Consider the following 115,343-nt stretch of genomic DNA (forward strand, 5'->3'; position numbering starts at 1 on the left):
GCCACGGACGTGGCGCCGGCCGGGAAACGGTCAGGCAGCCGGGTCGATCTCCCGCAGCAGGCCGGTGCGGACGTCGAACACGAAGCCCCGCACGTCGTCGGTGTGCAGCAGGAACGGCGACGTGCGCACGCGCCGCATCGACTGCCGTACGTCCTGGTCCACGTCGCGGAACGACTCGACGGCCCAGGTCGGCCGCTGCCCCACCTCGTCCTCCAGGTCCTGCCGGAACTCCTCGGTGAGGGACTCCAGGCCGCAGCCCGTGTGGTGCACCAGCATCACGCTGCGGGTGCCCAGCGCCCGCTGGCTGATGGTGAGCGAGCGGATCACGTCATCGGTGACCACGCCGCCCGCGTTGCGGATGGTGTGGCAGTCACCCAGCTCCAGGCCGAGCGCGGCGTGCAGGTCGAGCCGGGCGTCCATGCAGGCAACGACGGCGAGCTGCTGCACAGGACGCGCGTCCATGCCGGGGTCCTTGAACTCGGCGGCGTATCGCGTGTTCGCCTCGACGAGACGGTCGGTGACCGTACTGCCGGTGCGGACGTCACTGGTCGGAGAGTGCGTGGAAGTCGACATGGCACAGACGTTAATGGTCACGGGTCGCTGAGACGTGCTGTGAGAGCGGACAAAGGGCCTCAACGTGTCTTGTTGTGATCTAACCCACAGGGGCAGGGGATGCCCCGTACGGGTGAGGTGCTCTCGATCGCCCACCTCGCGCGGACGGCCCGTACGACGCGACTGGCCGGTTGATTGACCGGGCGGGGGAGTGGACTAAAGTGACGCGAAGTTCACGGAGACAATGAGCGAATCACAACGAATTCCGCCGTTTCTCCCCGCGTGTGCGGCGGTGCGTACGGCTCGGCCTCCTTCCGCTCGCCGGTCGGCCGACGTCCTTTCCGGCGCCGGGACCCGGCGGTACGTACGTACGGCCGCGCCGGATCTGAGAGGGCGCATGAGCGAGACCCGACACGTCCCGGTGATGCTCCAGCGGTGTCTGGACATGCTGGCCCCGGCTCTGGAGCAGCCGGGTGGGGTCCCCCCTACCGGAGGCAGGGGGCCGGTGGTCGTCGACTGCACCCTCGGCCTCGGCGGACACAGCGAGGCGCTCCTCACCCGCTTCCCCCAGGCGCGGCTGATCGGCCTCGACCGGGACAGGGAGGCGCTGCGGCTGTCCGGCGAGCGGCTCGCGAGGTTCGGCGACCGCGCCACCCTCGTCCACGCCGTGTACGACGAGCTCCCCGCCGTACTGGAACGGCTCTCCGTCCCGCGCGTCCAGGGCGTCCTGTTCGACCTCGGCGTCTCCTCCATGCAGCTCGACGAGGCCGACCGGGGCTTCGCGTACGCCCAGGACGCCCCCCTCGACATGCGCATGGACCAGACGACCGGCATCAGCGCGGCCGAGGTCCTCAACACCTACGCCCCCGGCGAGCTGGTGCGCATCCTGCGCCAGTACGGCGAGGAGAAGCAGGCCAAGCGGATCGTGGCGGCGGTCGTCCGGGAACGCGCCAAGGAACCGTTCACCAACAGCGCCCGGCTCGTCGAGCTGATCCGCGACGCGCTGCCCCAGGCCGCCAAGCGCACCGGCGGCAACCCGGCCAAGCGGACCTTCCAGGCCCTGCGCATCGAGGTCAACGGCGAACTGGCCGTCCTCGAGCGGGCCATCCCGGCCGCGGTGAAGGCCCTCGCGGTCGGCGGCCGGATCGCCGTGCTGTCGTACCACTCGCTGGAGGACCGGCTGGTCAAGCAGGTCTTCGCGGCGGGCGCCGCCATCACCGCCCCGCCCGGCCTGCCCGTCGTACCGGAGCGGTACCAGCCGCGCCTGAGACTGCTGACGCGCGGCGCGGAGCTCCCCACCGACGAAGAGGTCGCCGAGAACCGCCGCGCCGCGCCGGCCAGGTTCCGGGCCGCGGAACGGATCAGGGAGGACGGTTGATGAGCGCCACCCGGGAATCCGCCGGGCCGCCGGGCGCGCCTCCCGCGCCCGGGGCCACCGCGCGAGCGACGATTCCCGCACCCCCGCCCGCCCGGCGCCCGGCGGGTGGCAGCCCCACAGCCGGCGGAGAAGCGAACGGGGAGGACAGGTGACGAAAGCAGGACCCCTGAAGGGACGGGCCGCGCGGCTGGCGCGGCTCATGCCGTCCGGGCCCAGTACCGCGGCTCGCACCCCCTTCGTCCTGCTGGTCGTGCTGCTCCTCGGCGGCGGGCTGATCACCCTCCTCCTGCTCAACTCCTCCCTCAACGAGGGCTCCTTCAAGCTGAGCGAGCTCAAGAAGAGGACCACCGAACTCACCGACGAGGAGCAGGAGCTCCAGCGGGACGTCGACGACTACTCCGCCCCCGACGCCCTGGAGCGCCGGGCCAGGGAGCTCGGCATGGTGCCCGGCGGCAGCCCCGTCTTCCTCTCACCCGACGGCACCGTCCGGGGCGTGCCCAGCAAGGCGACGCCCCCACCCGCGGAGCCGCCCGCCTCCACGAGCCCCGGCAGGTGACGCAGTGCCCCCGACGCAGCCCCCGCGCCGGCGCGTGCCGGCCCCCGCACGCCCCGCCCAGCGCCGCCCGCGCCCAGCGACCAAGGCGCCCGGCCGGGGACCGGCCCGGGCGCAGCCCCGCCGCATCCGGCTCGCGAGCCACCGGCCACGGCTGCGGCTGGTCAGCCTCGGCCTGACCCTCGTGATGCTGGCGTTCGTCGTACGGCTGCTCCAGGTCCAGGCGGTCAACGCCGACGCGTACGCCGCCAAGGCCGAGAAGAACCGCTACCTCAGCCACAAGCTCACCGCCGAGCGCGGCGAGATCACCGACCGCGCCGGCATCGCGCTGGCCGCCAGCGTCGACGCGTACGACATCACCGCCGACCCGAAGATGTTCACGCCCGAGGAGAGCAAGGCCCCCGACGCCCCCGAACAGGCCGCCGCCCTCCTCGCGCCCATCCTCGGCAAGGACCCGGCCGAGCTCGTCAAGAAGCTCAAGGCCCCCAAGTCGCGCTACGCGCTGCTGGCCCGCCGGCAGACCCCGCAGGTCTGGAACCAGATCAAGGACCTGAAGAACGTGTTCGCCGAGAAGGCCCGCTCCGAGAGGGCCAAGGGCGGCACCGGCGTCAGCGTCCTCGCCGGCATCTTCAACGAACCCAGCAGCACACGCGTGTACCCCAACGGCACCCTCGCCGCCGGGATACTGGGATACGTCAGGGCCGACGGCCACGGCGGCGGCGGCCTGGAGTCCATGCTCGACGAGGAGCTGGCCGGCAAGGACGGCGAGATCACCTACGCCCAGTCCGGCGGCCGGAGGGTGCCCACCGCGGGCGCCCGTGAGACGCCCGCCGTCCCCGGCTCCGACATCGAGCTGACCATCGACCGCGACATCCAGTGGGCCGCCCAGCAGGCCATCACCGAGCAGGTCACCGAGTCCAAGGCCGACCGCGGCTACGTGATAGTGCAGGACACCAGGACCGGCGAGGTGCTGGCCATGGCGAACGCCCCCGGCTTCGACCCGAACAACCTCGCCGAGGCCGACGCCGCCGCCATGGGCAACGCCGCCCTCCAGGACGCGTACGAGCCCGGCTCCACCAGCAAGGTCATGTCGATGGCCGCCGTCCTGGAGGAGGGCGTCGCCACGCCCTCCACCCATGTCGTCGTCCCCAACCGGCTCCACCGCGGCGACCGGCTCTTCAAGGACGACATCGACCACCCCACCTGGTACCTGACACTCAACGGCGTCCTCGCCAAGTCCAGCAACATCGGCACCATCCTGGCCACCGGCCAGCTCGGCGCCACACAGGCCGAGGCGAACCGGGTCCTCCACTCGTACCTGCGCAAGTTCGGCATCGGCCGCCCGACCGGCCTCGGCTACCCCGGGGAGACGTCCGGCATCCTCGCCGAGCCCCGGGACTGGTCCACCTCGCAGCAGTACACGATCCCCTTCGGCCAGGGCCTGTCGGTCAACGCCATGCAGGCGGCGTCGGTCTACTCGACCATCGCCAACGGCGGCGTGCGCGTCGAGCCGACCCTGGTGCGCGGCACCAGGGGGCCGGACGGCCGGTTCACCCCGGCGCCCGCCCCCAAGAAGACCCGGGTCGTCAGCGAGAAGACCGCCAGGACGCTCGCCGCGATGATGGAGTCGGTCGTCGGCGACGAGGAGGGCACCGGCACCAAGGCCGCCATCCCCGGCTACCGCGTCGCGGGCAAGACCGGTACCGCCAACCGCGTCGACCCCGAACTCGGCCGCTACAAGGGCTACACCGCATCCTTCGCCGGCTTCGCGCCCGCCGACAACCCCCGCGTCACCGTCTACTGCGCCATCCAGAACCCCACCCAGGGCAGCTACTTCGGTGGCCAGATCTGCGGCCCGATCTACAAGAAGGTCATGGAATTCGCCCTGAAGACCCTGCAAGTGCCCCCGACCGGCAAGGAAGCCCCCCGTATGCCGGTCACCTTCAAACCCGGTGAGTAAGCCGACGGGAGCCCCCAGTGACCACCACCACCCCCGATCCCGGGAACCGCTCCGGTACCCACGCTCCACCGGCGCCCTCTTTTGGCCCGATCACGGGTACGCCCGGTACGCTCACCGCCGTGCCACACGCTGATCAGTCCCGAACCACCCCGAAGGACGCCCCCGCGAAACACCCGGGAGCGCCCCGTCCGGCCCAGGTCCGCCCCACACCCCTGGGCGAGCTGGCCGCGCGGCTGGACATCCAGACGCCCGGCAGCGGGGAGGTGACCGGGATCACCCACGACTCCCGGGCGGTACGCCCGGGGGACGTGTACGCCGCGCTGCCGGGTGCCCGTCTCCACGGCGCCGACTTCGCCGGCCAGGCCGCCGACCTCGGCGCCGCCGCGATCCTCACCGACCCGTCGGGCGCCGAGCGCGCCGCCGCGACCGGCCTGCCGGTCCTCGTCACCGACGACCCGCGCGGCCGGATGGGCGAGCTCGCCGCGGAGATCTACGGACGGCCGGGTGACGCCCTGCTCCGGATCGGCATCACCGGCACCTCCGGGAAGACCACCACGGCCTACCTCGTCGAGGGCGGCCTCAGGGCGGCGGGACACCGCACCGGCCTGATCGGCACCGTCGAGATGCGCATCGGCGACGAGCGCATCAAGTCCGAACGCACCACCCCCGAAGCCACCGACCTCCAGGCCCTGTTCGCGCTGATGGGCGAGCGCGGCGTCGAGTCGGTCGCCATGGAGGTCTCCAGCCACGCCCTCGTGCTCGGCCGGGTCGACGGCTGCGTCTTCGACGTCGCCGTCTTCAACAACCTCAGCCCGGAGCACATGGAGTTCCACTCCGGCATGGAGGACTACTTCCAGGCCAAGGCGCAGCTGTTCACGCCGCGCCGCAGCCGTCAGGGAGTGGTCAACTTCGACGACGAGTACGGAAGGAGGCTGACCAAGGAGGCCTCCGTCCCCGTGGTCACCTTCTCCGCCGAGGGGCACCCGGACGCCGACTGGCGCGCCGAGTCCGTCGAAATCGGCGCCCTGGGCAGCACGTTCACGATCGTGGGCCCCCAGGGTGAGCGCGTGAGCGCCAAGGCGCCCCTGGCAGGCCCGTTCAACGTCGCCAACACCCTCGCCGCCGTGGTCGCCCTCGCCGTCGCCGGTGTCGACCCGCAGACCGCCGCGGACGGTGTCGCCGTCGTTCCCGGCGTGCCGGGCCGCCTGGAGCGCGTCGACGAGGGCCAGCCGTACCTCGCGGTCGTCGACTACGCCCACAAGACGGACGCCGTCGAATCGGTCCTGCGCGCGCTGCGCAAGGTCACCGAGGGCAAACTGCACGTCGTGCTCGGCTGCGGCGGCGACCGGGACGTCACCAAGCGCGGCCCGATGGGCGCCGCCGCCGCACGCCTCGCCGACACCGCCGTACTGACCTCCGACAACCCCCGCTCCGAGGACCCGCTCGCGATCCTCGCCGCGATGCTCGCAGGCGCCGCCGAGGTGCCGGTCCACGAGCGCGGCGAGGTCGTCGTGTTCGAGGACCGGGCCGCCGCCATCGCCTCCGCCGTGGCGCGTGCCAGGCCCGGCGACACCGTGCTCGTCGCCGGCAAGGGCCACGAGCAGGGCCAGGACATCGCGGGGGTCGTACGCCCCTTCGACGACCGCACGGTCCTGCGTGAAGCCATCGTGGCGGATCGCGCCAATCGACCCGAGAACAGTCAGGGATGAAGTAGTGATCGCCCTCTCCCTCGCCGAGATCGCCGAAATCGTCGGCGGGCAGTCGTACGACATACCGGATCCGGCCACCCGGGTCACCGGCCCCGTCGTCATCGACTCCCGCAAGGTCGAGCCCGGCTCCCTCTTCGCCGCGTTCGCCGGCGAGAACGTCGACGGCCACGACTACGCGCTGCGCGCCGTGGACGCGGGTGCGGTGGCCGTTCTGGCGACCCGCCGGGTCGGCGTGCCCGCCATCGTCGTCGACGACGTCCAGTGGGCCCTCGGCGCCCTCGCCCGTACGGTCGTCGAACGCCTGGGCACCCAGGTCGTCGCGCTGACCGGCTCGGCCGGCAAGACCAGCACCAAGGACCTGATCGCCCAGGTGCTCCAGCGCAAAGCCCCCACCGTCTGGACACCCGGTTCCCTCAACAACGAGATCGGTCTGCCCCTCACCGCGCTGACCGCCACCGAGGCCACCGAGCACCTCGTCCTGGAAATGGGAGCGCGCGGAATCGGCCATATCCGCTACCTCACCGAACTGACCCCGCCCAGGATCGGCCTCGTCCTGAACGTGGGCACCGCCCACATCGGCGAGTTCGGCGGCCGGGAGCAGATCGCGCAGGCGAAGGGCGAACTCGTCGAGGCGCTGCCCGCCGCCGACAAGGGCGGTGTGGCCGTGCTGAACGCGGACGACCCGCTCGTACGGGCCATGGAAAACCGCACCCACGCGCGCGTGACGCTCTTCGGTGAGGCCGACGACGCCCACGTACGCGCCGAGAATGTCCGTCTCACAGGGACCGGACAGCCCTCTTTCAGGCTTCACACACCCACCGGGTGCAGCGACGTGACCTTGCGCCTGTACGGTGAGCACCACGTGTCGAACGCGCTCGCCGCGGCCGCCGTCGCCCATGAGCTGGGCATGTCCGTCGACGAGATCGCCACCGCGCTCTCCGAGGCGGGCACCCTCTCCCGCTGGCGCATGGAGGTCACCGAGCGTCCGGACGGTGTGACGATCGTCAACGACGCCTACAACGCCAACCCCGAGTCCATGCGAGCCGCCCTGCGCGCGCTCGTGGCCATGGGCAAGGGGCGCCGTACGTGGGCGGTGCTCGGCCAGATGGCCGAGCTGGGCGACGAGTCACTCGCCGAGCACGACGCGGTCGGACGGCTCGCCGTCCGGCTCAACGTCAGCAAGCTCGTCGCAGTCGGGGGCAGGGAAGCGTCCTGGCTGCAACTGGGCGCATATAACGAGGGTTCGTGGGGTGAGGAGTCGGTGCACGTGTCCGACGCGCAGGCGGCGATCGACCTGTTGCGCAGTGAGCTGCGCCCGGGAGACGTCGTGCTGGTGAAGGCTTCCAGGTCGGTCGGGCTTGAGCGGGTCGCCCAGGCACTGCTCGAGAACAGCACCGAGGGCGAGGTCGCCGGCCGATGAGGCAGATCCTCTTCGCGGGGGCCATCGGGCTCTTCCTCACCCTCATCGGTACCCCGCTGCTGATCAAACTCCTGGCCCGCAAGGGATACGGGCAGTTCATCCGGGACGACGGGCCGCGCACCCACGGCAGCAAGAAGGGCACGCCCACCATGGGCGGCATCTCCTTCATCCTGGCCACGCTCATCGCGTACGCCCTCGCCAAGGTCATCACCGGTGAGGACCCGACCTACTCGGGTGTGCTGGTGCTGTTCCTGATGGCCGGCATGGGGCTCGTCGGCTTCCTCGACGACTACATCAAGATCGTCAAGCAGCGGTCGCTCGGTCTGCGCGCCAAGGCGAAGATGGCCGGGCAGCTGATCGTCGGTATCGCCTTCGCGGTCCTGGCCCTGCAGTTCGCCGACGTCCGGGGCCAGACGCCGGCGTCGACCCGGCTCTCCTTCATCACCGACTTCGGCTGGTCCATCGGCCCGGTGCTGTTCGTGGTCTGGGCGCTGTTCATGATCCTGGCGATGTCGAACGGCGTGAACCTGACGGACGGTCTGGACGGCCTGGCCACCGGCGCGTCGGTGATGGTCTTCGGCGCGTACACCTTCATCGGGCTGTGGCAGTTCCAGGAGTCGTGCGCGAACGCGACGACCCTGACCAATCCGAACGCCTGCTTCGAGGTGCGCGACCCGCTCGACCTCGCCGTCGTCGCGTCCGCCCTCATGGGCGCCTGCTTCGGCTTCCTGTGGTGGAACACCTCACCCGCGAAGATCTTCATGGGGGACACCGGCTCGCTCGCCCTCGGCGGCGCGCTGGCGGGCCTGGCCATCTGCTCCCGCACGGAGCTGCTGCTGGCCCTCCTGGGCGGCCTCTTCGTCCTGATCACCATGTCCGTGGTCATCCAGGTGGGCTCCTTCAAGATGACCGGCAAGCGGGTCTTCCGGATGGCCCCCCTCCAGCACCACTTCGAGCTCAAGGGCTGGTCCGAAGTGCTGGTCGTGGTCCGGTTCTGGATCATTCAGGGCATGTGCGTCATCGTGGGTCTGGGCCTCTTCTACGCGGGATGGGCAGCCGACAAGTGAGTACCACCTGGCAGGGCAGGAACGTCACCGTCGCCGGTATGGGCGTGAGCGGCATCCCCGCCGCCCGCGTCCTGCACGGCCTCGGCGCGCGCGTCACGGTCGTGAACGACGGCGACGACGAGCGCTCCCGTACACAGGCCGCGCGGCTGGAGGCGGAAGGGATCACCGTCCGCCTCGGCGACGGCGCCACCCTGCCGGCGGGCACCGACCTGGTCGTCACCACCCCCGGCTGGGCGCCCGACAAACCGCTGTTCACCGCAGCCGCCGAGGCGGGCGTCCCCGTCTGGGGCGACGTCGAGCTGGCGTGGCGCCTGCGCGGCCCGGACGCGGCGCCCTGGCTGGCGGTCACCGGAACCAACGGCAAGACCACGACCGTACGGATGCTCGCCTCCATCCTGGAGGCGGCCGGCCTGAAGACGGCCGCCGTCGGCAACATCGGCGTCTCCCTCCTCGACGCGGTGCTCGGCGAGGAGACGTACGACGTCCTCGCCGTCGAGCTGTCCAGCTACCAGCTGCACTGGTCGCCGTCCGTGCGCGCCCACTCCGCCGCCGTACTGAACCTGGCGCCCGACCACCTCGACTGGCACGGCTCCATGGAGGCGTACGCGGCCGACAAGGGCCGTATCTACGAGGGCAACCAGGTCGCCTGCGTCTACAACGTCCAGGACCCCGCCACCGAGCACCTGGTGCGCGAGGCGGACGTCGAGGAGGGCTGCCGCGCGATCGGCTTCACCCTCGGCACACCGGGCCCCTCGCAGGTGGGCGTCGTGGACGACCTCCTGGTGGACCGGGCGTTCGTCGGGAACCGGCAGAAGCAGGCCCAGGAGCTCGCCCAGGTCTCCGACGTGAACCCGCCGGCCCCGCACAACATCGCCAACGCCCTCGCCGCCGCCGCCCTCGCCCGCGCCTTCGGCGTCGAGCCGAAGGCCGTACGCGACGGCCTGCGCGCCTTCCGGCCCGACCCGCACCGCATCGAGCACGTCGAGGAGATCGACGGCGTCACCTACGTCGACGACTCCAAGGCCACCAACACGCACGCGGCGGAGGCGTCGCTGGCGGCGTACGACCCCATCGTGTGGATCGCCGGAGGCCTCGCCAAGGGCGCGACCTTCGACGAGCTGGTCGAGAAGTCGGCGAAGCGCCTGCGCGGGGTCGTCCTGATCGGCGCCGACCGGGCCCTGATCCGCGAAGCCCTCGCGCGACACGCCCCCGAGGTACCCGTCGTCGACCTCGACCGGGCCGACACTGGGGCGATGTCGGCGGCGGTCCAGGAGGCGGCAGGGCTGGCACGGCCAGGGGATACGGTTCTGCTGGCCCCGGCCTGCGCCTCGATGGACATGTTCGCCAACTACAACAAGCGGGGCGAGGCGTTCGCGGACGCGGTCCGCGCGCTCGCCGCCGGGCGCGCCTGACCAGCGACCGGGTCCGGTGGTGCCGGGCACGACTGGAGCGACTGGAGGGGACGGCGACCATGCGGGCCCAGTACACCGCCGCGTACACGCCGGGCACGTACACACCGGGCACGCACGCACCGCGCCGCGCGGGCCTCGCCCTGCGCGGCAGGACCGCCGGACTGCGCCGGCCCCCCGCCGTCCGCAGGGGGAGCCGTCTCCGCCGCGTCCCCGCCCCGCGCCCCCCGCGCGGCAGCGGCGCGCGGGGGCTGTACGAGCGGGCGCGCCGCGCCTGGGACCGCCCCCTCACCGCGTACTACGTGATCCTCGGCGCCAGCCTGCTGATCACCGTCCTCGGCCTCGTCATGGTCTACTCCGCGTCGCAGATCAAGGCGCTGGAGCTGTCGCTGTCCGACACGTACTTCTTCCGCAAACAGTTCGTGGCGGCGGCCATCGGCACCGCCCTGCTGCTGTTCGCCTCCCGCGTCCCCGCCAATCTGCACCGGGCGCTGGCCTACCCGCTGCTCGTGGGCACGGTCTTCCTCATGGTGCTCGTCCAGATCCCGGGGATAGGGCACGCCGTCAACGGCAACCAGAACTGGATCTATCTGGGCGGCCCCTTCCAGCTGCAGCCCAGCGAGTTCGGCAAGCTGGCCCTGATCCTGTGGGGCGCCGATCTGCTCGCCCGCAAACAGGACAAGCGGCTGCTGACCCAGTGGAAGCACATGCTGGTGCCGCTCGTCCCGGTGGCCTTCCTGCTCCTCGGGCTGATCATGCTCGGCGGCGACATGGGCACGGCGATCATCCTCACCGCGATCCTCTTCGGCCTGCTGTGGCTGGCCGGCGCGCCGACCCGGATGTTCGTGGGCGTGCTGACCGTGGCCGCAGCGATCGGCGTGACGCTCATCAGGACCAGCCCGACCCGGATGTCGCGGCTCGCCTGCATCGGCGCCACCGAGCCCGGACCGGGGGACTCGTGCTGGCAGGCGGTGCACGGCATCTATGCTCTGGCGTCGGGCGGATGGTTCGGATCCGGGCTCGGCGCCAGTGTGGAAAAATGGGGCCAACTCCCCGAACCGCACACCGACTTCATCTTCGCCATCACCGGGGAGGAACTGGGACTGGCGGGGACGCTGTCGGTGCTCGCCCTGTTCGCGGCTCTAGGCTATGCGGGTATCCGCGTGGCCGGACGCACGGAGGACCCCTTCGTGAGGTATGCCGCGGGAGGCGTGACCACCTGGATCACGGCTCAGGCCGTGGTCAACATCGGTGCGGTGCTCGGTCTGCTGCCGATCGCCGGAGTCCCGCTCCCGCTGTTCTCCTACGGAGGCTCCGCCCTGCTGCCGACCATGTTCGCCATCGGACTGCTGATCGCCTTCGCGCGGGAGGAGCCCGCGGCGAAAGCGGCCCTGGCCATGCGCCAGCCCGTTTTGGGCAAGGGGTCCGGGATGAGTTGGAAGACGATGCGACGGCGCGTCAAGAAGCGTCCGTCCGGAGAGCGGTGAATTTCGGTGCATGTCGTACTCGCCGGTGGGGGGACCGCCGGCCACATCGAGCCCGCGCTCGCCCTCGCGGACGCCCTGCGCAGGCAGGACCCGACCGTGGGGATCACGGCCCTCGGCACGGAGCGGGGCCTGGAGACCCGTCTCGTACCCGAGCGGGGCTACGAGCTGGCGCTCATCCCCGCCGTCCCACTGCCCCGCAAGCCCACGCCGGAGCTGATCACCGTCCCCGGGCGGCTGCGCGGCACGATCAAGGCCGCCGAGCAGATCCTGGAGCGCACGAAGGCCGACTGCGTCGTCGGCTTCGGCGGCTACGTGGCGCTGCCCGGCTACCTGGCGGCCAAACGGCTCGGCGTACCGATCGTCGTCCATGAGGCCAACGCGCGCCCCGGCCTCGCCAACAAGATCGGTTCGCGGTACGCGGCCGGGGTCGGCGTCGCCACCCCCGACAGCAAACTGCGCAACGCCCGCTACATCGGCATCCCGCTGCGGCACACCATCGCCACCCTCGACCGCGCCCGGGTCCGCCCGGAGGCGCGCGCGGCCTTCGGCCTCGACCCGAACCTGCCGACGCTGCTGGTCTCCGGCGGCTCGCAGGGCGCCCGCCGCCTCAACGAGGTGATCCAGCAGACCGCCCCGGTGCTCCAGCGCTCCGGTATCCAGATCCTGCACGCGGTCGGACCGAAGAACGAACTGCCGCACGTCGACAACATGCCCGGGATGCCGCCCTACATCCCGGTACCGTACGTGGACCGGATGGACCTCGCGTACGCCGCGGCGGACATGATGCTCTGCCGCGCGGGCGCGATGACCGTCGCCGAACTCTCCGCCGTCGGGCTGCCCGCCGCGTACGTCCCGCTGCCGATCGGCAACGGCGAACAGCGGCTCAACGCCCAGCCGGTCGTCAAGGCGGGCGGCGGCCTGCTGGTCGACGACGCCGAGCTGACGCCCGAGTGGGTCCAGGGCAATGTGCTCCCGGTGCTCTCCGACCCGCACCGGCTGTACGAGATGTCCCGGGCCGCGAGTGAGTTCGGCCGCCGGGACGCCGACGACCTGCTCGTCGGCATGGTCTACGAGGCGATCGCCGCACACCGCAAGGCGTAGAAGGCAGGGAGCATGGCCGGATCGACGACGACCGCCGAGCGCGGCGCCCGCAAGCCCGGAGGAACGTCGTCGGCCCGCCCCTCCCGCCCGGGGCGGCCGGCGGGCGGCCGTACGCGCCTGCCCTCCGGCCGGACCATCCTGGTGACCCTGGCGGCCCTCGTGCTCCTCGCGGCCGGGATCTGGGTGCTGTACGGCTCACAGTGGCTGCGCGTCCGGGACGTCCCGGTCACGGGTACGCGGGTGCTGACGCCGGCCCAGGTGAAGGCGACCGCCGCCGTGCCGCTCGGTGCGCCCCTGGTGTCGGTCGACACGGACGCCATCGAGGACCGGCTGCTGCGCTCCCTGCCCCGGATCGACTCGGTGGCCGTCGAGCGGTCCTGGCCGAACGGCATCGCTCTGAACGTGACCGAACGCCGCCCGGTACTGCTGCTGGAAAAGGGCGAGAAGTTCCTCGAAGTGGACGCCAAGGGTGTGCGTTACGCCACGGTCGACCGTGCCCCCAAGGGCGTGCCCCTGCTCAGGCTGACGGTCGATCAGTCGCCGAGTCTGCGCCGCTTCGACGTCGAACGGCTCACCCGGGAAGCGGTCGGCGTGGCGGGCGTCCTCCCGGCGCCCGTCGCCCGGGACACCCGGATCGTGGGCGTCCGCTCGTACGACTCCATCACCCTGGAGCTGACGGGCGGCCGGACGGTGGTGTGGGGCAGTGGCGAGGACGGCGAGGCGAAAGCCCGTGCGCTCACCGCACTGATGAAGGCCGCTCCCAAAGCGGGGCACTTCGACGTGAGTGCCCCCACAGCGCCTGCGGCGTCGCGGAGTTGACGCACATATGCCCTGGCCAGCACCCTGGTTGGTCAGCGCTATGGGTGATCACATAGGGTGAAAAGAAAAACGGGAGGTTCGGCGTGTTCGTTGAACGTGCGCCACTTGTCGACTTAGTGTCCTGTTCGGAAGAGTCCAGCGAACAGAGACACTGGTAACCCTAAACTTCAAGGTTAGGGTTTGGGTCGGCGTTTCGGACCGTCCCATCGGCATCCGTCGTCGCGGCGCGACAACCACCGCGAAGCGGCGACACGTAACTCGAGGCGAGAGGCCTTCGACGTGGCAGCACCGCAGAACTACCTCGCAGTCATCAAGGTCATCGGTGTCGGCGGCGGTGGTGTCAATGCCATCAACCGAATGATCGAGGTCGGTCTCAAGGGCGTCGAGTTCATCGCCATCAACACGGACGCGCAAGCTCTGTTGATGAGCGACGCCGACGTCAAGCTCGACGTCGGTCGTGAACTCACCCGCGGCCTCGGGGCCGGAGCCAACCCGGCAGTCGGTCGCAAGGCGGCAGAGGACCACCGTGAGGAGATCGAGGAGGTCCTCAAGGGGGCCGACATGGTCTTCGTCACCGCAGGCGAAGGTGGCGGCACCGGCACCGGCGGCGCCCCCGTCGTCGCCAACATCGCGCGCTCGCTCGGCGCCCTGACGATCGGTGTGGTCACCCGGCCGTTCACCTTCGAGGGCAGGCGTCGCGCCAACCAGGCGGAGGACGGCATCGCCGAGCTCCGCGAAGAGGTCGACACCCTCATCGTCATCCCGAACGACCGGCTGCTGTCCATCTCGGACCGCCAGGTCAGCGTGCTGGACGCGTTCAAGTCCGCCGACCAGGTGCTGCTGTCGGGTGTTCAGGGCATCACCGACCTCATCACCACCCCGGGCCTCATCAACCTCGACTTCGCCGACGTCAAGTCGGTCATGTCCGAGGCAGGTTCGGCGCTCATGGGCATCGGCTCGGCGCGCGGCGACGACCGCGCGGTGGCCGCCGCCGAGATGGCGATCTCCTCGCCGCTGCTGGAGGCGTCCATCGACGGCGCCCGCGGTGTGCTGCTCTCCATCTCCGGCGGCTCGGACCTCGGCCTCTTCGAGATCAACGAAGCGGCCCAGCTGGTCAGCGAGGCAGCCCACCCCGAGGCCAACATCATCTTCGGCGCCGTCATCGACGACGCCCTGGGTGACGAGGTACGGGTCACCGTCATCGCGGCCGGGTTCGACGGCGGACAGCCGCCGGCACGGCGCGACAACATCCTCAGCGCCTCGTCCTCCGCCAAGCGCGAGGAACCGGCGCCCCCGCCGCGGGCCACCGAACCCTCCCGGTCCGTCGGCGGCCTCGGCACCGTGCCGGTCCGCGAGGAGCCCCCGGCCCCGCCGGTCGAGCCGGCCCCGGTGGCGAGCGAGTCGCCGCTGTCGCCGGTCAGCCCGACGGCGGTCCCGCCGGCCCGCCCGTACCCGGACACCTCGGCCGAAGAGCTGGACGTCCCGGACTTCCTGAAGTGACCTTGTGAAGTGATAGGGCAGCGCGAATCCGTGAACGGCGCGCACTTCGCCTTCACCGACAGGTGGGGCGGGGTGAGCGCCGTTCCGTACGAAGAGCTCAACCTCGGCGGAGCGGTCGGCGACGACCCCGGGTCCGTACGGGCCAACCGCACGCTCACCGCGAAGGCGCTCGGGCTCGACCCGGCGCACGTCGTCTGGATGAACCAGGTCCACGGCCGGGACGTCGCCGTGGTCGACGGTCCGTGGTCCGGTGGGGAGATCCCGGCGGTGGACGGGGTGGTCACCACCCGGCGCGGACTCGCGCTCGCCGTGCTGACCGCGGACTGCACGCCCGTCCTCCTCGCCGACCCGGAGGCGGGCGTGGTGGCCGCGGCGCACGCCGGTCGCCCCGGGATGGTCGCCGGGGTCGTGCCGGCCACGGTGGAAGCCATGATCAAGTTCGGCGCCGAGCCGTCCCGGATCACCGCCCGTACCGGCCCCGCCGTGTGCGGGAGGTGCTACGAGGTTCCGAAAGCCATGCGGGACGAGGTCGCCGCGGCCGTACCGGAGGCGCGTTCCGAGACGAGTTGGGGCACACCGGCCGTCGACGTCGCCGCCGGAGTGCACGCCCAGCTCGATGCGCTGGGGGTGCGCGACCGGCGCGCGTCGGAGATCTGCACGCTCGAATCGCGCGACCACTACTCGTACCGTCGCGATCGCACCACCGGGCGACTCGCCGGTTATGTCTGGCTTGGGGAACCTCCCGGCCGGAGTTTGGCGGAGGGTGGAGGATGACGGACCGCAGGACCCAACTCGCCGGGAACCTGGAGCGGGTGGAGGAACGCATCTCCGCCGCCTGCGCGGCCGCCGGTCGCAAGCGGGAGGACGTGACCCTGATCGTGGTCACCAAGACCTACCCGGCGAGCGATGTGCGGCTGCTGCACGAGCTGGGCGTCCGTCACGTCGCCGAGAACCGCGACCAGGACGCCGCGCCCAAGGCCGCGGCCTGCGCGGATCTCGATCTGACCTGGCACTTCGTCGGACAGCTGCAGACGAACAAGGTTCGCTCGGTGTCCGGTTACGCGCATGTGGTGCAGTCGGTCGACCGGCCGAAGCTGGTGACCGCGCTGTCGGGCGCGGCGGAGCGCGCCGGGCGCGAGCTGGGCTGCCTGATCCAGGTCGCGCTCGACGCCGAGGCGGGCGAGCGCGGCGACCGGGGCGGCGTGGCACCGGACGGCATCGAGGAGTTGGCCGCCGCCGTGGAGGCCGCGCCGGGGCTGCGACTCGACGGGCTCATGACGGTGGCGCCGCTGACCGGGCCGTACGCGGGGCGCGAACGGGCCGCGTTCGCTCGGCTGATGGAATTCTCATCCCGCCTGCGCGCGATTCATCCGGCTGCGAACATGGTCTCAGCAGGGATGAGTGCGGACCTCGAGGACGCCGTGGCGGCCGGAGCGACACATGTACGCATCGGTACGGCGGTACTCGGAGACCGACCCCGGCTCGGGTAACGTCGCGAAGCAAGTCGGACCACAGCAGAAAATATGGTCATTTCCGCCGAACGGCGGACAGGCCCAGTGGATCGTGGGCACGAGCTGACGTTGCCGATCCACCACAGAGCGGAGGACTCAGAGCATGGCCGGCGCGATGCGCAAGATGGCGGTCTACCTCGGCCTCGTGGAGGACGATGGGTACGACGGCCGGGGCTTCGACCCCGATGACGACTTCGAACCCGAGCTGGAGCCGGAGCCCGAGCGCGACCGGCGGCGCCACTCCGCGCCTCCGCTCCAGGCGGAACGGGAGGAACCGGTACGTGTCGTACCGCAACCCCCGGTGCAGCGGGAACCTGTTCCGCTTGCCGCTGAAAGCGGACGACCCGCCCGAATCGCCCCCGTGGCATCCATCACACCTGAACGTCCGAGCCTGGAGAAGAACGCACCGGTGATCATGCCCAAGGTCGTGTCCGAGCGGGAGCCCTACCGCATCACCACTCTGCACCCGCGGACCTACAACGAGGCCCGTACCATCGGGGAACACTTCCGTGAGGGCACGCCCGTGATCATGAATCTCACCGAGATGGATGACACGGACGCGAAGCGACTTGTCGACTTTGCCGCCGGTCTGGTCTTCGGTCTGCATGGCAGCATTGAGCGAGTGACGCAGAAGGTGTTCCTGTTGTCGCCTGCTAACGTCGATGTCACGGCGGAGGACAAGGCCCGCATCGCAGAGGGCGGATTCTTCAACCAGAGCTGAGGGCATGACACCGGGAACGGCCGGCCGGAAGGGCCGGTGGACATGATCAGGGGAGAGGGAAGCGCGGGATGGGCGTCGCACTGCAGGTGATCTACATCGCTCTGATGTGCTTCCTCGTCCTGTTGTTTTTCCGATTGGTCATGACATACGTCTTCCAGTTCGCCCGTTCATGGGAACCCGGGAAGGCGATGGTGGTCGTACTGGAGGCCACCTACACTGTCACCGATCCACCACTGAAGCTTCTGCAGCGGTTCATCCCACCGCTGCGTCTCGGGAGCGTGGCACTCGACCTGTCCTTCTTCGTTCTGATGATCATCGTCTACATCCTGCTCAACATCGTGGGTGGCTTCGCGATGAGGGTGTAGCGATACGGTCCTGCCGACTGCCGACGACTACGTAGAGGTGAAGAAGAGATGCCGCTGACCCCCGAGGACGTGCGGAACAAGCAGTTCACGACCGTCCGCCTCCGAGAAGGCTATGACGAGGACGAGGTCGATGCCTTCCTCGACGAGGTCGAGGCCGAGCTGACGCGCCTGCTCCGCGAGAACGAGGATCTGCGCGCGAAGCTGGCCGCGGCCACGCGCGCCGCCGCGCAGAACCAGCAGCAGCAGGGGATGCGCAAGCCGCCGGAGCAGCAGGACAACAGGCCTGTGGGTCCCGGCGCTCCCGTGCCCGCCGCCATATCCGGACCGCCGGTCCAGCAGCAGCCCCCGCAGATGGGTCCGCCCCAGCTGCCAGGTGGTGCTCCCCAGCTGCCGGCCGGTCCCAGCCACGGTGGCCCGCAGGGCCCGATGGGCCACGGCCCGATGCAGGGCGGTCCCATGGGTGGCCCGATGGGCGGCCCCATGGGCGGTCACGGCCCGCAGATGTCGCAGCCGGGCCAGGGCCCGGGCGGTGACAGCGCCGCTCGTGTGCTCTCCCTCGCCCAGCAGACCGCCGACCAGGCGATCGCGGAGGCCCGTTCCGAGGCCAACAAGATCGTCGGCGAGGCCCGTTCGCGCGCCGAGGGCCTCGAGCGCGACGCGCGCGCCAAGGCGGACGCGCTGGAGCGGGACGCGCAGGAGAAGCACCGCGTCGCGATGGGCTCGCTGGAGTCCGCCCGCGCCACGCTGGAGCGCAAGGTCGAGGACCTGCGCGGCTTCGAGCGCGAGTACCGCACGCGCCTGAAGTCGTACCTGGAGAGCCAGCTGCGCCAGCTGGAGACCCAGGCCGACGACTCGCTGGCCCCGCCGCGCAGCCCCTCGGCCCCGTCGCTGCCGCCGTCCCCGTCGATGGCGTCCGCGGGCGCGAGCGCCCCGTCGTACGGTGGTCAGCAGTCCATGGGCGGCAACCCGACGATGGGCGGCGGCCCGTCGTACGGCGGCCAGCAGCAGATGTCGCCGGCGATGACCCAGCCGATGGCGCCGGTGCGCCCGCAGGCGCCGCAGCCGATGCAGCAGGCCCCGTCGCCGATGCGCGGCTTCCTCATCGACGAGGACGACAACTGACGGGGGCGATCGCGCGATGAGCGCGTAGCCGTCGGCCGGCAGGCTGTAGGGCCGGGGCCCGGGACCATGTCCTGGGCCCCGGCCCTTTCGGCGTGCGCGGAGCGGTGCCGCGGGCGCCGCGGTGGGAGGGGAAGGCGAAGGCCCGGCCACCGGGTGGTGGCCGGGCCCTTGGCAGTGATTACGCCTTGCGGAGGCGGAACGTCAGGGACAGCGACTCATCCGTGAACGGCTCCCCGAAGCCGGCGTCGGCCTCCGTGGGGGCGTAGTCCGTGCACAGGACCTCGTCGGCGATCAGATCGGCGTGGTCCGTGAGGGCCGCGGTGACCTCCGGGTCCGTGGACCGCCAGCGCAGTGCGATGCGGTCCGCGACGTCCAGGCCGCTGTTCTTCCGGGCCTCCTGGATCAGCCGGATCGCGTCACGGGCCAGGCCCGCGCGGCGCAGTTCCGGGGTGATCTCCAGGTCCAGGGCGACCGTCGCACCCGAGTCGGAGGCGACCGACCAGCCCTCGCGCGGCGTCTCCGTGATGATCACCTCGTCGGGTGTGAGGGTGATCTCCTCGCCGTTCACCGGCAGCGTCGCGGTGCCCTCGCGCAGGGCCAGGGACAGCGCCGCCGCGTCCGTCGCCGCGATCGCCTTGGCCACGTCCTGGACGCCCTTGCCGAAACGCTTGCCCAGGGCGCGGAAGTTCGCCTTGGCCGTGGTGTCGACGAGCGAGCCGCCCACCTCGGAGAGGGACGCGAGGGAGCTGACGTTCAGCTCCTCCGTGATCTGGGCGTGCAGCTCCGGCGACAGCGACTCGAAGCCCGCCGCCGCCACCAGCGCGCGGGAGAGCGGCTGACGCGTCTTGACGCCCGACTCCGCGCGCGTGGCGCGGCCCAGCTCTACCAGGCGGCGCACCAGCGCCATCTGGGACGAGAGGGCCGGGTCGATGGCGGACAGGTCCGCCTCCGGCCAGGTGGAGAGGTGGACGGACTCCGGCGCGCCGGGCGTCACCGGGACGACCAGGTCCTGCCAGACCCGCTCCGTGATGAACGGGGTCAGCGGCGCCATCAGGCGCGTGACGGTCTCCACCACGTCGTGCAGGGTGCGCAGCGCCGCCTTGTCGCCCTGCCAGAAGCGGCGCCGGGAGCGGCGGACGTACCAGTTCGACAGGTCGTCGACGAAGGAGGAGAGGAGCTTTCCGGCGCGCTGGGTGTCGTACGACTCCAGCGCCTGCGTGACCTGGTCCACGAGCGCGTGCAGCTCGGAGAGCAGCCAGCGGTCCAGGACGGGACGGTCCGCCGGGGCCGGGTCCTCGGCCGACGGCGCCCAGCCCGCCGTACGGGCGTACAGCGCCTGGAAGGCGACCGTGTTCCAGTACGTGAGGAGCGTCTTGCGGACGACCTCCTGGATCGTGCCGTGGCCCACGCGACGGGCCGCCCACGGGGAGCCGCCGGCCGCCATGAACCAGCGCACTGCGTCCGCGCCGTGCTGGTCCATCAGCGGGATGGGCTGGAGGATGTTGCCCAGGTGCTTGGACATCTTGCGGCCGTCCTCGGCGAGGATGTGGCCCAGGCAGACGACGTTCTCGTACGACGACTTGTCGAAGACCAGTGTGCCGACCGCCATCAGGGTGTAGAACCAGCCGCGGGTCTGGTCGATGGCCTCCGAGATGAACTGCGCCGGGTAGCGCTTCTCGAAGAGGTCCTTGTTCTTGTACGGGTAGCCGTACTGCGCGAAGGGCATCGAGCCCGAGTCGTACCAGGCGTCGATGACCTCGGGGACGCGCGTGGCCGTCTCCCGGCAGGTCGGGCAGGGGAAGGTGACGTCGTCGATGTACGGGCGGTGCGGGTCCAGGGACGACTGGTCGGTGCCCGTCAGCTCGGTCAGCTCGGCCAGCGAGCCGACGCAGGTGAGGTGGCCCTCCTCGCAGCGCCAGATCGGCAGCGGGGTGCCCCAGTAGCGGTTCCGGGAGAGCGCCCAGTCGATGTTGTTGTTGAGCCAGTCGCCGAAGCGGCCGTGCTTGACGGAGTCCGGGAACCAGTTGGTGTTCTCGTTCTCCTGGAGGAGGCGGTCCTTGACGGCGGTCGTGCGGATGTACCAGGACGGCTGCGCGTAGTACAGCAGCGCCGTGTGGCAGCGCCAGCAGTGCGGGTAGCTGTGCTCGTACGGGATGTGCCTGAAGAGCAGGCCCCGGGCCTGGAGGTCGGCCGTCAGCGCCTCGTCGGCCTTCTTGAAGAACTGGCCGCCGACGAGGTCGAGGTCCTCCTCGAAGGTGCCGTCGGGGCGGACCGGGTTCACCACGGGCAGGCCGTACGCGCGGCACACCTTGAGGTCGTCCTCACCGAAGGCGGGCGCCTGGTGGACCAGACCCGTACCGTCCTCGGTCGTCACGTAGTCGGCGTTCACCACGAAGTGGGCGCCCTCGATGTCGACGAGGGCGAAGGGGCGCTCGTACGACCAGCGCTCCATCTCGGCGCCCGTGAACGTCTGCCCGGTGGCCTCCCAGCCCTCGCCCAGAGCCTTCTCCAGCAGCGGCTGGGCGACGACCAGCTTCTCCTCGCCGTTCGTCGCGACGACGTACGTGACGTCGGGGTGCGCGGCGACCGCGGTGTTGGACACCAGCGTCCAGGGGGTGGTCGTCCAGACCAGCAGGGCGGCCTCGCCGGCGAGCGGGCCGGAGGTCAGCGGGAAGCGGACGAAGACGGACGGGTCGACGACCGTCTCGTACCCCTGCGCCAGCTCGTGGTCGGACAGGCCCGTGCCGCAGCGGGGGCACCAGGGGGCGACGCGGTGGTCCTGGACCAGCAGACCCTTGGTGAAGATCTCCTTCAGGGACCACCAGACGGACTGGACGTACTCCGGGTCCATGGTGCGGTACGCGTCGTCCAGGTCGACCCAGTAGCCCATGCGGGTCGTCAGCTCGGCGAACGCGTCCGTGTGGCGGGTCACGGACTCACGGCACTTGGCGTTGAACTCGGCGATGCCGTACGCCTCGATGTCCTTCTTGCCGGAGAAGCCGAGCTCCTTCTCGACGGCGAGCTCGACCGGCAGGCCGTGGCAGTCCCAGCCGGCCTTGCGGGCGACGTGGTACCCGCGCATGGTGCGGAAGCGGGGGAAGACGTCCTTGAAGACGCGGGCCTCGATGTGGTGGGCGCCGGGCATGCCGTTGGCGGTGGGCGGGCCCTCGTAGAAGACCCACTCGGGGCGGCCCTCGGACTGCTCGAGGCTCTTGGCGAAGACCTTGTGCTCGCGCCAGAAATCGAGCACGGCGTGCTCGAGGGCGGGCAGGTCGACCTGGGCGGGTACCTGGCGGTACAGCGACATCGAATCCTCCGGCGGACTGTTTCTCATTCCGTCGGAGGGACGAGAGCGCGCTGCGTGCTCCCGCGGTACCACCCTCCTTGGCCCGGGGCCACCGCTGGTGCCGGTGCCCTGAGCCCCCTCATTGGGGTCGCGATGCCGGTTCTACTGGCCCTGCGGTCTCCCGCGGGCGTTCTTCCGGCGGCTCCGGGGTGATGCTTCACATCGGGCTCGCCCCCGGGCTCTCACCGTCCCCGGGTCGCTCATGGCTGCGTACGACGCTACTTGTCCCCATCCACGCCTTTCGCTGCGCCCAGTGTACGGGCCCGGCGGGGGAGCGGCCGACCGCTTTTCGCGGGGCCCGCCGCGTGACCCGAATGGGCACACCCCGGCGGGCGGCCTTCCGCGTGCTCCGGGCGGGCCGGGTGGCCGGATTACGGGGCGGCGAGCTGGGCACAACGGATGCAGGCTGTCCTTGCCGCGGGCATGGGGCGACCGGAACCGGCGGCGTGCCCCGTTGCCGCGGGGCTGGAGTCGATTTATCGTCCCAGCACGATTCGCGAGCAAGATCACAATATGTGAAGGGGCCGCGACATGGTGGCGAAGAAGACCGCCGCGAAGAAGACGGCGACGTCCGGGAGACCCATCGCCACGAGCGCGGCGACCAAGGACACGGCCGGCAAGAAGAGCACCGTCGGGAAGGCGGCGGTGAAGAAGACGACCGCCAGGAAGACGACCACGAAGGCGACGTCGGCCGGCGGTGCGGAGCCCGCCGGACGGACCACACCCGGGCCTGCGTCCGGGAAGGCGGCCAAGAGGGCTCCCGCGAAGAGGGCCGCCAAGGGCCGGGAGGCGCCCGAGAGGGCCCTGGAGGACCCGCACGGCGGCACGGCGCCCGGTTCCGCGGTGGGGGCCCTGGCGGCCGAGAAGGCACCGGCCAAGAGGGCGCCCGCGAAGAGGGCGGGGAAAAAGGCGGCGAAAAAGGTGGCGAAGAAGGCCCCAGGCCCCGTGGCGGAGGCCGCTGCGCCGGCGGCCGAGAGCGCCGAGCCCCCGGAGGGCGCCCACGGCGAGCCCCGACGGAAGAAGCCGGCCACCAAGAAGGCCCCCGGTCCGGTCCCGACCGCCCAGGAAGCCCCGCCGGTCGCGGAGGAGCCGGGGCCCCTGAGGACGCCGACCACGGAAGCACCGTCCGAACGGGCACCGGCCGGAAAGGCACCGCCTAAGAAGGCGCCCACGGGTAAGGAAGCGTCCAGGAAGGCGTCGCCCACGGGGGCGCCGTCCGAAGGGGCCCCCGCTTCGGAGGCGCCTTCTGAGAAGAAGCCGACCAAGAAGGCGCCCTCCAAGAGGGCGCCGGCGAGTAAGGCACGGACCACGAAGGCACCGACCACGAAGGCATCGGCCAAGGAGCCGGCCACAGAGACACCAGCCACAGGGACACGAGCCACGGCCACACGAGCCGGGGACGCATCAGCCACGGAGGCGCCGGCCGACGAGGCATTCGCCGGGAGGGCGGCCGCAAAGAAGGCGGTTACCGGGAGGGCGCCCGCCAAGAAAGCGGGCGGAAAGAACGCGGCGGCGGCCAAGGTGGCCGCCGAGGGTGGGGCGGCGCAGGCCGCGGAGAAGACGGGAGCCAGGACGGTGGCGAAGAAGATCGCGGACGTGACCACGGCGCAGGCGGCCTCGGCGGTGCCGCCGGCACGGGGGATCGCCGGTACGGCGCCCGAGGAGCTGGCCGTACGGCCCGGGGAGGACCCCTGGAGCCCCGAGGAGGTCGCCGAGGCGCGAGCGGGGCTGGAGAGCGAGGTGGTGCGGCTGCAGGCCGAGCTCGCCGCCTCCGAGGAGGCGCTGTCCGGGCTGATGCGGGACTCCGGCGACGGGGCCGGGCACGACGAGGCCGACACCGGCACCAAGAACATCACGCGTGAGCACGAGATGGCGCTGGCCGCCAACGCCCGCGCCACCCTGGAGCAGACCGAGCGCGCGTTGCAGCGGCTCGACGCCGGGACGTACGGCCTGTGCGAGGTGTGCGGCAAGCCGATCGGCAAGGCGCGGATGCAGGCGTTCCCGCGGGCCACCCTGTGCGTGGAGGACAAGCAGAAGCAGGAACGGCGCGGCTGAACCCGTATGCCTGTGACGTACCCTCGTGGTCAGTCAGGCACCTAGGTTGAGGGACTCACGTGGCAGAGGTGGAGCGCACCATCGGTACGCCGGATGTTGACGACGAGGCTGCGGTGCCCGCCGAGCGGCCCAGGGGCAGGCGCAGGGTCGTCGTGCTCTTCGCCGTGGCCCTCGTGGCGTACCTGCTGGACCTCGGCTCGAAGATGATCGTGGTCGCGAAGCTGGAGCACCACCAGCCGATCGAGGTCTTCGGTGACCTGCTGCAGCTCAACGCCATCCGGAACCCGGGCGCCGCCTTCGGCTTCGGTGAGGCCTTCACCGTGATCTTCACATGCATCGCGGCGGTGGTGATCGTGGTGATCGTGCGGCTCGCGCGCAAGCTGTACAGCCTGCCGTGGGCCATCGCCCTGGGTCTGCTGCTCGGCGGTGCCCTCGGCAACCTCACGGACCGGATCTTCCGGTCGCCGGGCGTCTTCCGGGGCGCGGTGGTGGACTTCATCGCCCCCGCGCACTTCGCCGTCTTCAACCTGGCGGACTCCGCGATCGTGTGCGGTGGCTTCCTGATCGTGATCCTGTCCTTCAAGGGGCTGGACCCCGACGGGACCGTCCACAAGGACTGACAAGGCATACTCGACGGGTGAGCACGATTCCCGAGATTCGCACGCTGCCCGTTCCCGATGGCCTGGAAGGCGAGCGCGTCGACGCCGCCATCGCCCGTATGTTCGGGTTTTCCCGTACCAAGGCGGCCGAGTTGGCCGCTGCCGGGAAGGTGCTCGTCGACGGCGCCGTCGTCGGCAAGTCCGAGCGGGTCAGCGGTGGCGCGTGGCTCGAGGTCGAGATGCCGGGCGCCCCCGCGCCCGTGCGGATCGTCGCCGAGCCCGTCGAGGGCATGGAGATCGTCCACGACGACGATGACATCGTCGTGATCGTCAAGCCGGTCGGCGTGGCCGCGCATCCCAGCCCCGGCTGGACCGGTACCACCGTGATCGGCGGCCTCGCGGCGGCCGGCTACCGCATCTCGACGTCCGGTGCCGCCGAGCGCCAGGGCATCGTGCACCGGCTCGACGTCGGCACCTCCGGGCTCATGGCCGTGGCCAAGTCGGAGCGGGCGTACACGCTGCTCAAGGCGCAGTTCCGGGACCGGACGGTCGACAAGCGCTACCACGCGCTCGTGCAGGGCCACCCCGACCCGCTGAGCGGCACGATCGACGCGCCCATCGGCCGCCACCCCAACCACGACTACAAGTGGGCCGTCACCGCCGACGGCAAGCCCTCGGTGACCCACTACGACCTGATCGAGGCGTACCGCGCGGCCTCCCTCCTCGACATCAAGCTGGAGACGGGCCGCACCCACCAGATCCGCGTCCACATGGCGGCCCATCGCCACCCGTGCGTCGGCGACCTGACCTATGGCGCCGACCCGACCATGGCCAAGCGACTGGGCCTGACGCGCCAGTGGCTGCACGCCGTCCGGCTCGGCTTCGAGCACCCGGCGGACGGGCAGTGGGTCGAGTTCGAGAGCACCTACCCGGCCGACCTCCAGCACGCCCTCGACACGATCGCCGCGGAGAGCGCGTGAGCCCCTTCCTCGTACGGGAGGCCGTGACCGACGCCGACCGTGAGGCGGGTTTCGCCGTCCGCGGCGAGGTCTTCGTCGCCGAGCAGGGCGTGCCCGAGGAGATCGAGTACGACGCCTACGACGCGACCGCCGTCCACGTCCTGGCGGTCCGCCGTGCCGACGGCGCCGCCCTGGGAACGGGGCGGCTGCTGTACGGGGCGGACGCGGCCCGCAAGACCGGTGGCGCCGAGGGCGTGGGCTCGCTGGGGCGGCTCGCGGTGGTGAAGGCGGCGCGCGGCCTCGGGGTGGGCGTGGCGCTGGTGCGGGCCATCGAGGAGGCCGCACGCGCGCGTGGCCTGGTCGCGGTGGACCTGCACGCCCAGACCCGGGCCCTCGGTTTCTACGAGCGGCTGGGGTACGAGGCGTACGGCGACGAATTCCAGGACGCGGGCATACCGCACCTCGCGATGCGACGGATGCTCTGACGCCCGTGGCAGGGTGGAAGCCCTGATCATTCTGGGGTGACGGCCGGGAGGGCGCCCGTGGACCAGTTGGCTCTGTTGCTCGTGCTGTTGCTCGGCGCGGTGGTGACGGTGCCGCTCGGCGAGCGGCTGCGGCTGCCCGCCCCGGTCCTGATGACGCTCGCCGGGATCGGGCTCGCACTGCTTCCCTTCGTGCCGAGCGTCGAGTTGCCGCCCGAATACATCCTTCCTCTGGTGCTGCCGCCCCTCCTCTACGCGGCCGTCCAGCGAACCTCCTGGCGTCAGTTCACCGCCAACAGGCGCCCCATCTTCCTGCTCGCCGTGGCGCTGGTCTTCGTCACCACCGCCGCCGTCGCGGCCGTCGCGAGCGCCGTCGTGCCCGGCCTGCCCATCGCCGCGGCCGTCGCCCTCGGGGCGCTCGTCGCACCGCCCGACCCGGTCGCGGCGACCGCCGTCGCCGGGTCGCTGGGGCTGCCGCGCCGGCTCGTCTCCATCCTGGAGGGCGAGGGGCTGTTCAACGACGTCACCGCGATCGTGCTCTACCACGTGGCGATCGGGGCGGCGGTCGGCGGGACGTTCTCCTGGCCCGGCGCGGTGGGGGAGCTGGTGCTGTCCGCCGTGGTCGCCGTCGCGGTGGGGCTGGCGCTCGGCTGGCTGTCCAACAAGCTGATGGGCTTGCTCGGCGACGTCACGCTCCAGACCGGGCTGAGCCTGCTGGTGCCGTTCGCCGGTTACGTACTGGCCGAGGAGCTGCACGGATCCGGCGTCCTCGCCGTGCTCGTCACCGCCCTCTACCTCGCGGAACGCGCCGTCGACGCCGACGACGTGATGGGCCGTCTGGCCGGCCGTACCTTCTGGGAGATCGTCGACGTCCTCGTCACCGGGATCGCCTTCGGTCTGATCGGGCTGGAGCTCCACCACGTCTTCGGTACGGCCGACGGGCGCGAGCTGCGGATGCTCGGCTGGGGCGGCGCCATCGTCGCGTGCGTCGTCGGCGTACGGCTGTTGTGGCTGCTGCCCGCCACCTGGCTGGCCAAGCGGCTGCACACGCGGCGCGATTACGACGAGGAGATCCCCATGAGCTGGCGGGAGACCGTCGTCATGTGGTGGTCCGGCATGCGGGGCGTGGCCTCCGTCGCGCTCGCCCTCGCCATTCCGCTGCGGGACGAGCACGGGGCGCCGTTCCCGGCCCGCGACGAGATCGTCTTCATCGCCTTCTGCGTCATCATCGCCACGCTCGTCGTCCAGGGCCTCACTCTGCCGTGGCTGGTGAGGACACTCGGCGTACGCGCCGACACGGACACGGAGCGCGCGCTGGAGCGGGAGTTGGCCATCCGTGCCGCCAAGGCCGCGAAACGGCGCCTGAAGGAGATCCAGGAGGTCGAGGACCTGCCGGAGGAGCTCCAGGAACGGCTGCAGCGCATGGCGTTCGACGTGGGTGCCAGGATCAGCCCGGACCTGGTGGACGAGGAGCGGCGGTCGGCGGCGGCGCGGCGCGCGGAGCGGTTCCGGCGGATGCAGCGCATCCAGCACGAGATGATGTCGGCCGCCCGGCACGAGGTGCTGTCCGCCCGCAGCGAGCCCGGCGCCGACCCGGAGGTCGTGGACCGCGTGCTCCGCCACCTCGATGTCCGCAGCATGCGCTAGTCAGCCCGGGCCCTCGGTTCCGGGCGGGTCCGCGACCCTGGGCGCGGGGACCGGGTGCCCCCGGTCAGCCGCGGCCCGCGCGGATTTTCCGGTCCCCGTCCCGGATGACGTACGCGTCCGCGTTGTTGCTGTGGATCTCCTCGGCCCGCGGAGGCCGGTCGTCGCGCCACTGCCCGTCCGGCGAGGGGGCCGGCGCGGCCGTCGCCGTGGTGACGCGGGGGAGCGCGTAGGGGTGCTCCTGGCACAGCCAGGCGATCATCTGCTCGCGTACGGCGCACCTGACCGTCCAGATGTCGTCCGCGTCCTTCGCCGTCACCACCGCACGCACCTGCAGGGTGCTGGGTGTGGTGTCCGTCACGGCCAGGGACCAGTCACGCCCGTCCCAGGCCGGGGACTCCCGCAGGATGTCCCGGAGCCTGTCGCGCATCAGGCCCACCGGCGCCGTGTGGTCGAGGTGGAAGAAGACCGTTCCGGTCATCTGGGCACCACCGCGCGACCAGTTCTCGAACGGCTTGCTGGTGAAGTACGACACCGGCATCGTGATGCGGCGCTCGTCCCAGGTCCGTACGGCCAGGAACGTGAGGGTGACCTCCTCCACCACGCCCCACTCGCCGTCCACGACCACCGTGTCGCCGATGCGCACCATGTCGCCGAAGGCGATCTGGAACCCGGCGAACAGGTTCCCCAGGGTGGACTGCGCGGCGACACCGGCGACGATGCCGATGATGCCCGCGGAGGCCAGCATCGACGTACCGATGGTCCGGAAGTCCGGGAAGGTCAGCAGCATCGCGGCCACCGCCACCACGCCGACCACCGCCGTGACGATCCGCATGATGAGCGTCACCTGGGTGCGGACGCGGCGGACCCGTGCGGCGTCGCGGGTGGTGGAGGCGTAACGGGCGTAACTGGACTCCACTATGGCGGCGGCGATCCGCGCCACCAGCCAGGCGCCCGCGCCGATCATGATCAGGGAGAGCACCTGCCCTATGGCCGCCTGGTGGCTGACGATGACCTGCCAGCGGGTCTGCCGGTACGACCCCCGCAGCAGCGCCGTGAGCAGGACCACCTGCAAGGGCACCCGGCAGCGGCGCAGCAGGTGCCACAGAGGGGTCTCGGGGTGGCGGGCGCCGACTCGGCGCAGCAGCAGGTCGGCGAGCCAGCCGACCAGCAGCGTGAGCACCACCGCCCCACCGACGACGGTCAACGGGCGCAGTACGTTCTCCATGTCTCCGGGACTCCGACGGGGGCTGGCAGGATGGCCGGATGGACATCATGCTCTTCCACTCGGCCTACGGTCCGCGCCCGGCCGTGCACGCGGCAGCCGACCGGCTGCGCGCCGCCGGGCACCACGTGCACGTGCCCGACCTCTACGAAGGCCAAACCGCCGACACCGTCGACGAGGGCATGGCGATCAAGGACCGGATCGGCACGGAGGAGCTGCTCAAGAGGGCGATCACGGCCGCCGCGCCGCACTCCGGGCGCGGTCTGGTGTACGCCGGGTTCTCGCTGAGCGCGTCGGTCGCGCAGACCCTCGCGCTCGGTGACGAGAAGGCGCGCGGGCTCCTGCTGCTGCACGGCACCTCCGACCTCGCGGAGAACGCGTCGGTGGACGAGCTGCCCGTACAGCTGCACGTCGCCGACCCGGACGCCTTCGAGCCGGACGACTGGCTGAACGCCTGGTACCTGCGGATGCGGCGGGCCGGTGCGGACGTCGAGGTCCACCGCTACCAGGGCGCCGGGCATCTGTACACGGACCCGGATCTGCCGGACTACGACGAGGAGGCCGCCGAACGGACCTGGCAGACCGCGCTGGCCTTCCTGGAGAGCCTGTAGCGGTGCCGCGTATCCGGTCATGCCCCCCGGCGCGCTCGTGGCGAGGCGCCGGGGGGAGGGGGATCAGGCGGCGCGGTACGCCGTCCAGTGGTCCCTCATGCGCTGCACCTGACCGGTCGTGAACTGGTACATGCAGGCGTCGTACGTGTAGTCCATGAAGTTGTGGATCGGGTCGGCGCCCGTCTTGCTCGCGCAGGTGTCCCGGCCGGTCGGGCACTCGTACGCGGGGCTCTTCTCGGCCGGGGTGTCGGTGACGTAGTCACCGTTGCCGTTACAGCCGCCCTGGAAGGTGTGGTAGAGCCCCATCCAGTGGCCGACCTCGTGGGTGCCGGTGTCGCCCTCGTCGTAGTTGGTGGCCGTCCCGCCCGGCAGCGAGGCGTCGAGCACCACGACACCGTCCATCGTGGGGTTGGACTTGTACGAGGACGGGAAGGTGGCCCAGCCGAGCAGCCCGCCGCCGAGGTTGGCGGTGTAGAAGTTCAGCGCGTTCGCCCCGCCCTTGCGGAGGGCGGTCTTCATGGCCTTCTCCTCGGTCGAACCGGAGTTCAGGTTGTACCAGGCGGCGTTGTCCGTGTAGTCCGTGCCGGCCAGCGTGAACTGGAATCCGGAGTCGGAGTTCCCGGTGCCCTGGCCGCCGAAGCCGGCGTTGAGGACGGCCATCTGCTGGTTGATGGCGGTCGAGCTGAGCTTGCCGGTGTCGCCGTCGTGGATGACGTGGAAGTACACCGGGATCGTGGTGGCGGCGGCGGTGAGGCCCGCGGCGCCGTTCGCCCGCGCCGTCTCCAGTCTCTTCTTCAGGTCCGCGTCCATGGCCTTGGCCTTGGCGTCGGTGACCTCGTTCGGCTCGTGGGCGTGACCGGAGGCTCCGGGGTGGGCCTCACGTGCGGTGGTGCTCACGCCCGTGTCGTCCGCGCACGCGTCCGCCGAGGGGGAGGCGGAGGCCGGCGCCTTGGCGACCGCAGCGCCCGTGGGGGCGGACAGCGGGAACAGAGCCAGGGTTCCGGCCATGGCTGCCGTGCCGAGCGCGCGCCGGGGCAGACGGGGAGATATTCGGGCAAGAGCACGCATCGTGACTCCTCGCGGGGGGTTGTGGGGAGGGATTTCCTCGCCACCGCGGGGAGATTACGTGGCCATGTCAGATCTTGATGAGCATTGAACAAGCCCAATCAATCATTGAGGAAATGAAGACATCAGGGAGAAATCCTTCGGTCCGTCCCGGGTGGTGAGATGCCCACGTAATGAATGAGCCACCGGGAGCGGGTGGTGTGTCCGTATTCGATCTACGGAAGACACCCCCCGCTACGCGTACGTGATCCTCCGTTAACACGCGCCGATGTGGCTGAAAATCGACCCTGTCGATCCGTCAGCGTACGGGGATGTACACCCGCTCGACCTTCTGTGTTCCGCTGACCGTCCGGTACGAGCGGGCCCAGGCCGCCGATGCGTCCGGCTCCGCCCGGTCGGACAGGACGTAGTAGTCCATCTGTGAGCGCTCCGTGGTCACGTCCAGCACGCCGTAGCCGTGGCTGTCCATGTCCAGCCACTTCACATGACGGTTGGCGGCCTTGATCGCCCCGGCGGCCACCACCGAGGCCGTGCCCGGCGCCACGCCCAGGAGGTCGTCCAGGTTGTCCGAGGTCACCGACGTGACCACGAACTCCGTCGCCGCCGACCGCGACAGCGGATACGTCGCCGCCTTCACCGGCACGTCGTTCGCCCAGGCCATGTGGATGTCACCGGTCAGGAAGACGGTGTTGCCGATGGACCGCTCCACCAGGTGGGAGAGCAGCTCCCGGCGGTCGTCGGTGTACCCGTCCCACTGGTCCACGTTGATCGCGAGCCCGCCCCCGGGCAGCCCCAGCAGCTCCGCGACCGGCTTCAGCAGATGGGCCGGCAGGGCCCCGAAGGCGACCGGAGAGATCATGACCGACGTTCCGACCAGCCGCCAGGCCGTGTCCGAGGCCGCGAGCCCCGACTTCAGCCAGTCCAGCTGGGCGCGGCCGGTGATCGTACGCTCAGGGTCGTCCACCTCACCGCTGCCGACCGACGCCTGCCGCGAGCGGAACGAGCGCAGGTCCAGGAGGTGCAGATCGGCCAGCTTGCCGAAGCGGAGCCGACGGTAGACCGTGCCCTCGGTGGAGGTGCGGACGGGCATCCACTCGAAGTACGCCTGCGTGGCGGCGGCCACGCGCGCCGCCCACTCGCCCTCCCCGCCCGGCGTGTGGTTCTCGGCACCGCCCGACCACATGTCGTTGGCGAACTCGTGGTCGTCCCAGATCGCGACCACCGGGTGGGCGGCGTGCAGAGCCTGCAGGTCGGGGTCGGTCTTGTAGGTCGCGTGCCGCAGGCGGTAGTCCGCGAGCGTGACGATCTCGTGCGCGGGCCGGTGGGGCCGTACGACACCCTCCGGTTTCGGGTAGCCCCCGGAGGCGTACTCGTAGATGTAGTCGCCGAGATGGAGCACCGCGTCCAGGTCGGCCCGGGCGGCGAGGTGGCGGTACGCGGAGAAGTAGCCCGACTCCCAGTTGGCACAGGACACCACCCCGAACCGGATGCCGGGTATGGCGGCGTCGGGGGCCGGAGCGGTGCGGGTGCGGCCGACGGGGGAGACCGACGTACCGGTGGTGAAACGGAAGTAATAGGTGGTCGCCTGGCGCAGACCCCTTACATCCGCCTTGACCGTGTGGTCGGTGGCGGCCGTCGCCGTGAGCGTGCCCCGGGCGACGATCCCCGCGAAGGCGCGGTCCTCGGCGACCTCCCATCTCACCTCCGTGTCGGGGCCCCTGCCGGAACCCGGCACCGCGTCCGGGGTGGGGGTGACGCGCGTCCACAGCAGGACGCCCTCCGGCAACGGGTCACCGGAGGCGACGCCGTGGAGGAAGACAGGAGCCCCGCTGTCCGCGACGGCGGACGTGGCCGAGGCCAGAACGGGAGCGGCGACGGCGGTGGCGGCAGCGGCCTTGACGACCGCGCGGCGGCTGGGAGCAGAAAGGTTTCGACTGGTCACGGACCAGCACATTACTGATCAGTATGACCAACGGGCAGGCGAAAACAGGAAAGTTCGCCCGCCCGTGGCCCAAGCGCCGCGTGCGCCTTACCCCTTGAGGGCCTTGTCGATGGCCGTGGTGAACTCGGCCGCCGTCATGGGGGCGCCTTCGCCGTCCGCGCCGGTGACGGTCCTGCCGTCCATCTTCAGCGTCGGGGTACCCCTGACCCCGCTCTTGTCGAAGGCCTCGGACATCTTCATCGCCCATGCGTCGAAGGTGCCGTCCTCGACGTCCTTCTTGAACCCGGCGTTGCCCTTCAGCGCGGGAACCGCGTCCGCCACCTCCAGGAGGTAGGAGTCCTTGGCGAACTCGTCCTTCGACTCCTCCGGGTGGAACTTCGCCGAGTAGAGCGCCGCCTTGTAGTCCAGGAAGGCCTCGGGGCTGACGTCGAGGGCGGCGCCCAGCGCGGACAGCGCGTTCTTGGAGCCCTCACCCTGGTCGCTGTTGTCGATGAACGTCGCACCGACATAGCGGACCTTGTACTTGCCCGCGGTGACGTCCTTGTCGATCGTCTCGCCGACCTGCTGCTCGAAGACGGCGCAGACCGGGCAGCGCGAGTCCTCGTACAGCTCCAGCGTCTTCTTGGCGGTGCTCTTGCCGATGACGACGGTGGTGCCGTTGTCGCCGGTGGTGTTCTTCGGCGCCGTGACGCTCTTCCGCTCCTTCATCGCCTCCCAGTGGGAGGGCTTGTTCGCCTGCATGACGGCGTAGGCGATACCGCCGGCCACCGCCAGGACGGCGAGGGCGGACACGCCGACGGTGACCTGACGGCGGACCTTGTCCTTCCTGGCCTGGCGCTCGCGCTCCTGGCGCAGCCGCTCGCGCGCCGCCGCCTTGTTCGCCTTGCTGTTGCGTGCACTCATGGTCGTACATCTCCGTGTCGTGATGCGTGGTCGTGTGGGGGCCACCGGTGCTCGGACCGGCTGGTGGGACTGCTCCGCTCAGGCGGTGAGGGCCGAGCGGGGCGGTCCGCGGCGACCCACGGAGTGCACAAGGAGGGGGCGACGGGCAGGGTGCGGCCGGTCCACGGGGCGCGGGCCCCGTCGTACCGCGTGATCCGCTGCGCCCCCGACCGCGGCGACCGCGATCAGCAGCGGCCGGAACGCGAAGGCCGCCACCGTCCGTACCAGTCCGGCCAGCGCGCTCTCGCCGCGCCGCAGCCAGGCCGCGGCGAGCAGCCCGACCGAGACGTGCACGGCGAGCAGCAGCCACGGCAGCGCCGGGTCCGGTGAGGCGAGCAGCGCGGCCACCCCGTCCCGGGAGACCACGCCGGGCAGCGGAGCGCCCACCCCGGACGCCACACCGTCGCCGGGGCCGCCGCCGCACAGGACGTCGAAGCCGAACGAGCGCAGGGAGCCCGCCACCGGGCCCCCGGCCGGGCCGTAACAGACGTGCTGGCCGGCGGTGAAGACGGTGTCGGCGGCCAGCTCCAGGGGGACGAGCAGCCCGGCGATGCGCCGGAAACCCCGCTCGGCGCCCGCGAGCGCGTACGCGACGGCGAGGACCCCGGCCGCGACCACGGCGACCGTGGTCAGGGGCAGTGGGACCCGGGACAGCAGCACATGGGAGGCCGCGGACAGCGTCACGACGAGTGCCGTGAACAGCGCCGCCCGCAACCACCTGAGCTGGGTCCCGGATATGTCGTCCATCGCCGCACGAGTGTGCCATGACCGGCCGTAAGCGGTCCCTAAAGGAACCGGCCTCGCGCCGCGGGCGCCCGTCGGGCCGCCCTCAGAGCCCCGGGATGCGGCCGTTGCGGAACAGGTCGACGAAGATCTGGTGGTCCGCCCGTGCCCGCGCCCCGTAGGTGTGAGCGAAGTCCACGAGCAGGTCGCCGAAGCCCTCCTCGTCCGCCGCGATCGCCGCGTCGATGGCCCGCTCCGTGGAGAACGGCACCAGGGAGTGGCCGCTCTCGTCGTCCGCCGCCGCGTGCATGGTGGCGGTCGCCCGGCCCAGGTCCGCGACGGTCGCCGCGATCTCCTCGGGGTCGTCGATGTCCGACCAGTCCAGGTCCACGGCGTACGGCGAGACCTCCGCCACCAGCTGACCCGCGCCGTCCAGCTCCGTCCAGCCCAGCCACGGGTCGGCGTGCGCCTGCAGCGCGCGCTGCGAGATGACCGTGCGGTGACCCTCGTGCTGGAAGTACGCGCGTACCGCAGGGTCGCTCACATGGCGGGAGACCGCCGGTGTCTGGCCCTGCTTCATGTAGATGACCACGTCGTTCTCGAGGGCGTCGCTGTTGCCTTCGAGGAGGATGTTGTACGAGGGGAGCCCCGCCGACCCGATCCCGATGCCGCGCCGCCCCACCACGTCCTTCACCCGGTACGAGTCGGGCCGGGCGAGGCTCGACTCGGGCAGCGTCTCCAGGTACCCGTCGAAGGCCGCCAGCACCTTGTACCGCGTCGCCGCGTCCAGCTCGATGGACCCGCCGCCCGCCGTGAAGCGGCGCTCGAAGTCGCGGATCTCGGTCATCGACTCCAGCAGGCCGAACCGGGTCAGCGCGCGGGCGTCCCGCAGGGCGTCCAGCAGCGGTCCGTCGGCCGTGTCCAGGGTGAAGGGCGGCAGCTCGGCCGTCCCGCCGTTCCCGCCGGCCGTCGCCAGGGCGTGGATGCGCTCCCGGTAGGCGGCGGCGTAGACGCGGACCAGCTCGGTGATCTGCTCGTCACTGAGCGCCTTGGTGTAGCCGATCAGCGCCAGGGAGGCGGACAGCCGCATCAGGTCCCAGGTGAAGGGACCGACGTACGCCTCGTCGAAGTCGTTGACGTTGAAGATCAGCCGGCCGTTGGCGTCCATGTACGTGCCGAAGTTCTCGGCGTGCAGATCGCCGTGGATCCACACGCGACCGGTCCGCTCGTCCAGATACGGGCCGCCGCGGTCCTCCTGGTCCAGGTCGGCGTAGAAGAGGCAGGCCGTGCCCCGGTAGAAGGCGAACGCCGAGGCGGCCATCTTCCGGAACTTGACCCGGAAGGCGGCCGGGTCGGCGGCCAGGAGCTCGCCGAAGGCGGTGTCGAAGACGGAGAGGATCTGCTCACCGCGCTCTTCGGCGGTGGGCTGTGGGACCGGCATCGCGGGGTGCCTCCTGGTGCGGACGGGCGGAGCCGCACGCGTGACCGCGTGCATGACTGAGTACGTGAGAAAGGGGACAGGTGTTCCGTCCCCCTCCAACGGGCGACCGTACCCCCGAGTGCCCGCCCGTGATCGCCGGGCGGGCGGTCACGGGACTTCGTCCGGGTACCGCGCCGCCCCTCGGCTGTCAGTGGGGAGACGTAGACTTCCGAGCTGTCCCCATCCCCGACCCCCTGGAGGCCGCAGCCGTGTCGAAGCCGCCGTTCACGCACCTTCACGTGCACACCCAGTACTCCCTGCTGGACGGTGCCGCGCGGCTCAAGGACATGTTCAATGCCTGCAATGAGATGGGCATGACACACATCGCCATGTCCGACCACGGCAACCTGCACGGGGCGTACGACTTCTTCCACACCGCGAAGAAGGCGGGGGTCACACCGATCATCGGCATCGAGGCGTACGTCGCGCCCGAGTCCCGCCGCAACAAGCGCAAGGTGCTCTGGGGCCAGCCGCACCAGAAGCGGGACGACGTCTCCGGCTCCGGTGGTTACACCCACAAGACGATCTGGGCGGCGAACGCCACCGGCCTGCACAACCTGTTCCGGCTCTCCTCCGACGCGTACAAGGAGGGCTGGCTGCAGAAGTGGCCGCGTATGGACAAGGAGACCATCGCCCAGTGGTCCGAGGGCCTGATCGCCTCCACCGGCTGCCCCTCCGGCGAGGTGCAGACCCGGCTGCGCCTCGGCCAGTTCGACGAAGCCCTCAAGGCCGCCTCCGAGTACCAGGACATCTTCGGCAAGGAGCGGTACTTCCTGGAGCTGATGGACCACGGCATCGAGATCGAGCGCCGCGTCCGTGACGGCCTGCTGGAGATCGGCAGGAAGCTCGGCATCCCGCCGCTCGTCACCAACGACTCGCACTACACGTACGCGCACGAGGCGGGCGCCCACGACGCGCTGCTGTGCATCCAGACCGGCAAGAACCTCTCCGACCCGGACCGCTTCAAGTTCGACGGCACCGGCTACTACCTCAAGTCCACGGACGAGATGTACGCCATCGACTCCTCGGACGCCTGGCAGCAGGGCTGCGCCAACACCCTCCTGGTCGCCGAGCAGGTCGACACCACCGGCATGTTCGAGAAGCGCGACCTCATGCCGAAGTTCGACATCCCCGAGGGACACACCGAGGTCAGCTGGTTCCGCGAGGAAGTCCAGCGCGGCATGCACCGCCGCTTCCCGGACGGCATCCCCGAGGACCGCCGGCGGCAGGTCGAGTACGAGATGGACGTCATCATCCAGATGGGGTTCCCGGGGTACTTCCTCGTCGTCGCCGACTTCATCATGTGGGCCAAGAACCAGGGCATCGCGGTCGGCCCCGGCCGAGGGTCCGCGGCCGGTTCGATCGTGGCGTACGCGCTCGGCATCACCGACCTCGACCCCATCCCGCACGGCCTGATCTTCGAGCGCTTCCTCAACCCCGAGCGCGTCTCCATGCCCGATGTCGACATCGACTTCGACGAGCGCCGGCGCGTCGAGGTGATCCGGTACGTGACCGAGAAGTACGGCGCCGACAAGGTCGCCATGATCGGCACGTACGGCACCATCAAGGCCAAGAACGCGATCAAGGACTCCGCGCGCGTGCTGGGCTACCCGTACGCCATGGGTGACCGCATCACCAAGGCCATGCCCGCCGACGTCCTCGGCAAGGGCATCCCGCTCTCCGGCATCACGGACCCCTCCCACCCCCGCTACTCGGAGGCGGGCGAGGTCCGGGCGATGTACGAGAACGAACCCGATGTGAAGAAGGTCATCGACACCGCGCGGGGCGTCGAGGGCCTGGTCCGGCAGATGGGCGTGCACGCCGCAGGCGTGATCATGTCCAGCGAGACCATCACCGACCACGTCCCGGTCTGGGTGAGGCACACCGACGGCGTCACCATCACGCAGTGGGACTACCCGAGCTGTGAGTCGCTCGGCCTGCTGAAGATGGACTTCCTCGGCCTGCGCAACCTCACGATCATGGACGACGCCGTCAAGATGGTGAAGGCCAACAAGGGGATCGACATCGATCTCCTGAGCCTCCCGCTCGACGACCCGACCACCTTCGAGCTGCTCCAGCGCGGCGACACCCTCGGCGTCTTCCAGTTCGACGGCGGCCCCATGCGGTCCCTGCTGCGGCTGATGAAGCCCGACAACTTCGAGGACATCTCCGCCGTCTCGGCCCTCTACCGGCCGGGCCCGATGGGCATGAACTCGCACACGAACTACGCCCTGCGCAAGAACGGCCAGCAGGAGATCACCCCGATCCACCCCGAGCTGGAGGAGCCGCTCAAGGAGGTCCTGGGCGTCACCCACGGCCTGATCGTCTACCAGGAGCAGGTGCAGAAGGCCGCCCAGATCATCGCCGGGTACTCCCTCGGCGAAGCCGACATCCTCCGCCGCGTCATGGGCAAGAAGAAGCCCGAGGAGCTGGCGAAGAACTTCACCATCTTCCAGGCCGGCGCCAAGAAGAACGGCTACAGCGACGAGGCCATCCAGGCGCTGTGGGACGTGCTGGTCCCCTTCGCCGGATACGCCTTCAACAAGGCGCACTCCGCCGCGTACGGACTCGTCTCGTACTGGACGGCGTACCTCAAGGCCAACCACCCCGCCGAGTACATGGCGGCGCTGCTCACCTCGGTCAAGGACGACAAGGACAAGTCGGCCGTCTACCTCAACGAGTGCCGCCGCATGGGCATCAAGGTCCTCCCGCCCAACGTCAACGAGTCCGAGTCGAACTTCGCCGCCCAGGGTGACGACGTCATCCTCTTCGGCCTGTCCGCGGTGCGGAACGTCGGCACCAACGTCGTCGAGTCGATCATCAAGTGCCGCAAGGCGAAGGGGAAGTACACCTCCTTCCCCGACTTCCTCGACAAGGTCGAGGCGGTCGTCTGCAACAAGCGCACCATCGAGTCGCTCATCAAGGCCGGCGCCTTCGACACCATGGGCCACACCCGCAAGGGCCTGGTCGCCCACCACGAGCCGATGATCGACAACGTGGTCGCGGTCAAGCGCAAGGAGGCCGAGGGGCAGTTCGACCTCTTCGGCGGCATGGGCGAGGAGGAGACGAGCGAGCCGGGCTTCGGCCTGGACGTGGAGTTCTCCGACGTCGAGTGGGAGAAGTCCTACCTGCTCGCGCAGGAGCGCGAGATGCTCGGCCTGTACGTCTCCGACCACCCGCTCTTCGGTATCGAGCACGTCCTGTCGGACAAGGCCGACGCGGCGATCGCCCAGCTCACCGGCGGTGAGCACGCCGACGGCGCCGTCGTCACCATCGGCGGCATCATCTCCGGCCTCCAGCGCAAGATGACCAAACAGGGCAACGCCTGGGCCATCGCGACCGTCGAGGACCTCGCCGGCTCCATCGAGTGCATGTTCTTCCCGGCCACGTACCAGCTGGTCTCCACCCAGCTCGTCGAGGACACCGTCGTCTTCGTCAAGGGACGCCTCGACAAGCGCGAGGACGTGCCGCGTCTGGTCGCGATGGAGCTGATGGTCCCCGACCTGTCGTCGGCCGGCACCAACGCGCCCGTCGTCGTCACCATCCCCACGGTCAAGGTGACCCCGCCGATGATCACCCGCCTCGGCGAGATCCTCACCCACCACAAGGGCAACACCGAGGTACGGATCAAGCTCCAGGGGCCCCGGAAGACCACCGTGCTCCGGCTCGACCGGCACCGCGTCCAGCCGGACCCGGCGCTCTTCGGCGACCTCAAGGTGCTGCTCGGCCCGTCCTGCCTGGCCGGCTGAGCCACCACCCGGCCCCGCCCGGTCACACCGGTCACAGCCGGCCCCGCCCGGTCACACCCGGGCCACCCGCGCGGAAAGGGGCGCGCCCGTCGTCACGGGCGCGCCCCTCGCTCATGCGTACGTCGTCAGTTGTGGCCGAACCGCTTCCGCCGGCCCTTGGGGGCGACCTCGGCCGGCGTCACGTGCGACAGCCGCTGCTCGGTCTCCTCCTGCATGGAGGTGGTGCGGGCCTGTGTGCCGCGCTCGGTGGTCGACGGCTGCTTCGGACCGCGCTCCTGCTTCCTGTTCTTGGCCATGGTGGTGCCTCCGTGGGGTGTAGGGGCCAGGGCCGCGTTCAGCCTCACATACGCGTAAAAACCATGCATTTTGGATCATTGCGGACCGTAGTCGACGGCCCTGGGCGAGGCGTAAGGTGATCCGCCACGCCGGTGATCGAGTTCCGGCCGATAACACTCCAGCAGTCGGGCAGACTCGAAGAATCCCGAAGCAACTCCCGATCCCGAGGTTCCCGAAAGAGGGTGGAACACGTGGACCGCTGCGTCGTTCTGGTGGACGCCGGCTATCTGCTGGGCGCGGCCGCCAGCCTCCTGGCCGGGGAACCGGCCCGCTCCCGGATCACCGTCGACCACGCCGCCCTCATCCAGGGACTGCGTGAACGCGCCGAGAGCGACACGGCGCAGCCCCTGCTGCGGATCTACTGGTTCGACGGTGCCCCCGACCGCGTACCGCAGCCGGAGCACCGCAGGCTGCGCGTGATGCCCCGGGTCACCGTCCGGCTGGGCGCTCTGACCCGCAGCGACGGGCGCTGGGCGCAGAAGGGCGTCGACGCCGCGATGCACGCCGAGCTCACCGAGCTGGCCCGCAACCGGGCCTGCTCCGACGTGGTGCTGGTCACCGGCGACGGCGACCTGCTGCCGGGCCTGATGTCGGCCAAGGAACACGGCGTCGCCGTCCACCTCTGGGCCGTACAAGCCGCGGACGGTGACTACAACCAGTCCGAGGACCTGGTGGCGGAGGCCGACGAGCGGCGCGTCCTGGACCGCGAGTGGATCACCCGCGCGGTGCGGGCCAAGGAGCTCAACGGCGTCTGCGCCCCGCCGCCCGTCCCCCGCCCCGAGATCGCCGCCATCCTCTCCGCACCCCTGCCCGAGTCGGCCCTCGCCGCCTCCGAAGCCGCCGCCGCACGCGGCGGCTCGCCCACCCCCGCCCCGTCCGCCGCGCCCGCCCCCGCGCCGACGGCGGCCAACGGATCCGGCACCGCCCCCTCCGCCACCGGCAAGGGCGTCCCCACCCCCAAGGACCTGGCCGGCCTGCGCGGCCCCGGACACCCGCAGAGCGCCCCCGCCACCCCCGGTCCGCAGCCCGCAGCCACCCTGCGCTGGTCGTCCGACCGCGGCTGGATCGAACGCCCCGGCGGCCAGGTCGGCGAACCGCCCGAGACCGCCTCGCTGCCCACCCTCGCCCAGCTCACCAGCGCCGAGCAGCGCTGGGCCGACCGAGAGGAGGACATCACCACCGTCGGCGGTGACCCCTTCGAGGTCGGCCAGGTCTTCGCCCGGCGCTGGATGGAACGCCTCCCGGACCAGGGCCATGTGGAGAAGCTGTCCTCCATGTACCCGCGCATCCCGCACCGCATCGACGGCGAACTGCTCCGCTACGCGGCACGGTTCGGGCTGCTCGCGCACAAGGACGACCAGATCGACGAGCACGACCGGTACGCGATCCGGGCCGGCTTCTGGCGCGAGATCGACGTACGGGCCGCCGCCGGGCACACGCCCGCGGCGGAGTAGGAAGTCCGTCCGGATCCGCCCCGGGCGCATTCCGGGCAGCCCGACCCTTTAGGCTCATCCCTCGTGAGTACGGTGTGCGCGGCGCGGGAGCTGGTGAAGACGTACCCCGCCACGCGCGGCAGACGCGGCAGGCCCGCGACACCCGAGGTGCGCGCCACCGACGGGGTGTGCCTCGAGGTGCGCGGCGGCGAGATCTTCGGCCTGCTCGGCCCCAACGGCGCCGGCAAGTCCACCCTCGTACGCCAGCTGACCGGGCTGATGCGGCCCGACTCCGGCACCGTCGACGTCCTCGGCCACGACCTCGTACGCCACCCGGAGCGGGCGGCGCGTCTGATCGGCTACCTCGGCCAGGAGTCCACCGCGCTCGACGAGCTGACCGTCTCGCTCGCCACCGAGACCACGGCACGGCTGCGCGGCCTGACGACCCGGGACGCGCGGGCCGAGCGCGACGCCGTCCTGGACGAGCTGGGCCTGACCGGGCTGGCCGGGCGCCCCCTGAAGAAACTGTCCGGCGGGCAGCGGCGGCTCGCCTGCTTCGCCACCGCGCTGGTGGGGGAGCGGCCCCTGCTCATCCTGGACGAGCCGACCACCGGCATGGACCCCGTCGCCCGCCGCGCCGTATGGGCGGCGGTCGACCGGCGGCGCGCCGAGCGCGGCACGACGGTGCTGCTCGTCACCCACAACGTCATCGAGGCCGAGACCGTGCTCGACCGCGTCGCCGTCCTCGAACGCGGCCGGGTCATCGCCTGCGACACCCCCGCCGGGCTCAAGGAGCGGGTGGCCGGTGACGTACGCGTGGAGCTGGTGTGGCGCGAACGGGCACCGCTCGACGTGCCCGAGGTCGCCGCGCTGCGGGACTCCGCACAGGAGCACGGGCGCCGGTGGGTGCTGCGCCTCGCGCCCGACGAGGCACGGGCGGCGGTCGCGGCGGTGACGGGCGGCGCGGCGTTCTCGGCGCTCGACGACTTCACGCTCGCCACGCCGAGCCTGGAGGACGTGTACCTCGCCCTGGGCGGCGAGGCGAAGGGGCTGATCAAGGCGTGAGCCGCATGGGCTTGAGGGACAGGAGCGTCGTCAGGTGAGCATCGTGCCCGCGGAGGTCCTGTCGTCCGGCGCGGTCCGCGCCCCGGTCCGCGACGACGCGGGCGCCGCGCCGCTCGCACCCCGGGCGCGGCTGCTGCCCGCCCTCGGCGCGGTGTACCGGGCGCAGCTGTCGCGCGCCCGGGTCGCCCGTATCCCCCTGCTGTTCGTGGCGACCTTCCAGTCCGTCGGGATCATGGTCCTGATGCGCGGTGTCGTCGACGACGGCGGGGCGGAGGCACGGGCGGTGGTCGCCGGGTCGTCTGTGCTCGTCGTCGCGTTCGTCGCGCTCAACCTGCTCGCGCAGTACTTCGGGCAGCTACGGGCCAGCGGCGGGCTCGACCACTACGCCACCCTGCCGGTGCCGCCCGCCGCGGTGGTGCTGGGCGCGGCCGGCGCGTACGCGTCCTTCACGGTGCCCGGCACGGTCGTCACCGCGGTCGTCGGCTCGGTCCTCTTCAAGCTGCCGCTCACCCATCTGTGGATCCTCGGCGCCGTGGTGCCCCTCGCCGGGGCGGCGCTCGCCGGGCTCGGCGCGGCGCTCGGGCTGCTCGCACCCCGCCAGGAACTCGCCACGCTGCTGGGCCAGCTCGGCATGTCGGCGGCCCTGCTGCTGGGCGTGCTCCCGGCCGACCGGCTGCCGGAACCGATCGGGTGGGGGCGCGACCTGCTGCCGTCCACGTACGGCGTGGAGGCGCTGGCCCGCACGTTCGAGGCCCGGCCCGACTGGGCGGCCGTGGGCGTGGACCTGGCGGTCTGCGCGGCCGTCGGCGTCCTCTCGCTGACCGTCGCGACGTGGGCGTACCGGCGCGCGGCGGTCCGGTGAGGCGACCCAGGCGACCGCCTGGCACGATGGCAGGGTGACCGCACCGTTGACGCCACCGCACCAGCCCTCCCCGCAGGACCCCGCCGCCTGGCCGCCGCCGTACCCGTCCGCCGCCTCGCACGCCGACGACGCGCCCGTGGACGTGGCCACGGAGGTGCGGCAGGGCGTCGTGGTGCTGCTCGCGGTGACGCTCGCGGGTGTGGTGCTGGGGCTGCTGTGGCTGTGGCTGGCGCCCCGGGTGCCGCTGATCTCGGACGGCAAGGCGGTGTTCCTGAAGGAGACGGAGGGCGAGGGCGCGGTCGGCGCCGACGGCACGTTCACGCTGCTCGCGCTGGGGTTCGGTGCGCTGAGCGCCGCGGTGGTGTTCTGGTGCCACCGGTACGGCGGCATCGCGGTGGTCGTGGGCCTGGCCCTCGGCGGCCTGCTGGGCTCCCTGCTCGGCTGGGGCGTCGGTACGCTCCTGGGCCCGACGCACGACGTGGTCGCGCACGCCCGGGCGGTGGGCGAGGGCGTCGTCTTCGACGCGCCGCTGGAGCTGCACGCGCACGGCGCCGTGCTCGCGTGGCCGGTGGCCGCGATGATCGTCCACGTGGGCCTGACGGCCCTCTTCGGCCCCAGGGACCCGTCCCCCGAGTGGGACGTCACCCCGCCGCGCCCCTGAGGGACGGTGGGCCGGGGCGTCGCCGCCGCGGACCCTACGCGCGGCCGATCGGCGCCACCACCGCGCCCGTCAGGGCCGCCAGGTCCGAGGGGGACAGTTCGACCTCCAGGCCCCGGCGCCCCGCCGAGACGCAGACGGTGGCGTGCCGGGCGGCGGACGCGTCCAGCACCGTGCGCAGACGCTTGCGCTGGCCCAGGGGGGAGATGCCGCCCCGGACGTACCCTGTGGTGCGCTCGGCCGCCGCCGGGTCGGCCATCGTGGCGCGCTTGCCGCCCACCGCCGCCGCCAGGGCCTTCAGGTCCAGCTGGCCGGCCACCGGGACGATCGCGACCGTCAGATCGCCGTCCACGTCGGCGACGAGGGTCTTGAAGACCCGGTCGGGCGAGACCCCCAGCGCCTCGGCCGCCTCCTCGCCGTACGAGGGGGAGGCGGGATCGTGGTCGTACGCGTGCAGGGTGAAGGGTGTGCCGGCGGCGGTCAGGGCCACCGTCGCGGGGGTACCGCCCGTCCGTCGCCCGCCACCACCCTTGTTCGGGTGTGCTCCCCGCGGTCCTTCCGATGCCTTCTTCGGCTTCTTCGCCACCTGAGGTCTTCCTCGCGTCAGTTCGGGCTCGTCGGAGTACGGGTCAGGTCCACCGCGGGCAGCGACGGCAGGTGCCGCAGTACCGCCGTCTCCGAGCGCAGCAGACGCAGCTCCTCCCGCAACCGCGTCGCCGTGTCCGGGGCCTGGAGGAGCCGCTGCTTGGCCGGGGTGTCCAGCACCGCCGCCGCGGCGACCAGGTAGGAGACGACCGACGGTTCGTCGGGCAGCTCCACCGCGGTCGCCAGTGACCGCTCCCGCGCGCCGGCCAGCCGCTTCTGATAGGCGCGGAAGGCCCGCAGGACGCCCTCGGCGAGCGCGCCCGCGCCCTCGCCCTGCTCCTCCTCCAGCTCCTCCAGCTCGGCCGTCAGGAACGGCCCGCTCGCGTCGACCGACAGAAGTTTCACGCGCGTCGTACCGGTCGCCAGCACCTCGAAGCTGCCGTCCGCGCGCTCCCGGATCGTCGCCGCGTCCGCGACGCACCCGACCCGGTGGAACGCCTGGATCGGGTCGGCGCCGAACCCGGCGGCGGGCCCCTTCTCGGGCAGCGCGGTCTGGTCGGGCAGGCCGGGCGCCGTCGGCGCGACCTCGCGCCCGTCGCGGATGGCGACGACGGCGAAGCGGCGCGGTTCGGACTCGTCGGTCTTCAGCAGCTCGCGCATCATGGCGCGATAACGCTCTTCGAAGACGTTCAGGGGCAGGACGAGGCCGGGGAACAGCACCGCGTTCAGCGGAAAGAGGGGCAGGCGAGCGGTGGTCACAGCGGTCAAGCCTAATGGCCGCCCGCGCGCCCTCGTCCGGCCCGTCCGCGCAGCGGGACGCCGCCGCCCGCCGCGAGGCGCGCACCGGCCCGCGCGTCGAGGAACCGGCCCAGCGGATCGTCCCCGGCGGAGGACCACGGAAACGACGTCGCGTGCGGCCCGATCAGCCGGAACTGTTCGAGCGCCGCGCCCCACCGCCCCCGCCCCACCAGCACATACGCCAGTACGTTGCGCACCTCGGCCGGCCACGGGTCTCCCGCGGCGTACCGCCCGGACAGCTCGATCGCCAGGTCCGCCGCCGCGTCGATGCGCTCCTCGTGCACGGACGGTACGGATGGCGCGGACGGTACGGAGGCGGCGCCGCCGACCGGCAGCTGGGTCAGCGCGGCCCGCACCGGCAGCGCCCTGATCAACGACCCCGGCAGCGCGTCGGCCGCGGCCTGCTCGGCGAAGTCGAAGCACTCGGGGTGTGCGCCGCGCCGCTGCGCCGACAGGTACTTCAGCGCCGCGACATGGCAGCCGTAGTGGTGCGCGGAGCGGCGCACGGCCTGCTCCCACAGCGATTCGAAGACGGCGTGCGTGGCACGGGTGCCACGCGCGTGGTGCAGCGCGAGACGCCACGGCACCGGGTCGCGCGGTGCCGCGTCGGCCGCAGCACCGATCAGGGGCCCGAGCTCGCGCAGCCGCTCCGCGCGGGCCGGTGACTCCCACGCCCTGCGAACCTCCAGCTCGGCCCGGACCAGGAGCGCGTCGGGGTCGCGCGGTGCCCGCGCCAGCCATCCGGTGAGCCACTCGTCGCGGCAGTGCGCGAACGCCACCAGCCGCGAGGCGTACCGGTCGCGGCTCTCCCACTCGGCCGCCTCACGGGTGGCGGCCAGCAGCGCGGCGGCCGGCGCGTGGTCGCCGAGGGCGGCGGCGACCAGCGCCGGGCCGAGCCGCTCGTCCGGCGCGTCCAGCAGCACGGCGCGGTCCGGCGGCAGCCCGTCCGGCGGCAACCCGTCCTCCGACAGCGCGCCGGCGGCCGGCGGGGTGTGCCACGCGGGGGTCCGGGGCGGGGCACCGGACAGGTGCAGCGCGTCACGGGCGCCGCTCAGCAGGGCACGGAGCATCGTCATGGTGCCGACCATTCAAAACCGCAGGTGGGAGCCGCGCCAGTGGCCCGCTGTGAATCTTTGGTGGCGGCGGAATGGTTGCACGGCCGAATGCCAAGAGACCGTAAAGAAAGCGGCGAACCGTCGGTGGGTCAGCTGCGCCTGAGGAGCCGCGAGGCCCCTGCCGCGACCGTGGTGGCGAGTATCCAGCCGAGCAGGATCAGCACCGTCGACGCCCACTGCCATATGCCCGTCAGCCGCCAGTACCCGTCCTGCCCGAGGTTGATCACCGGGAGCAGCAGGTCCAGCGCGTACAGCGCGGCGTTCCAGTTCGGGTGCTCGTCCGTCTTGATCGCCGCGGGGTCGTACCGGGAGAAGGCCAGCGTCCCCGCCGCCCACAGCACCGCCATCCACAGCGCCGCCCGGCCGGGCCGGTAACCGTAGGCCACCGTCCAGTCCTGGAGGTACCCCCACATCTTCGCCGCCAGCGGCAGGGTCTCGCGCCGCCTGCGCTGCTTGGCGAGCAGCACCTCCCGCGCGTCCGCGTCCTCGCCGCTGCCGCGCAGCACCGCCGCGAGGCGTTCGTAGGGCTCGGGTGCGAACTCCGGCGTGGCCGCCGCCACCCACTCCAGGCGGCGGGCGAGCGGGAAGTGCCCGTACGGGACGAGGTTCTCGTACACGAATCCGCCCATCGCCAGCCCGCCCGGCCCCGGCCAGCTGGTCGAGAGGTCGATCAGCGTGACCACCTTCGCGCCGTTCAGCACGACCCGCCCCTCCTCCGGGCGCTCACCGTTGAAGCGCAGCTCCGGTGTGACGATGCGGCGCAGCGACAGCTCCTCCTTCCGCTCCGACGACAGCAGGAACCGCGCGTGGTGGAAGTCGACCGCGTCACCGAACCGGCCGTCGTCCAGCCGCACCCCGCCCCGGCACTCGAAGGGCTGGATGCGGGTGCCGCGCATCGGCGTGTTGAAGTTGGCCAGCCCGCCGGGCGGCGTGGCCCCCGCCACGTTCCCCGTGGTGTCGCTCACCCAGGCGTACGTCATGTAGAGCGTGCGCTCCACGCTCAGCTGCGGCGCGTTCAGGGCCCGCCTGCCCTCGGCGCCGCGCAGCCGGCTGCCGCGCAGGTTCAGCGACACGCCGATCTTGGCGCCGCGCAGCGAGAACTCGCCGTAGGTCTCGATCAGCTCCGCCTGGAGGTCCTGGGCGACCGACAGTCCGTCCGCGACGATCGCCCGGCCGTTCCGGTCCGGGCGGACGTGTATCTGGTTGATCAGCAGATCCGTACCGATCTGGGCGTCCGTGAGCCGCACCCCCCGCTCCACCCGGCAGCGCGGCAGATGCAGATCGCCCTCCGTGTGCAGCCGGGCCGCCTCCAGCCTCGGTATCGCACAGCCGACCATGCGCAGCGTGCCGAACCGGGACTCCGGCAGCACCACCTCGTTCTCGAACCGGCAGCCCTGCAGCTCCACGTACGGCGAGACCGTGCCGCCCGCGAGATTCAGCGTCCCGGTGATCTGCACCCCACGCAGTTTCAGCGCCGACACGCGCCCGGCCAGCGCGGGCGGCCCGTCCAGCAGCAGCAGTGCGACCACCCGGGCGCGGACGCTGCGCTCCGGCGGCCACGCGCGCGGCGAGAACGGGTCGTCCAGCACGGCGTTGCCCACGCTCAGGTCGTAGGTCGCACCGATCCGGAACGCCTGCCACATCCCCAGCTCGGTGGGGCTGAGGTCGCCCGGCACGTCGTCGTCATGCGGCTCGGTCACTGCCGCCCCCCTCGCTTCCCCTGTTTCGTACGGCTGTTCTTCCCGCTGTGTGACGGACCGAACACCAACGGTCAGGTGTGACAAGAAGACGCCAGTGCGGCTTGTATCAGCCAGTGATACAGGCGACCGGCCGCGCGTCACCGTCTGCGAGAATTGACCTGTGATCTCACGAATCGATCTGCGCGGCGACGCCCTCCCGAAGGGTGGCGCTCTGCGCGACCTGCTGCCCCGTGCCGAGTTCGACGTGGAAGCCGCCCTGGAGAAGGTGCGGCCCATCTGCGAGGCCGTGCATCATCGGGGCGACGCGGCGCTGATCGATTACGCGGAGAAGTTCGACGGGGTGACCCTCGACCAGGTCCGCGTCCCGGCCGCCGCGCTCACGCGTGCGCTGGAGGAGCTGGATCCGGCCGTCCGCGCGGGTCTGGAGGAGTCGATCCGGCGGGCCAGGATCGTCCACCGCGAGCAGCGCAGGACGCAGCACACCACCCAGGTCGTGCCCGGCGGCACCGTCACGGAGAAGTGGGTCCCGGTCGACCGCGTCGGCCTGTACGCGCCGGGCGGCCGCTCCGTCTACCCGTCGTCCGTGATCATGAACGCCGTACCGGCGCAGGAGGCGGGCGTCGAGTCGATCGCTCTCGCGTCCCCGCCCCAGCGGGAGCACGGCGGCCTGCCGCACCCGACGATCCTCGCCGCGTGCGCGCTGCTCGGCGTGGACGAGGTGTACGCCGCGGGCGGCGCCCAGGCCGTCGCGATGTTCGCGTACGGCACCGAGTCCTGCGCCCCCGCCACCATGGTCACCGGCCCCGGCAACATCTGGGTCGCCGCCGCCAAGCGGTACTTCACCGGCCGGATCGGCATCGACACCGAGGCCGGCCCGACCGAGATCGCCGTCCTCGCCGACGACACCGCCGACCCGGTGCACGTCGCCGCGGACCTGATCAGCCAGGCCGAGCACGACCCGCTCGCCGCCGCCGTCCTCGTCACCGACTCCGTCGAGCTCGCCGAGGCGGTCGAGAAGGAGCTTCAGCCGCAGGTCGCCGCCACCAGGCACGTCGAGGACCGCATCCTGCCGGCGCTGCGCGGCAGGCAGTCCGCGATCGTCCTGGTCGACGGCCTGGAGGAGGGCCTGCGCGTGGTCGACGCGTACGGCGCCGAGCACCTGGAGATCCAGACGGCGGACGCCGCCGCCGTCGCCGCCCGGGTCCGCAACGCGGGCGCGATCTTCGTCGGCCCCTGGGCGCCCGTCTCCCTGGGCGACTACTGCGCGGGCTCCAACCACGTGCTGCCCACCGGCGGCTGCGCCTGCCACTCCTCGGGCCTGTCCGTGCAGTCCTTCCTGCGCGGCATCCACATCGTGGACTACACGCGAGACGCGCTCGCCGACGTCGCCCACCACGTGGTGACGCTCGCGGAGGCGGAGGACCTGCCGGCCCACGGCGCGGCGATCAAGGCCAGGTTCGGCTGGAAGGTGCCCGGCCAGTGAACACGGACATCGGCATCGACGACCTGCCCATCCGCGACGAGCTGCGCGGCAAGTCCCCGTACGGCGCGCCCCAGCTCGACGTACCCGTGCGCCTCAACACCAACGAGAACCCGTACCCGCTGCCCGAGCCGCTCGTCGAGCGGATCGCCGAGCGCGTCCGGGAGGCCGCCCGCACGCTCAACCGCTACCCCGACCGGGACGCCGTCGAGCTCCGCACCGCCCTGGCCGCCTACCTCACCCGCACCACCGGTCACGAGGTCGGGCTCGCCCAGGTCTGGGCCGCCAACGGCTCCAACGAGGTCATCCAGCAGCTGCTGCAGACCTTCGCCGGACCCGGCAGGATCGCCATCGGCTTCGAGCCCTCGTACTCGATGCACGGCCTGATCTCGCGCGGCACCGGCACCGGCTGGATCTCCGGCCCCCGCCGCGACGACTTCACCATCGACGTGGACGCCGCCACGGCCGCCATCGCCCGGCACCGCCCCGACGTCGTCTTCATCACCTCGCCCAACAACCCCACGGGCACCGCCGTCGAGGCGGAGACCGTGCTGGCGCTGTACGAGGCGGCCCAGGCCGCCAAGCCGTCCCTCGTCGTCGTCGACGAGGCGTACGTGGAATTCAGCCACGGCCCGTCCTTGCTGCCCCTCATCGAGGGCCGGCCCCATCTGGTGGTCTCCCGGACCATGTCCAAGGCGTTCGGCGCGGCCGGTCTCCGGCTCGGCTACCTGGCGGCGCACCCCGCCGTCGTCGACGCCGTCCAGCTGGTGCGCCTGCCGTACCACCTGTCCGCCGTCACCCAGGCCACGGCGCTCGCCGCCCTGGAGCACACCGATACGCTGCTGGGATACGTCGAGCAGCTGAAGACCGAACGGGACCGCCTGGTCGCCGAGCTGCGCGCCATCGGTTACGAGGTCACCGAGTCCGACGCCAACTTCGTCCAGTTCGGGCGCTTCGCCGACGCGCACGCCGTCTGGCAGCAGATCCTCGACCGGGGCGTCCTGGTCCGTGACAACGGCGTACCGGGGTGGCTGCGGGTCACCGCCGGCACACCCGAAGAGAACGACGCGTTCCTCGATGCGGTTCGCGCACTGAAGAAGGAGCAGAGCTCATGAGCCGCGTAGGACGGGTCGAGCGCACCACCAAGGAGACGTCCGTCGTCGTCGAGATAGACCTCGACGGCACGGGCAAGGTCGACGTGTCGACCGGGGTCGGCTTCTACGACCACATGCTCGACCAGCTCGGCCGCCACGGTCTGTTCGACCTCACCGTCAAGACCGACGGCGACCTGCACATCGACTCCCACCACACCATCGAGGACACCGCCCTCGCGCTCGGTGCCGCCTTCAAGCAGGCGCTCGGTGACAAGGTGGGGATCTACCGGTTCGGGAACTGCACGGTCCCCCTGGACGAGTCCCTCGCCCAGGTCACCGTCGACCTGTCCGGCCGCCCCTACCTGGTGCACACCGAGCCGGAGAACATGGCGCCGATGATCGGCTCCTACGACACGACGATGACCCGCCACATCCTGGAGTCGTTCGTCGCCCAGGCCCAGATCGCGCTGCACGTCCACGTGCCGTACGGCCGCAACGCCCACCACATCGTGGAGTGCCAGTTCAAGGCCCTGGCCCGCGCCCTGAGGTACGCCTCCGAGCGCGACCCGCGCGCGGCCGGGATCCTGCCCTCCACGAAGGGCGCGCTGTGACGGGCCTTTCGACCATCCTGATCGTCGTCGGCCTCTTCCTGGCGGGAGGCGTGTACTCCTTCAGCAAGCAGAAGATGCCCAGGGGGCTCATCGTCCTGCTGTCCATCGCGTCGCTGATGTGTCTGGTCGCGGGCGTCATGCGGATTCAGGGGATCTGGGAATGAGCACCTCGAAGAACGTCGTGGTCTTCGACTACGGATTCGGCAACGTCCGCTCCGCGGAGCGCGCCCTCGCCCATGTCGGCGCCGACGTCGAGATCACCCGCGACTACGACAGGGCGATGAACGCCGACGGGCTCCTCGTGCCCGGCGTCGGCGCGTTCTCCGCCTGCATGACGGGGCTCAAGGGCGCACGCGGCGACTGGATCGTGGAGCGCCGGCTCTCCGGCGGCCGGCCCGTCATGGGCATCTGCGTCGGCATGCAGATCCTCTTCGCGCAGGGCATCGAGCACGGCGTCGAGACCGAGGGCCTGGACGAGTGGCCCGGCACCGTCGGACCGCTGAACGCCCCGGTCGTCCCCCACATGGGCTGGAACACCGTCGAGGCCCCCCAGGACAGCGAGCTCTTCGCCGGCCTCGACGCCGACGCCCGGTTCTACTTCGTGCACTCCTACGCCGTGCACGACTGGAGCCTGGAGATCACCAACCCCGCGATGCGCGCGCCCAAGGTCACCTGGTCCACGCACGGTGAACGGTTCGTGGCGGCCGTCGAGAACGGCGCGCTGTGGGCGACCCAGTTCCACCCCGAGAAGTCCGGTGACGCGGGCGCCCAGCTGCTGACCAACTGGATCAACACCCTCTGACCCCCTCCGCCCTCCCTCCGAAGGATCTAGGACCCGCTGAGATGAGCAAGCTCGAACTCCTCCCCGCCGTCGACGTCCGGGACGGCCAGGCCGTACGGCTCGTCCATGGCGAGTCCGGTACGGAGACGTCCTACGGCTCTCCCCTGGAGGCCGCCCTGACCTGGCAGCGGGCGGGCGCCGAGTGGCTGCATCTCGTCGACCTCGACGCCGCCTTCGGCACCGGTGACAACCGGGAACTGATCGCCCAGGTCGCCGGGTCCATGGCGGACATGAACCTCAAGGTGGAGCTGTCCGGCGGCATCCGCGACGACGCCTCCCTCGCGGCGGCCCTCGCCACCGGCTGCACCCGGGTCAACCTGGGCACGGCCGCCCTGGAGACGCCCGAGTGGGTCGCCAAGGTCATCGCCGAGCACGGCGACAAGATCGCGGTCGGCCTGGACGTACGGGGCACGACGCTGCGCGGACGCGGCTGGACCCGCGACGGCGGCGACCTGTACGAGACGCTGGCCCGCCTCGACTCCGAGGGCTGCGCCCGGTACGTCGTCACCGACATCGCCAAGGACGGCACCCTCCAGGGCCCCAACCTGGAGCTCCTGCGCAACGTGTGCGCCGCCACCGACAAGCCGGTCGTCGCCTCCGGCGGCGTCTCGTCGCTGGACGACCTGCGGGCGATCGCCGCGCTGGTCCCCGAGGGCGTCGAGGGCGCGATCGTCGGCAAGGCGCTGTACGCCGAGGCGTTCACCCTGGAAGAGGCGCTCGCCGCCGTCGCGGCGGTGGCGGAATGACCGAGTCCGTACGCAAGGTGGCGACCGGCGCCCCCTGGGAGGACCAGTTCGGCTACTCCCGCGCCGTGGAACTGCCCAACGGCCTCGTCCTGGTCTCCGGCTGCACCTCGATCGTCGACGGACAGATCGCCGGTGGCAGCCCCCACGAGCAGGCGATCAACTCCTTCCGCGTGGCCTTCGCCGCGCTGGAGCAGCTCGGCCTGGGCCCCGCCGACGTCGTACGCACCCGGATGTACATCACTCACGCCCGTGACGTGGAGGAGGTCGGCCGAGCCCACAAGGAGCTGTTCGACGCCGTCCGCCCCGCCGCGTCCATGATCATCGTCTCCGGTCTGGTCGACCCGAGTCTGGTCGTCGAGGTCGAGGTCGAGGCGTACCGAGGAGCACAGCAGTCATGACCCTCGCCGTCCGAGTCATCCCCTGCCTGGACGTGGACAACGGCCGGGTCGTCAAGGGCGTCAACTTCCAGAACCTGCGCGACGCGGGCGACCCCGTCGAGATGGCCAAGCTGTACGACGCCGAAGGCGCCGACGAGCTCACCTTCCTCGACATCACCGCCTCGTCCGGCAACCGGGAGACCACCTACGACGTGGTGCGCCGCACCGCCGAGCAGGTCTTCATCCCGCTGACCGTCGGCGGCGGTGTCCGCAGCGCCGACGACGTCGACAAGCTGCTGCGCGCGGGCGCGGACAAGGTCGGCGTCAACACCGCGGCGATCGCCCGCCCGCACCTCATCCGGGAGATCGCCGAGCGCTTCGGCCGCCAGGTCCTCGTCCTGTCGGTCGACGCCCGTCGCACCCCCGAGGGCGCCTTCGAGGTCACCACCCACGGCGGCCGGCGCGGCACCGGCATCGACGCCGTCGAGTGGGCCCACCGGGCCGCCGAGCTGGGCGCGGGCGAGATCCTGCTCAACTCGATGGACGCCGACGGCACCAAGGACGGCTACGACACCGAGATGATCGCCGCCGTGCGCAAGCACGTCACGGTCCCGGTGATCGCCTCCGGCGGCGCCGGCAGGCTGGCGGACTTCCCGCCGGCGATCGCGGCGGGCGCGGACGCGGTGCTGGCCGCGTCGGTCTTCCACTTCGGCGACCTGCGGATCTCCCAGGTCAAGGACGCCCTGCGCGAGGCCGGCCACCCCGTCCGCTGACGCGCGGCCCGCTTCAGCCCGGTTGGCTGGGCGAGCTGTACGAGGTCGCCGACGGTGTCGTCCGGCACGGCCGTCGGCACCGGCCCCCGCTCCGTGGGCGGCTGGGTGAACGCCACGCCCGGCCCGCCCAGCCGCTCGTACCCGGCGGCGAGGTCGTCCACCCCCAGCGCGCCGCACGGCGGCCCGGCGTCCCGCGGTCCCTCCCGGTACTGCTCGGCCACCGGGCTGTCCCCGGGCTCCAGCACCAGCTCCACGTCCTGCCCGGGCGCCGCGACCGGGATGAAGCGCGCCCCGCCGAGATCGAGGTCCGTCCGGGCCGCGAAGCCGAGCACGTCCGTGCGCAAGGCGTGCGCCGTCCCCTCGTCGTCGGCGAACACGCCGGTCATCGCGATCCTGATCATCGTCCGCCTCCCGGGTGAGCCGCCTACGTCCGATGATGCCCGCCGCCACTGACAACGGCCCTCCGGCAGCCCGTCACGCCGCGCCGCGGGCCGTCGCCGCGGGACGGGCCGCCGTGCGGAGGAGGCCGTCCCCGGTCAGATGCCCAGCTGCTTCGTCCCGTGGAGCCGCTCCACCGCGTCCTTGTCGCCCTCGACGTCCACGCGCGCCGCGTCCTGGCGCCCGAACGCGAACATCGTCAGCTCGCCCGGCTCCCCGGTCACCGTCACCACCGGGGTGCCCCGGCGGGCCACCGTCGTCTGGCCGTTCGGGCGGCGCAACACGAGGCCCACCGGAACCTTCCGGCACAGCATCCGCGCCGCCTTCTCCAGGCGCGACCACAGGGCGTCCGCGAAGACGGGGTCCAGCTCGCGGGGGGTCCAGTCCGGCTGCGCCCGCCGCACATCCTCGGCGTGCACATAGAACTCGACCGTGTTCGCGCCCTCGTCCACCTGTTTGATCGCGTACGGCGACATCCTGGGCGGTCCCGTACGGATCAGCTGGATCAGCTCGTCGTACGGCTTCGAGGCGTACTCCGCCTGCACCTGCTCCAGGCGCCCGCGCAGCGGCCCGATCAGGATTCCCGCCGCCGCGTCCGGGCGGCGCTCCCGCACCACCACATGGGCCGCGAGGTCGCGGGTCTTCCAGCCGTCGCACAGGGTCAGGGCATCCGGTCCCGCCGCCTCCAACAGATCGGCGAGCAGAAGCCGTTCACGCTTGGCATGGGTCGACATGACCGCCAGGGTACGGCGGCGGACCCCGGTCCGCCCAGTGGACGCACCCCGGGGAAGGTGCCGTCGTCACGGCACAATGGCGGCATGACCAGCAACCTTGACCCGGCCATCGCCGCCCGTCTCAAGCGCAGCCCCGACGGGCTGGTCCCGGCCATCGCCCAGCAGTACGACACCGGCGAGGTGCTCATGCTCGGCTGGATGGACGACGAGGCCCTGCACCGCACCCTCACCACCGGCCGCTGCACCTACTGGTCCCGCAGCCGGCGGGAATACTGGGTCAAGGGCGACACCTCCGGCCACGTCCAGCACGTGAAGTCCGTCGCCCTGGACTGCGACGCGGACACCGTCCTGGTCAAGGTCGACCAGGTGGGGGCCGCCTGCCACACAGGGGCCCGTACCTGCTTCGACGTCGACGTCCTGCTCGACAAGTAGGGTCTGGCGCCATGGATCTCGAGACCTTCCGCAAGCTGGCGGCCGACCGCCGCGTCATCCCCGTCAGTCGCCGCCTGCTCGCGGACGGCGACACCCCGGTCGGGCTCTACCGCAAGCTGGCGGCCGAGCGGCCCGGGACGTTCCTGCTGGAGTCCGCCGATGGGGGTACCTCCCACACCGTAGGTGGTGGGGGAGGCCGCTCCTGGTCGCGCTACTCGTTCATCGGCGTACGCAGCGCCGCGACCCTCACCGCGCGCGACGGCCGGGCCCACTGGCTGGGCACCCCGCCCGTCGGCGTGCCCGTCGACGGGGACCCCCTCGCGGCGCTCCGCGCCACCGTCGAGACCCTGCACACCCCCCCTGCGCCCGGCGCCGGCGTGGGAGGCGCCCCCACTCACGGCCTCGCGTCCGAGGTCCCGCCCTTCACCGGCGGCATGGTCGGATACCTCGGCTACGACATCGTGCGCCGCCTGGAGCGGATCGGCGAGCACGGCAGCGACGACCTCCGGCTGCCCGAGCTCACCATGCTCCTCACCTCCGACCTCGCCGTCCTCGACCACTGGGACGGCACCGTCCTGCTGATCGCCAACGCGATCAACCACAACGACCTCGACACCGGCGTCGACGAGGCGTACGCGGACGCCGTCGCCCGCCTCGACGCCATGACCGCCGACCTCGCCCAGCCGCTCGCCACCGAGCCCGCCGCGCTGCCGCCGTCCGAGCTGCCGCCCTACACCGCCCTGTGGGGCGGCGAGGCCTATCAGGAGGCCGTCGAGGACATCAAGGAGCGGATCAGGGCGGGCGAGGCCTTCCAGGTCGTGCCCTCGCAGCGCTTCGAGACCCCGTGCACGGCGGGCGCGCTGGACGTCTACCGAGTCCTGCGGGCCACCAACCCGTCCCCGTACATGTACCTCTTCCGCTTCGACGGTTTCGACGTCGTCGGGTCCAGTCCCGAAGCACTGGTCAAAGTCGAGGACGGGCACGCCATGGTGCACCCCATCGCGGGCACCCGCCCGCGCGGTGCCACCCCTCAGGAGGACCAGGCGCTCGCCGACGAGCTCATCGCCGACCCCAAGGAGCGCGCCGAGCACCTCATGCTCGTCGACCTCGGCCGCAACGACCTGGGCCGGGTCTGCGAACCGGGCTCCGTCGAGGTCGTCGACTTCATGTCGATCGAGCGGTACTCGCACGTCATGCACATCGTCTCGACCGTCACCGGCCGCGTGGCCGAGGGCCGCACCGCCTTCGACGTCCTGACCGCCTGCTTCCCCGCGGGAACCCTCTCCGGCGCGCCCAAGCCGCGGGCCATGCAGATCATCGAGGAGCTCGAACCCACCCGGCGCGGACTCTACGGCGGCTGCGTCGGCTATCTGGACTTCGCCGGGAACTCCGACACCGCGATCGCCATCCGCACCGCGCTGCTGCGCGACGGCACGGCGTACGTCCAGGCGGGCGCCGGTGTCGTCGCAGACTCCGACCCCGTCGCGGAGGACACCGAATGCCGCAACAAGGCGGCGGCCGTGCTCCGCGCCGTACACACCGCCAACCGGATGAACGGCGCATGACGGCGTAAGGGATAGTGGAGTACGTGAGTGCCGCATCCGTACCCCAGCCCCGAGCCACCCGCGCGGACGACGCGACGGCCGCCCCCGGTGGCCGCCGCAGCCTCGCCGCCGCCCTGTTCCTCGGCGCCGTGGGCGCGGCCGTCGTGCTCCTCGCCTCGGGCCGGCCCTGGGCCGAGGGCACGGTCGCGGTCGGCGGCGGCACCGTGTCGCTGGACGCCGAGGGCGGCGACATCACCGGCGTACCCACCGCCCTCGCCATCGTCGGCCTGGCCGCCCTCGTCGCCGTCTTCGCGGTACGCCGCGCGGGCCGCTTCCTCGTCTCGCTGCTGCTCACCCTGAGTGGCGCGGGCGCGGTCGCCGCCGCCTTCCTGGGCGCCTCCGACAGCGCCGCGCTCGACGAGAAGGCCGCGGGCACCACGGGTGACGCCGCGGCCCGGGTCGAGGCGCTCACGCACACCGCCTGGCCCTACGTCACGGCGGCCGGCGCCCTGCTGATCCTGCTCGCCGGGCTGCTGGCGCTGCGCTACGGCAGCGGCTGGCCCGCGATGTCCGGGCGGTACGAGCGCGACGGCAGCCCGCGTGCGCGCGGCGCCCGTCCCGTGGCCGACCCGGACCGGCCCGAGGACCTGTGGAAGGCCCTGGACCGCGGCGAGGACCCCACGGGCGGCGCCTGACCGTCACGGGGCGGGCTGAGGCCGGCCGGGACCCGCGGCGCCGGCAGCGGCCCGGCACGGCGGACCCCCGAGAGTGACCCCGCATCACCCCGCACGCGCGCGTGCGGGACAATGTGGCTGAGCGTCCGCACTCGGCGGGGCCGTACAAGAGCAACATCAACGAGGAGCAATTCATGGCGGGCAGCGACCACGGACACACCCCGGCCGCCTGGACCGGTGTCACCATCTCCTTCATCGGCTTCTGCGTCGCCGGTGCCTTCATGGTGGCGGCCAACCCGCTCGGCTTCTGGGCGGGCATCGCCGTCGTCCTTCTCGGCGGTGTCGTCGGTGCCGGCATGAAGCTCGCCGGCCTCGGCCAGAAGCCGACGCCCGAGCTCGACCGCGCGCGCGAGGAGGCCGCCCGGGCGGACCACACGCCCGAGACGGCTCACGCGGGCGCCCGCTGACCCGCTCGGCACACCGACGACACGGGGCGCGGTCCGGCACGGCCGGGCTGCGCCTTCCCGTATGACCGGCGACAATCCCCGGGTGGACGCCATGCCGACCCCTGCCCCGCGCGACCCGACCCCGCCGCCCCCGGGCCTCCCCGGCGCGTCGTCGTCCGCGCCGTCGGACACAGCCGCCGTGCCGCCCCCGGCACCGGGCGCGCGGCCACCGTCGGGCCCAACGCCCCCGTCCGGCCCGCCCTACGCGCCGGGACCGCCGTACGGCCCCGCCCCGCCGCACGTCCCCGGCCCGCCGCCTCCGCTCGCACGGCGGCTCGCCGCGCCCCTCGGTACCCTCGCCGCGGTCGCGGCGGCCTTCGCGTACGTGGGCGCGGTCGACCCCAATGAACCCGGCCACTATCCGGTGTGCCCCCTGTTGCGCTTCACCGGCCTCAACTGCCCCGGCTGCGGCGGCCTGCGCAGCGCCCACGCTTTCATCCACGGCGACATCGCCACCGCCTTCGGCGCGAACGCCCTCGCCGTCGCCGGCTACTTCCTCTTCGCCGTGGTGATGGTCCTCTGGCTGGTGCGCGCCCTCCGCGGGCTGCCCGTACAGGTCACTCTCGGGGGCGGCTGGTGGTGGTGTTCCGGCGTCCTGGTCACGGCGTTCACGATCGTCCGGAACTTGCCCTTCGGATCCGCACTGGCGCCGTGAAACCCACTGGTCAGCGCGGTGGCACTGGGCGGATGCGGACTCTGGGGCCGCCTGCGGATACCATCGAGGGTGACTGATCCGGCTCCACCATCACCCTCCGGAAGGGGGCCTCTCGCGTGAGTGTGCTCGACGAGATCATCGAGGGCGTGCGCGCCGACCTCGCAGAGCGACAGGCGCGGGTCTCCCTCGACGAGCTCAAGGAGCGGGCGGCGAAGGCGCCCCAGGCCAAGGACGGCGCCGCCGCACTGCGCGGTGACGGCGTCAAGGTCATCTGCGAGGTGAAGCGGTCCAGCCCGTCCAAGGGCGCGCTCGCCGCCATCGCGGACCCGGCCGGTCTCGCCGCGGACTACGAAGCGGGTGGCGCGTCCGTCATCTCCGTCCTGACCGAACAGCGCCGTTTCGGCGGCTCCCTCGCCGACCTGGAGGCCGTTCGCGCCCGGGTCGACATCCCGGTGCTGCGCAAGGACTTCATCGTCACCGCGTACCAGCTGTGGGAGGCCCGGGCGTACGGCGCCGACCTCGCGCTGCTGATCGTCGCCGCGCTGGACCAGCCGGCCCTGGAATCGCTGATCGAGCGGGCCGAGTCCATCGGGCTCACCCCGCTGGTCGAGGTCCACGACGAGGACGAGGTCGAGCGGGCCGTCGAGGCGGGCGCCCGGGTCATCGGCGTCAACGCGCGCGACCTGAAGACCCTCAAGGTCGACCGCTCCACCTTCGAGCGGGTCGGCCCGGAGATCCCCGCGAACATCGTCAAGGTCGCCGAGTCCGGCATCCGAGGCCCGCACGACCTGATCGCGTACGCCAACGCCGGCGCCGACGCGGTGCTCGTCGGCGAGTCGCTCGTCACCGGGCGCGACCCCAAGGCCGCGGTGGCCGACCTGGTCGCCGCCGGCGCCCACCCCGCCCTGAGGCACGGACGGGGCTGACCCCGACATGACCGCCGCCCTCCGCGCGCTCGCCGCGACGCCATACCGCACGCGCCGGACGCACCCGCGTCCGGCGGTGCCGGGCGCCGCCACGCGCGCGTACGGGGCGGTTCTTCTCGCGGACACCGCCACGGCCTCCCGGGACGCGTATGCCCGGCTCGCCCGGGGCTGCCGTCCGCGCGGCTGCCGGGCCCCGGCGCGGCGCGTGCACGGGCGCCGCGTCCGCTACGTCATCGGTGACGAACCGGGCCAGGTCAACGGCATGCGATGGCGCGCGCGCACCGCGCGCCTCCGTCACCGCTAGCCGCCTCCCCGCCCCCGCTGTGTCCGTTCCCCGGACGGCGGCGGGCCCGCGGGCGGCCGTGGACCGCTGCCCGAGGCGCCGGGTTCCCCGTTTCCGCCGACCGGAACAGCTGCCCGCCACGGGTGCGCTCCGGCGGCGGCACGACGTACACCGTGATCACTGTTCACCGAGACATCCGGGGGCGCACACCGCCCCCCGAGGAGCAGTCGCATGCCCAGCGAGTTCTTCATTCCCGACCCCGAGGGTCATGTCCCGAGCGCCGAGGGCTACTTCGGTGCCTACGGCGGCAAGTTCATCCCCGAGGCGCTCGTCGCCGCCGTCGACGAGGTGGCCGTCGAGTACGACAAGGCCAAGAGCGACCCCGCGTTCGCGGCCGAGCTCGACGACCTGCTGGTCCACTACACCGGCCGCCCGAGCGCCCTCACCGAGGTGCCCCGGTTCGCGCGGCACGCGGGCGGCGCCCGCGTCTTCCTCAAGCGCGAGGACCTGAACCACACCGGCTCCCACAAGATCAACAACGTGCTCGGTCAGGCCCTGCTCACCAAGCGCATGGGCAAGACCCGCGTCATCGCCGAGACCGGCGCCGGGCAGCACGGCGTGGCCACCGCCACCGCCTGCGCCCTCTTCGGCCTCGAATGCACCATCTACATGGGCGAGATCGACACCCAGCGCCAGGCCCTGAACGTCGCCCGGATGCGGATGCTCGGCGCCGAGGTCGTCCCGGTCAAGTCCGGCAGCCGCACCCTGAAGGACGCCATCAACGAGGCGTTCCGCGACTGGGTCGCCAATGTGGACCACACGCACTACCTCTTCGGCACGGTGGCGGGCCCGCACCCCTTCCCCGCCATGGTCCGCGACTTCCACCGCGTCATCGGCGTCGAGGCCCGCCGCCAGATCCTGGAGCGGGCCGGCCGGCTGCCCGACGCGGCCGTCGCCTGCGTCGGCGGCGGCTCCAACGCCATCGGCCTGTTCCACGCCTTCATCCCGGACGAGGCCGTACGGCTGGTAGGTTGCGAGCCGGCCGGTCACGGCGTCGAGACCGGCGAGCACGCGGCCACCCTCACCGCCGGTGAGCCCGGCATCCTGCACGGCTCACGCTCGTACGTCCTCCAGGACGACGAGGGCCAGATCACCGAGCCGTACTCGATCTCCGCCGGACTCGACTACCCGGGCATCGGCCCCGAGCACGCGTACCTCAAGGACACCGGTCGCGGCGAGTACCGCGCGGTGACCGACGACGCGGCCATGCAGGCCCTGCGCCTGCTGTCCCGCACGGAGGGCATCATCCCGGCCATCGAATCCGCGCACGCCCTGGCCGGTGCCCTGGAGGTCGGCCGTGAGCTCGGCAAGGACGGCCTGATCATCGTCAACCTGTCCGGCCGCGGCGACAAGGACATGGACACCGCCGCGCGCTACTTCGGGCTGTACGGCACCGACGCCGCCCCGGTCGAGGCCGACGCCTCCGCCGACGACGGCGCGGCCGAGATCCAGATGGACACCGAGATCCAGGGGGGCACCAAGTGAGCGGCAACATCCAACTCCTGAACGACACCCTGGAGCGGGCCGGGGCGGAGAAGCGGGCCGCCCTCATCGCCTACCTCCCGGCCGGGTTCCCCACCGTCGACGGCGGGATCGAGGCAGTCAAGGCCGTCCTCGACGGTGGCGCCGACATCGTCGAGGTCGGACTGCCGCACAGCGACCCGGTCCTGGACGGCCCCGTCATCCAGACCGCCGACGACATCGCGCTCCGCGGCGGCGTGAGGATCGCCGACGTGATGCGCACCGTCCGCGAGGCCCACGAGGCCACGGGGAAGCCGGTGCTGGTGATGACGTACTGGAACCCCATCGACCGGTACGGCATCGAGCGCTTCACCACCGAGCTGGCCGAGGCGGGCGGCGCCGGCTGCATCCTGCCCGACCTGCCGGTCCAGGAGTCCGCGGTGTGGCGCGAGCACGCCGACAAGCAGGGCCTCGCCACCGTCTTCGTCGTCGCGCCGAGCAGCAAGGACGAGCGGCTGGCCACCATCACGCGCGCGGGGTCGGGTTTCGTGTACGCCGCGTCCCTGATGGGCGTCACCGGCACCCGCGCCTCGGTCGGCGCGCAGGCCGCCGACCTGGTGCGGCGCACCCGCGCCACCACCGACCTGCCGGTCTGCGTCGGCCTCGGCGTGTCGAACGCCGAACAGGCCGCCGAGGTCGCCGGCTTCGCCGACGGCGTCATCGTCGGCTCGGCCTTCGTCAAGCGGATGCTCGACGCCGACGACCACGCGGCCGGTATCGAGGCCGTACGGGAACTGGCGGGCGAACTCGCGCGAGGAGTGCGGCGGGTTTCGTAGCTCGTACGGGTGGATCCGGACCGGGGAGGCGCGCCCGCGCCTCCCCGGTTCGTTGCTGTGGGCGTGAGCGAGAAGAACAGTGCAGGCAAGCGGAGCGCGCGCGAACGGCTCCAGAACGAACGCGAGCAGCAGAAGGCCCGGGAGCGGCGCAGGCGCACGCTGCTGGTGTCCGCGGCCGTCGTCGGAGTGCTCGGGCTCGCCGCGGTGGTGGGGATCATCGCCGCGAACACCGGCGGCGAGAGCGACAGCTCCGACTCCGCGCCCGTCGCGGCTCCCACGGGCGCCGGGGGCGAGGACCGGCTGAGCATCCCCGTCGGCGCCCCCGACGCGCCCTCCACCCTCACGGTGTGGGAGGACTTCCGCTGCCCGGCCTGCGCGCAGTTCGAGAACGCCTTCCGGGACACCATCCACGAGCTGACCGAGTCCGGACAGATCAAGGTCGAGTACCACCTGGCCACGATCATCGACGGGAACATGGGCGGCAGCGGCTCGCTCAACGCGGCGAACGCCGCGGCGTGCGCCCAGGACGCCGGCGCGTTCGTGCCGTACCACGACGTGCTCTTCGAGAACCAGCCCCCGGAGCCGGACGACGCCTACGCCAAGGACGGCAAACTCCTCGAACTGGCGGGGAAGGTGAAGGGGCTGGACACACCCGCCTTCCGCGGCTGTGTGACCGAGGGCAGGCACGACAGCTGGGTGAACAAGTCGAACGAGGCCTTCCGCAGCGGCGACTTCCGCGGGACGCCGACCGTGCTGCTCAACGGGGAATCGGTCTTCCCGACCAAGGGCAGCGAGCAGATCTCCCCGGACAACCTGAAGAAGTGGGTGACCGAGGCGAACAAGGGCAAGAAGCCGGGCACGGCCTCGCCGTCACCCGCGAAAAGCTGATCCCGGCCGGGCCCACCGCCCGCCGCCCACCGCCCACCGCCGACGCGGCCCCCGGCCCGTCGGCCGTCGGCTTGTTATGCAGTCTTTGCCGGGTGGATTGCCCGGTGTCCCGCCCGGCACGGTAGCGTCGGTCCTGCCATGGACCTTGCCTACATTCCCAGCCCGTCGACCGGCGTGATCCACCTCGGACCGCTCCCGCTGCGCGGCTATGCCTTCTGCATCATCATCGGTGTCTTCGCCGCCGTCTGGTACGGCAACAAGCGCTGGATCGCCCGGGGCGGCAAAGCCGGCACCGTGGCGGACATCGCCGTCTGGGCGGTGCCCTTCGGTCTCATCGGCGGCCGTCTCTACCACGTCATCACCGACTACCAGCTGTACTTCAGCGAGGGTGAGGACTGGGTCGACGCCTTCAAGATCTGGGAGGGCGGCCTCGGCATCTGGGGCGCGATCGCGCTCGGCGCGGTCGGTGCCTGGATCGGGTGCCGCCGCCGCGGCATCCCGCTGCCGGCGTACGCGGACGCCATCGCGCCCGGCATCGCCTTCGCGCAGGCCATCGGCCGCTGGGGCAACTGGTTCAACCAGGAGCTGTACGGCAGGCCGACCGACCTGCCGTGGGCGCTGGAAATCTCCGAGAGCGTGAACCGCGAGGCCGGGCTGTACCACCCGACGTTCCTCTACGAGTCGCTGTGGTGCGTGGGCGTCGCCCTGCTGGTGATCTGGGCGGACCGCCGGTTCACGCTGGGGCACGGCCGGGCGTTCGCGCTGTACGTCGCGGCGTACTGCGCGGGGCGCGGCTGGATCGAGTACATGCGCGTCGACGAGGCGCACCACATTCTCGGCGTCCGGCTCAATGTGTGGACCGCGATCCTGGTCTTCCTGGCGGCTGTCGTGTACATCGTGATCTCGTCGCGGGTCCGGCCGGGGCGTGAGCAGGTCGTGGAACCGGCGGCGGTCACCGGGGCCGGCGGCGCCCAGGACGCCGAGGGTGGCGCCGAGCCCGCCGATGAGGCGCCGGCCAGCGAATCGTCCGCCGGATCATCCGCCGCGACGAAGAAGGCGCCGAAGTCACCGAAGGTCTGGACGCGGAAGCCTTCCAAGGCCGACACGGTGGCGAAGCCGGACGCGCAGGCCGAGTCCGCCGAGCAGCACTGACGCACCGAGCCGACGAGGCGGGCGCCGGAACCGGGAGGTTCCGGCGCCCGCCTCGTGCGTCAGCCGCGCCGGGTCAGGGCCAGGGTGCGGTGGGCCGCCGCGACGATCGCCGCGTCGACGAAACGCCCGTCCGGCAGGGCCAGGGCGCCCGTGCCGGCTTCCGCGGCCTCGACGACCTCCTCCGCCGCCGCGACCTCCTCGGGGGTGGGGAGGTAGGCCCGCTCGATGACCGGGAGCTGGCGCGGGTGGATCGCCGCGCGGCCCAGAAAGCCCAGCGCCCGGCCGTGGGCACAGGATGCCGCGAGACCGTCGAGGTCGCGGATGTCCGGGTGGATCGACTGGGTGGGCGGCGGCAGTCCGGCGGCGCGGGCGGCGACCACGACGCGGCTGCGTGACCAGTCGAGGCCGCTGTCGTCGCGTACACCCAGATCGGCACGGAGGTCGGCCTCGCCGATGGTGATCCCGCGGACGGCGGGATGGGCGGTGGCGATGGCGTGCGCCCGCTCGACGGCGAGCGCGGATTCCAGCACGGCGTGGAGCGGGAGGCCGGGGGCGAGGGACGCGATCCGCTGGATGTCAGTGCCGTGTGTCACCTTGGGGATACGGAGAGCGGCGAGGCCGGGGAGCGAGGCCAGTGCCGTGATCGCTGTGTTGTCGTGCGCGGTGTCATGCGGACCGGGGAGGCGGACATGGATGGGTACGGGGTGGGGCGAGGCGAGGAGTTCGACGGTGGCGGCCAGGGCGTACTCCCTGCGGTGGGGGGCCACCGCGTCCTCGAGGTCGACGATCACCACGTCGGCGCCGGACCGCAGGGCCTTGGCCACCACGTCAGGGCGGTCCCCGGGGGCGTACAGCCAGGTCAGTGGGGTGGCGGGCGCGGGTCTCACAGGGCGCCCCCGGCGCGCAGGGCGGTGATCTCGGCCGGGGCCAGGCCGAGTTCGGTGAGGACGGCGTCGGTGTCGGCGCCGTGCGGGCGGCCGGACCAGCGGATGGAGCCGGGGGTTTCGGAGAGGCGGAAGAGGACGTTCTGCATACGGATCGTGCCGAGCTCGGGGTCCGGGACGTCGGTGAGGGTGCCCAGGGCCTGGTACTGGGGGTCCTCGACGACGTCGCGGATGTCGTAGATCGGCGCGATCGCCGCCTCGGCCTTCTCGAACGCGGCCATGGCCTCGTCGCGGGTGTGCCGGGCGATCCAGGCGCCGACCGCCTCGTCCAGCACGTCGGCGTGTTCGGCGCGGGTCGTGCCCTCGGCGAACCACGGCTCGTCGATCAGGTCCGGGCGGCCGACGAGACGCATCACGCGCTCCGCGATCGACTGGGCGGAGGTGGAGACGGCGAGCCACTTCCCGTCGGCCGTGCGGTACGTGTTGCGGGGGGCGTTGTTGCGGGAGCGGTTGCCGGTGCGGGGCTGGACGTAGCCGAGCTGGTCGTACCAGAGGGGTTGCGGGCCGAGCACGGTGAGGATCGGTTCGATGATCGCCATGTCGACGACCTGGCCGCGGCCGGTGGCGGTGCGGGCGTGGAGGGCGGTCATCACGGCGTAGGAGGTGGCCAGGGCCGCGATGGAGTCGGCGAGACCGAAGGGGGGAAGCGTGGGCGGTCCGTCCGGTTCGCCGGTGATGGCGGCGAAGCCGCTCATCGCCTCGGCGAGGGTGCCGAAGCCGGGGCGGCGGGAGTACGGGCCGAACTGGCCGAAGCCGGTGACGCGGGCGAGCACCAACCGGTCGTTGGCGCGGGAGAGTTCGGGCCACCCCAGGCCCCACCGCTCCAGGGTGCCGGGGCGGAAGTTCTCGATGACCACGTCGGCGGTGACGGCGAGACGCAGCAGGGTGTCCCGGCCGCCGGGTGTGGACAGGTCGAGCGTGATGGTGCGCTTGTTGCGGCCGAGCAGCTTCCACCACAGGCCGACCCCGTCCTTGGCGGGGCCGTGGCCACGGGACGGGTCGGGCTTGCGGGGATGTTCGACCTTGATGACGTCGGCGCCGAAGTCGCCGAGCATGGTCGCCGCCAGCGGGCCGGCGAAGAGGGTCGCGAGGTCCAGGACGCGGAGCCCCCGGAGGGGAGGTGCGGTGGTCATAGGGCGTCGATCTCCGAGCGGTACGGCATCGAGGAGGAGGCGCCGGGGCGTTGGACGGACAGCGCCGCGGCGGATGAGGCCCAGGTGAGGGCGTCCGGTACGGGCCGGCCTTCGCCCAGCGCGACGGCCAGCGCGCCGACGAAGGTGTCGCCGGCCGCGGTGGTGTCGACGGCCCGGACGCGCGGGGCGGGGACGGCGACCGGGTCCGCGCCGCGGGTGGCGTGGAGGGAACCGGATCCGCCGAGGGTGATCACCACCTCGGGGACGTGCCGCAGGAGTTCCTCGGCGGCGGCGTGGGGTTCGGCGCGACCGGTGAGCGCAGCGGCCTCGTGCTCGTTGGGCACCAGGAGGTCGGTGGCCGCGAGGAGTGCGGGGGGCAGCGGCTGCGCCGGGGCGGGGGTGAGGATCGTACGGACGCCGTGGCGGCGGGCCGCTTCCGCGCCGGCGATGACGGCGGAGAGGGGGAGTTCGAGTTGGAGGAGCAGGGCGTGCGCGGTGGCGATGAGTGTTTCGTCACCCGGGGAGAGGGAGGTGACGGTGCCGTTCGCGCCGGGGATGACCACGATGGCGTTCCGGCCCTCGTCGTCGACGACGATATGGGCGGTTCCGGAGGGCCCTTCGACAGTGCGGAGGAGGTCGGTGTCGATACCCGCGCTGTCCAGGCCGGCGCGCAGCCGGGCGCCGAAGTCGTCGGAGCCGACGGCGCCGATCATCGACACCTGAGCGCCCGCGCGGGCGGCGGCGACGGCCTGGTTGGCGCCCTTGCCGCCGGGGATCGTGCGGAACTCCCGTCCCGTGACGGTCTCGCCCAGCTTGGGGGCCCGGCTCGCATAGGCGACGAGGTCCATGTTGGTGCTGCCGAGCACCGCGATATGGGTCATGGCCGGTGTGCCTCCTGGTCGACGAGGTCGTGGGTGAGGTCGGCGAGGGCGTCGAAGCCGATGCCGTCGAAGCGGTGGACGGACGTGGTGAGCCGGTTCTTGAGGGGGGAGGTCCAGCGGTCCGGGATCCGCTCCGGGCGACCGGCGAGGAGCCCGGCGACGGAACCGGCCGTGGCGCCGTTCGAGTCGGTGTCCCATCCTCCCGAGACGGCCCGGCAGATGGAGAGGGTGAAGTCACCGTCGGCGTGGGTGAGGGCGGCGGAGAGGAGGGCGGCGTTCGGGACGGCGTGTACCCAGTGGTAGGCGCCGTAGGCGGTGTGGAGACGGTCGACGACCGTGTCGAAGCCGGCGCGGGCGTGGACGCGTGCCGTGGCGATGCCGAAGCGGGCCGCCCGTGCCAGGCGGGAGTCCGGCGGGACGACGGTGAGGCCGGCGGCCAGTGACTGGTGGACGTCGGCGGCGCCGGACGCCGCGGTCGCGACGACGGCGGCGACGAACATCGCCCCGTACACCCCGTTCGCGGTGTGCGTGAGGGTGGCGTCCCGGTGGGCCTGTTCGGCCGCGGCGGCCGGGTCGCCGGGGTGGGTCCAGCCGTGGACGTCGGCGCGGATCTGGGCGCCGATCCATTCGCGGAACGGGTTGCGGTGGGTGGCGGTGAGCGGGGGTTCGAGGCCGGAGAGGAGGTTGCGGTAGGCGACGCGTTCGGCGGTGAAGGCGCGGCCCGCCGGGAGTTCGTCCAGCCACAGCCGGGCCACGTCGGCGGTGCTGAAGCCGTGGCCGTACCGCTGGAGGAGCAGCAGGTTGAGCAGGGGGTAGTTGAGGTCGTCGTCCTCGGGCATGCCGTCGATGTTCTCGGCCAGTGAGGTGGGCGCGGACCGGCGGTTCCACGGGTGGGCCGCGGCGAGGGCCGGGGGCAGGCCCTTGGAGGTGAACCAGGTGGTGAGGGGCCAGTTGCCGGTGGCGCGGGCCAGGGCGCGGATGGCGGAGAGGGGGAGCTTCTCGACGGGCTTGCCGAGCAGGCAGCCGGCCGCGCGGCCGAGCCAGGCGGCGTGCAGCCGCCGGCGCAGCCCGGGTGCGAGGGGGAACACCGCGGGGACCGGCGCGGTCGGCGGTGCCGGGCTCGGGCCGGCCGGACGGGCGGTCGCCGATGCCGCGCGCGCGGGCGGGTGGAGCGGCGAGCGGGAGGGGCCCGCGTGCGCGGTGCCTCCCGTCGCCGGGGCGGTGCCGCCGTCGGTGGGGTGGTGGCCGGGCGGGGGTGTGTCCGGGGCGGGGCGGTGCGGTGCGGCCGTGGTCGGGTGGCCGGCGGCGCGACCGGTGGAGGGAGCGGGGGTGTCGTCGGTGGGGTGGCGTGTGCCCGGTGCCGGGCGGCCCGGGGGCGCGGCGCGCTCCTGGTCGGCGTGACCCGTGCTCGGGGCCGCCCGGCGCGGGAAGGCGGCGCGCTCCTCGCCGGGTGGCGTGGGCCAGTGGGGGCAGGCGCGTTTGATCTGTGGGAGGGAGGTGGGTTCGGCGGGGGACAACGGGCTGGGCAGGGCGGCCAGTTCGTCGAGGAGGCGCTCCGCGAGGGCGCGCAGATGCGGGGGCGCCGGGCTGCTCGACGCGCCCGCCGCCGCAGGCGCGGGGGCGCCGCCGGCTGCCCGCCAGCGTGCCGCGACGGCCGAGGCGTTGCGGCCGTCCTCCGTGGCCTGTCGCAGTTCGTGGCCGATCAGGTCCTCCGGCTGGACCCAGGTCAGCCGCACGTTCACGGGGTCACCCCGGGGCGGGGGGAGAGGAGGATGAACGCCGTCTCGTGGACGCGGCGCCGTTCGGTGTCCCGCATGAAGATCTCCCGGGTGACCTCCGCCAGCACCGCCGCGGGGGCGTGCAGGTCGAGGCGGCTGGCTTCGGCGACCTGCTTCGCCCACATGGCGGGGATCGCCGCCTCGCCGTGCAGCGCGCCCACGATCGCGCCCGCCATGGTGGCGATCGAGTCACAGTCCCGACCGTAGTTGACCGCGCCCAGCACCGTACGGCGGTAGTCGCCCTCACCGACCAGCAGCATGCCGAGGGCGACGGGGAGTTCCTCGATCGAGTGCAACCGGGACGGGCGGCGCGCCGCCAGGGACGGGGAGCGGTAGTCCGGGCCGACCGTGTCGAAGGGGGCGACCGCCTCGCGCAGGGGCCGCAGCGCGGACTCGAAGTCCGTGTGGCGGACGGCGACTTCGGCCACCGCCTCGATCGCCGCGCGGGTGCCGTCCTTGGCGAGCTGAAGCGCCGTGTCGACGACCGTGGTGGGGGTCGCCGTCGGGCGGCACGCCTCCGCGACCGCCGCGGCGAACACACCGGCCGCCTCCCGGCCGTAGGACGACTGGTGGGCGCCGGCGATGTCGAGGGCCTCGGCGTACGCGGCTTCCGGATGGGCGGCGTTGACGAGGCCGACGGGCGCCATGTACATCGCGGCCCCGCAGTTGACGATGTTCCCGGTGCCCGCCTCGCGCGGGTCGACATGGCCGTAGTGGAGGCGCGCCACCAGCCACTTCTCGGCGAGGAAGATCCGCTGGAGGGGCAGCGCCTCGGCTTCGAGCTCGGGGATCCAGCGGGGGGTGGAGATCAGGTCAGGTACGAGATGGTCGGCGACGGCGTACGCGTCGAGGTGGTCGCGGACCGTGTCGTACACCCGGATCAGCGCGTGCGTCATCAGGGTGTCGTCGGTGACGTGTCCGTCGCCCTTGTGGTACGGGGCGAGGGGGCGGGCGGTGCGCCAGGCGTCGCCGTTCCAGGGGCCGACGATGCCGGTGACGCGGCCGAAGTGGCGTTCGGCGATCTGCTCGGGGGAGTAACCCTCGACCGGACCGCCGAGCGCGTCACCGACGGCCGCTCCGATGAGGCTGCCGGTGATCCGGTCCTCGAGGGTGACGGGTGTGGAGGTGGTCGTCATGTCGGAATTGTCCACCCGCGGTGTTGAGTTCCGTGTGCGCGAGCCGCTCGGCGAGTTCCACCAGATCCGTGCCCGCGAGGCGGGGCAGCGCACAGCCGGCGAGGGTGCGGCAGGCGTCGCGCCAGGTGGCGGGCACGCCGTCACCCCCGCCGATCGCTCCCGTCAGCGCGCCGGCGAGCGCGGGCGCGGAGTCGGCCACCCGGGACAGGCAGGCGGCGGCCGGTACCGCCTCGGTCACCGTGCCCCGGGCCGCCATGGCGAGTGCGAGGGCCACCGGGACCGTCTCGGCGGCGGCGATGCCGTAGCTGTAGACATGGTCGACGATCTGGTGCTCGAGCAGCGGGACGAGCTCGAAGGCGCTCCCGGCGTCGAGGGCCAGTGCGGTGGCGTGCCGGGCGTTGCGGCCGATCTCGGTGGCGGGCGGCAGCTGGTCGAGCGCGGCGTCCACGGCGTCGTCGACCGGTGCGCCGCCCAGAGCCGCGGCGACCGCGGCGGCCATGGCGCGGGCGCCGTGGACCCCGTCGCCGTCCTGGGTGTAGCGGGCGTCGAACTCGGCCAGCTCGGCGGCGGCGCGCGGGTCGCCGGGGTGGGCGACGGCGAGGACGGTGGCGCGGACGCAGGCGGCGTCGTCGAAGTAGTGCGGGTTGTCGTGGCCGGTCGCCGGTGGGCGCAGTCCGGTGGCGAGGTTGCCGAGCCCTGCCCGGACCGAGATCCGGGCGCGCAGGGGCAGGACGGCCGACTCGACCTCCGGGGCGCGGTCCGCCGCGGCGGCGATCTCGGCGGCGAGGGAGTTCCAGGCCAGGTCGACGGCCGCGCACATGCGGCGTGAGGCGGGCAGCGGCCGGAGGAGCTCGCCCGCGGCGGTGAGCAGCGTCTCGGCCGTGAAGACCGCCCATTCCGCGTCGTCGGAGGGGCCGAGGCGGAGGGGTTCGGGGGGCTGGTTGAGGGCGATGGGGACGGGGAGGGTCGTCGTGGCGTTCTGCTCGGCGAAGGTGTCGAGCTCGCGGGTGAGGCGCCGGGTCCACTCGGGCATGCGGGCGGCGCGGTGGCGGGCGGCGGGCCACCCGGCGGCGTCACCGGCGGCCAGACCGAGGAGGAGGCCCTCGATACGGCGGGGCGCGTGGGGCCGGGCGCCGACCGGCGCGGCGTGGGCGGTCGTTGCCCCTTCCCGGTCGCCGCCCCCATCCCGGTCGCCGTCCCCGTCCCGGTCGCCGCCCCCGTCCCCGTTCCCGTTCCCGTCCCTCCCCGCATCCGTGGCCGGCTCCCCCGCCCCCCGGCCCCGGGCGCCCGGCCCGCGGACCGGGCGGGTGAGCACCCGCGTGCCGGCGCCCGGAGAGGGCGGGGGCTCGCACGGGGTGGCCCCGTGGAGGGCTCCGGGCGGCACGGGGGAGACCACGGGGGCGGTGGTGGTGAGCGGCCCCGCTGCGGGGGTATCCCCGCCCCCCGGGGCCCGGCCCCCGAACACGCGGGCGCCCTCGTCCGCGCGAGCCGGGGCCCTGACCTGGTGGGTCTCCTCGTCCGTCAGGGGCGGCTCCCCCGGGTTCGCGGGGTCCTGCGGGGGGTCGGGGGAGTCCACGGGGGTGGGGTCCGGGGCGTACGGGGAAGGGGTGGGGGGCATCAGGGGGCCTCGGGATCGTCGTCGGGGGTCAGGAGCTCCGCGATGTCCAGGACGTGGTAGCCGCGCATCGAGGGGAGGCAGCTGCCGCGGACCGGGCCGATCAGGGACGACCACTCCGGGGGGATCGCCGCCGCGCCCGACATCGCCCCGGCGAGGGCGCCCGCCACCGCGGCCGTCGTGTCGGCGTCGCGGCCCATGTTGACCGCGGTCAGCACCGACGTACGGAAGTCACCGCGCGCCGCCGCGAACGCGCCGAACGCCAGGCCGACCGCCTCGGGGGCCAGATCCGTCCAGGGGTAGCCGCCGACGACGACCGCCGAGCGGACGGCCCGTTCCCGTACGAGCGGGTCCGGCTGGACGCGCTGGGCCGCGACGACCGCGCGCCGCATCGAACGGGCCGTCCACGAGTCCATGGGGACGACCGACAGGGCGGCGGCGATGGTCGACGCCGGGTCCGCCCCCGACATCGCCGCCGCGACGCCCGCCGCCACGGCCTGCCCGCCGTAGATGCCCTCGCCCTCGTGACTGACCGTGCCGTCGATCGCGACCAGCCGCGCCGCCTCGGCCGGGCGCCCCGCCGCGAACACGCCGAATGGCGCCGCCCGCATGGCGAGCCCGTCGCTCCAGGCGTGCCGGTGCTGCGCCGAGATGGGCGCAGCGAGGCCCCGACGGAGGTTTTCGAGCGTGCCGCGCTCGCTGAAGCCGGCGCCGCGGAACGGCCCCTCGTCCAGGTCGGCGATCCAGTGGTGCCATGCGGTCTCGACGTGCGAGACGGTCAGGGCGGAGCCGTGCCGGGCGAGGAGGAGGCCGGAGAAGATGGCGTACTCGGTGTCGTCCGTGCCGACGGGGTCGTCGCTGACGAAGCCCTCGATACGGCCCCAGCGGCGGCGGATCTCGGAGGGCCGCATGTTCTCGGCGGGAGCCCCGAGCGCGTCCCCGACGGCCAGTCCGAGCAGGGCGCCGCGGGCGCGGTCGAGCAGAACCGAGGTCGCCATCGACACCATCGCGGGGGTCCCTTCGTGCGGACCGGTCGATTCCTGGATGTGTCCCACGCGCGGCGCCTCATCACCCGGATGTCACCGGGATGGCGGCGGGATGGCGGCGGAAGGGCGGCGGAACGGCGGTGTGACAGCGGCGGGACAGCGGCGGGACAGCCGCGGAACGGCGACCCGGACGACGGCAGTAAGTAAAGCCTGCCTTGCTGGCGAGCCCCTTACACCGCGCGTATTTTCGATGGTGTCCGCACCGGCGGACCAGGTACGAAGCCAGGGGAGAGCTGTGTCCATCATCGAGACCGAGGCGACGCTTCACGAGGCGCACCGCGACAACCACACCCACCGCGATGTGAACGGCGGCTGGCTGCGCCCCGCCGTGTTCGGCGCGATGGACGGTCTCGTGTCGAACCTCGCCCTCATGACGGGTGTCGCCGGTGGTGCGGTCTCCCACCAGACCATCGTCATCACGGGGCTCGCGGGCCTCGCGGCCGGCGCGTTCTCCATGGCGGCCGGCGAGTACACCTCCGTCGCCTCCCAGCGCGAACTGGTCGAGGCGGAACTGGACATCGAGCGCCGCGAACTGCGCAAGCACCCGGTGGACGAGATGGAGGAGCTCGCCGCGCTGTACGTGGCACGGGGCGTCGAGCCGGCCCTCGCCCGCGAGGTGGCCATGCAGCTGTCGAAGGACCCGGAGCAGGCGCTGGAGATACACGCCCGCGAGGAGCTCGGCATCGACCCGGACGACCTCCCCTCGCCGACCGTGGCCGCGCTGTCGTCCTTCGGCTCGTTCGCGCTCGGCGCGCTCCTGCCCGTACTGCCGTACCTGCTCGGCGCGACCGCCCTGTGGCCCGCCGTCCTGCTGGCGCTGCTCGGCCTGTTCGCGTGCGGTGCGCTCGTGGCGCGCGTGACCGCGCGGAGCTGGTGGTACAGCGGTCTGCGCCAGCTGGCGCTCGGCGGCGCCGCCGCCGCGGTGACGTACGGGCTCGGGGCGCTCTTCGGTGCGGCCCTCTGAGTCGGGGGCTACGGTGGGGGTCAGGGTTGTGACGAAGCTCCAATGGCGGGATTCCCACCCGCGGTGAGACACTATGCACCGCGGCACATACGTAGCCGTAACGCGGCGGTTTCGATTCCTTGACCAGCGGGCATGAGCCGTGAGCGCTGTGGGCAATGAAGCCCGCGTCCCCTGCGGGCCCCCGGATGATCGATTCGTGCCATCCATCCGCCTGTGAACCACCTCCACCGCTATGTGCGGTGTCCGCATGCTGGAATGCCCTATCCGTGTTCCGAGAAGCACTCCATCATGTAATCTGCACGAAATTTTGCGGAGGGCCAACGTCGTCCCTCTGGCACTGCATATGCCACGACGACGACGGGAGAGCCGATGCGTTCCGACGCCTGGTCGCCCATGGACGGTCGCCCCGCCCCGCAGGGTATGTACGACCCCCGCAATGAGCACGACGCCTGTGGTGTCGGCTTCGTTGCCACCCTCACCGGTGTAGCCAGCCACGCGCTGGTGGAGCAGGCGCTGACCGTTCTGCGCAACCTGGAGCACCGGGGCGCCACCGGCTCCGAGCCCGACTCCGGCGACGGCGCGGGCATCCTGTTCCAGGTGCCGGACGCGTTCCTGCGCGAGGTCACCGACTTCGAACTGCCCGAGGCCGGCTCGTACGCCGTCGGCATCGCCTTCCTCCCCGCCGACGGCTCCGCACAGGCCGTCGAGCGGATCGAGGCGCTCGCCGCCGAGGAGAACCTCACCGTCCTCGGCTGGCGCGAGGTCCCCGTCGCCCCCGAGCTGCTCGGCGCGACGGCCCGCTCCACCATGCCGGAGTTCCGCCAGCTCTTCGTGAGCGACGGCGGGACGAGCACGGGCATCGCGCTCGACCGCAAGGCGTTCGCGCTGCGCAAGCGCGCCGAGCGGGAGGCCGGGGTCTACTTCCCGTCGCTCTCCGCCCGCACGATCGTCTACAAGGGCATGCTCACCACCGGGCAGCTGGAGCCCTTCTTCCCCGACCTGTCGGACCGCCGCTGCGCCACCGCCGTCGCGCTCGTCCACTCCCGGTTCTCCACCAACACCTTCCCGAGCTGGCCGCTCGCCCACCCGTACCGCTTCGTCGCGCACAACGGCGAGATCAACACGGTCAAGGGCAACCGCAACTGGATGCGGGCGCGCGAGTCGCAGCTCGTCTCCGACCTCTTCGGCGACAAGGGCCTGGAGCGGATCTTCCCGGTCTGCACGCCGGACGCCTCCGACTCCGCCTCCTTCGACGAGGTGCTGGAGCTGCTCCACCTCGGCGGCCGTTCGCTGCCGCACAGCGTCCTGATGATGGTCCCCGAGGCGTGGGAGAACCACGACTCCATGGACCCGGCCCGCCGCGCCTTCTACCAGTACCACTCCACGATGATGGAGCCCTGGGACGGCCCGGCCTGCGTCACCTTCACCGACGGCGTCCAGGTCGGCGCGGTTCTCGACCGCAACGGTCTGCGCCCCGGCCGCTACTGGGTCACCGACGAGGGCCTCGTCGTGCTGTCCTCCGAGGTCGGCGTCCTCGACATCGACCCCGCCAGGGTCGTCCGCAAGGGCCGCCTCCAGCCCGGCAAGATGTTCCTCGTCGACACCGCCGAGCACCGCATCATCGAGGACGACGAGATCAAGGCCGGCCTCGCCGCCGAACACCCGTACCAGGAGTGGCTCGAGACCGGGATCATCGAGCTCGAGGACCTGCCCGAGCGCGAGCACATCGTCCACACCCACGCCTCGGTCACCCGCCGCCAGCAGACCTTCGGCTACACCGAGGAGGAGCTGCGCGTCCTCCTCGCGCCGATGGCCCGCAGCGGTGCCGAGCCGATCGGCTCCATGGGCACGGACTCGCCGATCGCCGCGCTGTCCGAGCGCCCGCGACTGCTCTTCGACTACTTCACCCAGCTCTTCGCGCAGGTCACCAACCCGCCGCTGGACGCCATCCGCGAGGAGCTCGTCACCTCGCTGCACTCCTCGCTCGGCCCCCAGGGCAACCTGCTGGAGCCGACCTCCGCGTCCTGTCGCAGCGTCACCCTGCCGTTCCCGGTGATCGACAACGACGAGCTGGCCAAGCTCATCCACATCAACGCCGACGGCGACATGCCGGGCATGAAGGCCGCCACGCTCTCCGGCCTCTACCGGGTCTCCGGTGGCGGCGAGGCCCTCGCGGCCCGTATCGAGGAGATCTGCGCCGAGGCCGACGCCGCCATCGAGGCCGGCGCCCGCCTGATCGTGCTCTCCGACCGGCACTCCGACGCCGAGCACGCGCCGATCCCGTCGCTGCTGCTCACCTCCGCCGTCCACCACCACCTCATCCGCACCAAGCAGCGCACCCAGGTGGGCCTGCTGGTCGAGGCCGGTGACGTCCGCGAGGTGCACCACGTCGCGCTCCTCATCGGGTACGGCGCCGCCGCCGTCAACCCGTACCTCGCCATGGAGTCCGTCGAGGACCTCGTCCGCGCCGGCACCTTCGTCGAGGGCCTGGAGCCCGAGCAGGCCATCCGCAACCTGATATACGCCCTCGGCAAGGGCGTCCTGAAGGTCATGTCCAAGATGGGCATCTCGACCGTCGCCTCCTACCGCGGCGCGCAGGTCTTCGAGGCCGTCGGCCTCGACGAGGCCTTCGTCGAGAAGTACTTCAACGGCACCGCCACCAAGATCGGCGGCGCCGGCCTCGACGTCGTCGCCAAGGAGGTCGCCGCCCGCCACGCCAAGGCGTACCCGGCCTCCGGCATCGCCGCCACGCACCGCGCGCTGGAGATCGGCGGCGAGTACCAGTGGCGCCGTGAGGGCGAGCCGCACCTGTTCGACCCGGAGACGGTCTTCCGCCTCCAGCACGCCACACGCACCAAGCGGTACGACATCTTCAAGAAGTACACGGACCGCGTGAACGAGCAGTCCCAGCGCCTGATGACGCTGCGCGGCCTGTTCGGCTTCAGGTCCGACCGGCAGCCGATCCCCATCGACGAGGTCGAGCCGATCAGCGAGATCGTCAAGCGCTTCTCCACCGGCGCCATGTCGTACGGCTCCATCTCCCAGGAGGCGCACGAGACCCTCGCCATCGCCATGAACCAGCTGGGCGGCAAGTCCAACACCGGTGAGGGCGGCGAGGACCCCGAGCGCCTCTACGACCCGGCGCGGCGTTCGTCGATCAAGCAGGTGGCCTCCGGCCGCTTCGGCGTCACCTCCGAGTACCTCGTCAACGCCGACGACATCCAGATCAAGATGGCCCAGGGCGCCAAGCCGGGCGAGGGCGGCCAGCTGCCCGGCCACAAGGTGTACCCGTGGGTCGCCAAGACCCGGCACTCCACCCCGGGTGTCGGCCTGATCTCGCCGCCGCCGCACCACGACATCTACTCCATCGAGGACCTGGCTCAGCTGATCCACGACCTCAAGAACGCCAACCCGGCCGCCCGCATCCACGTGAAGCTGGTCTCCGAGGTTGGCGTCGGCACCGTCGCCGCCGGTGTGTCCAAGGCGCACGCCGACGTGGTGCTCATCTCCGGCCACGACGGCGGTACCGGCGCCTCGCCGCTCACCTCGCTCAAGCACGCGGGCGGCCCCTGGGAGCTCGGCCTGGCCGAGACCCAGCAGACCCTGTTGCTCAACGGCCTGCGCGACCGGATCGTCGTCCAGACCGACGGCCAGCTCAAGACCGGCCGCGACGTCGTCATCGCCGCGCTGCTCGGCGCCGAGGAGTTCGGTTTCGCGACCGCGCCGCTCGTCGTCTCCGGCTGCGTCATGATGCGCGTCTGCCACCTGGACACCTGCCCGGTCGGCATCGCCACCCAGAACCCGGTGCTGCGCGAGCGCTTCGCCGGCAAGGCCGAATTCGTCGTCAACTTCTTCGAGTTCATCGCCCAGGAGGTGCGCGAGCTCCTCGCCGAGCTCGGCTTCCGCACCCTGGAGGAGGCCGTCGGCCACGCCGAGCTGCTGGACACCGAGCGGGCCGTGGACCACTGGAAGGCGCAGGGCCTCGACCTGGCTCCGCTGTTCCACGTCCCCGAGCTGCCCGAGGGCGCGGTGCGCCACCAGCTGATCGAGCAGGACCACGGCCTGGAGAAGGCGCTCGACAACGAGCTGATCAAGCTCGCCGCCGACGCGCTGTCCGCGCCGAGCGCCGAGGAGGCGCAGCCGGTCCGCGCCCAGGTCGCGATCCGCAACATCAACCGCACGGTCGGCACCATGCTGGGCCACGAGGTGACGAAGAAGTTCGGTGGCGCGGGCCTGCCCGACGACACCATCGACATCACCTTCACCGGCTCGGCCGGCCAGTCCTTCGGCGCGTTCGTGCCGCGCGGCATCACGCTGCGACTGGAGGGCGACGCCAACGACTACGTCGGCAAGGGCCTGTCCGGTGGCCGCCTGATCGTCCGCCCCGACCGGGGCGCCGACCACCTGGCCGAGTACTCGACCATCGCGGGCAACACCATCGGGTACGGCGCGACCGGCGGCGAGATCTTCCTGCGCGGTCGCACCGGTGAGCGGTTCTGCGTCCGCAACTCCGGCGCGCTGGTCGTCTCCGAGGGCGTGGGCGACCACGGCTGCGAGTACATGACCGGCGGTCACGCGGTGGTGCTCGGCGAGACGGGCCGCAACTTCGCGGCCGGTATGTCGGGCGGTGTCGCGTACGTCATCGACCTCGACCGGGACAACGTCAACGCCGGCAACCTGGGCGCCATCGAGGCCCTGGACGAGGCCGACCGGGCGTGGCTGCACGATGTCGTGCGCCGCCACCACGAGGAGACGGGTTCGACCGTAGCCGAGAAGCTCCTTGCCGACTGGTCCGCCGCCGTGGACCGATTCAGCAAGATCATCCCGACCACGTACAAGGCCGTGCTCGCCGCCAAGGACGCCGCTGAGCTCGCCGGTCTCTCCGAGCAGGAGACCACCGAGAAGATGATGGAGGCGGCGACCAATGGCTGACCCCAAGGGCTTCCTGACCACCGGACGCGAGGTCGCCGAGACCCGCCCCGTGGCCGAGCGCGTCAAGGACTGGAACGAGGTCTACGTCCCCGGCTCCCTGCTGCCGATCATCAGCAAGCAGGCCGGCCGGTGCATGGACTGCGGCATCCCGTTCTGCCACAACGGCTGCCCGCTCGGGAACCTGATCCCCGAGTGGAACGACTACGCCTACCGCGAGGACTGGCAGGCCGCGTCCGAGCGCCTGCACGCCACGAACAACTTCCCCGAGTTCACCGGGCGGCTGTGCCCGGCGCCCTGCGAGTCGGCGTGCGTGCTGGGCATCAACCAGCCGCCGGTCACCATCAAGAACGTCGAAGTGTCGATCATCGACAAGGCGTGGGAGACCGGTGACGTCACCCCGCAGCCGCCGGAGCGGCTGTCCGGCAAGACCGTCGCCGTCATCGGCTCCGGCCCGGCTGGTCTCGCCGCCGCGCAGCAGCTGACCCGCGCCGGTCACACGGTCGCCGTGTACGAGCGGGCCGACCGCATCGGCGGGCTGCTGCGGTACGGCATCCCCGAGTTCAAGATGGAGAAGGTGCACATCAACCGGCGTATCGAGCAGATGCGCGCGGAGGGCACCAAGTTCCGCACCGAGGTCGAGATCGGCCGCGACATCGACGCCGCGAAGCTGCGGCAGCGGTACGACGCCGTCGTCATCGCCGCCGGTGCGACCGTCTCGCGCGACCTGCCCGTCCCGGGCCGTGAGCTCAAGGGCATCCACTTCGCGATGGAGTACCTGCCGCTCGCCAACAAGGTGCAGGAGGGTGACTTCGTGGCGCCCCCCATCACCGCCGAGGGCAAGCACGTCGTGGTCATCGGCGGCGGCGACACCGGCGCGGACTGCGTGGGCACCGCCCACCGCCAGGGCGCGCTGTCCGTCACGCAGCTGGAGATCATGCCCCGGCCGGGCGAGGAGCGCGGCGCCAACCAGCCCTGGCCGACGTTCCCGATGCTCTACAAGGTCACCTCGGCCCACGAGGAGGGCGGCGAGCGGATCTACTCCGTCTCCACCACCCACTTCGAGGGTGACGAGGACGGCAACGTCCAGTTCCTCCACCTCGTGGAGGTGGAGTTCAAGGACGGCAAGCTGGAGCAGAAGCCCGGCACCGAGCGGAAGATCCCGGCCCAGCTGGTCACCCTCGCCATGGGCTTCACCGGCACCGACCAGTCCAACGGCCTGGTCCAGCAGTTCGGCCTGGAGCTCGACGAGCGCGGCAACATCGCCCGCGACGAGCACTACGCGACCAACGTCGACGGCGTCTTCGTCGCCGGCGACGCCGGTCGGGGTCAGTCGCTCATCGTGTGGGCCATCGCCGAGGGCCGCTCGGCGGCGCGCGGCGTGGACCGCTACCTGACGGGTACGAGTCAGCTGCCGGCCCCGGTCCGCCCGACGGACCGCGCGCTGACGGTCTGACGCCCGACCGGGGCGGACCGCACGGCGCTCCCCGGTCACGCCGACGGGCGTCGCGCACGACGACGTGCGCGACGTCCCCGGACACCCCCGAACGTCCCGTACAACGGCGTACGGAACACAGCAGCGCCTGCCTCGTCCCCGACCGGACCGTTGGCAGGCGCTGCGCCTTGTCCCGGACCCGGTCGGTTCCGTCGCCACCGGGCGCGTCCGTCCGAGGCCGCCCCGCCCTCATGCGCCCTGGCGGGGCGCCGCCGCCCTCTCCCGGGATCGCCGTCGGGCGGGTACACGTACGAGGGAGACGTGGCGGGCGGGTTCTGGCATGTGGTGGGCATGTTCCGGTTCACGCCGGGGGAGTTGGACGAGGTCCTGCCGGGGGTGCGGAGGCTGCCGCCGGGTGAGGAGCTGTGACGATCACCTAGTCTTCTTTCATGCCAATCAGCCTCCGCACGGTGGAGGAGACCGCGCCCCCGCTGGTCGACCTCTGCAAGAGCGCCGGTGTCTCGCTGCGCAAGCACGGACTGAGCGGGGAGCGCGCCGCGGTGTACCTGGTCGTCGACCACTCGGGTTCCATGAAGCCGTACTACCGGGACGGCAGCGTCCAGGCCCTCGCCGACCGGGTGCTGGGCCTGTCGGCGAACCTCGACGACGACGGGCGGGTGCCGGTCGTCTTCTTCTCCACGGACATCGACGCCGAGACCGAGATCTCCCTGGCGGACCACCGGGGGCGGATCGACCGGATCGTGGCGGGTCTCGGCCACATGGGCAGGACGAGCTACCACCTGGCCATGGACGCGGTCATCGACCACTACCTGGACAGCGGTGCCACCGCCCCCGCGTTCGTCGTCTTCCAGACGGACGGCGGCCCCACCAACAAGCTCGCGGCCGAGCGTCACCTGTGCAAGGCGGCGCGGCTGCCGATGTTCTGGCAGTTCATCGGGTTCGGCGACCCGGACAGCCGCCAGTTCGACTTCCTGCGGAAGCTGGACGAGCTGGCCGTGCCGGGGAAGCGGTGCGTGGACAACGCGGGGTTCTTCCACGCGGGCGCCGAGCCGCGCAGCGTGCCCGACGCCGAACTGTACGACCGGCTGGTCGCCGAGCTCCCGGAGTGGCTGGCGGCGGCGCGGGCGCGGGGCATCGTCCGGCACTGACCTGACCTGACCTGACCTGACCTGACCTGACCGGACGGGACCGGACGGGCCTGACTTCACCGGACCCGACCTGCCGGCCTGCCCGGGCCTGACCGGGGTGGCGCGGCCCCGGTGGCCGCTTCCGTTGGGCCTATCGCGTGATTGTTCGCCCGCTCACCGGGGCCGCCGGGCGCGGTGGGGTAGTGCGCTCCTCGGTATCCGCCACCGGATGGGAGACATACACATGCGCCGTGCAGGATTCGTGGTCGCCGCGGCGGCCACGCTCACGCTGGGGATGACCGGGACGGGCCGGGCGGTCACGAACGCCAGCGCCGACATCACGGCGAGCTGGGGCGACCGCGTCCGGCTCGCGTACACCTGGACCGACCGGCACACCATCCGGAACGGAACGCTCACCGTCACCGACACGACCTGCGACGACCGCGCCGTGTACGCCACCCTGACGATCACCACGGGCGACGGCCGCACCGTCCCCCTGGGCGACCGGCACAACACGGGCGGCTGCGGCACGAGCGCCGAGTACCACGACATCACGGCGGCGGACGCCGGCGGGATCACACGGCTGACGCTGACGATCTGCCACGGCGCGGGCGGCACCTGCGAGGCGCGGTACGTCGGGGCCAACCCGTACCGGCTGGACTCCCTTCCCTCCTGAAACTCCTGAAACCCGACAGGAGATGTCCGGTATCCGCGGTTCCCTGAAGCCATGGCACCCAAGGCGTTCAGCTGGGCGGATTTCAGGGCCGCGGAGCCGGACTTCGCCGAGATCGTGGAGCGGCGCTTCGCCGCGCACACCCACCACGTCCTCGGCACCCTGCGCGGGGACGGTTCCCCGCGGCTGACCGGGTTGGAGGTCACCTTCCGGTTCGGTGAGCTGTGGCTCGGCATGATGCCGAGGTCGCTCAAGGCACGGGACCTGATGCGCGACCCGCGGTTCGCCCTGCACGCCAACCCGGGCAGCGGTACGGACATGGGGGGCGGTGACGTCCGGATCGGGGGCCGGGCCGTCGAGGTGACCGACCCGGAGGTGATGGCACGGCTCGCGGAGGAGGGCGGGGCGCCCCCGGTGTTCCACCTCTTCCGGGCGGAGCTCACCGAGGTCGTGCGCATCTCCGTCGAGGGCGAGCAGCTCGTCATCCGGACCTGGCACCCGGGCGAGCCCCCGCGCACCGTACGGCGCGGCAACGACTGACGCCCGGGCCCGCCCGCCCGGTACGCGTCACCGGCCCCCCCGGCCCGCAGGTGCCGTGCGAAGAACGACAGCACGTGGCCGCGCACCAGAGGCACCGAAGCGGCCGGGGCGATCGCACCGACCGAGCTCGGCCGCGTCCACGCCCCGCACCCCGCCCCGCCCCACCCCGACCCGCGAGGCGGCGACCGCCCGCGCCGCCACGCTCCTCGCCGGCCCTCCGCACACGGCACGCGAGGGCGGCACCCACCGGATCGTCAGCGGCCGTCACACGTAAGGGTGGTTGAGCCGTCCGGTCCTCTGCCCCTCCGCCACCATGGGGGCATGCGCATGCCCCCGCGGCTCAGCCTGCTCGCCGCCGCGGCGGCTCTCCTGCCGGCCTTCCTCGCCGGCCCCGCGGAGGCGACGGCCCCCTTCGGCCACGTCCGACGGGCCCTCGGTGACGTCTGCTCCTCCGACCTGCCGCCCCAGGCCCATGACACCCTCGACCTCATCGAGACGGGCGGCCCCTACCCGTACCCCCAGGACGGCAGCGTCTTCCGGAACCGTGAACGCGTCCTGCCGAACCGGTCGGCCGGCTACTACCACGAGTACACCGTCATCACCCCCGGCGCGCCGACCCGCGGCCCCCGCCGCGTCGTCACCGGCAGCGCGAGCCGGGAGGACTACTACTCGGCCGACCACTACGCATCGTTCGACCGCGTCGAGCACCACTGCTGACGACCCCGCTACGTGTCGCACTCCAGCACCGTCCGGCACAGCCCGCACCGGGCCCTCACCCGGCCCCGGACCGGCATCCGGATCCGCTGGTGGCAGGTGGGGCAGGGGAACGAGACACGCAGCCCGGTGTCACCTTCGCCGCCCTCGAAGGTGTACGGGAGGCCCGTGACGGCGCCCGGGTGGTCCTGGGCGTAGCGGCGGTCCTTCGCGTACCGGTGGCGGCCCGCCCAGCCCGCCGCCGTCAGCGGGGGCCGGCGGCCGTCGCTCAACGCCTGGTCACGGCCATCGGCGTACGCCGTGTACGCCTGCGGGGAGGTGAACCACGGCGACGGGTCCTCGTCGAACGCCAGCGCTCGCTTGGCCAGGACGTACCCGAACTCCTCCGGCGTCAGATAGCCCAGCTTCTGGCTCGACACGCCGTCCTCGCGGTACGCGTCCAGCAGCAGCCACCCCGCCCCGAGGTACGCCGTCACCGTGTCCGTGAGGATCTCGTTGTCGCGCGTGCCGGGGAAGCTCAGGCCCAGCCGGTGCAGCAGCACATGCGTGATCTCGTGGGCCAGGGCGGCCCCGATGTCCCTGCGGTGCGTACGGAAACGGTCGTTCAGCTCGATGAAGTACTCCGGTCCGGCGGCCAGCTCGACGCTCGCCGCGTGCTCCATCTCCCGGAAGCTGACGATCATCCGTGCCTCCGGCAGCCGGAGCTGCTGCACCAGCGCGTGCGCCACCCGCTGCGCCCCCAGGTGCAGGTCGTCGGCGTCCGCGAAGGCCACGTCGGCGGGGGCGACACTCGCGGCGTACGCGTACAGACCCTCGCGGCTCAGCCGCCGGTAGACCGCGGTGATCGCCGCCCGCACGGTGTCGAGGTGCGGATAGCCGTGCACGACCTCACTGCCGTTCGCCACGTCCCGTACCCCCAAGCACGACGTCGACCTCTTTCCAGAGTACGGCGGCGGGCGCAGCGCGTCCGTGGCCGAAAAGACGGCCTTGTGACCCGCCCGGCGCCCTCCCCATAATCCGGACACGCCTTGACGAGCCCATGTCATTGAACTGCCCCGTGGCACGGGTCTCATCGCGTGCGCAAGGCTCAACCCCCCACGAAAGGCAGACACTTGAACACTCTTCTTCGCACCCTCAGGAGATGCGCCGCGACCGGCGCCGTCATCCTCGCCGCGATCAGCCTCCAGCCCGTCTCCGCCGCCCAGGCGGCCGACAAGCCCGTCCCCACCGACACCCGGGCGGCCCAGAAGCCCGTCGCCGCGGCCGGCCTGCCCGTCGTCGGCGGCACCCGCGCCGCACAGGGCGAGTTCCCGTGGATGGTCCGGCTCTCCATGGGCTGCGGCGGCGCCCTCTACACCCAGCAGATCGTCCTGACCGCCGCGCACTGCGTGAACGGCTCCGGAAACAACACCGGTATCACCGCCACCGCCGGCGTCGTGGACCTCCAGAGCTCCGCCGCCATCAAGGTCAGGTCCACCAAGGTCCTCCAGGCCCCCGGCTACAACGGCACGGGCAAGGACTGGGCGCTGATCAAGCTCGCCCAGCCGATCAACCTGCCCACCCTGCCGATCGCCACCACGACGGCGTACAACAGCGGCACCTTCACCGTCGCCGGCTGGGGCGCCGCCCGCGAGGGCGGCAGCCAGCAGCGCTACCTGCTCAAGGCACAGGTGCCGTTCGTCTCCGACGCCAGCTGCCAGCAGTCGTACGGCAACGCCCTCGTCCCGAGCGAGGAGATCTGCGCCGGCTACGCCCAGGGCGGTGTCGACACCTGCCAGGGCGACTCCGGCGGCCCCATGTTCCGCAAGGACAACGCCGGCGCCTGGGTACAGGTCGGCATCGTGAGCTGGGGTGAGGGCTGCGCACGGCCCAACTACCCCGGCGTCTACACCGAGGTGTCCACCTTCGCCGCCGCCATCAAGTCCGCGGCGGCGAACCTCTAGCCCAAGGGAACACCGACAGGAAAGCCCACGCAGGAGGGGCGGGCCCCGGGTCCGCCCCTTCCCCATCGCCTTCCCCGGCCCCCCTGCCCTGCTCCGGGTGGACCGACCCGCTAGCGCAGGCGCACGGACGGCCCGGCGCCCTCCAGCTCCAGCACCCACACCTCGTTCACACCCTCCCGCACCACCGGCCCCGGCACGAACAGCGATCCCTGCGGGCCCACGTTCCAGTACCGCCCCAGACAGAAGCCGTTCAGCCACACGAACCCCCGCGTCCACCCGGGCAGTTCCAGCGCCGCGTCCCCCGCCGCGCCGGCCGCCACCTCCAGGACCGTCCGGTACAGGCCCGGCTCACCGGCCCGCGACACGGGCGCGAACGGCACCTTCGCCACCCCGTCCGCGAGGAACGCGTCCAGCCGCAACCCCCGCGCCCGCACCCCGTGCACGTACTGCCGCTCATGCAACACCCCGCCCGTGATGCCCTTGCTCTCGCCGAGCCGCGGCCCGTAATTGACCCGGCCCAGCGACTCCACCCACAGCTCCACCGCCGCCGGCCCCGCCACCGGCTCCGGCAGCGCCGCGTCCCGCGCGTCGAGCACCCCGGCGCGGACCCCGTCCACGTACACCACCGCCCGGTCCCGCAGCCCCGTCACCGCCAGCGGATACGGCTGCCGCGGCCCCGGCACCCTCAGCCGGTAGCGCACCAGGCCCCGGTCCACGCCCAGCTCCTCGAAGGTCGGCGGAACCGGACCGTCCCACTCCTCGTCGCCCAGCGCGTCCAGCACGTCGTCCAGGGGGGCCCACTCCCCGGCGGCCGCCTCCACCACGGCGGCCAGCCGCGCGGGCGGCGGCGGCACATCGGGCAGCGGCCCCTCCGCGTACTCCTCCATGACCGCGCGCAGCGCCCAGAACTTCGGCGTCGGCAGCCCGGACTCGTCGACCGGCGCGTCGTAGTCGTACGACGTCACCGTCGGCTGGAGCGGACCGCCGTGCAGCGGCCCGGAGCGGTTGGCGCCCGCCCAGCCGCCGAAGTTCGTGCCCCCGTGCGCCATGTACACGTTGACCGACGCGCCGCACTCCAGGATCTCCCGCAGCGCCGCCGCCGCGTCCTGCGGATCCCGTACGGTCCGCTCCTCGCCCCAGTGATCGAACCAGCCGCACCAGAACTCCATGCACATCAGCGGTCCGCGCGGCCGATGGCGCCGCAGCACCCCGAACGCCTCGCGCGCCCCCGACCCGAAGTTCACCGTGGCCAGAATGCCCGGAGCCGACCCACCGGTGAGCATATGGTCCTCGGGCCCGTCCGACGTGAACAGCGGCACGGTCACCCCGCACGCCCCCAGCAGGTCCGCCACGGACCGCAGATAATCCTGGTCGGAGCCGTAGCTGCCGTACTCGTTCTCCACCTGCACCATGATCACCGGACCGCCCCGGTCGATCTGCCGGGCCGCCACCTGCGGCAGCAGCACGCGGAACCAGCGGTCCACCTGACCCAGGAACTCCGCGTCCCGCGTCCGCACCCGCCGCCCCAGCCTCCCCGTCAGCCAGTGCGGCAACCCGCCGTTCTCCCACTCCGCGCAGATGTACGGACCCGGCCGCACGATCGCCCACAGGCCCGCCGCGTGCACCGCGTCCAGGAAGCGGCCCAGATCCGCCACACCCCGATACCGGCCGGGCCCCGGCTCGTGGAGGTTCCACGGGACGTACGTCTCCACACAGTTCAGGCCCATCGCGCGGAACATCGCCAGCCGGTGACCCCACTGCCCCTCGTGCACCCGGAAGTAGTGCAGCGCCCCCGACAGCAGCCGCACGGGCCGGCCGTCCAGCAGAAAGTCCTGATCACCCACGGCGAAGTCGGCCACGATTCCGTCCCCTTCCAGGTCACGTACCGCGACCCACCCTCACCCTCTGGCGGGCGGCCGGTCCATGGACAAAGATCAGCGCTGTTTGGACGCAAAGACGATTCGTCCGGCAGGTCGGGAGGCCGAGGGATGTACCGCACCTGGATGCGCTTCTTCACGCCCGGCCCGCCGCACCTGCGGCTCGGCCTCGTCTGCCTCGGCGTCGGACTCCAGCACGGCGCCCTGCCCACCGTCGGCCCGCGCACCCTCGACCACCACGTCGCCGTCGTCATCAGCGCGGGCAGCGGCTGGTACCGCCGGCCCGACGGGCGCCGCACGACGATCACCGCGCCCGCGCTGCTCTGGCTCACCCCCGGCGTCCCGCACCACTACGCGCCCGACCCCGACACCGGCTGGGACGAAGGCTTCGTCGACTTCACCGGACCCGCCACCGCCACCTACACCGAACTCGGCTACATCGAGCCCGACCGCCCCGTCGTCCCGCTCGCCGACGCGGACCCCGCCCGCTCCGTGATCGCCCGCATCACCCGGGCCGCCCGGCGCGGCAACCCGCTGCTCGAAGTCGAGACCGCCGCCGCCGTCCACGAACTGCTCGTCGCCCTCCGGCGCGCCCGCGCCGACACGAGCGCCGGCGGCGACCCCGTCCTGGACGCCCTCGCCCGCGACGCCTTCCGGCCCCTGACCGTCGCCGAGCACGCCGCCCGGCACGGCATGACACCCGCCGAACTGCGCACGGCGGTCCGGCGCGGCGCCGGGCGCAGCCCCAAGGACTACCTGCTCTCCATCCGGCTCGGCCGCGCCAAGGAACTGCTCGCCGGCACCGACCTGCCGGTAGCGGCCGTCGCGCGCCGCGTCGGCTACGACGACCCGGCGTACTTCTCCCGCCTGTTCACCCGCCGCGTCGGCACCGCTCCGACCCGCTTCCGCCAACAGCAGGGGCGTACCGTCCCGGGCGGCTGGAGCGACCGGATCCCGCATCCCGAACACCCACCCACGATCACCCCGGGATCCGTCTAAGCTCCCAGGTCATGAGCACCAGCGAGACCAGCCGGGCCGGCGGGACCGGCGCCGTCGACGAGTCCGCCCGCGCGGAACTGACCCGGCTGCGCGAAAGCATCGACAACATCGACGCGGCGGTCGTCCACATGCTGGCCGAGCGCTTCAAATGCACCCAGCGCGTGGGCCACCTCAAGGCCGAGCACCACCTGCCCCCGGCCGACCCGGCCCGCGAGGCCCGCCAGATCGCCCGGCTGCGCCAGCTCGCGGAGAGCGCCAAGCTGGACCCGGCGTTCGCCGAGAAGCTGCTGAACTTCATCATCGCGGAGGTCATCCGCCACCACGAGACGATCGCGGGCGGCGCGGCGGCCCCGGACCCGGCCGCGGACTGACGACGGCGGGGGACCGGTCCTCCCGCGACGCCCCCGCGCCCCCGCGCCCCCGCGCCACCGCGCCCCCGCGCCACCGCGCCCACCGCGCCCACCGCGCTCACCGTGCCCCCTCACCCCCTCCGCCCCGGCCGGCCCGTCCCAGCCGGATCCGCGCCCCCGAGCCCCGCGCCCCGCCCTGAAGCTCGCCGCCCAGGCCGCCGATCCCCCCACGCACCGGCGTGCGACACACGGCGTACGGCGCGCCGCCCGCGCCCCCGCGAACCCGCCCTTCAGGCGCCCACATACCGACGCCGCCCCCACTGCCCCCACCGCCCCCGCGCCGCCTCCCGGACCTACGCGAAGCCGCCCCCCGGGGCGCGCGCCCACGCCCGCGCCGTCCGGCGCGTGGCCCGGTGGCGCCCCACCGTCCGCCGCCCGCGGGCTTACGCCCAAGCTCAGGGCAGAACTCAGCCGTGAGAAGAACCCCCGTGCCCCGCTCCCACCCCATCGGGCAGCATGGGGCCATGCCCGTACTGACGCGCGACGAAGCGCAGACCCGAGCCCAGCTCCTCGACGTCCACCGGTACACGGTCGACCTCGATCTGACGACCGGCGACCAGACCTTCGACTCCACCAGCCTCATCCGGTTCACCGCCCGCACCGCCGGGACCACCTTCGTCGAGCTCAAGCCGGCCACGCTGCGCTTCGTCACCCTCGACGGGCAGCCCCTCGACCCCGAAACACTCAGCGACAACCGGCTCCCGCTCACCCTCACCGAGGGCGAGCACACCCTGCGCGTCGACGCCGCCATGCGGTACTCCCGCACCGGTGAGGGCATGCACCGCTTCACCGACCCCACCGACGGCGAGACCTACGTCTACACCCAGCTGTTCATGGAGGACATCCAGCGCGTCTTCGCCGCCTTCGACCAGCCCGACCTCAAGGCCGTGTTCGAGGTCTCCGTCACCGCCCCCGACGACTGGACCGTCCTCGCCAACGGCGTCACCACCCGCCAGGACGACGGCCGCTGGCAGGCCGCCCCCACCCCGCTCATCTCCACCTACCTCGTCGCCGTCGCCGCCGGCCCCTGGCACTCCGTCCGCACCGAACACGCCGGACTGCCCTTCGGCATCCACTGCCGCCGCTCCCTCGCGCCCTTCCTCGACGCCGACGCCGACGAGATCCTCGACGTCACCCGGCAGTGTTTCGACCGGTACCACGAGAAGTTCGACGAGCCGTACCCCTTCGACTCGTACGACCAGGCCTTCGTCCCCGAGTTCAACGCCGGCGCCATGGAAAACCCGGGCCTCGTCACCTTCCGCGACGAATTCGTCTACCGCTCCGCCGTCACCGTCACCGAGCGGCAGACCCGCGCCATGGTCATCGCCCACGAGATGGCCCACATGTGGTTCGGCGACCTGGTCACCCTCAAGTGGTGGGACGACATCTGGCTGAACGAGTCGTTCGCCGAGTACATGGGCTACCAGATCGTCAACGAGGCCACCACCCGCTACCCCGACACCTGGGTCGACTTCGGCGTCGCCCGCAAGGCGTGGGGTTACGACGCCGACCAGCGGCCCTCCACCCACCCCGTCGCCCCCGACCCCGACGCCGTCCCCGACACCGCCTCCGCGCTCCTCAACTTCGACGGCATCTCCTACGCCAAGGGCGCCTCCGCCCTCCGGCAACTCGTCACCTGGATGGGCGAGAAGGAGTTCCTCGCCGGCATCAACACCCACTTCGCCCGGCACAAGTTCGCCAACGCCACCCTCGCCGACTTCATCGACAACCTCGCCTCCGCCACCGAGCGCGACGTGCACGGCTGGGCCGAGGCCTGGCTGCGCACCACGGGCGTCGACACCCTCACCCCCGCCTACGACCCGGCCGACTGCACCCTCGCCATCGAGCGGACCGGCAGCCGCCCGCACCGCATCACCGTCGGCGTCTACGACCACGACCTCGCCGACGACACCCGGCTCGTGCTCCGCGACCGCTTCGACACCGACGTCCCGCAGACCACACCCCTCACCATCCCCGGACCCCGGCCCGCCCTCGTCGCCCTCAACGACGGCGACCACACCTACGCCAAGGTCCGCCTTGACGCGACCTCCTGGGACACCGCCGTACGCTCCCTGTCCGGCATCCCCGACCCCCTCACCCGCGCCGTCGTGTGGAACGCCGCCCGCGACATGGTCCGCGACGGCGAACTCGCCCCCACCGCCTACCTGGACACCGCCCGCGCCCACCTCCCCCTCGAAAAGGACCTGGCGATCGTCCAGGGCGTCCTCGGCTTCGCCTCCGCCGAGATCGCCGACCGCTACCTCGCCCCCCAGGACCGGCCCGCCGCGCTCGCGCTGCTCACCGACCTCACCCGCGACCTCATCCGCCGCACCGAGGACGGCAAGGACCCGGGCCTGCGGCTCACCGCCGTACGCCACTTCATCGACTGCGCCGACCGGCCCGCCACCCTCCAGGGCTGGCTCGACGAGGGCGCCGTCCCCGGCGGCCCCGACCTCGACCCCGAGCTCCGCTGGCGCGCCCTCGCCCGGCTCGCCGTCCTCGACGCCACCGACGAGACCACCATCGCCGCCGAGCTCGACCGCGACCCCAGCGCCACCGGACAGGAGGGAGCCGCCCGCTGCCGCGCCGCCCTGCCGACCGCCGAGGCCAAGGCAGCCGCCTGGGAGCGCATGTTCGCCTCCGACACCCTCTCCAACTACCTGTTCACCGCCACCGCCCAGGGCTTCTGGCAGCCCGAACAGGCCGACCTGCTACGCGAGTACGTGGCCCGCTTCTACCCCGACGCCACCGCCCTCGCCGACCGCCGCGGCCCGGCCATCGCCACCGCCGCCGGCCGGTACGCCTTCCCGTCGTACGCCGTCGACGCCGAAGCCCTGCGCCTGGGCGAGCAGCACCTCACCCAGGCCGGCGACCTGCTCCCCGCCCTGCGCCGCCAACTCGTCGACCGCCTCGACGACCTGCGCCGCGCCCTGCGCGTACGGGAGGGATGACCCAACGCCATAGCAGGCCCGGGCGACCGGGCCGGCCGTCTCGGCGGCGGCGTCCCACTTTCGGGTTGTGATCGCTCCGCACCAGGCCCGCCCGGTGCGGAGCCGGTCCACGCTGACCTCATGAGCACCCCGCCCCTCGCCGGAGGTCCCGCGGGCCCCGACGCCCTGCGACCCCTCGTCGACACCGTGCTCGACGCCCTGCACGAGGGGGCCGTCGCGCGCGGCGGCCCCCTCCCCCCAGGCGGGCCCACCGCGATCACCGACCACATCCGCACCACCCTCACCTCGGCCCCCCGCGACGCCCCCCACACCGGCACCGCCGCCCCCGGCACCGCACCCCACACCGAGGTCATCCCGCACACCGGCACCGGCGCCCGCGAAGCCCTCCGCACCCTCGTCCGCGCCGTCGCGTACGGCGCCGCCGACCCCGCGCACCCCCGCTGCGCCGCCCACCTCCACACCCCGCCCCTCGCGGTCGCCGTCGCCGCCGACCTGGCCGCCTCCGCGCTCAACCCGTCCCTCGACTCCTGGGACCAGGCACCCGCCACCGCCGCACTGGAGCACCTCCTCACCCGCGCCCTGGCCGCCGAGGTCCACCCCACCGGCCCCGACCCCGACGCGCTCGTCACCAGCGGCGCCACCGAGGCCAACCAGCTCGCCCTCCTCCTCGCCCGCGAACGCCACGGCACCCTCGGCACCACCGTCCAGACCGTGTGCGCCGCCAGCGCCCACCACTCCGTCCACCGCGCCGCCTGGCTCCTCGGCCTGCCCGAGCCCGTCACCGTCCCCGCCCCCGACGGCACCCTCGACCTCACCGCACTCGACGCGGTCCTCACCGGCCTGCGCGGCCCGCTCCTCGTCGTCGCCACCGCCGGCACCACCGACACCGGCCGCATCGACCCGCTCCCCGAGATCGCCGACCTGTGCGACGCCCACGGCGCCGACCTCCACATCGACGCCGCCTACGCCGGGCCGCTGCTGTTCAGCACCGCCCGCCGCCACCTCCTCACCGGACTCGACCGGGCCCACACCGTCGGCCTCGACCTGCACAAACTCGGATGGCAACCCCTCGCCGCCGGTCTCCTCGCCGTACCCGACCGCGCCCTCCTCGCCCCGCTCGCCCACACCGCCGACTACCTCAACGCCGACGACGACACCGAAGCCGGCCTGCCCGACCTCCTCGGCCGCTCCCTGCGCACCAGCCGACGCCCCGACATCCTCAAGGTCGCCGTCACCCTGCGCGCCCTCGGCCGCACCGGGCTCGGCGTCCTCGTCGACCAGGTGTGCGCCGCGGCCCAGCACCTCGCCGACCTCGTCGAGAAGAACCCCGCCCTGGAGCTGTACGAACGGCCCACGCTCTCCACCGTCCTCTTCCGCCCCACCCACGCCGACGACACCACCGTCGCCGCGATCCGCCGCGCCCTCCTCACCGAAGGCCACGCCGTCCTGGGCCGCGCGCGCTCCACCGACGGGCGCGTCTGGCTGAAGGCGACCCTCCTCAACCCCCACACCACCCCCGACGACCTGGCAGACATCCTCACCCTCGTGGAAGGCAGCACCGCCCGATGACCGGCACCCCTCCCCAGAACTCTCTCGAACACCCCCACGACCTCGTGGGCATCGGCATCGGGCCGTTCAACCTCTCCCTCGCCGCCCTCGCCCACGGCGTCCCCGGCGGACTCGCCACGGCCTTCTTCGAACAGCGGCACACCTTCAGCTGGCACCCCGGCCTGCTCATCGAGGGCACCACCCTCCAAGTACCGTTCCTGGCCGACCTCGTCACCCTCGCCGACCCCACCAGCCCCTGGTCGTTCCTCAACTACCTGCGCGGCCGCGACCGCCTCTACCCCTTCTACTTCGCCGAGCGGTTCCACATCCAGCGCGCCGAGTACGACGCCTACTGCCGCTGGGTCAGCGACCACGTACCCGGACTCCACTTCGGCCACCAGGTCGACGCCGTCCGCTGGAACCCCGAGCGCGACGTCTTCGAGGTCGACTACACCCAGCTCGACGCGGACGGCCAGGCCGAAGCCCTCGGCCGCACCCACACCCGCCACATCGTCCTCGGCGTCGGCACCGAGCCGTACATCCCCGAGCCGCTCAAGCCCCTCGCGGAGGCACCCACGGTCCCCGTCCTGCACTCCTCCGACTACCTGGACCACCGCGACCGGCTCATCGCCGCCGAACACGTCACCGTCATCGGCTCCGGCCAGTCCGGCGCCGAGATCTTCCTCGACCTGCTGCGCGCCCGCCCCGTCGGAGCCGAAAAACTCCACTGGCTGGCCCGCACCGAGGCGTTCGCCCCCATGGAGTACTCCAAGCTGGGCCTGGAGCACTTCACCCCCGACTACACCCGCTACTTCCACGCCCTGCCCGAACAGGTCCGCAACGACCTCGTGCCCCGCCAGTGGCAACTCCACAAAGGCATCGACGCCCACACCATCGCCGACATCCACGACGAGCTCTACCGCCGCACCCTCCACGGCGGCTGGCCCGACGCCGTCCTCACCCCCGGCGTCAGCGTCCGCACCGCCGGACGCCTCGCCACCACCAAGGTCGAACTGCACGTCGAACACACCCAGCAGGGCACCCGCGACCGCATCACCACCGACGCCGTCGTCCTCGCCACCGGCTACCGCGAACGCCCCCTGGACCGCATCCTCACCGGCCTCGACCCCTACATGCGCCGCGACTCCGCCGACCGGCCACGCATCGACGACACCTACCGGCTCGTCCTCGACCCCTCCGTCACCGGCGCCGTCCACGTACAGAACGCCGAAACCCACACCCACGGCGTCGGCACGCCCGACCTCGGCCTCGCGGCCTGGCGCGCCGCCACCATCCTCAACTCACTCACCGCCAAGGAGCCCTACCCGCTGCCACGCCGCACGGCGTTCACCACGTTCGGGCTCCCCGGCCGGCGCACCCACTGAGCCGCCCCCGCTAGAAGACCGGCACACCGTCCCGCGTCAGCCTCCAGTCCACCGACGCGAACGCGGCCGGATCGACCGTCCCCTTCTCCCGCACCCACTGAATGATCGTGTTACGGATCTCCTCCGAGTTCGACCACACCTGCTGCGCCGCGGCGACGTGCGGGAACGCGCCACCGCCGCTCGCACGGTAGTTGTTGACCGCCAGCACGAACCGCGCCGCCGGATCCAGCGGCCTGCCCTCGAACGACAGGTTCACGATCCGCGAACCCGCCGGCCTGGCGATGTCGATCTCGTACGACAGCCCGTACACGGCGTCGTAGTTGTAGTCCGGCGTACCGCCCGCGTTCGTCAGCTTCGCCGTGTCGACCGGCGCACCGGCCGGAGTCTGCACGTAATACCGCGCCGAGAACTCCAGGTAGTCCTTCAGCTGGGCACCCGTCAGCACACGCGCCTCCAGCGTGTTCTCGAACGGATACAGCCCTGCGGCGTCCCGGATGGTGACCTGACCTGCCGGGATCCTCGCCGTACGGGAGAAACACGACGCCTGCGACAGCACCGGCAGCCCCGCGTACGCGCCACCCGCCAGCGCCTCCCTCACCGTCTCCGCCTGGACGTGGTTGATCAGGTCGATGATCGGCTCGTCCTTCCACGGCGCGTCCGCCGTGGACATCGCGACCGTGGACGTACCGATGACCTGGTTGACGTACGCCACCACCTTCGCGTGCTCCTCACCGAGCAGCGAGACGATCTCCGGGTCCTCCTCGACCGTGTTGGAATTCAGCACCCGCGCGCCCACCTTCTCCACCACCCAGCGGCCCTTCCGCCACACCAGGTCGACATCGAAGAGGGTGAGCCGCTGACCCCACTTCAGCGGCTCCGACAGCACGACGTCCTTGCCCGTCTCCCTGTTCCTCACCCGGTACTCAGGGATCTCGGTGTGCGCGTGACCGACCAGGATCGCGTCGATGCCGGGCACCTGCTCGGCGACGAGTCCGGCGGCGTTCTCCACGTACGGCAGCTGGTCACCGTACGAAGACGTACCGCTCGACCCCGAATGCGCCGACACGATCACCACGTCCGCGCCCATCGACCGCAGCCTGGGCACCCACTTCGCGGCCTGCTCCTCCAGACCCGGGAAGACCATCCTGCCGCTGACGTTCGCCTTGTCCCAGATCGCGATGCCCGGGTTGGTCAGCCCGAGGACCGCCACCCGGACATCCCGCCCACAGGGCGTACGCAGCCGGTGCACGCTGTACGGCGGGAACGCCGGCCGCAACGTCTTCGCGTCGAGCGCGTTCGCACCCAGCAGCGGAAAGTCGCACTGCTCCTGGAACTTCCGCAGCACGGGTATGCCGTAATTGAACTCGTGGTTGCCGAGCGCCGCCGCGTCGTACCCGATGGCGTTCATGGCCCGGGCCATGGGATGCACCGGACCGCGCTCCGCGGTGATCGGGTCGACCTTCGCGTAGTAGTACGACAGCTGGGTGCCCTGGATCGTGTCGCCCGCGTCGATGAGGAGGGTGTTCCCCCGCCCCTTCTCCTTCCGCACCCGCTCCACGAGCGTCGAGATCTTCGCGAGGCCGACATCGTTGTGCGCCTTGTCGTCGAACTCCTTGTCGGTGAAGTAGTCCCAGTTGAAGACGTTCCCGTGGAGGTCGGTGGTCCCCATCACGGTGAAGGAGTACCGCTTCTCCCCGGCCGCCGCCTCCGCTGGGCCCGCGATCCCTCCGGCCATGGCCACCCCGGCGCCGGCGGCGGCCGACCGCCCCAGGAAAGTCCTACGGTTCAGCGGCATGTGATCTCCTTCGTTCTGGTCGCACAACGCGCGTAGATTCTGTCGCAGGCACACGGACCCGCATAGATCCCCAAGGTTTCGATCCGGTGACCACGAGGAAGTGACCCGCCATGACGAGCGACCCGCCACCCGGAACCCCCGAAGCACCGCGCGTCGCCGTACGCGGCGAGGCCCGCCTCGAAGTGGACCCCGAGATCGCCCGCGTCGGCATCACGATCGGCGCACGCGGCACCGACCGGCGCAGCGCACTCGAAGACCTGACACGCCGTAACACCACCGCCCTCGACCTCATCAAGTCCTACGGCGACGCCGTCGAGAGACTCGAAACCGGCGCCTTCTCCATCACCCCCGAACTCACCCGACACGGCAAGGGCGAACGCGTCCGCGCCTACCACGGCCGCGTCCACCTCACCGCCGAACTCACCGACTTCACCGCCCTCGGCGAGCTCACGACCCGCCTCGCCGACCTCGACCTCACCCGCGTCGACGGCCCCTGGTGGACCCTGCGCCCCGACTCCCCGGCCCACGGCGCGGCCCGCCGCCAAGCCGTCAGGGAAGCCGTCCAGCGCGCCCGCGAGTACGCCGAAGCCCTCGGCACCACCCTCGCCGCCCTCATCGAACTCGCCGACCTCGGCGCCGAGAACACCCCCATGGCGGGCGGAACCCCCCGGATGGCCTTCGCGGCGGCCGAAGCCCCGGACACACCCCCCGCCCTCAACCTGGAACCCCAACGCCAGACGGTCACCGCCCAGGTCAACGCCCGCTTCACCATGCACCCCCCCGCGCTGTAGCGCCCACCACAGACGAACAATTGCCCGGTTATCCCATTTCCCGGGACAACACCCGAACAACGCTCATCGGAGCGACCCCCCGCACAATTCAACAGTTGTCAATAAGCCTTCACGCAAAGGTTGTTGAGTAGTCACGGGCGGCCAATTCTCTACCCGCCGGTAAGCCATAGGCTCGCACCATGCGCCGAGCGAAAATCGTTTGCACCCTGGGCCCAGCCACCGACACATACGACCAGATCAAAGCCCTGGTCGAAGCCGGAATGGACGTCGCCCGTCTCAACCTCAGCCACGGCACCTACGCCGAACACGAGGAGCGCTACCAGCGCGTACGCAAAGCCTCCGACGAAACCGGCCACAGCGTCGGCGTACTCGCCGACCTTCAAGGCCCGAAGATCCGTCTCGGACGCTTCCGCGAAGGCCCCGTCCTCCTCGAACGCGGCGACACCTTCACCATCACCACCGAACCCATCGAAGGCGACCGCCACACCTGCGGCACCACCTACCACGGCCTCGCCCACGACGTCACCCCCGGCGAACGCATCCTCGTCGACGACGGCCGCGTCGCCCTCGACGTCACCGCCGTCGACGGCCCCCGCGTCCACACCACCGTCATCGAAGGCGGCATGGTCTCCGACCACAAAGGCCTCAACCTCCCCGGCGTCGCCGTCTCCGTACCCGCCCTCTCCGAAAAAGACATCGAAGACCTCCGCTGGGCCCTGCGCACCGGCGCCGACATCATCGCCCTCTCCTTCGTCCGCAGCGGACGCGACATCGAAGACGTCCACCGCGTCATGGACGAAGAGGGCCGCCGCCTACCCGTCATCGCCAAGATCGAAAAACCGCAGGCCGTCGACAACATCGACGACATCGTCGCCGCCTTCGACGGCATCATGGTCGCCCGCGGCGACCTCGGCGTCGAAATGCCCCTCGAACAAGTCCCCATCGTCCAAAAGCGCGCCATCAAGCTGGCCAAGCGCAACGCCAAACCGGTCATCGTCGCCACCCAGATGCTCGACTCGATGATCGAGAACTCCCGTCCCACCCGCGCCGAGGCAAGCGACGTCGCCAACGCCGTCATCGACGGCACCGACGCCGTCATGCTCTCCGGCGAAACCAGCGTCGGCAGATACCCCATCGAAACCGTCCGCACCATGAGCCGCATCGTCGAAGCGGCCGAAGAAGACGTCCTCGCCAAGGGCCTCCCACCCCTCACCGACCGCAACAAGCCCCGCACCCAAGGCGGCGCCGTCGCCCGCGCCGCCGCCGAAATGGGCGACTTCCTCGGCGCCACGTACCTCGTCGCCTTCACCCAGTCCGGCGACACCGTCAAACGCCTCTCCCGCTACCGCTCACCCATCCCCCTGCTCGCCTTCACCCCGGACCCGGCCACCCGCTCACAACTCAGCCTCACCTGGGGCGTCGAAACCTTCCTCGGCCCCCACGTCGAGTCCACGGACGCGATGGTCGCCCAGGTCGACGAGTACCTGAGCCGGATCGGCCGCTGCCGCAAGGGCGACCTCGTGGTGATCACCGCCGGCTCCCCGCCGGGAGTCTCCGGCTCCACCAACCTGGTACGCGTCCACCACATCGGCGACCGGGTCACGTAACGAGCATCAGTACTTCGGCCCGACATGGGCGTCCATGAGCGCGACGGACGCCCGTCGGGCGACGGAGATGTTGTACGGATTCCCGTTGCGCGTGCAGTACGTCCACTCGACACCGAGTTGGTCGAGCGTGTTGGTGTACAGCCGCCGGATGTCGTCCGAGACGTTGGTGAAGAAGTACCGCGGATACTCGTACCGCTTGCGTTCCCCGCGTACGACGCGGGTGGTCCAGTTCGTGGTCCGGCACCCGTCGGAGTGGATCAGCCCCCGGACGAACTCCCACGGGTGGGCGTCGACGATCTCCTGCTGCCAGGGTTCGAGGACGATGCGTCGCTCGTGCTTTCTGCCGGGACCGTGCTGGGGGAAGAGGCAGGGCCAGTGCTTACTGCTCCCTGTGACGGCGACGCAGCCCTGCCGCCGGACACGGTACGCGCTGTTGTCCGGCCGTACGGAGCGCAGCGCTGCTTCGCAGGCGTCAATGAGGCCCGGCCAGGCGTCGGCGCACATGATGCGGAGGTAGTGGACACCCCTCCGATGCTCACTGATGCAACCGTCACCGAGATAGAGGCCCAGCAGGTAGGCGTACGCCGCCGGGTCTTCAGGTGCGCCGGGCACATCCCTGCACCGTGGGCAAGGCTCACCGGTTCGGACCAAGGGGTCGACTCGTGTCTGCCACGAGCGGAGGGCTGCCCGGGATATGCCGGTCTGCTTACTGACGGCGTTCAGGCTGCGCCCTTGGCCGATGAGGGCCAGTGCCCGTTTGCGTGTGTCGGTGTCGTACACGCGGCCGAGTCTGGGGTGCCGGCCCTCCAGGCGGGGCGGTTCGATCGCTTGTTCACCGTTACGGGTGAAGGTCACCTACGGAAGCGGTGACCTTGGAAACGAAGGAAAAGTACCCCGGGTGGGACTCGAACCCACACTGGATGCTGTTTGAGAGCACGGCCTCTAACCGATTGGGCTACCGGGGCTCGCAGAATCGAAGGTTTCCCAGGACCTGCTGCCTGTCCACCATACCGCAGCTGGGTACGCTCTTGGGGAGCTGTATCGCCCCGCAACGAGGAGCCCGCGTGACCGCCCCCGAGTCGCCCCAGCCCGTCGCCGCTGACGATGACGACACGTCGCACGTCCCGCCGATGACGACCCGTGTCGTCATCGCCGAGGACGAGGCCCTCATCCGCCTCGACCTGAAAGAGATGCTCGAGGAAGAGGGCTACTCCGTCGTCGGTGAGGCCGGCGACGGCGCGCGGGCCGTCGAGCTTGCCCGTGAGCACCGGCCGGATCTTGTGATCCTGGATGTGAAGATGCCGGTTCTCGACGGGATCTCCGCCGCGGAGAAGATCGCGGAGGAGTCGATCGCCCCGGTGCTGATGCTCACCGCCTTCTCGCAGCGCGACCTGGTGGAGCGTGCCCGGGACGCCGGGGCCATGGCGTATCTGGTGAAGCCGTTCAGCAAGAGTGATGTCGTGCCGGCCATCGAGATGGCGGTGTCGCGGTTCGCGGAGCTGAAGGCGCTGGAGAAGGAGGTCGCGGACCTCTCCCAGCGGCTGGAGACGCGGAAGCTGGTGGATCGGGCGAAGAGCATCCTGCAGACGCAGTACGGGCTGACGGAGCCTGCCGCGTTCCGGTGGATCCAGAAGACGTCGATGGACCGCCGGATGTCGATGCAGCAGGTGGCGGAGGCGGTCATCGAGGACGCCGAGGAGAAGAAGGCGGCGAAGGGCCAGGGCCAGGGTCAGTAGCGCCGGCTATGCGTACGACGAAGGCCCACCCCGCACGACGCGGGGTGGGCCTCCTTGTGTGCGCCGCTCAGTCCTCGCCGAGGTAGGTCTTGCGGACCGACTCGTCGTGGAGGAGCTCCTGTCCGGTGCCGGACAGCTTGATCGTGCCGGTCTCCATCACGTACGCCTGGTCCGCGAGGGAGAGTGCGGCCTGGGCGTTCTGCTCGACGAGCAGGATGGTGGTGCCCTGGGCCTTGAGCGCGCTGATCGTTTCCATGATCTTCTGCATCATGATCGGTGAGAGGCCCATGGAGGGCTCGTCGAGCATGAGCAGTTTGGGCTGGGACATCAGGGCGCGGCCCATGGCGAGCATCTGCTGTTCGCCGCCGGAGAGGGTTCCGGCGGCCTGCTTTCGGCGTTCGCCGAGGATGGGGAAGAGGTCGTAGGCGCGCTGGATGTCCTTCTCGATGCCGGCTTTGTCGCTGCGCAGGAAGGCGCCGAGTTGGAGGTTCTCGGCGATGGTCAGGCGGGGGAAGATGTGCCTGCCTTCGGGGGAGTGGGCCATGCCGAGGGCGACGATCTTGTGGGCGGGGATGCCGTGGAGGGGCTTGCCGTCGAAGTTGATCGTGCCGCCGGAGGGCTTGAGGAGTCCGGAGAGGGTGCGCAGGGTGGTGGTTTTTCCGGCGCCGTTGGTGCCGATGAGGGTGACGACCTGGCCGGCCTCGACGGAGAAGGAGATGCCCTTGACGGCTTCGATCTTGCCGTAGGCGACCCTGAGGTCCTCAACCTCGAGGAGTGCGGTCACTTGGAGTCTCCTTCGGTGGTGGTGCTGTGCGCGGCCGGGTCCCCGTCGGTGCCGGTGGTGGTGCCGGTGCCGGTGCCGTCTTCGGCGGCATGGGTGGTGGGGTCGTCGGGTGCGCTGTCCGTGCTGTCGCCGCCGCCGCCGCCGTCGCTGTCGTCGCCGTCGGGGTCGCCGTCGTCGCTGTCACCGTCGGGGTCGCCGTCGGGCGCTGCCGCGGTTTCGGCTCCGGAGCCGTCCTCCGCGGCTGCTTCCGCGGCTGCTTCCGCGGCGGCGACCTCCGCCGCTTCCTCCGCGCCGGGCTCGCCCTCGAAGGGTGTGCCGAGGTAGGCGGCGATGACGCGTTCGTCGCCCTGGACGACGGAGGGCGTGCCTTCGATCAGTTTCTGGCCCTGGACCAGGCAGGCGACGCGGTCGCAGAGGTTGAAGATGAAGCGCATGTCGTGCTCGATGACGAGTACGGCGATGCCCTTGTCGCGGATGGCGAAGATGAGCTCTTCGGCGGCGCGGGTCTCCTGGGGGTTCATGCCGGCTGTCGGCTCGTCGAGGAGGAGGAGGCCGGGGTCGCTGGCGAGTGCCCGTGCGATTTCCAGTTTGCGCTGTTCGCCGTACGGGAGGTTCCGGGCCAGGTGGTCGGCCTTGTGTTCGAGGCCGATGAACTCCAGGAGTTCCATGGCCCGCTCGTGCGAGGCGGCTTCGGCCTTCTTGAAGCCGGGTCCGCGCAGCAGGGCCGACCAGAGTCCTTCCTTGGTGCGGGTGTGGCGTCCGACGAGGACGTTTTCCAGGACGGTCATGTTGGCGAAGAGCCGGATGTTCTGGAAGGTGCGGGCGATGCCGGCCTTGGTGACGAGGTGGGGCTTGGGGGGCAGAACGGTGCCTTTGTAGCTGACCTTGCCTTCGGTGGGGACGTACAGGCCGGTGAGGCAGTTGAAGAAGGTGGTCTTGCCGGCGCCGTTGGGGCCGATGAGGCCGACGATCTCGCCTTCGCGGACGGTGAGGTCGACGTCGCGTACGGCGGTGAGGCCGCCGAAGCGCATGGTGACACCGTTGGCGTCGAGGACGGTGGCGGCCGTGGTGGTGGCGGTGGTGTTGGTGGTGGTCATGGTGTCACGCCTCAGCCTTCGCCGCGCCGGCCGTCGCGTCGTCGGTCAGCTTCTGCTGTCGCGGTACGTCGAGTTGGCCGGTCTCGTGGTACTCGAGTTGTGCGCGCCGGTTGGCGATGAGTCCCTCGGGGCGGAAACGCATCAGCAGGATGAGTGCGATGCCGAAGCCGAGGAGCTGGTAGTCCTTGAGGAATTCCAGTTTGGCCGGGATGAGGTAGAGGAGCGACGCGCCGAGCAGTGGTCCGCTGATGGTGCCCATGCCGCCGAGGATGACGGCGGCCAGGAGGAAGGCGGAGTTCGGCGGTACGGGCCCGGCGAACTGGTACATCTCGGGGACGACGGTGCTCTGTACGTGCGCCTGTACGGTGCCGGCGAGGCCGGCGAGGGTGGCGCCGAGTGCGAAGGCGATGAGTTTGACGCGGAAGCCGTTGATGCCCATGGCGGTGGCGGCGGTCTCGTCCTCGCGGATGGCGACCCAGGCGCGGCCGATGCGGGAGTTCTGCGCGCGGCTGAAGACGAGCACGACCAGGATCATGGCCAGCAGCATCAGCAGGTAGTAGTTGGCGTAGGAGCCGAGCTCCATGCCGAGGATGGTGTGGGGTTCCCCGAAGTCGTATCCGAAGAAGTTGAGGTCGGGGATGTTGGGGATGCCGTTGGGTCCGTTGGTGACCTTGGGTCCGGATTCGCCGTCGAGGTTGAGCATGACGATGCGGAAGATCTCGCCGAAGCCGAGGGTGACGATGGCGAGGTAGTCGCCGCGGAGCCGGAGGGTGGGTGCGCCGATGACGACGCCGAAGATCAGTGAGACGAGGGCGCCGGTGAGGACGGCGGCCCAGAAGGGGAAGTGGATGTCGAAGGCGGAGGCGGTCGACCCGGAGACGATGGCGGCGGTGTAGGCGCCGACGCCGAGGAAGGCGACGTATCCGAGGTCGAGGAGGCCGGCGAGGCCGACGACGACGTTGAGGCCCAGGGCGACGGTCGCGAAGATGAGGATGTTGACCGCGATCAGGGTGTACTGGTCGGTGCTCTGGGTGAAGGGGAATGCCGCGGCGGCGATGAAGGCCGCGATGACGGCGATGGTGCGGTATTTCGCGGCGAGCGCGGAGAACCGTGCGACGAGGCCGGCCTTGAGCAGGGCGGCGACCGCGAAGCCGACCGTGATGAGGTAGCCGATGAAGAGCTCGGCGTACTCGGTGTCGATGCCGTAGGTCACGGCGTACAGGCCGACGGCGAAGGCGCCGACGATGATGAGGATCTCGGCCCAGGAGGGGAGTTCCTTCGGCCGGCTGAGCTGCCGGCTGTCGTCGGGGAGGCGCAGCGCCACGAGGGGGATGAGGGTGACGACGGCGGCGATGAAGCCGCCCGGCTCCAGGTTGACCAGGCCGCCGAGTTCGACGGCGATGGCGAGGACCGTGTACCAGGTGGTGCCGAAGGCGGCGAGGGCGAGGAGCTTCAGGGGCTTGTTGGCGCCGGCGGGGGTGAGCCAGCCCAGGCCCTTGATGCCGAGGGCGGACAGCGCGAAGAGCACGAGGAGCGCGCCGGTGACCAGGGTGAGGACCTGGAGGCCGCCGGGGTAGCCGTAGACGGTGAGGTCGCCGGGGAATTCGCTGGTGTACGTCCAGGCGAGGAACGTGCCGGCGATGGTGGCGACGCCGCCGAGGGCGATGGTCCAGTGCAGGGGGCGGGCCGTGGTCGTGGCGCCCTTGGCGGCGGACCCGGGGGTCTTGGAGGTGGTGGTGTCTGTGGTCATGGTTCTCACGCCCTGTCCGCGACGCGTTCGCCGAGGAGGCCCTGGGGCCGGAAGAGGAGGACGAGGATGAGCAGCGAGAAGGCCCATACGTCCTTCCAGGCGCCGCCGCCGAACTGCTCCATGCCGGGGATGTCCTGGACGTACGCGATCGACAGTGTTTCGACGATGCCGAGGGCGACGCCGCCGACCATGGCGCCGTAGATGTTGCCGATGCCGCCGAGGACTGCGGCGGTGAAGGCCTTGAGGCCGAGGAGGAAGCCCATCTCGAAGCGGATCTGGCCCTTGTCGAGGCCTTCGGCGACCGCGGCGACGGCCGCGAAGGCGGCGCCGATGGCGAAGGCCATCACGATGATGCGGTCGGTGTTGATGCCCATGAGCTTGGCGGTGTCGGGGTCCTGTGCGGTGGCCTGCATGGCTCGGCCGCTGCGGCTCTTGGAGACGAACAGGCCGAGGGCGATCATGCACAGGGGTGCGGCGACGAGTACGAAGGCGTCGGCGCGGCCGATGGCCAGGTTGCCCAGGATCTTGAACGATTCGCCCTTGAACTCGGGGAAGCTGACCGGGCCCTTGGCGCCGGGGTAGAAGCGCCAGACGAGCTGCTGGAGGGCGATCGAGAGGCCGATCGCGGTGATCAGCGGTGCCAGGCGGGGGGCGCCGCGCAGGGGCCGGTAGGCGAAGCGTTCCGCGGCGGTGGCCACGGCCACGGACACGAGTGCGCCGCCGATGAGCATGAGCGGCAGGGCGACGGCTATGGATATGCCGCTGGGGAGCAGTGTGTACGTGGCGAGGGCGCCGAAGCCCCCGATCATGAAGATCTCGCCGTGGGCGAAGTTGATGAGCTGGACGATGCCGTAGACCATGGTGTACCCGATGGCGATCAGGCCATAAAGGGCGCCGAGGGCAAGGCCGTTGGCCAGCTGTTGCGGCAGTTCGTTCACCGCAGGGCCTCCGATGAGCGTGTCGGATATGAGTCCGCGCGAGGGCGCTGTTTGCGCCCTCGCGCGGCTGGGTTGGGTGCGGGGCTGTGCTGGAGGGTCAGTCCTCGAACGTGGCGGACTTGACGTCCTTCCACTCGCCGTTCTTGACCTGGTACACGGTGAGCTGCTTGTTGGTGGTGTCGCCGTACTGGTCGAAGGAGACCTTGCCGGTCACGCCGTCGAAGGAGACCTTGGACATGGCTTCGGTGACCTTGGCGCGGGCGTCGGCCGGGACCTTGCCGTCGTTGGCGGCGACGACTGCCTTGACGGCCTGGACGATGGACCAGGCGGCGTCGTAGGAGTAGCCGCCGTAGGCCGCGTACGGGTCCTTGTAGCCGGCTGCCTTGTAGTTCTCGATGAACTTCTTGGCGGTGGGGAGCTTCTCGACCGGGTAGCCGACGGAGGTGGCGAGGTCACCGTCGTTGGCTTCGGCGGAGGCCTTGATGAACTGCGGGTCGTAGATGCCGTCGCCGCCCATGGTGGGAATCTTGGCGCCGGTCTTCTTGACCTGGTCGGCGAGGAGGCCGCCCTCGGGGTACTGGCCGCCGAAGTAGACGGAGTCGGCGCCGGAGGCCTTGATCTTGTCGGCGGTGGAGGAGAAGTCGGTCTCCTTCACGGTGACGCTGTCGGTGCCGACGACCTTGCCGCCGAGGCGCTGGAACTCCTTGGAGAAGATCGCGGCGAGGCCGGCGCCGTAGGTCTGCTTGTCGTTGACGACGTAGACCTTGCGCTTCTTGGCGTCGTTGAACAGGTACTGGGCGGCGAAGCGGCCCTGGACGACGTCGGTGGTGGCGGTGCGGAAGTAGGTCTTGAAGGGGCGCTTCAGGTCGCCGGTGGCCCATTTGTCGCCCTGGCTCAGGGCCGGGTTGGTGTTGGCGGGGGAGACCTGGGTGAGGTTCGCCTTGTCGAAGACGCCCTGCATGGACTGGGAGACGCCGGAGTTCAGCGGGCCGACGACGCCGAGGACGTCCTTCATGCCGACGAGTTTTGTGGCGTTCTGCTGGCCGGAGGCCGGTACGGCCTGGTCGTCGAGGGCTTCGATCTTGAAGGTGACGCCCGGGACCTCGTTGTTCTTGTTGGCGGTACGGACCGCCAGGTCCACGGAGTTCTTGATGCCCTGGCCGAGCGCGGAAAGCGATCCGGTGAGCGGAGCGTCGACGCCGATGACGACGGTCGTCTTGCCTCCGTCGTCCCCTCCGCCGCCCTTGCCGTCGTCGCGAGAGCCGCAGGCGGTGAGAGTGAGAGCTCCCGTGGTGAGCACGGTGGTGAGGATGAGCAAGGAACGGTGTCGCACGATGAATCCTTTCCCTGGCGCGGCCTCCTCGAGGTGAGGTGCCGTGTGGTCGCCGGGCCGCACTGGCTGATGCGTACGAGGTCGGTACGGGGCCGTGCGGCAGACGCGCCCGGCGGCGCGGTGACTGGCGGTGACTCTAAGCGCAGCCGACGGAGTCCGGGACCAGGGAGAGTCAGGATGTGACTGTCTTGTTATCGCAGAGGGTTGGGTGCGTGGACGTCCTGTGGACACAACCGGGCGTTCCGTACGTGCCGTGGTGCTCACATAGTGAGAACCCGCAGTTCCGCTCAGGGGCTTGCGTCGATCTTGCTGCTGACAGGAGCCTCGGGCGTGATGGGCCTGGCAGGCCGTCCGGGCGGGTCGTCGTGGCGAAGAAGCAACCGGTCGGTACCCCTCCGTTCCTCATTGCGTGCTTGTTACGCAGTGTTACGGCGGCGCGTGTCGTTCCGGTCGGGGCCGGCCGGCGTCGGCGGCGTTGTGAGGGCGCCGGCTTCCGGCGCGGCCGGTGGTCCCGCCGCCGGCTTCGCGGCGAGGGGGAGAGTGTCGGTGGATCGGTCGCGGCGCCGCCTTCCGTGCCCTCGCGTGGGTGGTGTCGCTCGCGCCGCTCGAGGCGCGCGGGCGGCGGCGGGAGTGTCGTCATGGATCTCCCCAGGCGCTGGTGGGGCGGGCCTTTTCGCTTCCGGTCGGGCGTTGTCCAACTGCTGCCCTTCGTCGCTTTCTTGCTCCGGTGGGCGGCGGGGGCGGTGCGGAGGTCCGCCGGTGTACTGCTGGGCGGTGCGGGGGGTCCGTATGTCGAACACAGCGTTGCCGGTGACGGGATGAGAAGGGCGCGCGGGGCCGCCCGCCGCGTTCGGGCGCGGAGTGACGTGGTTCCGGGAGTTGCCCCGAATGTCGGGGGGAAATCGCCTGGTGGTCACCTTCGGTCACACAATGGCCGATGCTTGCGGGGGTGTTGGGGTGGTGCCGCGGGGGTGGAAGCGGTGGAATGTGTGCCGCGCTTCCCGCGTGATCGTCACACCCCCCGGCCCTGGAGGCAGGCACGATGGCGAGACCCATCCGCGTACGAGACGCCGTACGCGCCTTCGGTACGAACCCCCACCCCGCGCACCCTTCCCGCAGGCGTACCCCCGGAAGAAGCCGCCGGATCGGCGTGGCGGCGCTGGCCGCCTTACTCCTGCCGGCCCTCCCCTCGCCCCCCGCGCAGGCGGACGACGAGCGTCCCGCGCTCCGCGTCACCGGTGAGCGGACCCAGCCCGTCTTCTCCCGCGCGGACGCCGTTGACCAGCGGGTGGACGTCGAAACGGAGACGGACAGTGACGGCGACGGCAAGCGCGACACGGTACGCGTGCGAATCCTGCGGCCCAAGGAGACCGACGCCGGGCTGAAGGTCGCCACGATCATCGAAGCCAGCCCCTACTGGGGCGGTGGCAACGACGTGCCGTTCCACCCCGTGGACGTCGAGGATGACGGGCTGCCGGGCGGTAAGGGGCGCGACGGCCTTCCGGGCCTTTTCGACGGCTCGGCCGGAACCGTGGGCTCCGCGGGCTCCGTCTCCACCTCCTCGGTGATCTTCCCCGGCTACACGGACAACTACTTCCTGCCCCGCGGCTACGCCGTCGCCCACGTCGACAGCATCGGCACCGGCGGATCGACCGGCTGCCCCACGTCCGGCAGCCGCGAGGAGACACTCGGCGCGAAGGCGGCGATCGACTGGCTGAACGGCCGCGCCCGCGCCTGGAACGCCGAGGACGGCCGCCCGGCCACCGCCGACTGGTCCACCGGCAACGCCGCCATGATGGGCATCTCGTACAACGGCACCCTGCCCACCGCCGTCGCCGCCACCGGCGTGGAGGGCCTGAAGGCGATCGTGCCGATCGCCGGGATCTCCTCCTGGTACGACTACTACCGGGCGAACGGCGGGGTCGTGGCACCCGGCGGCTTCCAGGGAGAGGACGCCGACGTCCTGGCCAAGGCCGTGTACAGCCGCGCCGACCGGGAGATCTGCGTCCCCCTCCTCGACCGCCTCACCGCCGAGCAGGACCGTACGACCGGCGACTACACCCGCTTCTGGCGCGATCGGGACTACCTGCCCGACGTGCGCAGGATCAAGGCCGGTGTCTTCCTGGTGCACGGGCTCAATGACTGGAACGTCAAAACACGGCACGCCGCACAGCTGTGGGAGGCGCTGAGGAAACACCACGTGCCGCGCAAGCTGTGGCTCCACCAGGCCGGGCACAGCAACCCCATGCCGCTGCGCATGGAGGAATGGCTCACCCAGTTGCACCAGTGGTACGACTTCTGGCTGTACGGCCTGGACAACGGCGCCCTCGACGGACCCCGGGTCGACGTCGAACAGGCCGACTTCTCCTGGCAGCGGCAGACGGACTGGCCCCGCCCCGGCACCCGGGACCTGACCCTGCGGCTGAACGCCGACGGCGGGCTGTCCCCGCTGCCCGGCCGGCCGGTGCTCCAGACCCTGCACGACGCGGGCCGCACCCTCCGCGCCGAACAACTCGTCACCGGCCCCGACGCGCCCCACCCCAACCGTCTCGCGTACACCACCGGGCCACTGCCGAGGGACCTGCGCATCAACGGCACGCCCGAGGTGTCGCTCCGGGCCTCGCTGGAGGGCACGTCCCCTTACACGAGCGCGCTGCTCGTCGATTACGGCACGGACACCCGGGCGACGGCCGGAACGGTCGCCGACACCTCGCGGCTCGTCTGCTACGGCGAGGGCGTCCCCGGCGACACCGGGTGCGCCTACCGCACACGGCACCGCACCGAAACCGCCGACTTCAGGATCGTGACGCGCGGCTGGCTCGACGCCCGCAACCGTGACTCGGTGGCGCGGCAGTCGCCACTGGTCGAGGGCCGTGAGTACCGGCTGCGGTGGGCCATGCAGCCGCAGGACTACGTCATCAGGAAGGGGCACCGGCTGGGTGTGGTGCTGATCTCCACGGACCACGACTTCACCCTCCGCCACCCGGCCGGGACGAGGATGTCCGTCCGGGCCGGGCTCAGCAGTGTGACCTTGCCGGTGGCGCCCGTCGGTCCGTAGCCGGCCCGTAGCCGGCCCGTAGCCGGCCCGTAGCCGGTCGGTGGGCCCGGCGGCCCGGGGGAGCGCGCCGGTCCGCGCCCGGTCCGCGCGCCGGTGCCGGGTGGCGGGCGGGCCGGCTCAGTCCGTGGAGCCGTCGGCCGCGCCGGCCGCGGGGATGTTGTCGGCGTCCCGGGGGGAGACGTCACGGAGCAGACAGGTCAGGCGGGCCGAGCAGACCCGCCTGTCCTGCTCGTCCGTGATGACGATCTCGTACGTCGCGGTGGAGCGCCCGCGGTGGACGGGGGTGGCCACACCGGTCACCAGTCCGCTGCGCACCCCGCGGTGGTGCGTGCAGTTCAGGTCCACGCCGACGGCGATCCTGGAGACGCCGCCGTGCAGCATCGAGCCGACCGAGCCGAGGGTCTCGGCGAGGACGGCGGAGGCGCCGCCGTGCAGCAGCCCGTACGGCTGGGTGTTGCCCTCGACCGGCATCGTGCCGACCACCCGGTCGGCGGAGGCCTCCACGATCCGCACGCCCATGCGGGTGCCCAGGTGCCCGGCGGAGAAGAGGGCGGGCAGGTCCACGCCGAGCGCGGCGTACTCGTCGATGACCTCTTGCGGGAAAGTCGTGGTGGTCTGCTCGCCCATGGGGCCCGGCTCCGTTCGTCGTCGTACGGCGTGTGCGCGGTGCTACTGCCTGAGCGAACGCTTAGGCGGTGGGTGATTGTTCCAGACGCACGATCACGGACTTGCTGGCGGGGGTGTTGCTGACGTCGGCGGTGGAGTCCAGCGGCACCAGGACGTTGGTCTCGGGGTAGTACGCGGCGGCGCACCCGCGCGCGGTCGGGTAGCGCACCACCCGGAAGCCGGGCGCGCGGCGCTCGGTGCCGTCCCGCCACTCGCTGACCAGGTCGGCGTAGGAGCCGTCGGCCAGTCCGAGCGCGTCGGCGTCCTCGGGGTGGACCAGCACGACGCGGCGCCCGCCCTTGATACCCCGGTAACGGTCGTCGAGGCCGTAGATCGTGGTGTTGTACTGGTCGTGGGAGCGCAGCGTCTGCAGCAGCAGCCGGCCCTCGGGGACCTTCGGGTACTCGACGGGGGCGGCGGTGAAGTTGGCCTTGCCGGTCTTCGTCGGGAAGCGTCGCTCGTCGCGCGGGGCGTGCGGCAGGGCGAAACCGCCGGGCCGGGCGATCTTCGCGTTGAAGTCCTCGAAACCGGGCACCACGCGCGCGATGCGGTCGCGGATCGTGGCGTAGTCCTTCTCGAACTCCTCCCAGGGCGTGGCCGACGCCTCACCCAGCACGGCCCGCGCCATGCGCGCCACGATCGCCGGCTCGGACAGCAGGTGCGGGCTCGCCGGCGGAAGGTTCCCGCGCGAGGCGTGGACCAGCCCCATCGAGTCCTCGACGGTGACGAACTGTTTGCCGCTCTCCCGCACGTCCTTGTCGGTGCGGCCCAGGGTGGGCAGGATCAACGCGCGCGTGCCGGTGACCGCGTGCGAACGGTTCAGCTTGGTCGACACGTGCACGGTGAGCCGCGCCCGGCGCATCGCGGACTCGGTGACCTCGGTGTCGGGCGTCGCGCCGACGAAGTTGCCGCCCATCGCGAAGAAGACCCTCGCCCGGCCGTCGCGCAGCGCCCGGATGGCGCGCACCACGTCGAAACCGTGATGGCGGGGCGAGGTGATCCCGAACTCCTTGTCGAGGGCGTCCAGGAAGGCGGGCGCCGGCCGCTCGAAGATGCCCATGGTGCGGTCGCCCTGCACGTTGGAGTGACCGCGCACGGGGCAGACACCCGCGCCGGGGCGGCCGATGTTGCCGCGCAGCAGCAGGAAGTTGACGACTTCGCGGATGGTCGGCACGGAGTGCTTGTGCTGGGTGAGGCCCATGGCCCAGCAGACGATGGTGCGCCGCGAGGCGAGCACCATGCTCAGGGCCCGCTCGATCGCGGCGCGCTCCAGACCGGTGGCGGCCAGCGTCTCGTCCCAGTCGGCGTCCCGCGCCGCGGCCGTGAACTCGTCGAAGCCGTGGGTGTGCTCGCGGACGAACGCTTCGTCGACCGCGCCCCCGGTCTCCAGGATCAACTTGTTGAGGAGCCGGAACAGGGCCTGGTCGCCGCCGATGCGGATCTGGAGGTGGAGGTCCGTGAGCGCGGTGCCCTTCAGCATCCCCCGCGCGGTCTGCGGGTTCTTGAACCGCTCCAGGCCCGCCTCGGGGAGCGGGTTCACGGAGATGATCCGCGCGCCCGCCGTCTTGGCCTTCTCCAGGGCGGAGAGCATGCGCGGATGGTTCGTGCCCGGGTTCTGCCCGGCCACGATGATCAGGTCCGCCCGGTGCAAATCCTCCAGGGAGACGCTGCCCTTGCCGATGCCGATGGTCTCGGTGAGCGCGGAGCCGGACGACTCGTGGCACATGTTCGAGCAGTCGGGCAGGTTGTTCGTGCCGAACTCGCGGGCGAAGAGCTGCAACAGGAACGCCGCCTCGTTGCTGGTGCGGCCCGAGGTGTAGAAGACGGCCTCGTCGGGGGAGTCGAGCGCCGACAGCTCTTCCGCGATGATCGAGAAGGCGCGCTCCCAGGTCACCGGCTCGTACCGGTCGGAGCCCGCATCCAGGAGCATCGGATGCGTGATCCTGCCCTGCTGCCCCAGCCAGTACCCGCTGCGGGTGGCCAGGTCCGCGACCGGGTGCGCGGCGAAGAACGCGGGCGTGACGCGGCGCAGCGTCGCCTCCTCCGCGACCGCTTTGGCGCCGTTCTCGCAGAACTCGGCGCTGTGCCGCTTGTCCTCCTCGGGCCAGGCGCAGCCCGGGCAGTCGAAGCCGTCCTTCTGGTTGACCTTGAGCAGGGTCCGCGCCGTGCGCCGCACGCCCATCTGCTGCTGGGCCACCTTCAGTGTGTGCGCGATCGCGGGGAGGCCGGCCGCGGCGTGCCGGACCGCCTCGACCTGCGGGGCGTCCTGGACCGGGTCGTCCGCGGGCGGCTTGCTGACCATCGCGCTCTCCCTTGAGCGGTCGTCTTCGGTGTACGACTCCGATCCTGTCACGCGCCGCTGACAGCCGGTGCCGGCCCTCGGTCGTGGGCGGCGTTGTCAGTGGTCCGTGGCAGGATCGTGTCCGTGGTTGAGACAGCATCGAAGAAGACCCCAGACGACAACCGTCCGCGCCTGCTCCTCATGGACGGGCACTCCCTGGCGTACCGGGCGTTCTTCGCGCTGCCCGCGGAGAACTTCACCACCGCGAGCGGGCAGACGACCAACGCCATCTACGGCTTCGCGTCGATGCTGGCGAACACGCTGCGTGATGAGGCGCCCACGCACTTCGCGGTCGCGTTCGACGTGTCCCGCAAGACGTGGCGCTCGGAGGACTTCCCCGAATACAAGGCGAACCGCTCCAAGACCCCCGACGAGTTCAAGGGGCAGGTCGAGCTGATCGGTGAGCTGCTCGACACGATGAACGCGGTGCGGTTCGCGGTGGACGGTTTCGAGGCCGACGACATCATCGCCACGCTCGCCACGCGGGCCGAGGCCGAGGGCTTCGAGGTGCTGATCGTCACCGGTGACCGGGACTCCTTCCAGTTGGTCTCCGACCACGTCACCGTGCTGTACCCCACCAAGGGCGTCTCCGAGCTGACCCGGTTCACCCCGGAGAAGGTCATGGAGAAGTACGGCCTGACCCCGGCGCAGTACCCGGACTTCGCCGCCCTGCGCGGCGACCCGTCGGACAACCTGCCCGGCATCCCCGGGGTCGGTGAGAAGACCGCCACGAAGTGGATCAACCAGTTCGGTTCGTTCGCCGCGCTGGTCGAGCGTGCCGACGAGGTCAAGGGCAAGGTCGGGCAGGCCCTGCGCGACCACCTGGAGTCGGTCAAGCTCAACCGCCACCTGACCGAACTGGTGCGGGACGTGGAACTGCCCAAGTCGGTCGCCGACCTGGAGCGCGCGCCGTACGACAGGACCGCGCTGAAGGGGTTCCTGGAAGTCCTGGAGATCCGCAACCCGAGCCTGCGGGAGCGGCTCCTCGCCGTCGACCCGGGCGCGGAGGAGGAAGAGGCCCCGGCCCCCGCGGCCGGAGTCGAGCTGGACGGCACGGTACTGGGCGCCGGTGAGCTCGCCTCCTGGCTGGAGCGGCACAGCGGGCAGCCGCTGGGCATGGCCACCGTCGCCGGCTGGGCCCTCGGCGTGGGCAACGTCAGCGAGGTCGCGCTCGCAGGCGCCGACGGCAAGGCGGCGTGGTTCGACACGACCCAGCTGGACGAGGCCGACGAGCAGGCCTTCGCCGCCTGGCTGGCCGACCCGGCCCGGCCGAAGGTCCTGCACAGCGCCAAGGACGCCCTGCGGGTCTTCCCCGAGCACGGCTGGCACATCGAGGGCATCACGATGGACACCGCCCTCGCCGCCTACCTGGTCAAGCCCGGCCGCCGCTCCTTCGCCCTGGACGCCCTGTCCGTCGAGTACCTCCACCGCGAGCTGGCCCCCGCCGCCGCCGACGGGCAGCTCGCCTTCGGCACCGACGAACAGGCCGAGGCCGACGCCCTGATGTCCCAGGCCCGCGCGATCCTCGACCTGGGGGACGCGTTCGGCGAGAAGCTCGAGGAAGTCGGCGCGACCGAGCTGCTGCACGACGTGGAACTGCCCACGTCGGTGCTGCTGGCCCGGATGGAGCGGTACGGCATCTCCGCCGACCGCGCCCATCTGGAGGCGATGGAGCAGCAGTTCGCCGGCGCGGTGCAGCAGGCCGTGAAGGAGGCCCACGCCTCGGTGGGCCACGAGTTCAACCTCGGCTCGCCCAAGCAGCTCCAGGAGGTGCTCTTCGGCGAGCTGAACCTCCCCAAGACGAAGAAGACCAAGACCGGTTACACCACCGACGCGGACGCGCTCGCCTGGCTCGCCGCACAGACCGAGCACGAGCTGCCGGTCATCATGCTGCGCCACCGCGAGCAGGCCCGGCTGCGCTCCACCGTCGAGGGCCTGATCAAGACGATCGCCGCGGACGGGCGCATCCACACCACCTTCAGCCAGACGGTCGCGGCGACCGGACGCCTCTCGTCCACCGACCCCAACCTGCAGAACGTGCCGGTGCGCACCGACGAAGGCCGCGCGATTCGGCACGGGTTCGTCGTCGGCGAGGGTTACGAGTCGCTCATGACCGCCGACTACAGCCAGATCGAGCTGCGGGTCATGGCCCACCTCTCCGAGGACGAGGGCCTGATCGAGGCGTTCACCTCGGGCGAGGACCTCCACACCACGGTCGCCTCCCAGGTGTTCGGCGTGTCCAGGTCGGCCGTCGACGCGGAGATGCGCCGCAAGATCAAGGCCATGTCGTACGGCCTCGCCTACGGTCTGTCCGCCTTCGGCCTCTCCCAGCAGCTGAACATCGAGGCGGGCGAGGCGCGCGCCCTGATGGACACCTACTTCGAGCGGTTCGGCGGGGTGCGGGACTACCTGCGCCGCGTGGTCGACGAAGCCCGCGCCACCGGGTACACGGAGACCATGCTCGGCCGCCGCCGCTACCTCCCGGACCTCAACAGCGACAACCGCCAGCGCCGTGAGTCCGCCGAGCGGATGGCGCTCAACGCCCCCATCCAGGGCACGGCCGCCGACATCGTGAAGGTCGCGATGCTCCGCGTCGACCGCGCGCTGCGGGAGGCGGACCTCACCACCCGGACGCTGCTCCAGGTCCACGACGAAATCGTCCTGGAGGTCGCCCCGGGCGAACGCACCAGGGTCGAGGAGATCGTCCGCCACGAGATGTCCACCGCGGTCACCCTCCGCGCCCCCCTCGACGTCTCGGTCGGCGTGGGCCTGAACTGGGACTCCGCGGCCCACTGAGTCGGCGAACGCGAGCACGACCCGGGTGCGCCCGTCCCTGACA

At 71.7% G+C, this 115,343-nt stretch carries 96 protein-coding genes, 1 tRNA gene and 2 pseudogenes; 64 read left to right on the forward strand and 35 right to left on the reverse strand.

Features of this window, described 5'->3' with window-relative positions:
• Positions 1-30 precede the first annotated feature (30 nt).
• Positions 31-573: a carbonic anhydrase gene (locus tag ABZZ38_RS03565; RefSeq protein WP_356735301.1), complete on the reverse strand. Its 543-nt coding sequence runs from the start codon at positions 571-573 to the stop codon at positions 31-33.
• 376 nt (positions 574-949) lie between these two features.
• On the opposite strand from ABZZ38_RS03565, the gene rsmH reads away from it, so the two are divergent.
• From rsmH to ABZZ38_RS03645, 16 genes and pseudogenes are all read left to right on the forward strand, one after another.
• Positions 950-1,930 (forward strand): 16S rRNA (cytosine(1402)-N(4))-methyltransferase RsmH, encoded by a 981-nt coding sequence (gene rsmH / locus ABZZ38_RS03570; protein ID WP_356735303.1) that lies wholly within the window; start codon positions 950-952, stop codon positions 1,928-1,930.
• Positions 1,931-2,129: 199 nt separating this feature from the next.
• Positions 2,130-2,450: pseudogene (locus tag ABZZ38_RS03575) on the forward strand (septum formation initiator family protein); the annotation flags it as partial.
• A gap of 40 nt (positions 2,451-2,490) precedes the next feature.
• Positions 2,491-4,443 (forward strand): penicillin-binding protein 2, encoded by a 1,953-nt coding sequence (locus ABZZ38_RS03580; RefSeq protein WP_356735305.1) that lies wholly within the window; start codon positions 2,491-2,493, stop codon positions 4,441-4,443.
• Between the two features lie 17 nt (positions 4,444-4,460).
• Entirely contained in the window at positions 4,461-6,152 is a 1,692-nt protein-coding gene (locus ABZZ38_RS03585; RefSeq protein ID WP_356735307.1) for a UDP-N-acetylmuramoyl-L-alanyl-D-glutamate--2,6-diaminopimelate ligase, read from the forward strand.
• A 4-nt stretch (positions 6,153-6,156) separates the two neighbouring features.
• Positions 6,157-7,572, forward strand: coding sequence for a UDP-N-acetylmuramoyl-tripeptide--D-alanyl-D-alanine ligase (murF, locus tag ABZZ38_RS03590; RefSeq protein ID WP_356735309.1), 1,416 nt, complete (start codon positions 6,157-6,159; stop codon positions 7,570-7,572).
• Positions 7,569-8,639 carry a phospho-N-acetylmuramoyl-pentapeptide-transferase gene (gene mraY / locus ABZZ38_RS03595; protein WP_356735311.1) on the forward strand — a complete coding sequence of 357 codons (1,071 nt, stop codon included), beginning with the start codon at positions 7,569-7,571 and terminating at the stop codon, positions 8,637-8,639. Before murF ends, mraY begins: the two co-directional genes overlap by 4 nt.
• A complete protein-coding gene (murD, locus tag ABZZ38_RS03600) occupies positions 8,621-10,051 on the forward strand; it encodes a UDP-N-acetylmuramoyl-L-alanine--D-glutamate ligase (protein ID WP_356735313.1) in 1,431 nt (476 codons plus the stop codon). The genes mraY and murD overlap by 19 nt, the downstream gene beginning before the upstream one ends.
• 59 nt (positions 10,052-10,110) lie before the next feature.
• Entirely contained in the window at positions 10,111-11,535 is a 1,425-nt protein-coding gene (gene ftsW, locus ABZZ38_RS03605) for a putative lipid II flippase FtsW (protein WP_356735315.1), read from the forward strand.
• Positions 11,536-11,541: 6 nt separating this feature from the next.
• Positions 11,542-12,636: an undecaprenyldiphospho-muramoylpentapeptide beta-N-acetylglucosaminyltransferase gene (gene murG / locus ABZZ38_RS03610; protein WP_356735317.1), complete on the forward strand. Its 1,095-nt coding sequence runs from the start codon at positions 11,542-11,544 to the stop codon at positions 12,634-12,636.
• 12 nt (positions 12,637-12,648) lie between these two features.
• Positions 12,649-13,455, forward strand: coding sequence for an FtsQ-type POTRA domain-containing protein (locus ABZZ38_RS03615; RefSeq protein WP_356735319.1), 807 nt, complete (start codon positions 12,649-12,651; stop codon positions 13,453-13,455).
• A 279-nt stretch (positions 13,456-13,734) separates the two neighbouring features.
• Positions 13,735-14,955 (forward strand): cell division protein FtsZ, encoded by a 1,221-nt coding sequence (gene ftsZ / locus ABZZ38_RS03620; RefSeq protein ID WP_356735321.1) that lies wholly within the window; start codon positions 13,735-13,737, stop codon positions 14,953-14,955.
• Positions 14,956-14,985: 30 nt separating this feature from the next.
• Entirely contained in the window at positions 14,986-15,729 is a 744-nt protein-coding gene (pgeF, locus tag ABZZ38_RS03625) for a peptidoglycan editing factor PgeF (RefSeq protein ID WP_356735323.1), read from the forward strand.
• Positions 15,726-16,445 (forward strand): YggS family pyridoxal phosphate-dependent enzyme, encoded by a 720-nt coding sequence (locus tag ABZZ38_RS03630; RefSeq protein WP_356735325.1) that lies wholly within the window; start codon positions 15,726-15,728, stop codon positions 16,443-16,445. The genes pgeF and ABZZ38_RS03630 overlap by 4 nt, the downstream gene beginning before the upstream one ends.
• A gap of 124 nt (positions 16,446-16,569) precedes the next feature.
• On the forward strand, positions 16,570-17,187 hold the full coding sequence (gene sepF / locus ABZZ38_RS03635) for a cell division protein SepF (RefSeq protein WP_356735327.1): 618 nt from the start codon (positions 16,570-16,572) through the stop codon (positions 17,185-17,187).
• Between the two features lie 68 nt (positions 17,188-17,255).
• Positions 17,256-17,552, forward strand: coding sequence for a YggT family protein (locus tag ABZZ38_RS03640; protein ID WP_356735329.1), 297 nt, complete (start codon positions 17,256-17,258; stop codon positions 17,550-17,552).
• A gap of 48 nt (positions 17,553-17,600) precedes the next feature.
• Positions 17,601-18,674, forward strand: coding sequence for a DivIVA domain-containing protein (locus ABZZ38_RS03645; protein ID WP_356735331.1), 1,074 nt, complete (start codon positions 17,601-17,603; stop codon positions 18,672-18,674).
• Positions 18,675-18,852: 178 nt separating this feature from the next.
• Here ABZZ38_RS03645 and ileS read toward each other — a convergent pair whose 3' ends face one another.
• Together ileS and ABZZ38_RS03655 are read right to left on the reverse strand one after the other, a co-directional pair.
• On the reverse strand, positions 18,853-21,981 hold the full coding sequence (gene ileS / locus ABZZ38_RS03650) for an isoleucine--tRNA ligase (protein WP_356735333.1): 3,129 nt from the start codon (positions 21,979-21,981) through the stop codon (positions 18,853-18,855).
• 545 nt (positions 21,982-22,526) lie between these two features.
• Positions 22,527-22,772: a hypothetical protein gene (locus ABZZ38_RS03655; protein WP_356735335.1), complete on the reverse strand. Its 246-nt coding sequence runs from the start codon at positions 22,770-22,772 to the stop codon at positions 22,527-22,529.
• Positions 22,773-23,541: 769 nt separating this feature from the next.
• Between ABZZ38_RS03655 and ABZZ38_RS03660 the strand changes: the two genes are divergently transcribed.
• From ABZZ38_RS03660 to ABZZ38_RS03680, 5 genes are read left to right on the forward strand one after another with little or no spacing between them, the layout of a single operon-like run.
• The gene (locus tag ABZZ38_RS03660) at positions 23,542-24,075 is read left to right on the forward strand and encodes a TraR/DksA C4-type zinc finger protein (protein ID WP_356735337.1); all 534 of its coding nucleotides are present in this window, start codon (positions 23,542-23,544) and stop codon (positions 24,073-24,075) included.
• Between the two features lie 59 nt (positions 24,076-24,134).
• A complete protein-coding gene (gene lspA, locus ABZZ38_RS03665) occupies positions 24,135-24,695 on the forward strand; it encodes a signal peptidase II (protein WP_356735339.1) in 561 nt (186 codons plus the stop codon).
• Positions 24,696-24,712: 17 nt separating this feature from the next.
• Positions 24,713-25,654: an RluA family pseudouridine synthase gene (locus ABZZ38_RS03670; RefSeq protein WP_356735341.1), complete on the forward strand. Its 942-nt coding sequence runs from the start codon at positions 24,713-24,715 to the stop codon at positions 25,652-25,654.
• The gene (locus ABZZ38_RS03675; protein ID WP_356735343.1) at positions 25,651-26,118 is read left to right on the forward strand and encodes a GNAT family N-acetyltransferase; all 468 of its coding nucleotides are present in this window, start codon (positions 25,651-25,653) and stop codon (positions 26,116-26,118) included. Before ABZZ38_RS03670 ends, ABZZ38_RS03675 begins: the two co-directional genes overlap by 4 nt.
• Before the next feature lie 57 nt (positions 26,119-26,175).
• Positions 26,176-27,762, forward strand: a complete 1,587-nt coding sequence (locus ABZZ38_RS03680) for a Na+/H+ antiporter (RefSeq protein ID WP_356735345.1) — start codon at positions 26,176-26,178, stop codon at positions 27,760-27,762.
• A 64-nt stretch (positions 27,763-27,826) separates the two neighbouring features.
• Here the strand turns inward: ABZZ38_RS03680 and ABZZ38_RS03685 are convergent, their stop codons facing one another.
• Positions 27,827-28,987, reverse strand: coding sequence for a mechanosensitive ion channel domain-containing protein (locus ABZZ38_RS03685; protein ID WP_356735347.1), 1,161 nt, complete (start codon positions 28,985-28,987; stop codon positions 27,827-27,829).
• A 38-nt stretch (positions 28,988-29,025) separates the two neighbouring features.
• Between ABZZ38_RS03685 and ABZZ38_RS03690 the strand changes: the two genes are divergently transcribed.
• The gene (locus ABZZ38_RS03690; protein WP_356735349.1) at positions 29,026-29,595 is read left to right on the forward strand and encodes a dienelactone hydrolase family protein; all 570 of its coding nucleotides are present in this window, start codon (positions 29,026-29,028) and stop codon (positions 29,593-29,595) included.
• A 63-nt stretch (positions 29,596-29,658) separates the two neighbouring features.
• Here ABZZ38_RS03690 and ABZZ38_RS03695 read toward each other — a convergent pair whose 3' ends face one another.
• From ABZZ38_RS03695 to ABZZ38_RS03715, 5 genes are all read right to left on the reverse strand, one after another.
• The gene (locus tag ABZZ38_RS03695; RefSeq protein ID WP_356735351.1) at positions 29,659-30,663 is read right to left on the reverse strand and encodes a zinc metalloprotease; all 1,005 of its coding nucleotides are present in this window, start codon (positions 30,661-30,663) and stop codon (positions 29,659-29,661) included.
• A gap of 295 nt (positions 30,664-30,958) precedes the next feature.
• Positions 30,959-32,602 (reverse strand): alkaline phosphatase D family protein, encoded by a 1,644-nt coding sequence (locus ABZZ38_RS03700; RefSeq protein WP_356735353.1) that lies wholly within the window; start codon positions 32,600-32,602, stop codon positions 30,959-30,961.
• Positions 32,603-32,689: 87 nt separating this feature from the next.
• Positions 32,690-33,505: a DsbA family protein gene (locus tag ABZZ38_RS03705; RefSeq protein ID WP_356735355.1), complete on the reverse strand. Its 816-nt coding sequence runs from the start codon at positions 33,503-33,505 to the stop codon at positions 32,690-32,692.
• 78 nt (positions 33,506-33,583) lie between these two features.
• Positions 33,584-34,291, reverse strand: a complete 708-nt coding sequence (locus ABZZ38_RS03710; protein ID WP_356735357.1) for a hypothetical protein — start codon at positions 34,289-34,291, stop codon at positions 33,584-33,586.
• Positions 34,292-34,373: 82 nt separating this feature from the next.
• Positions 34,374-35,708 carry a DUF2252 domain-containing protein gene (locus ABZZ38_RS03715; RefSeq protein ID WP_356735359.1) on the reverse strand — a complete coding sequence of 445 codons (1,335 nt, stop codon included), beginning with the start codon at positions 35,706-35,708 and terminating at the stop codon, positions 34,374-34,376.
• A gap of 248 nt (positions 35,709-35,956) precedes the next feature.
• On the opposite strand from ABZZ38_RS03715, the gene dnaE reads away from it, so the two are divergent.
• Positions 35,957-39,496 carry a DNA polymerase III subunit alpha gene (gene dnaE / locus ABZZ38_RS03720; protein WP_356735361.1) on the forward strand — a complete coding sequence of 1,180 codons (3,540 nt, stop codon included), beginning with the start codon at positions 35,957-35,959 and terminating at the stop codon, positions 39,494-39,496.
• A 125-nt stretch (positions 39,497-39,621) separates the two neighbouring features.
• On the opposite strand, the gene ABZZ38_RS03725 is transcribed toward dnaE, so the two are convergent.
• Entirely contained in the window at positions 39,622-39,792 is a 171-nt protein-coding gene (locus ABZZ38_RS03725; RefSeq protein ID WP_356735363.1) for a hypothetical protein, read from the reverse strand.
• 222 nt (positions 39,793-40,014) lie between these two features.
• On the opposite strand from ABZZ38_RS03725, the gene ABZZ38_RS03730 reads away from it, so the two are divergent.
• The 4 genes from ABZZ38_RS03730 (at position 40,015) to ABZZ38_RS03745 (ending at position 43,853) form a co-directional block, all read left to right on the forward strand.
• The gene (locus ABZZ38_RS03730) at positions 40,015-41,286 is read left to right on the forward strand and encodes an NYN domain-containing protein (protein WP_356735365.1); all 1,272 of its coding nucleotides are present in this window, start codon (positions 40,015-40,017) and stop codon (positions 41,284-41,286) included.
• Positions 41,287-41,358: 72 nt separating this feature from the next.
• Positions 41,359-42,330: an ABC transporter ATP-binding protein gene (locus tag ABZZ38_RS03735; protein WP_356735852.1), complete on the forward strand. Its 972-nt coding sequence runs from the start codon at positions 41,359-41,361 to the stop codon at positions 42,328-42,330.
• Positions 42,331-42,388: 58 nt separating this feature from the next.
• A complete protein-coding gene (locus ABZZ38_RS03740) occupies positions 42,389-43,192 on the forward strand; it encodes an ABC transporter permease (RefSeq protein ID WP_356735854.1) in 804 nt (267 codons plus the stop codon).
• Between the two features lie 34 nt (positions 43,193-43,226).
• Positions 43,227-43,853, forward strand: a complete 627-nt coding sequence (locus ABZZ38_RS03745) for a DUF2567 domain-containing protein (RefSeq protein WP_356735367.1) — start codon at positions 43,227-43,229, stop codon at positions 43,851-43,853.
• A 34-nt stretch (positions 43,854-43,887) separates the two neighbouring features.
• Here ABZZ38_RS03745 and ybaK read toward each other — a convergent pair whose 3' ends face one another.
• The 4 genes from ybaK to ABZZ38_RS03765 form a co-directional block, all read right to left on the reverse strand.
• Positions 43,888-44,340, reverse strand: coding sequence for a Cys-tRNA(Pro) deacylase (gene ybaK, locus ABZZ38_RS03750; protein WP_356735856.1), 453 nt, complete (start codon positions 44,338-44,340; stop codon positions 43,888-43,890).
• A 113-nt stretch (positions 44,341-44,453) separates the two neighbouring features.
• Positions 44,454-45,194, reverse strand: a complete 741-nt coding sequence (locus ABZZ38_RS03755) for an LON peptidase substrate-binding domain-containing protein (protein WP_356735369.1) — start codon at positions 45,192-45,194, stop codon at positions 44,454-44,456.
• Positions 45,195-45,205: 11 nt separating this feature from the next.
• Positions 45,206-46,321, reverse strand: coding sequence for a hypothetical protein (locus ABZZ38_RS03760; protein ID WP_356735371.1), 1,116 nt, complete (start codon positions 46,319-46,321; stop codon positions 45,206-45,208).
• Positions 46,322-46,437: 116 nt separating this feature from the next.
• Positions 46,438-48,048: an oxidoreductase gene (locus tag ABZZ38_RS03765; protein ID WP_356735373.1), complete on the reverse strand. Its 1,611-nt coding sequence runs from the start codon at positions 48,046-48,048 to the stop codon at positions 46,438-46,440.
• A 160-nt stretch (positions 48,049-48,208) separates the two neighbouring features.
• On the opposite strand from ABZZ38_RS03765, the gene hisD reads away from it, so the two are divergent.
• The 8 genes from hisD to hisF are packed head-to-tail and all read left to right on the forward strand — an operon-like array spanning position 48,209 to position 53,970.
• On the forward strand, positions 48,209-49,531 hold the full coding sequence (gene hisD / locus ABZZ38_RS03770; RefSeq protein ID WP_356735375.1) for a histidinol dehydrogenase: 1,323 nt from the start codon (positions 48,209-48,211) through the stop codon (positions 49,529-49,531).
• A complete protein-coding gene (locus tag ABZZ38_RS03775; RefSeq protein WP_356735377.1) occupies positions 49,528-50,643 on the forward strand; it encodes a histidinol-phosphate transaminase in 1,116 nt (371 codons plus the stop codon). Before hisD ends, ABZZ38_RS03775 begins: the two co-directional genes overlap by 4 nt.
• Positions 50,640-51,233: an imidazoleglycerol-phosphate dehydratase HisB gene (hisB, locus tag ABZZ38_RS03780; protein ID WP_030492957.1), complete on the forward strand. Its 594-nt coding sequence runs from the start codon at positions 50,640-50,642 to the stop codon at positions 51,231-51,233. Before ABZZ38_RS03775 ends, hisB begins: the two co-directional genes overlap by 4 nt.
• Positions 51,230-51,397, forward strand: a complete 168-nt coding sequence (locus ABZZ38_RS03785) for a hypothetical protein (RefSeq protein WP_356735379.1) — start codon at positions 51,230-51,232, stop codon at positions 51,395-51,397. The genes hisB and ABZZ38_RS03785 overlap by 4 nt, the downstream gene beginning before the upstream one ends.
• The gene (gene hisH, locus ABZZ38_RS03790) at positions 51,394-52,035 is read left to right on the forward strand and encodes an imidazole glycerol phosphate synthase subunit HisH (RefSeq protein WP_356735381.1); all 642 of its coding nucleotides are present in this window, start codon (positions 51,394-51,396) and stop codon (positions 52,033-52,035) included. The genes ABZZ38_RS03785 and hisH overlap by 4 nt, the downstream gene beginning before the upstream one ends.
• A gap of 41 nt (positions 52,036-52,076) precedes the next feature.
• Positions 52,077-52,820, forward strand: a complete 744-nt coding sequence (gene priA, locus ABZZ38_RS03795; protein WP_356735383.1) for a bifunctional 1-(5-phosphoribosyl)-5-((5-phosphoribosylamino)methylideneamino)imidazole-4-carboxamide isomerase/phosphoribosylanthranilate isomerase PriA — start codon at positions 52,077-52,079, stop codon at positions 52,818-52,820.
• Positions 52,817-53,218: a RidA family protein gene (locus ABZZ38_RS03800; RefSeq protein WP_356735385.1), complete on the forward strand. Its 402-nt coding sequence runs from the start codon at positions 52,817-52,819 to the stop codon at positions 53,216-53,218. Before priA ends, ABZZ38_RS03800 begins: the two co-directional genes overlap by 4 nt.
• A complete protein-coding gene (hisF, locus tag ABZZ38_RS03805) occupies positions 53,215-53,970 on the forward strand; it encodes an imidazole glycerol phosphate synthase subunit HisF (RefSeq protein ID WP_356735387.1) in 756 nt (251 codons plus the stop codon). Before ABZZ38_RS03800 ends, hisF begins: the two co-directional genes overlap by 4 nt.
• A 137-nt stretch (positions 53,971-54,107) precedes the next feature.
• Here hisF and ABZZ38_RS03810 read toward each other — a convergent pair.
• Both ABZZ38_RS03810 and ABZZ38_RS03815 read right to left on the reverse strand, forming a co-directional pair.
• Positions 54,108-54,371 (reverse strand): annotated as a pseudogene (locus tag ABZZ38_RS03810) (VOC family protein); the annotation flags it as partial.
• 135 nt (positions 54,372-54,506) lie between these two features.
• Positions 54,507-55,142, reverse strand: a complete 636-nt coding sequence (locus ABZZ38_RS03815) for a TIGR03085 family metal-binding protein (RefSeq protein WP_356735389.1) — start codon at positions 55,140-55,142, stop codon at positions 54,507-54,509.
• Between the two features lie 84 nt (positions 55,143-55,226).
• Between ABZZ38_RS03815 and hisI the strand changes: the two genes are divergently transcribed.
• The 11 genes from hisI (at position 55,227) to lgt (ending at position 64,559) form a co-directional block, all read left to right on the forward strand.
• Entirely contained in the window at positions 55,227-55,574 is a 348-nt protein-coding gene (hisI, locus tag ABZZ38_RS03820; RefSeq protein ID WP_356735391.1) for a phosphoribosyl-AMP cyclohydrolase, read from the forward strand.
• An 11-nt stretch (positions 55,575-55,585) separates the two neighbouring features.
• A complete protein-coding gene (locus ABZZ38_RS03825; protein ID WP_356735393.1) occupies positions 55,586-57,139 on the forward strand; it encodes an anthranilate synthase component I in 1,554 nt (517 codons plus the stop codon).
• Between the two features lie 14 nt (positions 57,140-57,153).
• Entirely contained in the window at positions 57,154-57,813 is a 660-nt protein-coding gene (locus ABZZ38_RS03830) for a TIGR02234 family membrane protein (protein WP_356735395.1), read from the forward strand.
• 173 nt (positions 57,814-57,986) lie between these two features.
• Positions 57,987-58,259: an HGxxPAAW family protein gene (locus ABZZ38_RS03835; RefSeq protein WP_356735397.1), complete on the forward strand. Its 273-nt coding sequence runs from the start codon at positions 57,987-57,989 to the stop codon at positions 58,257-58,259.
• 82 nt (positions 58,260-58,341) lie between these two features.
• Positions 58,342-58,953 (forward strand): DUF2752 domain-containing protein, encoded by a 612-nt coding sequence (locus ABZZ38_RS03840; protein ID WP_356735399.1) that lies wholly within the window; start codon positions 58,342-58,344, stop codon positions 58,951-58,953.
• 116 nt (positions 58,954-59,069) lie between these two features.
• Positions 59,070-59,879, forward strand: coding sequence for an indole-3-glycerol phosphate synthase TrpC (gene trpC / locus ABZZ38_RS03845; RefSeq protein ID WP_356735401.1), 810 nt, complete (start codon positions 59,070-59,072; stop codon positions 59,877-59,879).
• A 7-nt stretch (positions 59,880-59,886) separates the two neighbouring features.
• Positions 59,887-60,183, forward strand: coding sequence for a hypothetical protein (locus ABZZ38_RS03850; protein ID WP_356735403.1), 297 nt, complete (start codon positions 59,887-59,889; stop codon positions 60,181-60,183).
• Positions 60,184-60,393: 210 nt separating this feature from the next.
• Positions 60,394-61,707, forward strand: coding sequence for a tryptophan synthase subunit beta (gene trpB, locus ABZZ38_RS03855; protein WP_356735405.1), 1,314 nt, complete (start codon positions 60,394-60,396; stop codon positions 61,705-61,707).
• A complete protein-coding gene (trpA, locus tag ABZZ38_RS03860; protein WP_356735407.1) occupies positions 61,704-62,519 on the forward strand; it encodes a tryptophan synthase subunit alpha in 816 nt (271 codons plus the stop codon). Before trpB ends, trpA begins: the two co-directional genes overlap by 4 nt.
• Before the next feature lie 63 nt (positions 62,520-62,582).
• Entirely contained in the window at positions 62,583-63,407 is an 825-nt protein-coding gene (locus tag ABZZ38_RS03865; protein ID WP_356735409.1) for a thioredoxin domain-containing protein, read from the forward strand.
• Between the two features lie 138 nt (positions 63,408-63,545).
• The gene (lgt, locus tag ABZZ38_RS03870) at positions 63,546-64,559 is read left to right on the forward strand and encodes a prolipoprotein diacylglyceryl transferase (RefSeq protein ID WP_356735411.1); all 1,014 of its coding nucleotides are present in this window, start codon (positions 63,546-63,548) and stop codon (positions 64,557-64,559) included.
• A gap of 59 nt (positions 64,560-64,618) precedes the next feature.
• Here the strand turns inward: lgt and ABZZ38_RS03875 are convergent, their stop codons facing one another.
• The 7 genes from ABZZ38_RS03875 to ABZZ38_RS03905 form a co-directional block, all read right to left on the reverse strand.
• A complete protein-coding gene (locus ABZZ38_RS03875; RefSeq protein WP_356735413.1) occupies positions 64,619-65,446 on the reverse strand; it encodes a CoA ester lyase in 828 nt (275 codons plus the stop codon).
• Positions 65,443-66,636, reverse strand: a complete 1,194-nt coding sequence (locus tag ABZZ38_RS03880) for a CoA transferase (RefSeq protein WP_356735415.1) — start codon at positions 66,634-66,636, stop codon at positions 65,443-65,445. The genes ABZZ38_RS03875 and ABZZ38_RS03880 overlap by 4 nt, the downstream gene beginning before the upstream one ends.
• The gene (gene rbsK / locus ABZZ38_RS03885) at positions 66,633-67,517 is read right to left on the reverse strand and encodes a ribokinase (RefSeq protein WP_356735417.1); all 885 of its coding nucleotides are present in this window, start codon (positions 67,515-67,517) and stop codon (positions 66,633-66,635) included. The genes ABZZ38_RS03880 and rbsK overlap by 4 nt, the downstream gene beginning before the upstream one ends.
• Positions 67,514-69,259 carry an ADP-ribosylglycohydrolase family protein gene (locus ABZZ38_RS03890; RefSeq protein WP_356735419.1) on the reverse strand — a complete coding sequence of 582 codons (1,746 nt, stop codon included), beginning with the start codon at positions 69,257-69,259 and terminating at the stop codon, positions 67,514-67,516. The genes rbsK and ABZZ38_RS03890 overlap by 4 nt, the downstream gene beginning before the upstream one ends.
• Positions 69,256-70,431: an ADP-ribosylglycohydrolase family protein gene (locus ABZZ38_RS03895; RefSeq protein WP_356735421.1), complete on the reverse strand. Its 1,176-nt coding sequence runs from the start codon at positions 70,429-70,431 to the stop codon at positions 69,256-69,258. Before ABZZ38_RS03895 ends, ABZZ38_RS03890 begins: the two co-directional genes overlap by 4 nt.
• Complete coding sequence (locus tag ABZZ38_RS03900; protein WP_356735858.1) at positions 70,358-71,746, reverse strand: ADP-ribosylglycohydrolase family protein; 1,389 nt, start codon at positions 71,744-71,746, stop codon at positions 70,358-70,360. Before ABZZ38_RS03900 ends, ABZZ38_RS03895 begins: the two co-directional genes overlap by 74 nt.
• Positions 71,747-72,048: 302 nt before the next feature.
• Positions 72,049-73,044, reverse strand: coding sequence for an ADP-ribosylglycohydrolase family protein (locus ABZZ38_RS03905; protein ID WP_356735423.1), 996 nt, complete (start codon positions 73,042-73,044; stop codon positions 72,049-72,051).
• Between the two features lie 283 nt (positions 73,045-73,327).
• Between ABZZ38_RS03905 and ABZZ38_RS03910 the strand changes: the two genes are divergently transcribed.
• From ABZZ38_RS03910 to ABZZ38_RS03940, 7 genes are all read left to right on the forward strand, one after another.
• Positions 73,328-74,056, forward strand: coding sequence for a VIT1/CCC1 transporter family protein (locus ABZZ38_RS03910; RefSeq protein WP_356735425.1), 729 nt, complete (start codon positions 73,328-73,330; stop codon positions 74,054-74,056).
• Between the two features lie 369 nt (positions 74,057-74,425).
• Complete coding sequence (gene gltB / locus ABZZ38_RS03915) at positions 74,426-78,988, forward strand: glutamate synthase large subunit (RefSeq protein WP_356735427.1); 4,563 nt, start codon at positions 74,426-74,428, stop codon at positions 78,986-78,988.
• Positions 78,981-80,441 (forward strand): glutamate synthase subunit beta, encoded by a 1,461-nt coding sequence (locus ABZZ38_RS03920; RefSeq protein ID WP_356735429.1) that lies wholly within the window; start codon positions 78,981-78,983, stop codon positions 80,439-80,441. The genes gltB and ABZZ38_RS03920 overlap by 8 nt, the downstream gene beginning before the upstream one ends.
• A gap of 428 nt (positions 80,442-80,869) precedes the next feature.
• Positions 80,870-81,589, forward strand: coding sequence for a VWA domain-containing protein (locus tag ABZZ38_RS03925; RefSeq protein ID WP_356735431.1), 720 nt, complete (start codon positions 80,870-80,872; stop codon positions 81,587-81,589).
• Positions 81,590-81,812: 223 nt separating this feature from the next.
• On the forward strand, positions 81,813-82,244 hold the full coding sequence (locus tag ABZZ38_RS03930; RefSeq protein WP_356735433.1) for a hypothetical protein: 432 nt from the start codon (positions 81,813-81,815) through the stop codon (positions 82,242-82,244).
• A 51-nt stretch (positions 82,245-82,295) separates the two neighbouring features.
• On the forward strand, positions 82,296-82,781 hold the full coding sequence (locus ABZZ38_RS03935) for a pyridoxamine 5'-phosphate oxidase family protein (protein ID WP_356735435.1): 486 nt from the start codon (positions 82,296-82,298) through the stop codon (positions 82,779-82,781).
• Positions 82,782-83,102: 321 nt separating this feature from the next.
• Positions 83,103-83,498 (forward strand): ribonuclease domain-containing protein, encoded by a 396-nt coding sequence (locus ABZZ38_RS03940; RefSeq protein ID WP_356735437.1) that lies wholly within the window; start codon positions 83,103-83,105, stop codon positions 83,496-83,498.
• A gap of 8 nt (positions 83,499-83,506) precedes the next feature.
• On the opposite strand, the gene ABZZ38_RS03945 is transcribed toward ABZZ38_RS03940, so the two are convergent.
• Positions 83,507-84,400, reverse strand: coding sequence for a hypothetical protein (locus tag ABZZ38_RS03945; protein WP_356735439.1), 894 nt, complete (start codon positions 84,398-84,400; stop codon positions 83,507-83,509).
• Between the two features lie 207 nt (positions 84,401-84,607).
• On the opposite strand from ABZZ38_RS03945, the gene ABZZ38_RS03950 reads away from it, so the two are divergent.
• On the forward strand, positions 84,608-85,438 hold the full coding sequence (locus ABZZ38_RS03950; protein WP_356735441.1) for a serine protease: 831 nt from the start codon (positions 84,608-84,610) through the stop codon (positions 85,436-85,438).
• Positions 85,439-85,548: 110 nt separating this feature from the next.
• Here the strand turns inward: ABZZ38_RS03950 and ABZZ38_RS03955 are convergent, their stop codons facing one another.
• Entirely contained in the window at positions 85,549-87,297 is a 1,749-nt protein-coding gene (locus ABZZ38_RS03955) for a beta-galactosidase family protein (RefSeq protein WP_356735443.1), read from the reverse strand.
• A 129-nt stretch (positions 87,298-87,426) separates the two neighbouring features.
• Between ABZZ38_RS03955 and ABZZ38_RS03960 the strand changes: the two genes are divergently transcribed.
• The 5 genes from ABZZ38_RS03960 to ABZZ38_RS03980 all read left to right on the forward strand — a co-directional run bounded on the left by ABZZ38_RS03960 (position 87,427) and on the right by ABZZ38_RS03980 (position 94,608).
• The gene (locus ABZZ38_RS03960; RefSeq protein ID WP_356735445.1) at positions 87,427-88,314 is read left to right on the forward strand and encodes an AraC family transcriptional regulator; all 888 of its coding nucleotides are present in this window, start codon (positions 87,427-87,429) and stop codon (positions 88,312-88,314) included.
• A gap of 11 nt (positions 88,315-88,325) precedes the next feature.
• Complete coding sequence (locus ABZZ38_RS03965) at positions 88,326-88,685, forward strand: chorismate mutase (protein WP_356735447.1); 360 nt, start codon at positions 88,326-88,328, stop codon at positions 88,683-88,685.
• Between the two features lie 503 nt (positions 88,686-89,188).
• Positions 89,189-91,675, forward strand: a complete 2,487-nt coding sequence (pepN, locus tag ABZZ38_RS03970) for an aminopeptidase N (protein WP_356735449.1) — start codon at positions 89,189-89,191, stop codon at positions 91,673-91,675.
• A gap of 120 nt (positions 91,676-91,795) precedes the next feature.
• Positions 91,796-93,244, forward strand: a complete 1,449-nt coding sequence (locus ABZZ38_RS03975; RefSeq protein WP_356735451.1) for an aminotransferase class V-fold PLP-dependent enzyme — start codon at positions 91,796-91,798, stop codon at positions 93,242-93,244.
• Positions 93,241-94,608: a SidA/IucD/PvdA family monooxygenase gene (locus ABZZ38_RS03980; protein ID WP_356735453.1), complete on the forward strand. Its 1,368-nt coding sequence runs from the start codon at positions 93,241-93,243 to the stop codon at positions 94,606-94,608. The genes ABZZ38_RS03975 and ABZZ38_RS03980 overlap by 4 nt, the downstream gene beginning before the upstream one ends.
• Positions 94,609-94,618: 10 nt before the next feature.
• Here ABZZ38_RS03980 and ABZZ38_RS03985 read toward each other — a convergent pair whose 3' ends face one another.
• A complete protein-coding gene (locus ABZZ38_RS03985; RefSeq protein ID WP_356735455.1) occupies positions 94,619-96,403 on the reverse strand; it encodes a 5'-nucleotidase C-terminal domain-containing protein in 1,785 nt (594 codons plus the stop codon).
• A 110-nt stretch (positions 96,404-96,513) separates the two neighbouring features.
• On the opposite strand from ABZZ38_RS03985, the gene ABZZ38_RS03990 reads away from it, so the two are divergent.
• Together ABZZ38_RS03990 and pyk are read left to right on the forward strand one after the other, a co-directional pair.
• On the forward strand, positions 96,514-97,194 hold the full coding sequence (locus ABZZ38_RS03990) for an SIMPL domain-containing protein (protein ID WP_356735457.1): 681 nt from the start codon (positions 96,514-96,516) through the stop codon (positions 97,192-97,194).
• A gap of 179 nt (positions 97,195-97,373) precedes the next feature.
• Positions 97,374-98,801, forward strand: a complete 1,428-nt coding sequence (gene pyk / locus ABZZ38_RS03995) for a pyruvate kinase (RefSeq protein WP_356735459.1) — start codon at positions 97,374-97,376, stop codon at positions 98,799-98,801.
• A gap of 6 nt (positions 98,802-98,807) precedes the next feature.
• Here pyk and ABZZ38_RS04000 read toward each other — a convergent pair whose 3' ends face one another.
• Together ABZZ38_RS04000 and ABZZ38_RS04005 are read right to left on the reverse strand one after the other, a co-directional pair.
• Entirely contained in the window at positions 98,808-99,581 is a 774-nt protein-coding gene (locus ABZZ38_RS04000; RefSeq protein WP_356735461.1) for a transcriptional regulator, read from the reverse strand.
• A gap of 110 nt (positions 99,582-99,691) precedes the next feature.
• A tRNA-Leu gene (locus ABZZ38_RS04005) sits at positions 99,692-99,766 on the reverse strand.
• A 99-nt stretch (positions 99,767-99,865) separates the two neighbouring features.
• Between ABZZ38_RS04005 and ABZZ38_RS04010 the strand changes: the two genes are divergently transcribed.
• The gene (locus tag ABZZ38_RS04010) at positions 99,866-100,537 is read left to right on the forward strand and encodes a response regulator (protein ID WP_356735463.1); all 672 of its coding nucleotides are present in this window, start codon (positions 99,866-99,868) and stop codon (positions 100,535-100,537) included.
• Positions 100,538-100,604: 67 nt separating this feature from the next.
• Here the strand turns inward: ABZZ38_RS04010 and ABZZ38_RS04015 are convergent, their stop codons facing one another.
• The 5 genes from ABZZ38_RS04015 to ABZZ38_RS04035 form a co-directional block, all read right to left on the reverse strand.
• Positions 100,605-101,321, reverse strand: a complete 717-nt coding sequence (locus ABZZ38_RS04015) for an ABC transporter ATP-binding protein (protein WP_356735465.1) — start codon at positions 101,319-101,321, stop codon at positions 100,605-100,607.
• On the reverse strand, positions 101,318-102,418 hold the full coding sequence (locus ABZZ38_RS04020; protein WP_356735467.1) for an ABC transporter ATP-binding protein: 1,101 nt from the start codon (positions 102,416-102,418) through the stop codon (positions 101,318-101,320). The genes ABZZ38_RS04015 and ABZZ38_RS04020 overlap by 4 nt, the downstream gene beginning before the upstream one ends.
• A 4-nt stretch (positions 102,419-102,422) precedes the next feature.
• Positions 102,423-104,168 carry a branched-chain amino acid ABC transporter permease gene (locus ABZZ38_RS04025; protein ID WP_356735469.1) on the reverse strand — a complete coding sequence of 582 codons (1,746 nt, stop codon included), beginning with the start codon at positions 104,166-104,168 and terminating at the stop codon, positions 102,423-102,425.
• A 5-nt stretch (positions 104,169-104,173) separates the two neighbouring features.
• Entirely contained in the window at positions 104,174-105,106 is a 933-nt protein-coding gene (locus ABZZ38_RS04030) for a branched-chain amino acid ABC transporter permease (protein ID WP_356735471.1), read from the reverse strand.
• 97 nt (positions 105,107-105,203) lie between these two features.
• Complete coding sequence (locus ABZZ38_RS04035; RefSeq protein ID WP_356735472.1) at positions 105,204-106,439, reverse strand: branched-chain amino acid ABC transporter substrate-binding protein; 1,236 nt, start codon at positions 106,437-106,439, stop codon at positions 105,204-105,206.
• Positions 106,440-107,481: 1,042 nt separating this feature from the next.
• Here ABZZ38_RS04035 and ABZZ38_RS04040 point away from each other — a divergent pair.
• Positions 107,482-109,497: a Xaa-Pro dipeptidyl-peptidase gene (locus ABZZ38_RS04040; RefSeq protein ID WP_356735474.1), complete on the forward strand. Its 2,016-nt coding sequence runs from the start codon at positions 107,482-107,484 to the stop codon at positions 109,495-109,497.
• A 117-nt stretch (positions 109,498-109,614) separates the two neighbouring features.
• Here ABZZ38_RS04040 and ABZZ38_RS04045 read toward each other — a convergent pair whose 3' ends face one another.
• Positions 109,615-110,124, reverse strand: coding sequence for a hotdog fold thioesterase (locus tag ABZZ38_RS04045; protein WP_356735476.1), 510 nt, complete (start codon positions 110,122-110,124; stop codon positions 109,615-109,617).
• Positions 110,125-110,185: 61 nt separating this feature from the next.
• On the reverse strand, positions 110,186-112,465 hold the full coding sequence (locus ABZZ38_RS04050; RefSeq protein WP_356735478.1) for an FdhF/YdeP family oxidoreductase: 2,280 nt from the start codon (positions 112,463-112,465) through the stop codon (positions 110,186-110,188).
• A 180-nt stretch (positions 112,466-112,645) separates the two neighbouring features.
• Here ABZZ38_RS04050 and polA point away from each other — a divergent pair, with 180 nt between their 5' ends.
• The gene (gene polA / locus ABZZ38_RS04055; protein ID WP_356735860.1) at positions 112,646-115,300 is read left to right on the forward strand and encodes a DNA polymerase I; all 2,655 of its coding nucleotides are present in this window, start codon (positions 112,646-112,648) and stop codon (positions 115,298-115,300) included.
• Positions 115,301-115,343 lie beyond the last annotated feature (43 nt).

Source organism: Streptomyces sp. NPDC006368, assembly GCF_040612535.1.
In the GTDB taxonomy this organism is placed as follows: Bacteria; Actinomycetota; Actinomycetes; order Streptomycetales; family Streptomycetaceae; genus Streptomyces.

What these genes read in the sequence shown, in the direction of transcription:
- ABZZ38_RS03565 (WP_356735301.1), bottom strand. Translation starts at nt 573, where the DNA reads ATGTCGACTTCCACGCACTCTCCGACCAGTGACGTCCGCACCGGCAGT.
- rsmH (WP_356735303.1), top strand. Translation starts at nt 950, where the DNA reads ATGAGCGAGACCCGACACGTCCCGGTGATGCTCCAGCGGTGTCTGGAC.
- mraY (WP_356735311.1), top strand. Translation starts at nt 7,569, where the DNA reads ATGAGGCAGATCCTCTTCGCGGGGGCCATCGGGCTCTTCCTCACCCTC.
- murD (WP_356735313.1), top strand. Translation starts at nt 8,621, where the DNA reads ATGGGCAGCCGACAAGTGAGTACCACCTGGCAGGGCAGGAACGTCACC.
- ftsW (WP_356735315.1), top strand. Translation starts at nt 10,111, where the DNA reads ATGCGGGCCCAGTACACCGCCGCGTACACGCCGGGCACGTACACACCG.
- ABZZ38_RS03615 (WP_356735319.1), top strand. Translation starts at nt 12,649, where the DNA reads ATGGCCGGATCGACGACGACCGCCGAGCGCGGCGCCCGCAAGCCCGGA.
- ABZZ38_RS03630 (WP_356735325.1), top strand. Translation starts at nt 15,726, where the DNA reads ATGACGGACCGCAGGACCCAACTCGCCGGGAACCTGGAGCGGGTGGAG.
- sepF (WP_356735327.1), top strand. Translation starts at nt 16,570, where the DNA reads ATGGCCGGCGCGATGCGCAAGATGGCGGTCTACCTCGGCCTCGTGGAG.
- ABZZ38_RS03640 (WP_356735329.1), top strand. Translation starts at nt 17,256, where the DNA reads ATGGGCGTCGCACTGCAGGTGATCTACATCGCTCTGATGTGCTTCCTC.
- ABZZ38_RS03645 (WP_356735331.1), top strand. Translation starts at nt 17,601, where the DNA reads ATGCCGCTGACCCCCGAGGACGTGCGGAACAAGCAGTTCACGACCGTC.
- ileS (WP_356735333.1), bottom strand. Translation starts at nt 21,981, where the DNA reads ATGTCGCTGTACCGCCAGGTACCCGCCCAGGTCGACCTGCCCGCCCTC.
- ABZZ38_RS03685 (WP_356735347.1), bottom strand. Translation starts at nt 28,987, where the DNA reads ATGGAGAACGTACTGCGCCCGTTGACCGTCGTCGGTGGGGCGGTGGTG.
- ABZZ38_RS03690 (WP_356735349.1), top strand. Translation starts at nt 29,026, where the DNA reads ATGGACATCATGCTCTTCCACTCGGCCTACGGTCCGCGCCCGGCCGTG.
- ABZZ38_RS03695 (WP_356735351.1), bottom strand. Translation starts at nt 30,663, where the DNA reads ATGCGTGCTCTTGCCCGAATATCTCCCCGTCTGCCCCGGCGCGCGCTC.
- ABZZ38_RS03705 (WP_356735355.1), bottom strand. Translation starts at nt 33,505, where the DNA reads ATGAGTGCACGCAACAGCAAGGCGAACAAGGCGGCGGCGCGCGAGCGG.
- ABZZ38_RS03710 (WP_356735357.1), bottom strand. Translation starts at nt 34,291, where the DNA reads ATGGACGACATATCCGGGACCCAGCTCAGGTGGTTGCGGGCGGCGCTG.
- ABZZ38_RS03715 (WP_356735359.1), bottom strand. Translation starts at nt 35,708, where the DNA reads ATGCCGGTCCCACAGCCCACCGCCGAAGAGCGCGGTGAGCAGATCCTC.
- ABZZ38_RS03725 (WP_356735363.1), bottom strand. Translation starts at nt 39,792, where the DNA reads ATGGCCAAGAACAGGAAGCAGGAGCGCGGTCCGAAGCAGCCGTCGACC.
- ABZZ38_RS03760 (WP_356735371.1), bottom strand. Translation starts at nt 46,321, where the DNA reads ATGGTCGGCACCATGACGATGCTCCGTGCCCTGCTGAGCGGCGCCCGT.
- hisB (WP_030492957.1), top strand. Translation starts at nt 50,640, where the DNA reads ATGAGCCGCGTAGGACGGGTCGAGCGCACCACCAAGGAGACGTCCGTC.
- hisH (WP_356735381.1), top strand. Translation starts at nt 51,394, where the DNA reads ATGAGCACCTCGAAGAACGTCGTGGTCTTCGACTACGGATTCGGCAAC.
- priA (WP_356735383.1), top strand. Translation starts at nt 52,077, where the DNA reads ATGAGCAAGCTCGAACTCCTCCCCGCCGTCGACGTCCGGGACGGCCAG.
- ABZZ38_RS03800 (WP_356735385.1), top strand. Translation starts at nt 52,817, where the DNA reads ATGACCGAGTCCGTACGCAAGGTGGCGACCGGCGCCCCCTGGGAGGAC.
- hisF (WP_356735387.1), top strand. Translation starts at nt 53,215, where the DNA reads ATGACCCTCGCCGTCCGAGTCATCCCCTGCCTGGACGTGGACAACGGC.
- ABZZ38_RS03815 (WP_356735389.1), bottom strand. Translation starts at nt 55,142, where the DNA reads ATGTCGACCCATGCCAAGCGTGAACGGCTTCTGCTCGCCGATCTGTTG.
- hisI (WP_356735391.1), top strand. Translation starts at nt 55,227, where the DNA reads ATGACCAGCAACCTTGACCCGGCCATCGCCGCCCGTCTCAAGCGCAGC.
- ABZZ38_RS03825 (WP_356735393.1), top strand. Translation starts at nt 55,586, where the DNA reads ATGGATCTCGAGACCTTCCGCAAGCTGGCGGCCGACCGCCGCGTCATC.
- ABZZ38_RS03835 (WP_356735397.1), top strand. Translation starts at nt 57,987, where the DNA reads ATGGCGGGCAGCGACCACGGACACACCCCGGCCGCCTGGACCGGTGTC.
- ABZZ38_RS03850 (WP_356735403.1), top strand. Translation starts at nt 59,887, where the DNA reads ATGACCGCCGCCCTCCGCGCGCTCGCCGCGACGCCATACCGCACGCGC.
- trpB (WP_356735405.1), top strand. Translation starts at nt 60,394, where the DNA reads ATGCCCAGCGAGTTCTTCATTCCCGACCCCGAGGGTCATGTCCCGAGC.
- lgt (WP_356735411.1), top strand. Translation starts at nt 63,546, where the DNA reads ATGGACCTTGCCTACATTCCCAGCCCGTCGACCGGCGTGATCCACCTC.
- ABZZ38_RS03880 (WP_356735415.1), bottom strand. Translation starts at nt 66,636, where the DNA reads ATGACCACCGCACCTCCCCTCCGGGGGCTCCGCGTCCTGGACCTCGCG.
- rbsK (WP_356735417.1), bottom strand. Translation starts at nt 67,517, where the DNA reads ATGACCCATATCGCGGTGCTCGGCAGCACCAACATGGACCTCGTCGCC.
- ABZZ38_RS03895 (WP_356735421.1), bottom strand. Translation starts at nt 70,431, where the DNA reads ATGACGACCACCTCCACACCCGTCACCCTCGAGGACCGGATCACCGGC.
- ABZZ38_RS03905 (WP_356735423.1), bottom strand. Translation starts at nt 73,044, where the DNA reads ATGGCGACCTCGGTTCTGCTCGACCGCGCCCGCGGCGCCCTGCTCGGA.
- gltB (WP_356735427.1), top strand. Translation starts at nt 74,426, where the DNA reads ATGCGTTCCGACGCCTGGTCGCCCATGGACGGTCGCCCCGCCCCGCAG.
- ABZZ38_RS03920 (WP_356735429.1), top strand. Translation starts at nt 78,981, where the DNA reads ATGGCTGACCCCAAGGGCTTCCTGACCACCGGACGCGAGGTCGCCGAG.
- ABZZ38_RS03925 (WP_356735431.1), top strand. Translation starts at nt 80,870, where the DNA reads ATGCCAATCAGCCTCCGCACGGTGGAGGAGACCGCGCCCCCGCTGGTC.
- ABZZ38_RS03930 (WP_356735433.1), top strand. Translation starts at nt 81,813, where the DNA reads ATGCGCCGTGCAGGATTCGTGGTCGCCGCGGCGGCCACGCTCACGCTG.
- ABZZ38_RS03935 (WP_356735435.1), top strand. Translation starts at nt 82,296, where the DNA reads ATGGCACCCAAGGCGTTCAGCTGGGCGGATTTCAGGGCCGCGGAGCCG.
- ABZZ38_RS03940 (WP_356735437.1), top strand. Translation starts at nt 83,103, where the DNA reads ATGCGCATGCCCCCGCGGCTCAGCCTGCTCGCCGCCGCGGCGGCTCTC.
- ABZZ38_RS03960 (WP_356735445.1), top strand. Translation starts at nt 87,427, where the DNA reads ATGTACCGCACCTGGATGCGCTTCTTCACGCCCGGCCCGCCGCACCTG.
- ABZZ38_RS03965 (WP_356735447.1), top strand. Translation starts at nt 88,326, where the DNA reads ATGAGCACCAGCGAGACCAGCCGGGCCGGCGGGACCGGCGCCGTCGAC.
- pepN (WP_356735449.1), top strand. Translation starts at nt 89,189, where the DNA reads ATGCCCGTACTGACGCGCGACGAAGCGCAGACCCGAGCCCAGCTCCTC.
- ABZZ38_RS03975 (WP_356735451.1), top strand. Translation starts at nt 91,796, where the DNA reads ATGAGCACCCCGCCCCTCGCCGGAGGTCCCGCGGGCCCCGACGCCCTG.
- ABZZ38_RS03980 (WP_356735453.1), top strand. Translation starts at nt 93,241, where the DNA reads ATGACCGGCACCCCTCCCCAGAACTCTCTCGAACACCCCCACGACCTC.
- ABZZ38_RS03985 (WP_356735455.1), bottom strand. Translation starts at nt 96,403, where the DNA reads ATGCCGCTGAACCGTAGGACTTTCCTGGGGCGGTCGGCCGCCGCCGGC.
- ABZZ38_RS03990 (WP_356735457.1), top strand. Translation starts at nt 96,514, where the DNA reads ATGACGAGCGACCCGCCACCCGGAACCCCCGAAGCACCGCGCGTCGCC.
- pyk (WP_356735459.1), top strand. Translation starts at nt 97,374, where the DNA reads ATGCGCCGAGCGAAAATCGTTTGCACCCTGGGCCCAGCCACCGACACA.
- ABZZ38_RS04020 (WP_356735467.1), bottom strand. Translation starts at nt 102,418, where the DNA reads ATGACCACCACCAACACCACCGCCACCACCACGGCCGCCACCGTCCTC.
- ABZZ38_RS04025 (WP_356735469.1), bottom strand. Translation starts at nt 104,168, where the DNA reads ATGACCACAGACACCACCACCTCCAAGACCCCCGGGTCCGCCGCCAAG.
- ABZZ38_RS04040 (WP_356735474.1), top strand. Translation starts at nt 107,482, where the DNA reads ATGGCGAGACCCATCCGCGTACGAGACGCCGTACGCGCCTTCGGTACG.
- ABZZ38_RS04045 (WP_356735476.1), bottom strand. Translation starts at nt 110,124, where the DNA reads ATGGGCGAGCAGACCACCACGACTTTCCCGCAAGAGGTCATCGACGAG.
- ABZZ38_RS04050 (WP_356735478.1), bottom strand. Translation starts at nt 112,465, where the DNA reads ATGGTCAGCAAGCCGCCCGCGGACGACCCGGTCCAGGACGCCCCGCAG.
- polA (WP_356735860.1), top strand. Translation starts at nt 112,646, where the DNA reads ATGGACGGGCACTCCCTGGCGTACCGGGCGTTCTTCGCGCTGCCCGCG.